Here is a 90,079-nt window from a genome sequence, read left to right as displayed (position 1 = left end):
TACCAGTTCTGCCGGGCTGGTGGGGTGTGATGTGCGCGCATAGGTGAACGGTTTTGAAAGGCCGGCCAGAGAGGGTGTTAGTCCCGTAACCGTAATGCGTTTGTGCCGCCTGTGAGAGTATCCCAAGTAGTACGGGGCCCGAGAAATCCCGTGCGAATCTGTCAGGACCACCTGATAAGCCTAAATACTCCCTAATGACCGATAGCGGACCAGTACCGTGAGGGAAAGGTGAAAAGTACCCCGGGAGGGGAGTGAAACAGTACCTGAAACCGTGTGCTTACAATCCGTCGGAGCAGCCATAGTAGCTGTGACGGCGTGCCTTTTGAAGAATGAGCCTGCGAGTTAGTGTTACGTCGCGAGGTTAACCCGTGTGGGGCAGCCGTAGCGAAAGCGAGTCTGAATAGGGCGTGTGAGTGGCGTGATCTAGACCCGAAGCGAAGTGATCTACCCATGGCCAGGTTGAAGCGACGGTAAGACGTCGTGGAGGACCGAACCCACTTCAGTTGAAAATGGAGGGGATGAGCTGTGGGTAGGGGTGAAAGGCCAATCAAACTTCGTGATAGCTGGTTCTCCCCGAAATGCATTTAGGTGCAGCGTTGCGTGTTTCTTGCTGGAGGTAGAGCTACTGGATGGCTAATGGGCCCTACAAGGTTACTGACGTCAGCCAAACTCCGAATGCCGGTAAGTGAGAGCGCAGCAGTGAGACTGTGGGGGATAAGCTTCATAGTCGAGAGGGAAACAGCCCAGACCACCAACTAAGGCCCCTAAGCGTGTGCTAAGTGGGAAAGGATGTGGAGTTGCTCAGACAACCAGGAGGTTGGCTTAGAAGCAGCCATCCTTAAAAGAGTGCGTAATAGCTCACTGGTCAAGTGATTCCGCGCCGACAATGTAGCGGGGCTCAAGTACACCGCCGAAGTTGTGGCATTCATACATGTTCTAAGCCTTTGTGGTTCAGGAGTATGGATGGGTAGGGGAGCGTCGTGTGGGCAGTGAAGTCGCGGTGGAAACCAGCGGTGGAGCCTACACGAGTGAGAATGCAGGCATGAGTAGCGAAAGACGGGTGAGAAACCCGTCCGCCGGATGATCAAGGGTTCCAGGGTCAAGCTAATCTGCCCTGGGTAAGTCGGGACCTAAGGCGAGGCCGACAGGCGTAGTCGATGGACAACGGGTTGATATTCCCGTACCGGCGAAAAACCGCCCATGTTGAACAGGGGATACTAACTGCCCGAGACCTGCCCGACACCCCTTGTGGGTGAAGGGTTTTGGTGGAGCGCAGGACCTGATCCTGGGAGGCAAGCGTATTAACAGGTGTGACGCAGGAAGGTAGCCGAGCCGGGCGATGGTTGTCCCGGTCTAAGGATGTAGGGCGAGTGGTAGGCAAATCCGCCACTCATTGTGCCTGAGATCTGATGGGACCCCCGTACGGGGGGATTTGGTGATCCTATGCTGCCGAGAAAAGCATCGACGCGAGGTTTTAGCCGCCCGTACCCCAAACCGACACAGGTGATCAGGTAGAGAATACTAAGGCGATCGAGAGAATTATGGTTAAGGAACTCGGCAAAATGCCCCCGTAACTTCGGGAGAAGGGGGGCCCCAACCTTGAACGGACCATGCGTCCGGGAGGGGATCGGGGCCGCAGAGACCAGGGGGAAGCGACTGTTTACTAAAAACACAGGTCCGTGCGAAGTCGCAAGACGATGTATACGGACTGACTCCTGCCCGGTGCTGGAAGGTTAAGAGGACCGGTTAGCCTGTAAGGGCGAAGCTGAGAATTTAAGCCCCAGTAAACGGCGGTGGTAACTATAACCATCCTAAGGTAGCGAAATTCCTTGTCGGGTAAGTTCCGACCTGCACGAATGGAGTAACGACTTCCCCGCTGTCTCAACCATAAACTCGGCGAAATTGCAGTACGAGTAAAGATGCTCGTTACGCGCAGCAGGACGGAAAGACCCCGAGACCTTTACTATAGTTTGGTATTGGTGTTCGGAGTGGCTTGTGTAGGATAGGTGGGAGACGTTGAAGCCCGGACGCCAGTTCGGGTGGAGTCATCGTTGAAATACCACTCTGGTCACTTTGGACATCTAACTTCGGCCCGTAATCCGGGTCAGGGACAGTGCCTGATGGGTAGTTTAACTGGGGCGGTTGCCTCCTAAAAAGTAACGGAGGCGCCCAAAGGTTCCCTCAGCCTGGTTGGCAATCAGGTGTCGAGTGTAAGTGCACAAGGGAGCTTGACTGTGAGAGAGACATCTCGAGCAGGGACGAAAGTCGGGACTAGTGATCCGGCGGTACATTGTGGAATGGCCGTCGCTCAACGGATAAAAGGTACCTCGGGGATAACAGGCTGATCTTGCCCAAGAGTCCATATCGACGGCATGGTTTGGCACCTCGATGTCGGCTCGTCGCATCCTGGGGCTGGAGTAGGTCCCAAGGGTTGGGCTGTTCGCCCATTAAAGCGGTACGCGAGCTGGGTTTAGAACGTCGTGAGACAGTTCGGTCCCTATCCGCTGCGCGCGCAGGAAATTTGAGAAGGGCTGTCCTTAGTACGAGAGGACCGGGACGGACGAACCTCTGGTGTGTCAGTTGTACTGCCAAGTGCACCGCTGATTAGCTACGTTCGGATGGGATAACCGCTGAAAGCATCTAAGCGGGAAGCTCGCTTCAAGATGAGATTTCCATACACATTTATGTGTGAGAGGCCCCCAGCCAGACCACTGGGTTGATAGGCCGGATGTGGAAGCGAGGACTAACGACTCGTGAAGCTGACCGGTACTAATAGGCCAACAACTTACACCACAAAACAAACACTGCAAGCGTCCACTATGTGGTTCCCAACCAACAACCCCCAGGGTCACGGTTGAACGGAACCAACCAATAACTGAATACAACACCACCATGTTGTAACCACAGATTTCCCACACCACCCCCGCGGGTTGGTGACGGGTAGAAGGGTTACGGCGGTCATAGCGTGGGGGAAACGCCCGGTCCCATTCCGAACCCGGAAGCTAAGACCCACAGCGCCGATGGTACTGCACCCGGGAGGGTGTGGGAGAGTAGGACACCGCCGGACAACACATCACGGTCGAGGCCCCAACCACAGGTTGGGGCCTCCCGCATTTAAGCCTCCCGCATTTAAACAACCAACCGCATTTGGACCACCAAGGGGGTGGCTTTCATCAGGCAGAATGGGGCGAGTGAATGCCCGCAGAGCTGCCGTGAAATCGAGAATGTCGTCCCTGAAGCAGGTGCTCCGTACGCTGGTGGGCGTGATGGTCCTCCTCATCGGTCCAGCAATGTTTGTCCTTGGCCAGTACTTCATCAATATCGACGAAGAACTGGCCCTGACCGGGACGCAGACCACAGGCACCATTGTCGATTTCGACGACGTCAGCAAAGCATCGGATCGGGATATCGAGGTAGAGTTCATATCCCTTGACGGGGCCTACCACTACACCTGGGCACCCGTGGACCATGACCAGCACCCCGTTGTGGGGGAGGACGTCACGGTCATCTATAGAGAGCAGGATCCGGGCCATGCGATCGTCTCGGGTTACGAAAGCCAAGGCGTATGGCTCCGCGGCGCCGGCACCGTAGTTACGGGAATATTGGTGTTGATCGCTTTGCTCGTCGCAGTGCCGTTACTTTTGAACAGGTTCAGGCACAGCAAACAAACCGAATCCCGTCAGGCTGCCGGGTGAGCTGGTCCAGTGGGGTTCTCTGACACACGCGCCGACCGAATCAACAGCCAGACGGTCCGGGGGATCGGCCAGACGATGGCCAGGGCGAGTGCCGGCACCAGGAACAGGCCGACGTCGGGAAACTGCCGGATGACCACCAGCAGATGCGTATCGAACCTGGCCGGGGCATAGTCCAGGCTCAGCCACAGGACAAAGGCGTCGAGGGCCAGGGCGGCCACCACATAGGCGGCGGGAAAGCGCGCAGGTCCCTGCCGGAGCAGGAACCGCGCGCCCAGCCACAGGCTCAGTAGCTGCGCGAGCAGCAGTCCCAGGGCCACCGCCCAGCTGTACCGCTGGAGCCAGTCCTCGTGGATGACGGCCGGCACCGGTTCCTGGCCGTGGAGGATCCGGAGGATGTTCGTGTCGATGGCCTTCAACCGTGACGGTGCAGCGGCGTCGTTGGCATTGATGACCAGCGCGAGGCCCAGCCCCGAGGACGGGACCATGCCCAGGTAGGTGTGGCTGTTGCCCCACTCGCCCTGGTGCTCAAGGAGTCGGGGCAACGCCTCCTCGGGGACGGCCGGACCAGGGCCGGCGGACTCTACCAGCGGCCGGGTGAACCAGCCCATGGCGTACTCCTTCGAGCCTTCAACCTGCACGCGCGGCTCGAACATTGTCTCCACGCTCCCGGGCCGGAGGATCTCCGACGTACCGTAACGGCCGCCGTCGAGCAGGGCGATCAGCTCATGGCCCAGGTCCTCCGCGGAGGAGTACAGCGTGGACGAGGGCATCCCGGACGAGGGAGCGGGCACGTCCGTCTGGCGCCAGAAGGAGCCGAACCAGCGGGAGTATCCAGCGGCGGCGTTGCCGGCGCGGGCGGCGGCACGGGTCGGGTGGGTGTGCGCCATGTCCAGCGGCTCGAAAACGTGGTCCTCCAGGTACTGCCCGAACGGCTGCCCGGAGACCGTCTGCACCAGCAGGCCCAAAATGTTGTAGTTGGCGTTGGCGTAGTGGAATGCCTCGCCCGGCTTACGGGCCAAGGTGGCGTCAGCCAATGCCCGGACCTCTTCTTCCAGGGCCTCCGGGCCCTGGTCGAGGGAGGCTTCGAACGCGGTGTCCCTGGACGCCATGCCGCTGGCCTGGTGCAGCAGGTGCCGCACCGTGATGGACGGGGAACGGCTGTCGTCAAGCGTGAACCAGGGCAAGTAGGCCTGCACCGGCTCATCCAGCCGCAGCCGGCCGGCCTCCACCTGTTGCATCACCGCGATCGCGGTCAGTGACTTGCTGGTGGACGCGAGCAGGACCGGCGTCTGGACCGTCATGGGCCGTCCGGAATCATCGGCGCGGCCGAACGCAGCCGAGTGCACCTGCTTCCCTTCCTGCACGACGGCGACGGCGGCACCGGGGATTCCGAGGGCGTTGATCTGCTCCCGGAGGAAGGCATCGAGGGCGTCGTAGGTCTGCTCCTCGGTGGCGCGATCAACAGCGAGAGCCGAGGCGGCAGGGGAGGGGACGGCAGCAATGCAGGCAGCCAGCAAGCACAGCAGGAGGCAGCGTGACCACACCTCACGAGTCCGCATGCCTGCACCTGCACTTCGGCCGCTTTTCCCTTCACGGTAGGGCGGACAAAAGGCGAAGACAAGCATCGTCCGGTTCAGCGGATCCCCCAATTGTTAAGCCGAATAATTCAAGTGCGACAGGCAGGCTCAAGATCTGCTCAAGTGCTGCGCAATCTTCGGCGAGGAAAGCCGGAATGCGGAACTTCCGTGCAGCCGGACTAATAGGCTCAACCACGAATCATTTGTCGCGTTTAGCAGCAAGCCCGGCAATTGCGGGGCCTTTTCGGGCTCAGATAGCTGGGGAAATGATGTCCGAATACCAGGCCCTGAGGGGTCCTTACCAACCTGCGCCCAAACCGCCGCGCAAACCGCTCGCTTCCACAATCATTGTCGGAGCCATTACCGCTCTTTTCGTGCTTTTGGGGTCGCTGAGCAGCGGACTTGGCGGTGCGCTGGTGTTCCTGGCCATCTCGGCCGGGCTCACAGGCCTGTACGTCCTTCTGACCGGACGCCGGTCCTGGGCGTGGCTGCCTGCAAAGCGGAAGGCGGGCGCCGTTGCACTCGCCACATCGTTCGCCCTCCTCGTCGCCGGCGGCGCAACCATGCCGCGGGTTTCCACCGCGGACCTGGAAGCGGCCGCCTCGGGAAGCACAGCGCCGGCCGCCACGGCCACGGGGAGGCCAACCACCACAGCCAGTGCGACGCCGTCGTCCGCCCCCACCGCGAAGGAGACTGGCGCACCGCTGGATCCCGAGACGCCGCACCTGGTGGCGCACGGCACCCCTGTCACCGCTCCGAAGGAGCAGCCCGCGTTCGCCACCCGGGCGGTCGACCTGCTGGCCACCCTTCCCATCAAGGGCAGGGCGCCGAAGACGGGGTACGACCGGGCGCTGTTCGGCCAGGCGTGGGCGGATGTGGACCGCAACGGCTGCGACACCCGCAACGACATGCTTAAGCGCGACCTCGCAGCTGTCAGCTACATGAACAGCGTCCCCTGCAAGGTGAAGTCGGGCATGCTCAACGATCCGTACACGGGCACGAGCATCAATTTCCTTCGCGGGCAGGCCACCAGCAGTGCCGTCCAGATCGACCATGTGGTGGCGCTCAGCGATGCGTGGCAGAAGGGCGCCCAGCAGCTGACCACGGAACAGCGGACTGCGTTCGCCAATGATCCGCTGAACCTGCAGGCGACGGACGGCCCCACCAACCAGAAAAAGGGCGACGGCGACGCCGCCACCTGGCTGCCGCCGAACAAGGGCTTTCGGTGCGAGTATGTCGCCCGGCAGATTTCCGTGAAGGCCACCTACGGGCTGTGGGTGACCCAGGCGGAGCACGACGCCATGGCCCGGATCCTGGCCGACTGCAGCGGACAGCTGGCGCCGACAAACGCGGAGCCTCCAGCTCCGTCGCCGGCACCGGTCGTGGCGGAGCCTGCACCCGCGCCTGCTCCGGTTGCGCCCGCGCCTGCTCCGGTTGCGCCCGCACCTGTCCCGGTTGCTCCGGCACCCGTGGCTCCGGCGCCCGCTCCTGCTGTGCCGGCTCCAGCGGCTGCCTACTACGCCAACTGCACGGCCGCCAGGGCTGCCGGCGCGGCTCCGCTCTACGCCGGGCAGGCCGGTTACCGCGCCGGGCTGGACCGCGACCTGGACGGCGTGGCCTGCGAGTAGCGCGCCTATTTGTCTTGTGGGTCCGCACGTCCCAACTGCATCAACATCACAACCATTCCTAGGGGGAAAAATGACCTTCAATCCACAGGCTCCGAGAGGAGCCATGAAGAAGACGCTGGCAGTTGTTGTGCTTGCCGGCCTGATGCTGACGGGCTGCGGCAGCAAGCAGGAGGCAACGGAACCGGCGTCGGCGGCAACTGCCGTGGCCACGGCTGCGGCAAAAGTCACCGTTCCCGGAGTCGTCGGCCTGACGCTCGATAAGGCGACGGAGCAGTTGGAAGACCTCGGATTTGAGGTTGAGGCCAAGGACACGGTGGACGGCAAGTCGATCTTCAAGGAGAGCAACTGGCAGGTGATCTCCCAGGACCCGGCGGAAAATGCCCAGGCTGAAGAGGGCTCCACTGTGAAACTAGGGGTCAAATCCCTTGAGAAGATCGAGGCGGAAAAGGCCACCGCCGAGAAGGCCGCCGCAGATAAGGCGGCCGCCGAGCTGGCTGCGGTTCAGAAAGCAGCAGCTGAAAAGGCTGCTGCGGACGCTGCTGCTGCCGCGCAGGCCGCAGCGGAGCAGGCTGCACGGGACGCCGCAGCCCGCCAGGCCGTACCGGTACCGGCACCGGCACCTGCCGCTCCTGCTGCACCCGGCCCGGCGCCGGCTCCGGCGGCTCCCGCTGCACCGGCCCCCGCGGCACCCGCGGCGTCTGCTCCCTACTACCAGAACTGTGATGCGGTTCGAGCGGCGGGGGCAGCGCCGCTCTACGCTCATCAGCCTGGCTTCAGGCCTGCACTGGACCGCAACAACAACGGGGTGGCGTGCGAGTAGCGGTACCGTCTGCCGCCTGCATATCACCCATCTGAGCCTTGACCGGAGAACACCTTGACAAACACCCCTACGAATCTGTTGTCCCAGGACAACACACAACAACCGCAAAACAAGGTTTGCCGCAAGTGCAGTGTTCAGAACCTCACTACCGGTGGATTTTGTCCGAACTGCGGCACATCCTATGAAGTTCGTTCACGCTGGGCAAAGGTGAACAAACGTATGGCCCTGATTGCAGCAGCGGTTGTTATCGCGGTAATCGCCGGAGTCCTAATCACGCTCAACGTACAGCGCACAAACGAGATTCAGGCAGAACAGGCTGCAGCAGCGGCGGCGGCCGAGACGGAGAACAAGAGGCAAGCCGAGGCAAAACGGGCCGAAGCGGCAGCGGCAGCAGCTAAAAAATCAGCGGATGATGCGAAACGCACGCAGCGCAAGGCGATCATCGTCGCTATGGAAGAATCGATTAAGAAGGACGCTGAATCCCGTGTCACTGAAGGGGTTTTGGACGGGCCAATCACAAGGGCGTCATGTACACCTTTGGGCGGGGGATCATCAGACGACTTGACGGCCCTGACCGGAACGTTTAAATGCATCGCCGTGAACAAAACGGAACCGGATGGATCCTCCTCCGGCTACCGTTTCTCGGCAACCGTCAATTGGAACGACGCGAGTTACTCATGGCACTTAGGTAGCTAGAATCACGAATGCCGTGGATACCAGCAAAGGTATCCACGGCATTCGTCGTTAGAGCTCGTTCCGCACTACCACTCCCTGCGCCACCACCACCCGCACCTGCTCCAGCGCCGAGGCACTGGCAAGCGGGTTGGCGTCGAGCACGATCACATCGCCCAGGCCTACTCCCCGGTAAGCGGCCGAAGTCCGGGATCCCAAACACAAGTTGATCCCGGAAAGGGCCCGCTTACCGCAGTGATCGGGGCTACCGCCTGCCAGGCTGGACTCCTAGGGTGGGAGCCATGGCTGATACTTTCGGGTCCCTGATCGAATCGTTCAAGAACATGGGCGTCGCCCGGGCCTACGGTGCCCCTGTCCAGCTCGGAGGGGAAGAGGTCATTCCGGTGGCCCTGGTGTCCTTCGGCTTCGGCGGCGGCGGGGAGGCCCGGCAGGAGGGCGCATCCGGCGGCGGGGGCGGCGGCATGGTGCTGCCGTTGGGCGTCTACCGGAATGTCGGCGGGCGGGTGGCGTTCCGGCCGAACACTGTGGTGGCCCTGGTCTGCCTGGTGCCGGTCATCACCGCACTGGGTGGCGCAGTCCGGAGGGCAATCCGCGCGGCCAAAGCGTAAGGGAGGGAGCACTCTCGAACCCCCTCGAAAAGAGGGGAAAGGGCAGGGCAAGAAGGGGGTCTTTGTCCCTTGTTCGCCATGATGCCGGTTGGTAACTTTTCCATGACGGGCGCCCGGACGAGAGCGGCTTCGTCCGTACTGCAGGGATTTGCTGGGAATCCAGTTCCTTCCGCCCCACGCTGTGGGCGGTCCAGTCATCCCTGTGTCCCATCCAGGAGACAAAATGTTCAGGCGCATTTTGACAATCCTCGCCGCCCTTTTCACCGCAGCCTTCCTCTTCGCAGGGGCCGGCGGACAGGCCACCATCCCAGCATCCGAGGGCGCAGCCGTCCCCACCACCTACCCCGACTGCCCGCTCGAACGCATCGGCACCCAGCTTGTGCGCTGCGACAATCTGACGGGGGCCGGAGTGGAGGCACCCTTCTGGATTCCGGAACAGAAGTAGACACCGGAAGGCGCTGCAGGGATCGTGTCCGTGGGCTGAATGGTGCTTGAAGCGCGGGGATCCAGCGTGAAGGATACCGTCATGGCGACTTTCACCGGATCCGATGACCTGCAAGGTGCCGAGTTCCTGGATGTGGACCTGCGCGGGGCCCGCTTTGTACGGTCCAGCCTGTCCGGGGCGGTGATGCGCGGGGCGGACGTGGACCGGGTGGACATCGACTCTCCCTGGCTCCTGGAAGGTGGCGGCTCCCTGCTGGTAAACGGCGTGGACGTTGCCCCGTTTGTCGAGGCCGAACTGAACCGCCGCTTCCCCGGACGGGAACTGCGGCACGCCACGGACCCGGAGGGACTGCGCGAGGCGTGGGCGGAGGTGGAGCGGACGTGGTCCGCCACTTTGCAGCGGGTCGAGGAGATGCCGCCCGGCACCGTTGACGTGAACGTCGACGGCGAGTGGTCTTTCGCGCAGACGCTGCGGCACCTGGTCATGGCTACCGACAAGTGGCTCCGCGGCGCCGTGCTCGGGTATGGGCAGCCCTACCACCCGGCGGGCCAGCCGAACACCGAGTACGAGACGGACGGCCTGGACATGTCCGTCTTCTCGCCAACCCCGCCGCCCTATGAGGAAGTGCTCGAGGTCCGCGCCGCCCGCATCGCCATGGTCCGGGACTACCTGGCCGGCGTCACGCCGGAGGATCTGGGCAGCAAGCGAAAAAACCCGGACGATCCCGCCTACGAGGAAACCGTCCTCTCGTGCCTGCACACCATCCTCCAGGAGGAATGGGAGCACCACCGTTTCGCCGTCCGCGACCTGGACGCCACGGCGGCCGGGAACAGCCAGAAAGAGGGGGCCCATGAAAACCAGTGAGCTGCTGCTGGATGCGTTCGGCAGGATCCGGGAGACCGTGGAAGCCGCGTTGGAAGGGCTCGACGGCGGTTCCCTCACCGAGCGCCCGTCCGGCACCGGGAACTCCATCGCCTGGCTCATTTGGCACCTCGGCCGGGTGGAGGACGCGCAGGTCGCTGAGGCGGCCGGGCTGGAGCAGGTCTGGACGGGGCAGGGGTTCGTGAAGCGGTTTGGCTTACGGCTGCCGGAGCGGGACACCGGCTACGGCCACTCGAGCGAGCAGGTGGACGCGGTGCAGGCGGAACCGGCTCTGCTGCTCGAGTACTACGACGCCGTGCACCGGCAGACCAAGGGCTTTCTCGAAGGACTCCGCGACGAGGACCTGGACCGGATCGTGGATAGGCGCTGGGATCCGCCCGTCACGCTCGGCGTCCGGCTGGTCAGCACACTGGCCGACTGCCTGCAGCACGTGGGCCAGGCGGCCTATGCCAAGGGGCTCCACCAGCCCCGGTAGGCTGGCGGCATTTACGAACAGCAACCAAACCAGGAGGCCCGGATGGCAGTGGTACGGCGTTTTGACCATATCGGCATCACCGTCGCCGACCTGCAAAAAGTGACGGACTTCTTCGTGGGGCTGGGCCTCGAAGTGGAGGGCGGGCCGATGGAACTGGAAGGCGAGTTCCTGGACACGGTGTGCGGCATCCCCAACTCCCGCACTGAGATCGTCATGCTGCGGCCGCCCGGCGGCGGGACCGGGCTGGAGCTCGGGAGGTTCATCCGGCCCGACCACCAGCCCGGCTCGCCCAACGCGATGGCTAACGAGCTGGGCCTGCGCAACGTCTCCTTCGAGGTGGAGGACCTCAGGGGGACGGTGGACCGGCTGGCCGCGGAAGGTTACGGGCTGGTGGGCGGCATCGGCGAGTACCAGAACACGTGGCTCATGGCCTATGTGCGTGGCCCGGAGGGCCTGATCGTCTCCCTCGCCCAACGGATCGGCTGAAGAACTACCCCTGGACCCCGTACGCCTTCGGCAGCTTCAGCCCGCGTTCCGCCATGAGGGTGCGCAGCCGCGTGGGGTAGTCGGTGATGATGCCGTCCACGCCCAAGTCCATCAGGCGCTCCATGTCAGCGAGGGTATTCACGGTCCACGGGATGACGGGCAGGCCCAGCTGGTGCGCCTCGGCGATCATCTCGGGGGTGACCGAACGGAACGTGGGGGAGACGACGTCGTACCCCTGCGCGGCTGCCGCCTTGGGAAGCGAGCCGTCGTAGTCGTCGATGTCAATGCCGCCCAGGTTGCGGCTGGCGCCGGGCTGGCCCACACCCATCCAGGCGTCGCCGCTGGAGAGTGCCACCAGCGGCAGCCCGGGCGCGAGTTCCTTGGTGAGGTTCAATGAGGACCAGTCGAAGGACTGCAGGGTGGTGCGGTCGGCCATGCCGGAGGCCTGGATCTCGGCCACCACGGCGCGGGTGAGGGACTCCATGCCGGCGCCGCCCACCTGGCTGCTCTCCACCTTGGTCTCCACGTTGAAGCGGACCTTCCCGGCGTCGGCGTCGCGGACCAGCTGGTAGACATCCTTGAGTTCGGCGATCCGGTTGCCCTCGATGACCTCCTGCTCCGGGTAGCCGGCCAGCTGCACGTAGCCGCAGTTCAGGGTCTGGAGCTGTGCCAGGGACAGCTCGGCCACCCGGTCGCCGACGTACGGGAACTCGGGGTCGCCGGCGGTGGCGGGTGCGGTGTCCATGCACTTGGCGGCCTGGATGGTGTCGTCGTGCCAGACGATCACTTTGCCGTCCTGGGTCAGGTGCGTGTCCAGCTCAAGGGTGGTCACGCCGAGCGCCAGCGAGTTGGCGAACGCGGCCAGGGATTCCTCGGTCCATTCACCGCGGCCGCCGCGGTGGCTCTGCAGGTCGAATGAGCCGTTGCGTTCGTTCACCTTCAGTGCGGAGGTGGCGGTGCCGGCAGCGTTCGACGACGGCGTGCCGGCCTCAGCGTCGGGGGCGGCGACGGCGGGGCCCGCCAGGGCGGCGATCAGCGCGCCGGCTGCCGCAGCGGTCAGGACTGTACGCATGGGTGGTTTCCTCCAGCAAGAAACGGGGCGGCCTGAAGGGCCGTTGACCCGTCCACGCTAGGGAGGGCAGGTTGCGCGCTTGGTCCCCGGAGTTGGAGAGAAAGTTAACGCAGGATGGTTGCCTGGAGACCTCAGCTGCTACCCGAGAATCAAGGCCACCCAATGCCCATATCGCTGCCGGCAAAAGCCGGGAGTCCGCGCTTGGCGCTGCAGACCGCGCATTTGGTGCTGTATTCCGTCTCCCGGACCCACTGGTGGAACGCTTTCAGCCTGTACTCGTACCGGAACCCAATTTTCTCGAGTTCATTCAGGGCCCGGCTCGCCGTCTCCCATGAGCTCCAGCGGCCCACCACACGGCCCTTGTCCCTGATGACGTTGCACCCGCCATCCCCAAGCTCTGCGGTGCGGTCTGTACGGCTGTGCGGCTCACTGCTGCCGTGCACTGCCTTGTACTCCTCTACCGTCGCCCCGGTTCCTCATTTCCTCATCTGAGCCATTGCCGGTCCGGCCCCGCAAGCGGAGGACCGGACGCACCTCTAAAAGGATGGCAACTGTTCCCAACCACCTGTAGGGCAGAAAGTCCCGTTATAAGCGGACGCAACATGGCGCGTGATCCTAGACAGGGCCAGGGCTCAGCTGGAGAAGTCAGCGCCCATGCTTAGACTCTCCGGAAAAGCCAGCGGAACGCTAGGTTGTGCTGCGCTTCCTGAGCCTCGACTTCAGGATGATGGCCGTAAGCCAAGTGATGATGCTGCAGGGGGCGCGCCCCAAAGGATGTCAGTAATGACGACGACGGCCGTGAAGTCCTTGAGCACGGCGAACCCGGTCAGCGCCCAGGTGGCGTAGGCGAAGAAGCCTAACAGTGCAGCTCCCGTGACGCGTTGCCGCAGGGTGGCACCCGGATCGTTGGGCCGCACGCCGAAGTGCACCACGCCCGCCACGAAGATGAGGTAGAAGAGGACGGCGCCGGCCAGGTTGGTGCTTGGCGCCAGCAGGTGGCCGATCTGGTTCCTGTACAGCGGGCTGGCCACGGTGAGGACCCAAGAGACGTCCAGGACGGCGAAGATCACGGTGCCCAGAGCGTAGGCGGTCAGCCAGTTCCGAAGGCTGGTGTTCATGCGGCTCCTTGGCTCGGCGTGGTGGGCGCACCATTGATGACGGGTGCGTCTGACTCTGCGTTCGGAGCCGGAGAGGTCGGCAGATGGCTCTGCTCGTAGCGGCCTACGCCCGCGGCAGCCCGAGGTAGCGCGGCACCATTTCCGCGTAGACGCGGTAGGAGGCTCCGAAGAGTCCGGCCAGCGTGGCCTCTTCGTCCACGACAACGGGGTGTTCCACCAGCAGTTCGGCCGGCATTGTCACCAGGACCCAGGACGAGCCGGCCAGAGTTCCCGCGCCCAGTTCGATGAGCCACCAGCCCACGTACATGGGATGGCGGGTGAACGCGTACGGGCCGGTGGTGACCAGTTCCTCCGGCCGTTCGAGCGCGAAGGGGCCCGGCGAGCGGCGCCGCCGTTCAGCCAGCGCCCAGGCGTTAAGTCCGACGCCGGCTATCACCAGTGAGGTCCCTGCTGCCCGGTGCAGGGCCCGCGGTCCGGGCAGCGGCATGGGGCGGAGCCGGGCAAGGAGCAGGTCCGCGGCCATTGCGGCTACGACGGGGAACGGCAGTGGCAGGTTGTCGTAGGTCGCCTTGACCCGGCGGGCCAGGGAGCTGATGGCATGTCCGGCCACGATCAGGAGGTTTCCGCGGCGAAACCCGCCAGGAGCAGGGCGCTGTTGGCCAGCCAGCCGATAGGCGGCAGGTCCGCGATTTGGACGGGCGCGTCTCGGGTGCTCATGGGGATCAGGGTACCGTCAGAACAGAGGCTGGGAACTCAGACGTCTTATGGCTGGCGGGCATGTTGACGGGTCAAAGGAGTATCCGGGAAACCCGCCCCAGGCCACGGAAAGCCTCAGGTACTGCACGAGGGTGATGCCTGGTCGTCCAGCGACGCCGCGAAGCAGCGGATCGCCGCTGCTATCCGGTAATCGTATGTCGTGGGTGCCTCCGCTGATGTTTGCCTTGTGGAGTTCATCCGGTGCAAAGGAAAAGCTCCACCCTTCCAGGTCCTCTGGACCGGTCTCCAGGGAAGCAAACCCGAAGAGCAGAGGGAAGAGGGCCCATGGAGGTTTCTGCATTCCGGAGCCGGCCCAGACGCCAGCCCACTCCCCACCGTTGTATCGTGCGACGAGGGATGCCATGCACCAAAGGCTCCTTGACCCTGTGCTAACCCTCGGATGCATGGGACGCGGTGGACGGGACCAATTGCGTGCTTCCGGAAGGCAGCAACTGCAGCTTTCGACGCCCGGCAATACAGAACGGCTCATGCTCCGAAGACTGGGTGGACAGTGTGCCGCGTAGCGACAGGGGAGGGGACCGATCGTATGAAGGACGCAGACCGTAAGGCGCTCATTGTCCTGCTGGTTGCAGTGGTGGTGGGGGTGCTCGTCGCCGTTGCGGGGAGCCAGGGCGGCGCCACGGTGGGCGGCTTTCCCCTGTTCGCCTTGGCGGTGGCGGCCGCGTTCCTGGTCCAGTGGCTGGCGTTCATCCCGGCCTTCAAGGCCCAGACCGAGACGTACTACGACCTCACCTACATGTCCATCACGGTCCTGCTGGTCCTGCTGACCCCCGGCGTGGATGCCCGGGTGCTGCTGCTCGCGGCCCTGGTGGTGGTATGGGCGGCGCGGCTGGGAAGCTTCCTGTTCCGCCGCGTCCGCAGGCACGGCAAGGACGACCGGTTCGACGAGCTCAAGCCCTCCTTCTTCCGCTTCCTGAGCACCTGGACCCTGCAGGGGCTCTGGGTAGTCCTGACCGCCGCGGCAGCCTGGATCGCGATCACCTCCGTCACCCGCGTGGCGCTGGACGGGTGGGCGCTCGCCGGCTTTGTGGTCTGGGCCGCCGGCTTCGGTACCGAGATCGTGGCGGACAGCCAGAAGCGCCGGTTCAAGGCGGACCCGGCCAACGAGGGGAAGTTCATCTCCACCGGCCTGTGGTCCAGGTCCCGCCATCCCAACTACTTCGGCGAAATCGTGCTCTGGACCGGGGTGCTCATCATCGCCGTTCCCGTGCTGCAGGGCTGGCAGTGGGTGGCCCTGCTGTCTCCGGTGTTCGTGGCATTTCTGCTCATCAAGGGCAGCGGCATCCCGCCGCTGGAGAAGAAGGCGGACAAGTAGTGGGGCGGCCAGCCCGACTACGAGGCGTACAAGAAGAACACCCCGGTGCTGATCCCCGCAGCCCGGTAGTCCGGCGCCCCGGCACAGATCCTTTTCTGCCGTATGAGCCAGCCTCTGGTCCCGGCCCCGCCACATGGGTACGGTGGCCGCATGCAGAAGATATCGATTGAGGCTCTGGCCCGCCAGCAGCTCGAGGCCGCCGTCGCGGTCTCCAGCGGGCGGGCATCGGACACCGTGTTCGGCGGCCACGAGAAGAGGCTGCGGCAGACCGTCATGGCCTTCCGTGCCGGCACCCAGCTGAGCGAACACCAGAACCCCGGCGAGGCCACGGTCTACGTAATCCGGGGATCCGTGTGGCTGAAGTCGGGCGGCGAGGCCTGGCAGGGCAAGGCCGGGGACCTGCTGATCGTCCCGGACGGTCTGCACAGCCTGGAGGCCGAGGAGGATTCGGCGGTGCTGTTCACGGTGGTCAAAACGGACCGCTGACTAAGGCACGACGGCGGCGCCGGCCTTTCGCTTACTCCGTCACCGCTGCCGGGACCTTGCTGAGCCCAGGAGTGGGCTGATCCAGGGGGCCGCCTCACGAACAGCAAAACCCCATCCATTCAGGGTGAATACCAGCCAAAAGCGCTTAGCATCAGGGAAAAGCAGTAGGCACTTGTTCAGGATCCGTTGTCGGATGCTGGTCCGCGGCCGTCGCAGGGACGGCCCGCTCGCTTCAGGGAGGAGGCCCGGGGAATGGAGAAGGAGGCTATTCACTGGCTTGGACGACTTGAAGGATGCAGCGGGTTTGCGGTTGAAGGCAGAAGCTTCGTCAATGCTCTCCGGCAGGCCGGTTACCACGTTCAAGAAACTTCGGTTTCCTCCCGCCCGGACATGGGTGCGGGACAAGGCACTGAGCCGCTTCACCGGTCAGGGCCCGGGTTGACCATCGTGCACCTGCCCTGGCATGACTACGGGTGGGAGAACCTGACCGGGCAAGTGGTGTGGCGGGCGATGTTCGAAACCGCTTCGGTGCCCGCTGAATGGCTTCCGCGCCTGGCAGAAGTGGACGAAGTTTGGGTCCCGTCCCGCTTCAATGCCGGGACTTTTGCTGATGCGGGTGTGGATCCGGACAAGCTCAAAGTCGTCCCCGAATTCGTGGATAAGAATTGGTTGCAGCCGGCGGTCCGCGCTTATGACGGCCAGGGTAAATTCAAATTCCTTTCCGTCTTCCGGTGGCAACAACGCAAGGGATGGGATGTCCTTCTGCAGGCGTACCTGGAAGAGTTCAGCGCCGCCGATGATGTTGAACTCCTGTTGCGGGTGGACCCCTTCGGCCCCGGTACCGCCGACGTTCCTGCAGCCATAACCGACGTGATCCGGAAAGTCAGGCCGCACCGCACCCCGACGGTGCGGCTGCTGCCGTTTCCGCTCTCGCAGGCCGGGATGCAGAAGCTGTACGCCTCGGTGCACGCCTTCGTGTTGCCCACCCGGGGGGAGTCCTGGGGGCGGCCGTTCATGGAAGCCATGGCCTCGGGCCTGATCACCATCGGTACAGCCTGGGGCGGCCATCTTGATTTCATGAACCCCAGCAACGCCCTCCTCATCGACTGCGAGCTTGTGCCCGTCCCGGAGTCCGCAGCGCTGGAGTGGCCATTCTTCCGCGGCCAGATGTGGGCTGAACCGTCCGTAGCGAGCATCGGGTACTGCTTGCGGCGGGCGTATGAGGGAGGCCCAGCCATCGAACGCCTCCGGCAGAACGCGGCGGCTGCGATCCGGGAGCAGATTGTCCACGGCCAGGCTCAGGAGGCCCTGCTGAAGGAGGTGCGGAGGTTGCTGAAGAATGGCTAGGACACGCGCGTAGTGACAAAGAATGCGCGCGGTGCGCCGATTCGGAAAGGCAGGCGCCATAAAAGCTAGGCTTTGAACTTGCAGGTAAGGGGTACGGACACCCCATGCATGCAGAATCAGAACGAACAGGGGCTTGATTTGGCAGGGAATGCAACCTTCCGGCACAGCAACACCGCGCTGCTTTCGGTGTGCAGTGTAGAGGCTCCGAGGATCGTAAGCTCCACGGATTTCGACCGCCGGTTGGCGCCCACCCTGCAACGGTTGAAGTTCCCGCCCCGTCTGCTTGAGCGGGTTGCCGGCGTCACGCACCGCCGCTGGTGGGCGGCAGGGACATCGTTCGATGATGCTGCCGCCGAAGCGGGCGCCAAGGCCTTGGCCGAGGCCGGCGTTGAACCGTCCCAGGTCGGCCTGCTGATCAACACCTCGGTGACGCGGCGCAACCTGGAGCCGTCCGTCGCCGTGAAGATCCACCACCGGCTCGGCCTGCCGTCGTCGGCCATGAACTTCGACCTGGCCAACGCCTGCCTCGGGTTCGTAAACGGGCTGACGTTGGCGGCCAGCATGATCGATTCCGGCCAGATCAAGTACGCGATGATCGTCAATGCCGAGGATGCCCAGGCGACGCAGGAGGCCACGCTGGCCCGCCTCGAGCGGCCGGAGACCACGCGCGAGGACTTCAGCCGGGAGTTCGCCACCCTCACCCTTGGCTCCGGAGCTGCCGCCGCCGTCCTGGGCCCCGCGGACCGGAACCATGGCGGGCACCGGATCGTCGGCGGCGTCATGCGCGCGGGTACGGAACACCATGAGCTGTGCGTGGGCGGCGTCGACGGCATGGCCACGGACACGAAAGGCCTGCTCGACGGCGGCCTGCGGCTCGTCGTCGACGCCTGGCATGAAGCGCGGCCTGAATGGGACTGGGCCGCCATGGACAGGTACGTCACGCACCAGGTGAGCAATGCCTACACCCAGGCCATTATCGAAGCCATCGAGCTGGATCCTGCCAAGGTTCCCCTCACGTTCCCACACTGGGGCAACGTGGGCCCCGCTTCCCTCCCCATGACCCTCGCCGCCGAAGCGCAGTCCCTTGAAGCGGGGGACCGCGTCCTCTGCATGGGCGTCGGATCCGGGCTCAACACGGCCATGATGGAAATCGTGTGGTGACCGCAACCTGGCCCGGCGTCGATCCGGAATGGCCGCGCACCATCGAGGTCCCCTCCACCTCCGGCGCCGACGCGCCGGGCACGGTGCGCCGCTGGCACCTGCTGGACAACGGCGCCCAGCTCTCCCGCCGCGGACTGGTCCCCGCCGGTACATTGCTGTGCGTGCACGGCAATCCCACGTGGTCGTATCTGTGGCGAACACTGCTGGCAGCAGGGGCGCATCCGGACCACCCATGGCGTGTTGTGGCGGTTGACCAGCTGGACATGGGCTACTCGGAGCGCACCGGCACCTTCCGGCGGCTAGCGGACCGCATCAATGACCTGGGCGACCTGACGGACGCCCTCGGCCTGGAGGGGCCCGTTGTGACCGTGGGCCACGACTGGGGCGGCGTGATCAGCCTGGGCTGGGCCCTGGCGCACCAAGGGCAGCTGGCCGGGGTGGTGCTGACCAACACCGCTGTCCACCAGCCGGCCGGTGCGGCGATCCCGCCGGCGCTGCGCCTTGCCCTGCACCCCGCCGTACATAGGTGGGGAACGACGACGTCGGATGCGTTCCTGCGCGTGACGCACTCGCTGGCGCACCCGCCGCTGCCCGCCGGCATCCGCGAGGCCTATATGGCCCCGTACCGCGGAGCCGACCGCCGGGCCGGGGTGGGGAACTTCGTGGCGGACATCCCCGTGGACGCCTCGCACCCGAGCTTCGCCGCGCTGGACCGCGTGGCGGAAGGTTTAAGCGGGTTGAACGTCCCGGCGCTGATGCTCTGGGGCCCGCGGGATCCCATCTTTTCGGACCGGTACCTCAAGGACCTCATCGGCCGGCTTCCGCACGCGAAGGTGCACCGCTTCGAAGGCGCCGGCCATCTTGTGGCGGAGGACCGGAACATTGCTGCTCCGGTTTTCCAGTGGCTTGCCGGCAACGTTGGTACCGGCAAAAGCGCATCCCCTGAAGCCGAAGCCACATCCGCCGGGGGTGAGGGGCCGGACGCCGTCCAGCCGTCGCCGTCGGAATTCCGGCCCCTGTGGGACTTGCTCGGCGAGCAGGCGGCAGGGCCTGCGGGAGACGATACCGCCGTCGTGGAAATGGCGCCGGGCGGTACGGTGGCCCGCTCGCTTAGCTGGCGGCAGCTGGACCGGAACATCCTGGACCTCGCCGCCGGGCTCCGGAAAGCCGGAGTGGACAGCGGCAGCCGGGTGAGCCTGATGGTTCCCCCCGGGGTGGACCTGACCGTCGCCCTGTACGCCTGCCTGCGGCTGGGCGCGGTTGTGGTGGTGGCCGACGCCGGGCTGGGAACCAAGGGCCTGAGCCGCGCCGTGAAAGGCGCCACCCCGGACTTCCTGATAGGAATCGACAAAGCGCTCGCCGCAGCCTCGGTGCTCGGCTGGCCCGGCCGGCGGATCAGCGTGCGCGACCTCCCTGCCGCCCGCCGTCGTGTTCTGGGAGTGAAGGCGTCCCTCGAGGCACTGGCCCGTTCGGGCGCCGACCATGCTCCACGGCAGTTGGCGGACAACGTGGATCCGGACGCCCCGGCCGCCGTACTCTTCACGTCCGGGTCCACCGGCCCAGCCAAAGGTGTGCTCTATACCCACCGGCAGCTGGCGGCGATGCGGGACACAATGGCCGCAACCTTCGGCATCCGTTCCGGTGCCCGGCTGGTGGCCGGCTTCGCACCCTTCGCCCTGCTGGGACCGGCGCTGGGAGCGGTGTCGGTGACGCCGGCCATGGATGTCACGGCGCCCCGCACCCTGACGGCGGCCGCGCTGGCCGACGCAGCCGCGGCGATTGACGCCACGGTGGTCTTCGCCTCGCCGGCCGCGTTGCGCAATGTCCTGGCCACCCGGGACGGCGTGAGCGCCGCAGGGCGCAAAGCACTGGAAGGTGTTGAGTTGCTGCTGTCTGCGGGTGCACCCGTCCCGGAACCCCTCCTGGCCGAAGTTCAGCGGCTGCTGCCCCGGGCCTCGCTGCGTACCCCGTACGGGATGACTGAGGCGCTGCCGGTTACGGACATCAGCCTCGAACAGATTCACGCCGCCGACGCCGATGCTGCCGCCGGAATCATGGCGGGGGCAGGCAACGGCGTATGTGTAGGGTGGCCGGTGCACGGCGCCCGGCTGGCCGTTGTCCCGCTGGCGGTGGACGGGACGGCGCCGGGGTCCAATGCCGTGACGGAACCTGGTGTGACGGGTGAGATCCTGGTCAGCGCCGCGCACGTCAAGGAAGCGTACGACAGGCTTTGGCAGACCGAGCAGGGGAGTTCCAGCCTGCCCGGGTGGCACCGTACCGGCGACGTGGGGCATTTCGACGCCGCCGGCCGGCTCTGGGTGGAGGGCCGCCTGGCCCACGTCATCACTGCCCCCGGCGCCTTAGTGACGCCCGTGGGCGCCGAACAGGCCATCGAACGCCAGGACGGCGTCCGGCTTGCGGCGATTACCGGCGTCGGGCCAGCGGGCACCCAGGCCGTGGTCGCCGTCGTCGAGACCATCCCGCCAGTGCGGAAAGCAGGTCCTGCGGCGCCTCAGCTTGCCGGGGATGTCCGCAGGGCCGCGCTTGCAGCCGGCGTCCAGGTCTCCGCCGTGCTCGAGGTTCCCGCGCAGCCCACTGACATCCGGCACAACGCCAAGATCGACAGGACACGCCTGTCCGGCTGGGCTTCGCGGGTGCTGGCTGGCGGCCGGCCGGGAAAGCCATGAGGGTCCTCGTCACCGGGGCCAGCGGGCTGCTCGGGGGAGAAGTGGCCCGGCTGCTGGTGCGCCAGGGCCATGACGTGGTCACCTTCCAGCGCCGCCCGTCAGGGGTCGGCGGCGCCACCGACTTCTGCGGCTCCGTCACGGATGCTGAAGCGCTCCGGCGGGCAGTCGAAGGCGCCGAAGGAATCATCCACCTGGCCGCGAAGGTTTCCTTCACCGGCCGTGCCGCGGAGTTTGACGAGGTGAATGTCCACGGGATCCGGCGCCTGCTTCAGTGCGCCCGCGCGGCCGGGGTGCGGGATGTGGTGTTTGTGTCCTCCCCGTCCGTCGCCTATTCGGGCGCCGCCATTGCCGGGCTTGGCGCGGAGCCGGCTGACCCGCAGCACGCGCACGGCGACTACGCCCGCACCAAGGCCGAGGCTGAACTGCTGGCGCTGGCAGCCGACGCTCCGGACTTCCGGGTCGCGGCGGTGCGTCCCCACATCGTCTGGGGTCCCGGCGATACCCAACTGGTGGAACGGGTTCTGGCCCGGGCCAGCCGCCGTCGGCTGCCGCTGCTCGACGGCGGTGCCGCCCTGATCGACACCACCTACGTGGACAATGCCGCCGCGGCCATCGTCGCCGCGCTGCACCGCATGGACCACGCGCACGGGAGGGCCGTGGTGGTGACCAACGGTGAGCCACGGCCGGTGGGTGAGCTGCTGGCTGGCATCTGTGCGGCGGGAGGCGTCCCCGCGCCGTCGTGGTCTGTGCCGGGTAGGGTGGCGCGGGCGGCGGGAGCGGTGGTGGAGAAGGCCTGGACCTGGGCCGGGCGGGACGAGGAGCCGCCGATGACCAGGTTCCTGGCCGAACAACTCTCCACCGCCCACTGGTTCGACCAGCGCGAGACCCGGGAACTCCTCGACTGGACACCTGAAGTCTCTCTTGACGAGGGACTCGCCAGGCTGGCCGAACACTATGGTTCACGGCCGCCTGCGAGGCCACTTGTGCCAGCGGACCGCCGTCGTAATGCACGACGGCGGCACCAGCCTTAGCGGGCCCTACTGCTGCGCCGGGCCCAGGGGATCGGGGGTGACCGGCTGGTCGTTGGCCGTCAGGTCGATGCCGAAGTCCTTGGCGAAGACCAGCCGGGTGGACTTGTAGATCCCGGTGTGGTTCTCGTCGAGCTCGAAGACGCGGGCGCCGCGGAGCCGGTTCCGGTCGGCACCGGGGAGCCCGTACGCGCCAAAGCCGGTACCCGGGCCGTAGCCGAGTTCCACGCCGTAGTAGTTGCCCACGTAGGTGTTGACGTGGTCATGGCCCACAAAGTAGCCGCGCACGTCCCCGCGCTCCAGGAAAGCATTGAACAGGCCGGAGTTGAAGGGGCCCGGGCACTCGTCCTCATTCCGCTCACCCACGATGTTGTGCTTCTTCACGGCACGCTGGTGGTCGGCGTCCGTCCGGGAGTCCAGGCTGGCGAACCACATGTTGCGGTGCTCGTGCAGTGCGATGTGGCCCCACATCAGGGATGGGATCTTCCGGCCGTACTTCTGCTCGGTGGCGATGGAGAGGTTCCGGTACCAGGTCACCTGGTCCATCCGTACCCAGTCCCAGTCCGGGTAGCCCTCGAAGTCCTGCCCGTTGATGCTGTCCGGGGCGTAGCGGCCGGTGTCGATGAGCCACAGTCCGAAGGCGGGTTCCTTGGACTTGGAGGACTGCACCAGCAGCAGCGAGTTGGAGGTGCCGGTGACTCCGTCGGTGGTGTCGCCGTTGACGTTGTACTCGTAGCTCTGCAGGAACTGCAGCATCCTGGCTTCGGTCATGCCGGTCTTCGCCGCGGAGTCTTCGTCGTGGTTGCCGAAGGTGACGGCCCAGGGGATTCTCCGGCTCTCCATCGGCTTCACCACCTGGTTCAGCGCCTGCTTGACCTCCAGCTCGGTATCGCAGCCGCCGTTGATGACGTCCCCGTTGATCACCACGAAGTCCGGCTTTTCGGCGTCAAGGGTGCGGTCCATGAGCTCGATGGTGCGGCGGTCGGTCTGCTCGTCGTCCTGGGTGTCATTGAACTGGACCGCTTTGAACCGGCCGTCGGGCCGGAACGCGAGGGTGGGCTTGGGTGCCTTGGCACCCGGGGCGGCGGTGGCTCCGGTTCCCGCGGCCACCGCGGCGCCCAAGGCACCGAGGGCGCCGGCGGTGGCCAGGGCTGCCCTCCGGCTGAACGTGTGCTGGTCAATCTTGATGGTCATCGCTGCCTCTTCCGCGTCATGCGCGGCGGGATTCCCGCCGCCGTCCCAGCGACTCTAGGAAGCCACGGGAACCGGTTCCCAAACGCAGGGTGAACAGCTGCGGCTACGCGCTCAAAGGAGACACGTAATCGCCGCGTGCCAGTTCCACGACGACGGCGGCGCCGCTTCAGTCGATGGCCTCGATGCCCTGCAGCTTCAGTTCCTCCAGATGGTTCAGCATGTGCTGCAGCGCCTCGGGGGAGTGCGGCTGCCAGTCCTTGACTTCGTAGAGCACGCGGAGGGGGTCGCGGGTGCGGTAGGACCGGGTGGGATTGCCGGGGAACTTCTTGTCAGTCAGGTTGGGGTCGTTCTCGAACGGGCCGGTGGGTTCCACCCGGTAGATCCTGCCGGTTCCGTCACCTGCGCTGAGCTCGGCGCCCCAGGTGGCCGCGTCCAGGGTGGCCGTGAAGTAGATGTGGTTCGCGGTCTTCCGTCCCCCGTAGTTGGAGGCGTAGCCCGGAACCAGCAGATCCCCGGGCTGCAGGTCGGCTTTGGTGCCGTGGAAGAAAGGTCCTGCATCGTTGGGGTTGGCCGTGTTGTTCTTTACTTCAGTACGGCGGGTTCCGGAATCAGGAAGTCCTGATGACGTGCTGATGATCCCGCGGCCGACGGCGTGCGTTGCCGCCTGGGTCCGGGAGTTCACGCCGAGCTTGTCGAATATGTTGCTCACGTGGCGCTGGACGGTTCGCTCGCTGAGGAACAACTCCGCGCCAATTGCCCGGTTGGTCAGGCCCTGCACGATCAACCGGAGCACTTCGACCTCGCGGGGAGAGAGGCCGTGCTGCGATGGAAGGTCGGGGTGCAGGAGCATGCCCTCGACCACCAGCAGGTCGGGACGGGCGCCGAGACGGGCGAAGGCCTGGCGCGCCGCTTCGAGCTCAAGCTCCGCCGCCTCATCGTCCCCCACACCCCGGTACGCGATGGCCAGGAGCACGCAGCACCGCGCCGTCTCGTAGGGGATGTCAAGGTCCCGCCACAGGCCGGCGGCCCGTCGGAGCTCGGGAAGCGCCCTCTGCCACTCGTCGTTGGCAAGGGCCAGTTCGCCAAGGGCTCGCGCATGGGCTGCGCGCACGCTGTCGGAAGCGAAATGCTCCGCGAGGCTGCCCAGCTCCGCCGCGGCGGCCGCGGCTTCCCCCGCAGCCTCTGCCGCGAGGAGGACGGTCACTGCCGCAGGGAGCAGCTCAACGCGAGCACTCGGCCCAACGGACTCGCCGAGGGAACGCCGGATCCCTGCCGCCGCCGCGGGCACGTCACCAAGGGAAAGCCTGAGCAGGGCGAGCCCTGGTTGCGTGGGGCCTCCGGCGAATGCCGCCGCCCGATAGGCTGCCTCTGCCCCCGGGAAGTCACCCAAAAGCCGAAGCGATTCACCGAGCTCGTAGCGTGCATGGCCAATCAGGCGAATGCCTGCTCCCTCGGCCAGGCTCCGGCACGCCTCCTTCAATTGGGCGAGGGCAGCCGCCCACTGGCCTGCGAGGCGGAGGTGGACGGCGCGGTAGGTCAGGCAGTTGCCGTAGAAGGGCCCGCCGAACGGAGGTACCGTATCCAGCCACTGCCCGAGGGCAGCGCTCCATTCCCTGACCCGCGAGACATCGCGGGCCTCTATCTGGCAGGTGCCGATCGCTGCGCAGAACAGCAGGCTCGTGACTCGTGGCGTCGTCTCGCCCGCCAGTACGCGGAGCATCGCATCGTCGAGCCAGTCCAGCCCGTCTGCGAGGCGGCCCGACTGGACCAGGGCACGGCCGGTGAGGAGCGTGGAGAAGGCGAGCTGGTCGCCGTCGTGCACCTTCGAAGCCCTCTCGCGGGCGCGGGCGAGGAGCATCACGGCCTCGTCATAGGCACCCGCGGCGATCCGGCCGTACGCCGTGGTGATGAGCAGCCACCCGGGCTCTTCGCCGGCGTCGCCCGGGCCGAGCTCGCGTGCCCGTGCCATCCAGCCGTTAGCCTGCGCGAACTCGCCGTTGAGGTTGTAGGCCTCCCACAGCCAGAAAGCGGAGGCGAGCGCGGGACGCACCTGGCCGTTCGCGGCCCGCACTTCGAAGGCATGCACCAGTGCGGCAATCGCCTCGTCGCGCAGGCCTGCGATTTGGGCGCACTCGGCGAAGCACTCGACGTCATCGACCTCAAGGCCCGCGAGCCCGCCGGCGGCGCGGAACTCGTCGCATGCCTGCCGCCACGCGAACGCCGCGTGGAACGCACGGGCCCGCGCGAGGTGATTTGCGTCGTCGGCCACGTCAACCTCCTGATCACTACTATGCATCGTTGGACTGGGCATAACTACCCAGTGGCGGATGCTGAAGTTGGCGGGACCTGCCGATGTTTGCGTGGCGCGCCGGCGGGATCCTGAAGGTGATCCGCATGGTGCGGGTCACTTGGTTCAGGAGGCCATCATGTCCCAGCCGTTTGTCTACTTGAGCACTTATACCGTGCGCGCCGGGCATCTCGATGAAGCTCTGGAGGCTTGCCGCGAGGTGGCCCGCCTCGTGGAAAGCCGTGAGCCCAGGATGCTCGTGTTCCAGTTCTTCGCCGATGAACCTGGCCGGCGGATCACCTGCCTTCAGGTTCATGCCGAACCGGAATCCATGGCGAACCACATGGCCGTGATCAGCGAACACCTGGCACAGTCCGGGTCGTGGCTCGAGTCGTTCAGCAACGCGATGACCCTGGGTCAGCCCCCGGCGGTCGTGACGCAGTGGTATCGGGAGGCGGGGGAGGACCTGGCCCAGTTCCCGCGGCACGTGGCGGGGCTCATCAGGGGCGGGTCGCCTGTTGGATGAAGTGAGCCCGGATATGAGTCCAAAGTCCGCGAAGGTCCGGAAGCCCAGTGCCGCCGTCGTACATTGAAACTTCATGGCCGGCTTGATGCGAGAGCACTGCCTCTTGATGTGGGCCTACGCCTGGTCCTGGTAGCGGCGTAGTCTTCAGCGCATGACCAAGGACGGGGAACGGGCGGCCCTCGCTGCGTTTCTGGCGCAGGCTGTGCTCGCCGGCGGAAACGCCGTTGGCATTCGCTTCAGCAACCGTGAGCTCGCGCCACTGTGGGGGGCCGGCCTGCGGTTCGCGCTTGCCGCGGCGATACTCCTGGCGATCATGGTGGCGCTGAGGCTCGCGCTCCCCCGTGGGCGGGCGCTGGCCGGTTCTGCGTTGTACGGCTTGTTCAACTTCGGCGTATCGTTCGCCCTGATCTACTACGGCCTGGTCCGCGTGCATGCTGGCCTCGCTCAGACCTTGCTCGCGCTTGTTCCGCTCGCCACCCTGCTGCTCGCCGTCCTCTGGCGACAGGAGCGCGTCCGGACGGCGGCCGTTATGGGCACCCTGCTCGCGCTCGCAGGGGTCACCTTGATGTCACGTGATCCTCTGCAGCATGAAGTGCCGATGACTTCCGTTCTTTCCGTCGTGGGGGGTGGAGTCTGCTTCGCACAGGCGCTGGTGCTCGTGCGCATGTTCCCGAAGGTGCACCCGGTGACCATGAATGCAGTGGGCATGACATCAGGAGCAGTTGTCCTGCTCGTCGCGTCAATGGCTGCGGGCGATCCGCTGGTGATCCCGGAGCGCATTGAGACGTGGGTGGCGATCGGCTACCTGGTGGTCATCGGATCGGTTGTGGTGTTCCTGCTCTACCTCGTGGTCCTCCAGTCCTGGCCGGCCACGCGGGCCGCGTACGGGTTCGTCATCATCCCGTTCGTAACCGTCCTGCTCTCCGCATGGCTCGACGACGAACCGGTCACCATGACTCTTGTGCTCGGTGGCCTACTGGTCCTGACGGGTGTCTATGTCGGCGCGCTGCGCCCGGGACGAAAGACGCCGCCGCCTACGGACCAGGACCCGAACACCGACCAGTCCGAGGAGGCCCGGTGACAGCACCATCAAGGAAACTCCTGTCCGGAAGCGGGAATGGTTGCGAGGAGCTGGGACAGCAGGGGTGGCTTCGATAAAGAGCTTCAGCGGGAACTGTCCCAACGGCAGGGTGAACAGCCCGCACATGCGGAAGCCGCGGGTACCTCTACTGTGGGAGGTATCCACGGCTTGTTTATGTTCGACGGCGGGGCCAGCCCCTCAGTGCGACGTCAGCTCGCGGAGCAGTCCCAGTTGCCCCAGGAACTCCATCTGATCGAAGTAGAAGTGGTGGGAGGTGATCTCGCCCGCTTCCACCTTGGCGATGTCGCAGCTCCGTACCCTGATCTGCTTGCCCGTTGCGGGGAGCGTTTCGCCGGAGGGCAGGTTCAGCGGGCCGGTGTTTGTTCCGATAACGGTGCCCTCGTCGATGGCCACGTCCCCGGCATCGTAGCTGTCAACACTTTCGTATCGGACGTCCGGCATCGCTGCCCAGAACTCGAAGAGGTAACCGGTGATGGCGTCACGGCCGCGCAGTTCCCCCTGGTCAGGGGTGTAGGCCACCGCGTTGGCCGCGTAGCAGCTGGCCAGCGTTTCCCTGTCTTTTTCGTTCATCGCCCTGGTGAGGCGATCCATGATTTCGCGTGCCTGTCCCATTGTGGACCTCCAATTTTTGGGCGGCCTCACGGAAGCGGGGGCCGCTTCGTTCGATGGTTGGCTTCTGCTGGTGCCGGAGCCATGTTAATTGCACGCCCGGCCCGGAACAGTGTCAACGGGGCGGGCAAATTTGTGCCGCCCGCCCTGGTCAGTGGCCTCAATGCCCGGGCCGGCCAGCAGTTCGAGTCACTCGCCGGGGGCGGATGTGGCTTCGTTCTGCGGCGGGCGGTCCTTAAGGAGGACAACGGCTACGATGATCCCTCCGGCTCCGAGGAGGATCAGCGGACTATGCAGCAGTACACCGAGAATAGCGAAGCCCGAATCTGCGATGGGTTTGGACGCAGCAAACAGGCACAGAGCGTCGTAGGCCAGCGCTGCCGCGTACCCGGCAATGAAACAGAACGTCAGTAAAGCCGTGCGGTAGTTCTTGGTGAATGCTCTGACGGCCACGTCAAAGGCGAAGTACTTAAGCCCGACGACAGTAGGGGCGAAGGTCAGAATGAAGAAAAAGTCCACGTCTTCGGGAAAACGCCGGAGCGGGACATTCGCTTGGCCTTGGTAGATCCCGCTTGAATGGAACCACAGGCTGACCAGCTGGACCGAGATGAGCAGGACCGAGACAGCGCCGTACCGCAGCGCGGTTCCACCCCGGGTCATTCCCAATGCCATGGCTGTCACCGTTTCCCCCAACTTGTCGTGCAGCTAGACGCGATGCTATTTGCCCGCGGTATTGAACGGATGATCCTTGAGCCAATCCTGCGGGATCTTTCCTGCCCCCGCAGGCCGGGCCCTCAAGCCAGGCGCCGCCGTCGTACGCTGAATCCAAACGGTAATGGACGGGGAGGCAGACGTGGCGGAAACGACGACGGCGGCGTCGCAGCTGGACGACGTGCTGGCCGAACTGGCCGGGCTCGAAGACGCGAAGATGCGCGCGGTGAACGAGAGGCACGGCGACGACCATGGCGTGAACCTCAGCCAGTTGCGCGCGGTGGCCAAGCGGCTGAAAACGCAGCAGGACCTCGCGGTCCGGCTGTGGGAAACCGGTGACACCGCGGCGCGGCTGTTGGCACTGCTCATCTGCAAACCCAAGGCGTTCGGACGTGACGAACTGGACGCCATGCTGCGGGAGGCGCGCGCCCCCAAGGTGCACGACTGGCTCGTGAACTATGTGGTGAAGAAGAGCCCGCACGCCGAGGAACTGCGCGTCGCGTGGCTGGCCGACCCGGACCCGGTGGTGGCCAGCGGGGGCTGGGCGCTGACGTCGGACCGGGTGGTGAAGAAGCCCGAGGGCCTGGAACTGCCGGGCCTGCTGGACACCATCGAGGCGGAGATGAAGGACGCGCCGGACCGGCTGCAGTGGGCGATGAACACGTGCCTGGCGCAGATCGGAATCGAGCACGCGGAGCACCGGGAGAGGGCGATCGCCAGCGGGGAGCGCCTGGAGGTGCTCAAGGACTACCCGACGCCGCCGGGCTGTACGTCGCCGTTCGCGCCGGCATGGATCGGGGAGATGGTGCGGCGCAAGGGGGAGTAGGGCCGGTTCAGGCGAGTGAGTGCAGGAACGCCGAAGCGTCCGCGGCCACCCTCTCCGGGTGCTCCCACAGGACCAGGTGCCCGGCGTCAGGATAGACCTTCAGCACGCCGCCCGGAATCCGGGAGGCGAGAATCTCCTGGTCCTGCAGCGGCAGCAGGTCATCCCTGCCGCCGTAGATGATCAGCGTTGACGCCCGGACGGCGCCCGCTTCGGTGGGCGGGGCGGCGGACGTCAGCCCGGCCAGGATCTTTTTCCACGCGTGGGCAGGCATCCGGACGCCGTCGCGCACCCGGTCCTCCAGGTACCAGCCGGGAACGGGCTGGTGCAGCGTGAACCAGGCGAGCGACCCCCGGACCCAGTCCTCGTCGATGGGGTCGGCCAGTAGGTCCACCTCGTCGGCGAAGGCCGGCCGGCCCTGCAGGCTCAGCGGCGACCCCACCAGGACCAGCGCGGCCACCCGCCCAGGATGCGCCGCAGCCAGCTGCTGGGCAACGTAGCCGCCGCTGGAGGACCCGAGGACGAACGCCGTTTCCGCACCGACGGCATCGAGGATCGCCGCCGCGTCATCGGCCTGCTCCGCCAGCGAGTAGCCGTCCTCCGGTTTGTCCGCCTCGCCCTGGCCGCGGAGGTCCGGCGCATAGACCCGGAAGCCGTCCAGCCCTGGCAGCAGGCGGTCGAAGCAGCGGCGGGATTCGCCCCACGCGTGCAGCAGGAGCAGCGGCTTTGAGTCCGCGCCACCCTGGATCAGGCACGGCACCGTGACGCCGGTGCGCAGGTACAGGGAACGGACCTCGGGTTCCATGGCATCAGGGTACGCCTGGTGATGCGGCCCGGCGCTTGCGGCGGGCGGCTTCAGGCACGACGGCGGCTCCTCCATGAAATTAAGACCACAAATCTACTCATGGGTAGAAAAAACGATACTCGAGCTCTTACTAAGTTCGAGGTCAACGCTCTTTCCGAGAAACCTCCACAGCTCTCATGGGTGCCCCTCGGGGAGCAGGGAGACGATCATAAATTGGGTGACGTACTGGGCGAACCTTGGCAGTGACCAGCCCCGCTTCAACACGAGCAGTTCGTAGAGTTCAGCCGAGCTGCAGACCCAGAGTATGTCGGTCGCCTCACCCAGGGAGACGCCCTCGCGGAGGTAACCGCGGTCTTTAAGGTACCGGGCGTGGTGGCGCATCCGTTTGAGGCGCTCGCTCTCGATGTCTTCGAGCAGGCTTGCCATCTCCTGATCGCTAACGGCGGCAGAACGCATCAAAAGTCGGATCGGGGTGACCAGGGAAGCCACCTCGGCAGTCAGGGCCCCCCAGTTCCGCATGACCGTCGTCGGGTCGCTCTCACGTTCCCGCATCTCGTCAGATCGAGCGTATGCAGGGACGGGTCCGGCCCCAGCAAGCCCACGCTCGTAGAGGGCGCGGACCAGCCCCGCCTTCCCGCCGAACGCCTTGTAGACAGTCTCCACCGAAACACCTGCCTCGGAGGCAATGGCTGCTAGCGTTGCGCCCGCGTACCCGCGCTCACCAAACTGCCGCTCGGCGGCCTCGAGGATGGCATCCCTGTTCCGCCGTGCCTGCTCTAATCGTCCGCTGGAGTCGTAGCGGCGCTTACTCTTGACGTTTCCCAATATTCGTTCCATGCTTGAGTATCAGATACAGATGACTGTATCAGAATCATTCGGGGAGTTGGAATGATGGGCAAAGCAGATGCTGCCGGAGAATTAGTGCAACGGTTGCTCAGCGCGGTGAACGCCCACAAGTTGGATGATCTCGTGGCGTGCTTTGCCGAAAACTATCTGAATGAGACACCCGCCCACCCCCAGCGGGGCTTCCGGGGACGAGATCAAGTGCGCCGGAACTGGACAGAGATCTTTTTGCGGGTCCCGGACATTCATGCACGAGTGCAGAGCACGGCGGGTAGCGGCGACGACCTGTGGACCGAGTGGGAGATGTCCGGGACACGGACCGACGGAGCCGCGTTCTTGATGCGGGGAGTGGTCATCTTCGGCGTCACAGAGGGAGTGATTTCCACGGCCCGGTTCTACCTGGAGCCGGTGGAGGATGTCAGCGGCGACGTCAATGCAGCAGTGAACCGGGTGCTGGGCAGCGATTCAGAACCCCGAACAAAGGAAACATCATGATTCTTGTCGTGGGGGCTACCGGCCAGCTCGGTGGTCTTATCGCTCAGACGTTGATCAATGAAGGGTTTGCGGTACGCATTTTGGTGCGTGAAGGGTCGGCGTACGAAACTCTCGTTACAGCGGGCGCCCAGCCTGTCTTCGGTGACCTTAAAGATCCCGCGTCACTTGCAGAGGCGTGTGCCGGCGTCGACACAGTGGTGACCACAGCCAACTCCTCCGCACGTGGCGGCGAAGACAACGTGGATTCGGTGGATCGCGCCGGCAATCGGAATCTGGTCGGTGCCGCCGTGAATGCGGGCGTCCGCCGCTACGTCTTTGTTTCGAACCTCGGCGCCAGCCCGGACAGCCCCAATCCCTTCATGGCTGCCAAAGGCGAGACGGAGCAACTGCTTCGCGGCAGCGGGATGTCCTGGACGATAATCCAACCCAACCTCTTTATGGATAAATTGCCGGTCATAGTGGTTGGTGGGCCGGCTCTCGCAGGGCAGCCGGTCACTCTCGTGGGGGAGGGAAGGCGCGTGCACTCCCTGGTGGCAATGCGGGACGTGGCACGGTACGTGCTTGCCGTGATTGAGCATCCGGAGTGGGATCGCCAACTGCTTCTTGTCGGCGGTCCGGAGCCAGTCTCCTGGCGGGATGTGGTCACTGCATTCGAGCTCGAACTGGGACGGCAAATTCCGGTGCAAACAGTTGCTCCGGGACAGCCGATCGCGGGTATGCCGGACTTGCTCAGCGGCTTCCTTGCACTGCTGGAGACCTACGATTCAAGACTCGAGATGGGGGACCTGCCCGCTAGCTACGGAGTGCAGCCCACTACTCTTCGGACCTGGGTGCACGACTTCGTGCTGGAGGCTTCCAGCACCCCGACCCGCGCACCCAGAGGTTAGGACAGGTCGCAGACTTGCAGCAGATCAGTTCCGACAATGAGGTCGCCGTGGAAACTCTCCTGGACAATTTCACGCCATTTTTCTTCGGGCAGGTTGCCGGGGATGAGGTGAGTCAGTGCGAGAAGGGATACGTCCGCGGCGGCAGCCACGCCTCCCACGTCATGGACCGACGTGTGGTACTCCGGGATGCCGTAACCCGGAAAGAGTGCCTCATGGATCAGCACATCGGCACCGCGGGCGGCTGCAATCAGCTTGCGGGACGGCCGGGTGTCACCGGATATCGCAAGGGAATGGGCGGCAGTGCGGAACACGTATCCGAAGGCGTCCTCCACAGGGGAATGTTCCACCTCCACAGCAGACACCTGCCATCCAGGAAAGCCCAGGATGAGACCGTCCTGGACCTCGACGACGGGAACGCTGAGCTTTTCAGGGTCGTAGCCGTGCGGGAGCCTGGCCCGGATGTCGTAGTCGTGAGCGGCGAAGATCCGATTGACGTATTCAAGTGTGCCGGGGGGACCGATGACGGTGGGCACCTTCTTTTGGGTTCCGTGGATCCAGGGCGCCATGATGAGAAAGCCCAAGTCGGCATTGTGGTCAAGGTGGTTGTGGGTGATGAGCACATGGGTCACATCCTCCGGGCGCCAGCCGAGCCGGAACAACTGGTAGACGCAGCCGTTGCCGGTATCAACCATGACAACGTCGTCGCCGATGGCAAGAACGGTCGAGGGGCCGTAGCGGCCGTCGACCACCGCAGGGGTACCTGTCCCGCTCAACCAGCAGCGGAGCCGCATCCGCTCGAGCTTGGTTGGCTCTACCTGGGCCTGGGCACGCCGTCCGCGGGCGAGTTGTTCGCCTGCCAGGTATCCTTCGAGGAGCGACTGGGGCTGATGGTTAGGCGCCATTGTCGTTCCTGTCTTTCCTTCCAAGGCGAGCTGAGGTCATGTCCGAGGGGCGCATGGATCTGCCCGACGCCGCGGACTGGTAGGCGGCGAGTATGGTCTTCAGGCTGCTGAGCAACCTGGCCGGGCTTGCCTCCGGCTCGGTTCCAGTTCTTATGCACTGGACAAAGTGGCTCATTTCCTCCGTGAAGCCCATTGAACTGTTGCCATCCTCAACGGTTGTCTGCCTCCCCTCGACTGCGTAGCTGACGCGGCCGGACCAGACGTCCAGCTCCAGCGAACCGTTGTCGAAGAACAGTTCCAGGCCAAGACGCCGAGGTCCCAGATGCCTGGAACGTGCGGTGAAAACGAGCGAGCCCAGCGTGCCGGATTTGAACAGCGCGCTGACCACCGCCGTACTTTCCAAAGCGCCGTCGGGCGCTATGTCCTCAGTACTCGTGTAGGCCGAAACTTCCTCAAAGGGCCCAACCATGGCTTCAGCCAGTGCCACCGTATGGATTCCGGCCTGCATCAGGTATCCACCTCCGGCGGTGTCGGGCGAAAATGTCCAGGCAGGAGCCCCGCCTTCCGACGACACGTAAAGTGAACTTTCGTGCCTGGCCTTTATCAGGAACGGCTGCCCGAGGGCATGCTTGCGGATAATTTCTTCAGCCCGACGGCGGGCGCTCGAGAACAGCCAGTTCTCCGCCACCATCACCGTTTTGCCACTGGCCTCTGCCGCCCGCGCAATGGCTTCTGCATCGTCCAGGTTCGTCGCCATTGGTTTCTCGACCAGCACGTGGAGACCTGCACCTAGAGCGCTGAGGACCATGGGGGCGTGCAAATGCGGTGGCGTGCAAATGTCCACAGCATCAACTTCGCCCGATCCGAGAACTTCCTCGAGGTCCAATGCGCAGTTGGGAATCCCAAACGTGGCGGCTATCCGTTGAGCGCGCTCCTGGTTGGGGTCTACCAGCACATCCACCCGGGCATCATTTGCGGCTGCCCAGGCTGGCAGATGTGCCACTTCAGCAATGTCGCCTGCGCCGACGAGCGCTACGCGTACCGGTTCATCGTTGGCTGCCATAGCCTCCGCCTTTCGGCTTTTCCGCCAGTGAGAAGATGCGACAACCGTACCGCAGGCAGGACTATTTCGGAAGACTTTGTCTGACTAAAAGAAGGTCTTGACGACCAACTTCAGCAGAAGTTAGTCTGACTAATGACGCGGACGAGGGAGTGCAACCCGCGGAAAAGTACGGCCGTGACCAAAGGGGGTCGCAGTGCAGCTAGGAATGATCGGAAGCGATCTGCTCCACGCTCTGGAGTACGCATCTATTCTCAACGCGCGCCCAGGGCCGGCTTTTCCGAAAGCCAACGTGGACCATTCGGCGGCAGTCGGCGGCATGCCAGCGCCGCAATTCCGTTGTCCGGGGGCTTGGGATCCAGCCCTGCCCTCAGCCGACGATATTCTGGCCGACAGCGCTTTCCACGACGCCAAGGTCACCTCGTGGTGGGGCCAGGACAGCGCGACAGTGAGGAAATGGGCCGGCCAAACGGGCGTGCAACACGTCGCCAAGACTCCGGAAGAGCTGCTCGGAAGAGTTGATGGGGTTCTGATTTGCACGTGGCACGGCAGGGACCATGCAGCGTTGGCCCGCCCCTTTGTGGAAGCCGGGATGCCTGTGTTCGTGGACAAGCCCTTCACGGAAAGCTCCCAGGAGGCAAAGGAACTCCTCAGCCTGGCCGAGAAGAGTGGCTCTGTTGTCTTTTCATCTTCACCCTGGAAGTGGTCGCCCGCCATCCTGAATCTGATGGCACAGGCTCCCAATCTCGGGGACATCAAGACCTGTATTGCCAGCGGCCCATACCTGGATAATCCCTACTTTTATACAACCCATATGGTCGAGACCGGGCAGGCGATACTGGGCCCGGGTGCCGTATCAGTCCAGGCCCAACACACATCGCAGGCGCGGGTGATCGTCGTGACCTACGACGACGGACGCATGCTCGTCGTGAATGCCCTGCAAGGATCAGCAGCCACGCGGCACGTGGTGCTCTACGGCTCGAAGGGATACCTCGAGGCCGATGTAGGTGAGGCACAAAAAGAAGCAGGGATGGTGGAGACGCTCGCCAGGTTCCTGCGCGGGGCCGCCGAAGGTAAGGCGCCTCTTCCCTATACCTATCCCTTGGAAGCCACAGCAGTAATGGAGGCAGCAGAGGCCTCCATCGAAGCCGGCGGAAGGCCGGTGCACCTGGACACCATCCTGGATGACAGCATCAGCGGCCAGGAATTCACGTCCAGCGCAGTCTCACCACCCCTCAAGAAAGAAGGAACATCGTGAAAGTTCTTAATTCCGGACGTTCCGGACTCATTGGACTTCTGTGTCTCGCATTTGCGTTCGTCACCACAGGCTGCGCGGGAGACACCCAGCAGCAAGGCCAGGGCGCAAAAGTCCCCATGACTTTCACCGGGGCGGGAAACCTGTCCTGGCTCAACGTCTTCGTGGCCGAGGATGAGGGCATCTTCGACAAGCACGGCATCGAATCCACCGTGCGGGTTTTCGACGTCGGGTTCCTGGGAACCGAAGCTGTCCTGGCCGGCGAAGCCCAAACTGCAGGTTCAGTGGAGTTTCCGCTCCTCGGGCTCCTTGGCCAGGGGGCCGGCCTGGTGGTACCTGCAGTAGTGGCTACCGCTGAGGATCAGCGCATTGTGGTCGACGATTCCATCCAGAAACCAGAAGACCTGCGTGGAAAGAAAATTGGGCTGATTGGCGGTTCCGCCTTCGAATACTCCTTCCAGGAGTATCTGAACCATTTCAACATCCCCAGGGAAGAAGTGGAATTCGTGAATGTTGATGCTGCCGAGCAGGTTGCTGTTATGGCACGCGGTGACATCGACGGTTTCCTGAACGTAGAGCCCGTTGTGACCCGCGCGCTTAACTCCCTGGGCAATGCCCACGTCCTTGAGCCGGGCACGGAAGAGGTGTACACCACGCGCATCCTGCTGCAGATGAACAAAGAGTGGGTGGATGCCAACCCCGACGGTGTGAAGAAGGCACTGGCCGCCCTGATTGAAGCAAACGACTTTATCAAGGCGAACCCGGAAAGGGCAGCTGAAATCGGCGCGAAGTGGACGAAGTCCGAAAAAGCGACCGTGACGTCCTTCCTCGAGGACGCAAAGTTTGATTACAACGTGCACTATGACGCTGCGGCCCGGGAAAGCATGGAAAAGATCGCTAACTGGATGATGGAAAACGGCAAGCTGGAAAAGATGCCTGACCTCGACCAGGTGTTCGTGACCGATCATCTGCGGGAAGTCGCGCCGGGGCAGGTGAAGGAATGATGAAGCGCGCAGAAGGCGGGACCAGAACCGCCATGACAGGAATCGAGCTGCAGAAGGTCACGAAGCACTTTCCAAGCACACGGACCACCGCCGGGTACACGGCAGTCCGCGACGTTGACCTCGCTGTACGCCCGGGAGAATTCATGTGCATCCTGGGCCCCAGTGGATGCGGGAAGTCCACCCTGCTGCACATGATGGCCGGATTCGAGAAGCCCAGCGCCGGAGCGATACTCATCAACGGACACCAGATTGTCCGTCCTGGTGCAGACAGGGGGGTCGTTTTCCAGAATGAGATCGCGCTGTTTCCGTGGCTGAACGTGGAACGGAACGTGGAATACGGGCTCAAAGTCCGCGGCGTGGACAAGCGGCAGCGGCACACCGCCGTCGATGATGCCCTGTCCCTGGTGGGCCTGGACCAGCATCGACACAAACTGCCCAGGGAACTCTCGGGCGGCATGAAGCAACGCGTCCAGATCGCCCGGGTCCTGGCCAACGACCCCGACGTCATGCTGATGGATGAACCCTACGGCGCGCTTGACGCCCAAACACGGATGAGGCTCCAGGACGAGCTGGTCGACGTCTGGCAGCGGAAATCGAAGACTGTCGTGTTCGTGACGCACGACGTTTCGGAATCCGTCTACCTGGCTGACCGGGTGGCCGTGATGACAGCCGGGCCGGCAGCACGCATTAAGAGCGTTCTGGAGGTTGATCTGCCTCGCGTAAGGAATCGCACCGATTCGCAATTTGTGGAGTTGGCGTCGGCATTGACGGCGGAACTCCGGCACGGGAAGGAACACGACGATGGCAATCACTGATGTCCATGTGACACATCCGCCGGCAGAGTCAAGGGGAAAGCTTGAAGGACGTCCCTGGATCACGTACACCGCCGTCGTCATCGCTGCCTTCGTGGTTTGGCATCTGCTGTCCCTGGTTGTGAACCCCCTGTTTCTGCCCAGTCCATTACGGGTCGGCGCCGCAACCATTGAACTAATCGCCTCCGGGGAAATGCTCCAGCACGTCTCTGCCTCATACGGCCGGGTCCTGTCCGGATGGTTCATAGGGGCTGCCCTGGCCATCCCTCTGGGATTGCTGGCAGGGCGGGTGACACTGCTGCGCGTAGCGTTGGAACCGTTCCTGAACTTCTTTCGGTTTGTTCCACCGATCGCCTTCTTGAGCCTCGCCCTGATCTGGCTCGGCATTGGCGAGACCTCCAAAGTCGCGCTCATCGTGTATGCCTCGTTCTTCATCGTCTTCCTCAGCGCAGTCGCCGGGGTCCAGGGTGTCGATAAGGAGAAAATTCATGCCGCCCAGTGCCTGGGGGCCAGCAGGAGGCAGGTGATAACCACCGTGGTGATGCCTGCGGCAGTTCCGGAAATCGTTACTGGCCTGCGCACGGCCATGGGCATCGCCTTTATGACCGTGGTGGCAGCCGAACTCGTGGCAGCGGAGAGCGGCATCGGATTCCTCATCTACAACTCCCGCCTGTTTGCCCGTACCGACATCGTGTTCGCCGGCATCCTTGCCCTGGGTGTCATGGGCCTGACAGCGGACATCCTGTTCCGGCAGCTCACGCGCCCGATCCACTACCGGTATGCGCTTCGCTTCTGATCCACACACTGTGAATATTGTTCGTGGCGCTGGATCTTCCACTGCCAAATCTGGAAGGAGACAAATGGGTGCGGCCAGCAGGGCAGACCAAACGTTCGAACAGCTGGAGAGGCTCATTGTGGAGCTCAGCAGGCAGGACGTGGACCGGTTGCCACCCGAGACGGAGCTCAGCCAGAAATTCGGCGTTTCCCGGGCGACGGTCCGGGAGGCGCTCGGCCGGCTTGAAGCTGCTGGAAGGGTGCAGCGAAAGCGGGGAAGAGGGACAATCCTGGTGCCGCTGGCGCGGCCGGCCATACGCTACCCGGCCAATATCATCGGCTCCTTCGCCGACTTCCTCAAGGAATCCGGTGTGGAACACAAACTCCTGGAGTTTTCCGTGACACATGTGGAGCTTGAGGAGGAAATCGTCAGGATGTTTGATGAAGGCAAATTGTCGAATTCAGGCTTCCGAAGTGTCAGGTGCTACGCCCTCGGCGACGTGCCGGCCGCACTCCTGTACCACCTTCTCCCGGCAACAATCCAGGGACAGCCACTTTCGGTGGAGAAGCTGCGTGGCGACATCGTTCCCTTCCTCGAGTCCGTGCACAACGTGCAGATCGACAGCGTCACCAGCGCAATCACGGCAGAGGAAGCTTCCGAGGATGTGGCCAGGCAGCTGGGCCTCAAACCAGGAAGCGCCGTGCTGGTGATGTACACCCGCGTCATCGACAGCGAAGGCGCAACACTCGCATTGGGCGCGCTGGCATTTAATCCGGCGGTTGTCACTCTCGGTGTGGAGGCCCTGGAGCACGTAACTGCAGGCGGCCAGTTGCAGTTCCCGACTGGATGGCTGCAAGGCAATATCGCCACCCGAAGTCCCGCAAGGAGGGAAAAGAATGAAACACATTGATGTCCACCAGCATCTTGGTCCTTGCAACGTATTCGATTTGGAGGTCACGAAAACCCAACTAGCGGCCGCCATAGACGAGACGCCGCTGGAGGGTTGCATTGTTCAGCCTTTCCCGGGAGCTGCTGACGCTCGTTTGCAGCATGACGCCATCGCGGACCTTGCCAGGACGGCTCCCTTCAAAATCTGGGGCATCGCCAGCCTCAACCCGCATATTCCTGATGATGCGTACCGCAGCGAGATCCGCCGCTGCGTCCAGGACCTGGGCTTTGTTGGGGTGAAGCTCCACACCATCGGCCACGCTGTCCATCCGGGCAGCAAGGATGCGCGCAAGGTCTTCGAAGCCGCCCAGGAGCTGGGCGTTCCGGTCATGGTGCACACGGGGGACGGGGTGCCGTTTGCGGACCCGACGGCGGTCCTGGGTCCGGCACAGGAGTTTCCCGATGTGACCATAGTGTTGGCGCACGCCGGCATGTCCACCTTTGCCGGCAACGCCATCGCTGTGGCGCGCGTCTGCCCGAACGTTTACCTCGAACCTTCCTGGTGCAAGACGCCGGAGATCGGGGCCATGATCCAAATCCTGGGGGCGGACCGGGTGATGTTTGGAGCCGACCTGCCCTACAACGTCAGGCCGGAGACAGAGAAATTCCAGGCCCTTGGACTGTCACAGCGCGACCTGGAAGCAGTCATGTGGGGCACAGCCTCCGACGTTTTCAAACTGCAATGACAGAGGTGATGGTGCGCGTCAGCGTCATGATGATTGTCGCTCCGAAGGAAACCGAGGAAGTGATTCGCCGGTTCCATGACTCTTTCTACCCGGCGATCTGCCGCCAGGACGGGTTTCTCGAATGCATCCTGTTGCGGGAGACAGACCGCAGCGATATCCACGGGGATCAGCACTTGCGCATGGATATCAGCTTCCGCAGCGAGCGGGAGAGACTCAACTGGGTGGAGACGGACCTGCACGACGAGGTGTTTGGGCTCCTGGTGGAGAACGTTGCCAACTACAAACCGCTGCACTTCTCTGCCGTATCAGCGCCGGGAGGGGCGGACGGTTGATCGTGGATAACCCGAATGACCTGAGTGTCATCGCGATCGCCTTGCCCGTTCCGGCGGAGCGCGCCGAATCAACATAGACTGGGCCTCCATCACATGGCATGCTTCCGCCCCTGAGAGAGGACAGCTCATGAGAAGGCTCCAACTGGAAACGATTACCGAGCTGCAGGCACCGGCCCCAAAAGTCTTCGACTTCGTCGCGGACAACACCAATGCCCCCAAGTGGCAGAGCGGGATCGAGGAGATACGGCGTATCACTCCAGGTCCTCTCGGCGTAGGCACGGAGCATGAACTGACGCGGCGCTTTGCCGGGATGAAGATCGTGGGACGAAACCGCTTCACGGCCTACGAGCCGGGCCGCTTCGTAGCTTTTGAGATCCCGTCGGGCAAGATGGACGGAGTGGCCTCCTATCTGGTTGAGCCCACTGGCCCCGATTCCTGCCGGCTCATCAGCAACGTGGACTTCCAGGTGGCCGGCCTGGCCCGGTTCGCCGTTCCCCTTCTGAAGCTGATCTTCAAGCGGGACGACGAGAAGGCCCTGGCCAAGCTCAAGGTCCTGATGGAGCGTCCCTGATCTCCTCCCACACCAGCGGACTCTTGCGGTGATCCGGCAGTCGGCCACGAAGGCGGCGGTTACGCCTCCCGCCCCTCCCGCTGGAACGCCCGCACGGCCTCGCTCACAGTCGGGTAGAAGTGTTCGGGGGAGAATCGGGAGCCCATGCCGTACCGCAGCAGCCTGTCCTTAACCGGGCCCTTCATCTCCGCGAACACCAGGTCCACGCCGTGCCGCTCAAGCCATTCGTCCAGCTGGATCAGCTCGTCCAGGGCGGTGGTGTCGATCCCGGTCACGGGCTCGGCGGCCAGCACCACGCGTTCGGTACCGGGCGGGGCCTCGTCCAGCGCGTTGCGCACGAAGGAGCCCAGCAGGGCGCCGTTGCCGAAGAACAGCGGCGCGTCGAAGCGCAGGATCAGCAGGCCGGGGACGCGTTCGCCGTCGGGATGGCGGCTGACGTCGTGGTAGCCGGGCATGCCGGGCACGTCCACCAGTTCGGCGCGGTAGGGGTCCCAGGCCCGCCGCAGGAAGTCCAGAATGGCCAGGCCGACGGCGACCACGATGCCCGGGAGGACGCCCAGGATGGCGACCCCGAGGAATGCCGCGAGCATCACCAGCGATTCGCTGCGGCTCATGCCGAGAAGCCGGCGCACGCCTGCGGAGTCGGCGATTCCGGCGGCCGCGGCGATGACGATGGCGGCCAGGGTGGCGGATGGCAGGAATTCGGTGACCCCGGGCGCCGCAAGCATGAAGCCGAGGACCAGGACGGCGCCCACCATGCCGGTGAGCTGTGATTTCGACCCCGACTCCACCGCCACCGGCGTCCGGGACGTGCTGGCCGAAACGGGGAAGCCGCCCAGCAGGCCGCTGGCCGCGTTCGCCGCGCCCAGGGCCGCCATCTCGTGGTTGCCGGAGACCTTGCCGTTCCGGGCTGCGGCCAGGGACTGGGACAGGGTTCCGGTGTCGACGAAGACGATCAGGGCGATGCCCGCGGCGGCGGGCAGCAGGGCCATGACGTCGGCCCAGCCGATCCCGCCGAGGGCCGGCGCCGGGAGCCCTTGCGGCAGGGCACCGGTCACGTCCACCCGGTCGCGGAGTCCCAGCAGGGCCACGGCGACGCAGGACACGACGACGGCGATCAGCACACCGGGGACCTTCCACCTCAGCCACCGCGACACCAGGATGAGTGCCAGCGAGGCCAGCCCCAACAGCAGCGCCGCCATGTTGGTTTCGCCGGCGAGTACCTTCGGCACCGCGGCGAAGAGCTTGTTCCAGGGCGTCTCGCCGTCCACAGAGATTCCCAGGAGCGTGGGAATCTGGGAGGCCACCACCAGCAGGGCGATGCCGTTGAGGTAGCCCAGCCGGATGGGCTTGGAAAGCAGTCCCGTGACGATGCCCAGTCGCAGTACCGAGCCGACCAGCATGATGGCGCCGATCAGGATGGCCAGCAAGCCGGCGAGCGCCACGGATCTCTGTTCGTTTGCCGCGGCCAGGGGCAGCAGGGCCGCCACGATCATCGGGGCGAGTGCCGAATCCGGGCCCAGCACCAGCACCCGTGAGGGCCCCACAGCAGCGTAGACAATCAGCGGCACGACGGTGGCGTAGAGGCCGGTGACCGGCGGGAGGCCGGCGGCCTGGGCGTAGGCCATGCCCGCGGGGACCAGGACCGCGAAGAGCGCGGCGCCGGCCACCAGGTCGTGCCGCAGCCACCCGATCTCATACCCGCGGAGTGACGGCGGGATCCACCAGGATCGGGGCTTACCGGAGCGGCGCATGTTCAGATCATGGCTTATCCGGTCCTTGTCCGCCATCAGCCAGCGCGAAGGCGGCGACACTAGGTGCACCCGCATATTGACTGCACGCAGCAAGGGGAATAGCTTCTGCGTTAACGGGGTCGGTTGCCCCGTTTCTACGCGACTAGGGGCCGGATCTGGGCCGCTCCTGCATGGCAACGGAGCCACGTGAGGAGGATTCTGCGCGGACGCCATCCTGCTTCAAACGTACCCGGGCTCCGCGGGTACCTCCCGGATGGCCACAGAAACCGGGTTAGGGATCCAGGAAAGGAAAGAACAATGCCAAAGTATCTGTTTGAGGCGACGTACGTGGGCCAGGGCATCAAGGGGCTCATGCAGGAGGGCGGTACCGCACGGCGTGACGCCCTCACGGAGGCCTTGGCCTCGGTGGGAGGAACGCTGGAGTGCTTCTACTACGCCTTTGGTTATTACGACGTCCTTGGCGTTTTCGAGGCGCCGGATGATGCAAGTGCCGCAGCATTGTCGCTGCTGATCAATTCGACGGGGAACGTCAACGTCCGCCTGAAGCCGCTTTTGTCCGTGGAGGACATTGACGAAGCCGCCAAGAAGACGCCGTCCTACCGCGCGCCGGGACAGTAGTAGGGCGCCTGGCACCGTGGCCAGCGGTCCGCCGTCGTAACCTACGACGGCGGCCCGCTCGCTGCCCGGTTTTATGTGCGGCCAGGGACCAGGTCGCTGGAGCGTGGCACGGCAGTACTGCTACGGACGATGAAGTCGGTACTGATGAGTTCGTGAAGGTTATCCGGGGGCGGGGACTCTTGAACGCCGGGCATGGCGGCAGGGCCACTTTCAGCCGCACCGTTAGAAGGCACCGCCGTCTCCGACAACTTCTGCAGGAGCCGCCGTGCCGCCAGCTGTCCTTGCTTGCGGGGAAATTGCTGGATGGTGGTCAGCCCGAAAGTCTCGCCGAGTTCATGCCCGTCGATGCCCACCACGGACAGGTCCTGCGGCACCTGGAGGCCAAGGTCCCGTGCAGCAAGCATCACGCCGATGGCCATCTCGTCGGAAGCGGCAAAGACAGCGGTGGGGCGTTCAGGCATGGCGAGGAGCGTCCGGGCTTTTTGGTAGGCATCCTGCAGGGTGAAGTCCGACGCGATGATCCACTCTGGCCGGATGGGTGTCTTGGCTTTTTGCATCTCGTGTTCGAAGCCGGCCTGGCGCTGGTCCGTCAGTTTGAAGTCGCGGTAGGGGTCGGTTCCTCCGCTCACATGGGCGATTTTCTGATGGCCAAGGCCCAGAAGATGCCCGGTGGCCAGGGAAGCTGCGGCGAAATGGTCGATCCCGATGGTTGGGACCCCCGGCATGGGTCCGCCGATGCCCACTACCGGGCGGCGGATTGACAGCATGCGCGTCAGTTCCTCTGTTGTCAGCTCGAGTGAGACCGGCAGCACCGCGTCCAGGCGCTGCCTCATGAGGAAATCCCCGAGCACCGCGTCCTGATGATCGCGGTCGCCAAAAATGTTGTACAGCGCCAGATCGTAGCCCACCGTAATGAGTTCCTCGCCAATTCCTGCCACCACTTTGGCGAAGTACCAGCGGTCAACCGACGGCACGATGACGCCGATGATGCGGCTGCGGCCTGTAACCAGGCTCGAGGCGTTATAGGAACGAACAAAGTTGAGCTCCTTGGCCGCGGCCAGCACCCGGGCCCGGGTTGCGGCTGCCACCGAGCCGTTGCCACTGAGCGCGCGGGAAGCGGTGCCCACGGAGACGCCGGCGCGGGCAGCAACTTCCTTTATGCCTGTCACGGTCAACTTTCCTCACCTTGGAGCCGCGCCTGTACGGCGCAGGGAGCAGCCGCTATGACTCCTCGTCTTTTCACGGTAGTGGAAAGACTGCCCTTCTGCAGAAGGCGGCACAGCGGCCAACGGCTCCAATTGCGGCTGTCCAGCAGCGAGCTAAGCCTCCTTCCCCACGAATAATGTAAACGTTTCTATGTCTGAAGTTTCCCGGTTTTCCGGGGATCTTTTCCGGTCGATGCCTCATCTATACGCTATTTGAGCTGCTGCTAGACGTCGTGGTTGGAAACGCTTACACTAGTTCGTGACACAGGTCACGCTCGCCGCCTTGCTGAGGCAGGTGACGCGCATTCCTCTTTCAAAGGAGAAACAGATGAGTAGGATTCAGGGCGCCCTCGCGGTTACCGCCACCGCGATGCTGCTGCTTACCGGGTGTGGAAACGCTACCCAGGCAAACCAGCCGGCCACATCATCACCGGCTGCGGCGGGGTCCACCGCAGCCCCGGAACGGGCGGACGCCGATCTGGTGATTTGGACCGACAACTTGAAAGCCGATTCGGTGCGCGCCTTCGCGGACGATTTTGCGGCCGACAACGGCATCAGCGTGGCCGTCCAGGTGGTGTCAGGTGAGTTCCAGACTGCCCTTGTGACAGCAAACGCTGCGGGCAACGGGCCCGATGTGTTCACCGGCGCACATGACATGATCGGCAATCTCGTGCAGAACGGCTCCATCGATCCACTGCAGATAGCACCGGATCAACTCAAGGGCTACACCGAAACAGCGGTCAAGGCCGTGACCTACAACGAGTCCGTGTACGCGCTGCCGTACGGGATCGAAACGCTTGGTCTCTTCCGCAATACAAGCATCGTCCCGGAGGCCCCGGCGACTTTGGAGGATGCCTTCGCCACAGGCGCGGAGGCTGTGGCTGCCAAGAAGGCAGAAGTTCCATTCAGCCTGCCGCAAGGGAACAGCGGTGACGCCTACCATATGCAGCCGTTGTACACCTCGATGGGTGGCTATCTCTTCGGTGCAACAGCCCAGGGCGACCCGAATCCCTCCGACCTGGGCGTCGGAGGTGAAGGTTCCGTGGCCGCCGCCCGGAAGATCCATGAACTCGGGGAGGCGGGAAGCGGCGTCCTGAAACGCTCTATCAGCGTGGACAATTCGATCTCTTTGTTCGCTGACGGCAAGGCCCCCTACCTGGTGGCGGGCCCTTGGGCCCTGAACCAGGTGGAGAAGGCGGGAATCCCCTTCGAAGTAACACCCATCCCCGGCTTCGAGGGACAGGCTGCTGCCCGGCCCTTCGCCGGCGTCCAGGGCTTCTATGTGGCATCGAACGGAAAGAACGAAGCCTTCGCCCATGAGTTCGTGGAGAACGCGATGAACACCGAAGAGGGCATGACGCGGATGTTCGAAGGAGCGAAGCTGCCGCCCACCATGACGTCCGTTCGGGAGAAAGTCGCGGGCCAGAATCCTGCCATTGAGACGTTTGCCTCCGCAGCGGAATCCGCCCAGCCTATGCCGGCGATTCCGGAAATGGCTGCCGTTTTCGCACCCCTTGGCCAGGCCTTCGCGGCGATCGTTGGCGGCGCTGAGCCGGAAAGCACCATGCGCGCGGCCGGGGAAACCATCGCTGCTGCAATCGGCAAGTAGGAAACGGACCCGGGGGCCGATGCACATGTCTTCGGCCCCCAGGGCCATGCTGCCCGGATTGGAATCCAGGAGAACCCCATGATCGAAACACTTAAACGCCTGCAGCGCCCCTCGTCGCCTGCATCAGAGCAGTCCGGCACAGGCCGTGAACGTACCACCACACCTGTGGCCCTCTTCGCCAAAATCCTTGCACTGGGCACTGTTGTTGGCTCAGCGGCTGCCCTCACCCCTGCCCTCATCGCTACAGGGCGGTGGGGATTCCTCGCAGCAATCTGGGTCGTCGCCGGGGTTCTGCTGCTGACCTACATCACCGGTCGTGGGGTGCCGGCCAAGTATCTGGTGCCCGGAACACTCCTTCTGGTGGTCTTCCTGGTGTATCCCATCGTGATGACGTTCCAGATGTCGACGACGAACTTCGGCGATGGAACACGGACGTCAAAAGAAGAAACTATCTCCCAAATTATCGGCGCCTCGGTGGTCCAGAGCCCTGACTCCCCGCGCTACAACCTCTCGATAGCCACTGAAGGGAACCCCACCACGGGGCCGTTCGCTTTTCTCCTCGTTGAGCCCAAAAGCGGAGATGTGTTCCTCGGTACTCCTGATGACGGGCTTCAGGAGCTTGACCCGGCAGACGTTACCGTTGCCGGCGGGTTCGTCACCGAGGCGGACGGTTACGAGCTCCTGACGCCGCAGCAGGTCAACAGCGCGAGCGAAGAGCTAAAGGAATTTGCGGTACCCACCGATCGCGGTGCCATTCGGCAGTTGGGCATCCGCCAGGCGTTCGAGGGCGCTTCGCCGCTCAAGTACGACGAGGCGCGCGACGTCATCGCCAACACGGCCACCGGTGTGGATTACACCCCGGTCCAGCAAGGCGACAGGGAGTACTTCGTTGACGCGGAGGGTAAGCGGTTGTCCGACCAGTCCTGGCTGGCCAACGTGGGCTTTTCGAACTATCTGCGCGTCTTTTCGGACACCAGGATCAGCGGTGATTTCCTGCAGATCTTCGCCTGGACGTTCATCTTCGCAACAGTGTCCGTAGCAGGAACGTTCCTGCTTGGGCTGGGGCTGGCTACCGCACTTAACGATCCGCGGATCAAAGGACAACGCTTCTACCGGGCCATCCTCATCCTGCCCTACGCGATCCCGGGATTCATCGCCCTGCTGGTCTGGTCCAGCTTCTGGAACAAGGACTTCGGCCTGATCAACAGCGCCTTGGGACTGGACCTGAACTGGCTCGGTGAACCCTTCCTGGCGAAGGCGGCCATCCTGCTGACGAATTTCTGGATGGGGTTCCCTTACATGTTCCTGGTTTGCACCGGGGCCCTCCAGGCCATCCCGGCCGACCTCAAGGAAGCATCACGGATCGACGGCGCCAGCGGTTTCCTGGGCTTTCGAAAGATCACGTTCCCGTTGCTCCTGGTGACTGTTGCCCCGCTGCTGGTATCCACATTCGCCTTCAATTTCAACAACTTCAACGCCATCTATCTGCTGACAGAGGGCGGACCGTTCGATCCCGCGAACCCGACGGCGGGAGCAACTGACATCCTGATCAGCTACACCTACCGCCTGGCCTTCGGCGGGCAGGGCGCACAGCTCGGTTTTGCCGCGGCCGTGTCCGTGCTGCTGTTCGTTGTCACCGGCATCATCGCCGCCATTCAGTTCCGTTTCACGCGCACCCTGGAAGAGGTGAACTGATGTCGTCTTCCCAGACACGTCTTGCTGAAGTACCGGTCCAGGAGCCGCACCGTACCCCCGAATCCCGGCGCAGGCAACACCGCAGCCGATGGTTTGCCGAAGTGGGGTGGCGCCACCTCGTGGCAATTGCTGCGGTGTTCATAGCCCTGTTCCCCGTGTTGTTCATTGTCTCGGCGGCGCTGAACCCGCTGGGCACCGTGGCCTCCACCAGCCTGATTCCCCGTGAAGTGAGCCTGGTGCATTTCCAGGCCCTCTTCACGGACCCCAACCGGCCCTATCTGCGGTGGTTCGCCAACACGCTGATCATCAGTACGGTGGTCACGCTGGGGCAGATCCTGTGCAGCGCCCTGGCCGCCTACGCCTTCTCCCGGTTCCGCTTCAGCGGCCGGCGGATCGGCTTGCTCAGCCTGCTCCTCATCCAAATGTTCCCCCAGTTCCTCGCTGTAGTGGCGTTGTACCTGATGTTCACTGCCATCGGGGAGGTCATTCCCCAGCTCGGCCTGAACACCCTCCTGGGTTACGGACTCCTGCTCATGGGCGGGGCGCTCTCGCAGGTGTGGCTGATCAAGGGATTCTTTGATTCGGTGCCGAAGGAACTGGACGAGGCGGCCACCATGGACGGGGCGGGCCACGCCACGGTGTTCTTCCGGGTCATCTTTCCGCTGATAACGCCGATCCTTGCAGTCACCGGCCTGTTGTCCTTCATCGGTGTGCTGGGCGAATTCGTCCTGGCATCAATCTTCCTCACCGATAACGACGTCAAAACCCTGGCCGTCGGCCTCTACGCCACCATCGACGCCGACCGGTCGGGCAACCTGGGCGTCTTCGCCGCGGGGGCCCTCCTGACCAGTTTGCCCGTGGTGCTGCTGTTCCAGTTCCTGCAGAAGTTCATTACCGGGGGACTCACCGCCGGGGCGGTCAAGGGATGAGCACAACACAGCTCTGGGACCAGCCGCACCATGACGGCTCGGCGATGTACGTTTCCAATCCCAACCCTGAACTGGGGGAGACGGTCACGGTTTTCCTTCGGGTTCCCCGCGCCAGCGGTGTAACGAAGGCCCTGCTCCGCATGTGTATCGACGGCGAACAGGCCCTCCTGGCGGCGGGCATTGACCGGGAAAACAGCCATGAATTCTGGCTGCGTGCTGATTTCCCCATGGAGAACCCGGTTGTGAACTACCGGTGGCTGCTCGACGGCCCGCCCAGCGGTTACCAATGGTTGAACGGGACCGGCCTGCACACCGGTGACGTCACGGACGCCAGCGATTTCCGTATCACCGCGTACGCCCCGCCGCCGGCCTGGGCGAACAGTGCAGTTCTGTACCAGATTTTTCCGGACAGATTCGCAAAGTCCGTCGACCGGCCGGCGCCCGACTGGGCCATCCCCGAGGACTGGGGAAACAAGGTCATCGGACGGGGACCCGAGACCCCTTACCAGTACTTCGGCGGAGACCTCGACGGGATCACCGCCCGCCTCGGGCACATTGCGTCCCTGGGGGTGGACACCGTCTACCTGACGCCGATCTTCCCTGCACGGTCAAACCACCGGTATGACGCGTCCAGTTTCGACCAAGTGGATCCGCTGCTTGGCGGCGACCAGGCGCTGCAGCGACTGTCCGGTGCTTTGCATGCCCGGGGCATGCGCCTGCTGGGCGACCTGACCACGAACCATTGCGGGGATGCCCACGAGTGGTTCAAGACCGCGGTTGCGGATCCGGACAGCGTCGAAGCAGGATTCTTCCTCTTCACCAACCACCCTGACGAGTACGTGTGCTGGTTCGGGCACAAGTCCCTTCCCAAGTTCAACCACGCCAACCCGGAACTGCGCCGGCGCCTCTACGAGGGCAAGGAATCCGTGGTGGCCCGCTGGCTGGGGCCGGGCGGGTTTGACGGGTGGCGCATCGACGTCGCCAACATGACCGGACGGCACGGGACCACCGACCTGAACCACATGGTGTCCACCACTCTCCGCCGCACCATGGCCGAAACCGAACCGGACGCGCTGTTGCTGGCTGAACACAGCCACGATGCATCGCAGGACCTGCAGGTGGATGGCTGGCACGGCGTGATGAACTATGCCGGTTTCACCCGCCCGGTATGGCAATGGCTGAAGCCGGCAGCCCCCGTTCCGTTCGAGGAGGGGCCGTTTGTTGCCATTCCGCGGCTCTCGGGGACGGACATTGTGGGCTCCATGCGTGCCTTCGCGGCGGCCGCTCCCTGGCGGGCCACTGCGCACGCCCTGAACCTGGTGGGTTCCCATGACACCTTCCGGATCAGCACCTTGCTCGGTGACGCGGGCCTCGTCACGGTGGCCTTTGGCCTGCTGGCCACCATGCCCGGCATCCCGATGTTGTGGGCGGGAGATGAGATCGGGCAGGAGGGCGATAACGGTGAAGACGGCAGGCGCCCGTTCCCCTGGGACAACCTTGGCGAGTGGGACCATGACCGGCTCGTCGCCACCCGTGCCCTTTTCCAGGCGCGGAAGCAGTCCGAAGCCCTCCGGCAAGGCGGACTGCGGTGGCTCACCATCGGCGAGGACGCCTTCACGTTCCTGCGTGAATCGCCCCATGAAACGGTCCTGGTCCATGCAGCCCGGGCGGACCACGCCGCCATCAAAATGCCGGCCCGCGTTGTCGGCCCCCACCTTCGCGGGCTGGCAGGAACCCCGGACCTCCACGGGGACACCGGGGGAATGATTACCCTGCCCAGCCACGGGCCCGGCCTTGCCATCTGGCGCTGTGACGCGCCAGCCACAGGATTCGAAAGGAACCATCAATGACTGTCTCATCCCACTCGCGGCAGAAGACCCGCCAACTTTCCCCGGCCCCCGACTGGTGGCGCCAGGCGTCCGTTTACCAGATCTACCCGCGCAGCTTCCATGACAGCAACGGGGACGGACTGGGCGACCTGCCCGGTATCACGGCCAAGGTGCCCTACCTGAGGAAGCTGGGCATCGACGCCGTATGGCTGAGCCCCTTCTATCCCTCCGCGCTCGCGGACGGAGGTTACGACGTCGACGATTACCGCAACGTGGACCCCCGGCTGGGCACCCTGGCCGACTTCGACGAGATGACCGCGGCGCTGCACGAAGCAGGCATCAGACTGATTGTCGACATCGTTCCCAACCATTCATCCGACCGCCACGAATGGTTCCGCGAGGCGCTGGCTTCCCCCGCCGGTTCTCCGGCCCGGGACCGCTACATCTTCCGCGACGGGCTGGGACCCGGCGGGAACGAGCCGCCGTCGGACTGGCAGTCGATCTTCGGCGGTTCCGCATGGGAACGAATCACGGAACCGGACGGTACGCCCGGGCAGTGGTACCTCCACCTGTTCGCCAAGGAGCAGCCCGACTTCAACTGGGACAACCAGGAGGTCCGGGAAGACTTCCTCACCACCCTCCGGTTCTGGGCCGACCGCGGTGTTGACGGGTTCCGCGTGGACGTGGCGCATGGCCTGACCAAGCACCTTCCCGAGACCCTGCCCGCTGAGATCGAGATGCCGGGCATGGCCTCCGAGCACGGGCAGCACCTGTTCTGGGACCGTGACGAGGTCCATGACATCTATGCCCAGTGGCGGCTCGTGTTCAACGAATACGATCCGCCGCGGATGGCCGTAGCCGAGGCATGGGTCCACCCGTCCCGGCGGGCCCGCTACGCCAGCCCGGAAGGCTTGGGGCAGGCCTTCAACTTCGATCTGCTGACGGCGGACTTCGACGCGGCGGAGTTCCGCTCATCCATCACCAGGAACCTCGCCGAAGCTGACGCCACAGGCGCCTCTTCCACCTGGGTGTTCTCCAACCATGACGTGGTCCGCCACCCCACCCGCTACGGGCTCACCGCGGTGCCGGTGCCGGCGGCGGCCGCGGAGACGGAGACTGGCACGCCGATGGCTGGCGGAGCACACGATGGCAAAGCGTGGCTGCTGGCCGGCGCGCCGGAGCACGAACTCAACCGGGACCTTGGATTGGCCCGCGCAAAGGCCGCCACGCTGCTGATGCTGGCCCTTCCCGGATCCGCCTACCTGTACCAGGGGGAGGAACTGGGGCTGCATGAGGTGACGGACATCCCGGATGAGCACCGCCAGGACCCCGCATTTTTCCGCAACCCCGGCGTGGACATCGGACGGGACGGCTGCCGTGTGCCGCTTCCCTGGGACGCCGGTTACACCGCATTCGGGTTCAGCGGCACTGGGGCGCACCTGCCCCAGCCGCAGTGGTTCAGCAGGGTGGCAGCAGAACTGCAGGAAAGGAATCCCCGATCCACCTTGAATCTGTACCGGAAAGCCCTCTGGCTCCGCGGGATTCTGCAGGGACCGGAGGAACTGCAGTGGATTGAGGAAGCTGATCCGCAGGTCCTTCACTTCGCCCGTCCGCAGGGCTGGCACAGCGTCACCAACTTCGGCGACAAGCCGGTGCCGCTGCCCGCTGGCCTGGTGCTCTTGTCCAGTGGCGTCCTTCCCCAGGACGGAACACTGCCGCCTGCCACTACCGTGTGGCTGACCCGCTAGTCATAGCAGGACGGGCCTCCACCTCCGCACGGGCCACCCTCTCTCACCTCCTGCAGTAAATTGGGCAACCCTCTCTCACCTCCTGGATCTGCTTAAGCTACCGGATGCACGCTGCCGCGGCAGCACAGCCGCCGGACTTCAAAGGGAAGTGATAGAGGGATGCGTAAAAGCTGCACGAGCTGATAGAGCGTTGCAGGAAAAGCTGCAGGAGCTGATGGAGCGTTGAAGGAAAAGCTGCAGGAGCTGATGGAGCGTTGAAGGAAAAGCTGCAGGAGCTGATAGAGCGTTGGAATGCCGGGTTGGACAGCGGCGTATCCGCAAGCGCCCCAGCCACCTACGCTTGCAGCGCCTGGTTACCCTGCCACCGCCGCCTTCGCCGCCCGGGTGGCGTCCATCCATTCGCTCAGCCAGGGCGCCCGGACGGCGGAGGTGATCCGGCAGTCGGCCACGAAGGTCCCCTTGGCGCCGGCGTCGATCCAGTCCTGAAGCGCGGAAAGGTCGGCGAGCGAGCGGATGACCGCGGACTCGGCACCCAACGCCCGGGCAACCCCGCTGAAGTCCACCTCGGGGATCAGCATCGGCTTCTCCGTCAGGCCCTGCGAGCCGTACTGGTGGATCTCGGCCCCGTAGGCGGCGTCGTTGTAGATCACCACAATCGCGCTGCTCGCCGCACCAATCAGCGATTCCAGGTCGGCCAGGCCCATCAGGAACCCGCCGTCGCCCGACGCCAGCACCAGGGTGCGGCCGTCCTCAAGCGCACGTGCCGCCCCGACGGCGCTGGCGAGCCCCAGCCCGATGGACTGGAAGGCGGTCCCCACCATCACCAGGTCCTGCGGCCGCGGGATGTTCCAGTACATGGGCGCCCAGCCGATGAAGTGCCCGCCGTCCTGGACCACCGTCCGGCGCTCCGGCAGCACGGCATCGAGCGCCGTGGCAAGAGCGCGCGGGTCCAGCCGGCCGTCCTCGGTCACCTCGGAGCCGGGGTGGTGGGCCTGTCCATCGGACAAACGACGGCGGGCTTCCGCGCGCCAGCCAGCACCCGAGGAGCCGCCGTCCAGCAGCTGGAGCAGCCCTCCCGCGGCGGTCCTCACGTCCGCGCTGACGAACAGGTCAACCCGCGGGTTGGTCGGCTGCAGGGCGGTGTCGATCTGGATTACGGTGGCATCCGGGCCGAGCAGGTGTCCGAACCGCAGGGTGAAGGGGCTCAGGCTCGCCCCGGCCACCAGGACCACGTCGGCATCGCCCATGAGGCCGGCCGCGGTGTCAGTGCCGAAACCGCCCGCGACGCCCAGGTACCCCTCGCCATTGAGGAGGTTGAGCGACAGGGCGGTTCCGGCGGTCAGTGCGCCGGTCCGGTCGGCGAGTTCGCGGAGTTCCGGGCCGGCGCCGGCGAGGTGTGCGCCGCGGCCGGCGAGGATCAGCGGCCGCCTGGCGCCGGCGAGCAGGCGGGCCACCTGCCCAAGGTCGGTGCCGCCGTCGTGCGTCACCTGCGGCGCGGTCGGCGCGGGAAGGTCCTCGTCTGCAGCTTCGAGTGCCGCGAGGTCGTAGGGGATGGCAAGTACGACGGCGGTGCGCCGGGTGAGCGCGTACTCCACCGCCTGCCGGGTGACGGCGCCGGCGGCGTCGCGGGTGACGGTGAAGGTGGCCGCGCCAAGGCCCGCGGCGATGGCCGCCTGGTCCACGTCCCAGGGCCGGGCGCCGCTGGTGGGGGCGTCCCCGGTGACCAGCACCACCGGGATCTGCGCCTGGACGGCTTCGGCCAGGGCGGTGAGCGCGTTGGTGTAGCCGGGGCCGTAGGTGGTGGTGCCCGCGGCCAGCCGTCCCGACGACCGGTAGTAGGCGTCGGCCGCGGCGATGGCGGCGCCCTCGTGCCGGACGGGGGAGAAACGCAGGCCCAGCTGCTCCGCGGCGTCCAGGAAGTAGGCGTTGCCGTTGCCCATGACGCCGAAGACGTCGCTGACATAGCTGCTGAGAACCTGCGCCACGCGGCCTGAGACGGTGAGAGTAGTCATGCAGGAATCGTGTGGGACGGCCTCCGGATAAGCAACAGCCTCAGATCTGGCTGGGACTTTTGGCAGCAGAAGCAGCACAAGCTGACAATTTGCCCACTTGTGGCCTACGTCACCGGTATCTAATCCGAAGCGCGGGATTCCTGCTCGGACAGGCGGCTGATGAGGCCGTCGTACCGGGGCGGCATGAGTTCCATCACGGAGATGGCGGTGCTGGTCCGCTGGATCCCGTCGATCTCCAGGATCTGGTTGGTGATGCGGTAGAGGTCGGCGGTGCCGCGGGCCACCACCTTGGCCATGAGGTCCGCGTCGCCGGTGGTGGCGTGCACCTCGATGACTTCCGGGATCGCCGCGAGGCCGCTTTCCACCGAGCCGAACCGCGTCTGGCTGATTTCCAGGGAGAGGAAGGCCATGAGCTCGTAGCCGAGCGCGGCCGGGTCCAGGCGTCGGCTGAAGGAGCGGAGCGCGCCACTTCGCTCCAGCCGCGCCAGCCGGGCGTGGACGGTGTTGCGTGCGACACCGAGTGTCCGGGAAAGTGCCAGGGCGCTGGCTTCGGGGTCCTTGTCGAGGGCCAGGATGATCCGGCCGTCGAGTGAATCGAGGGTGCGCGGGTTCGTGATGGTCATATTTTCACCAGAGCTACTAGAAGTTGAGCAGAAGTCCCAAGCACAAAAGCGTATCTTGCAATGTGGTTCGGGTCACAACCGTGATCAGTCCTCACGACCAGTGGTGCACTCATCCGGGTTTCCCCATAGTCTGGCCGGGTGGATACAGGCACCGTGAAGTCCGGGGGACAGGTTGACAGGCAGTCACGGATTCTCGAGGCGGCGCTGGATCTGCTGTCGCGCCACGGAATCTCTGGTATCAATATGCGCGCCGTGGCGCGCGAAGCCGGCGTGGCACTGGGGCTCGTGAACTACTACTACGAAGACAAGTCGAGCTTGGTCCGCGCGGCCTTGCAGCGAATCGACGAGCATGACCTGAGGCTGGTGGAGCCGGACCCGGCGTCACCCCCGGACGAACAGCTCCGCAAGGCCCTCCAGCGCGTCGCGGGCCCGGAACTCCTGACCACACGCTATCTGTCGCTGCGTCTCCACCTGTGGGCTCTGGCGCAAGCCCATGAAGACTTTGCACAGATCAACGCGGCGGCGTTCGAGCGGTATCTCGATGGGCTCGCCGCGCTGATAGGGAACGCCAAACCCGAGCTTTCCCGCGATGACTGCAGGGAGCGGGCAGCCGACATTGTCGTCGTACAGAACGGCATGTGGCTAACAGCGCTCCTTGGCATAGACAAGGCATCCATCCAGCGAAGCATCGCCCGCACGGAGCACATTGCGTTCGCTCCTTCGCGAAAAAACGAGCGCGCACTGGGCGAAGCCCAGGAGTCCTAGAAACTACCTCATCCAGCGGAAGCGGCTTTGCGACCGTTGTTGAACATTTGTTCAGATTGACCCTTGAACGTTTGTTCAATATGGACTAATCTGCATTGTATGACCTACGCCACACAGTTCACTTCGAGGACGTCGACGTGGGCTCCTGCGGGCGGCGCGAAGTCCTAGGGACCGAAGAGTTCTCCGCCAGGACAGCCACGATCCAACCGCCTGGCCCCTGCGCGCATGTGCCTCAAGCACCAGCACCGGGGCGCCCCCTGACAGCAGGTCGGCAAATCGTCCCGCCGCGGCGGATCGGGAGCCACCACCAAGACCGTCGCCGTACTACTAATCCCGCACCACCCCAAGGAGAACCATGACGGATACCGCATCCACCCTGTTCATCAACGGCTCTTGGGAGCCGGCCGCGTCCAGCGCGGTGCGTGAAATTCGCAACCCGGCCGACGGCGAACTGGTCGCCACGGTGTCCGAGGCCGGCCGGGAAGACGCCGAGCGCGCCATCGCTGCGGCCCGTGCAGTCTTCGACTCCGGCGTCTGGTCCTCGGTCCCGGCCCCTGAGCGCGGCGCCTTCCTACTCAAGGTCGCCGCGGAACTGCGTGGCCGCCGCGAGAAATTCGCCCGCGCCGAATCGCTGGACACCGGAAAAAGGATCATCGAAAGCCGGATCGACATAGACGACATCGCCGCCTGTTTTGAATATTTCGGAAGGCTGGCAGGTCAACAGTCAGGCCGAGTGGTAGATCCCGGGGACCCCGCGGTCGTTAGCAGGATTGTCTACGAGCCCGTGGGTGTCTGCGGCTTGATCACCCCTTGGAACTACCCCCTGCTCCAGGCTGCGTGGAAGATCGCGCCCGCGCTGGCCGCCGGCTGCACCTTCGTCCTCAAGCCCTCCGAGCTGACCCCGTCCACCGCGATCCTGGCCATGCAGCTGCTGCAGGACCTCGGCCTTCCGGACGGCGTCGCGAACCTCGTGACCGGAGCCGGCGCGGAGGCGGGGGCACCGCTCTCTGAACACCCCGACGTCGACCTGGTCTCTTTCACGGGCGGATTGGAGACCGGTAAGCGAATAGCCGCGGCTGCTGCCGGCACCGTGAAGAAGGTGGCGCTGGAGCTCGGCGGCAAGAACCCCAACGTGGTATTCGCCGACGCGGACTTCGACGCCGCCGTCGACAATGCGCTGAACGGGGCGTTTGTGCACTCCGGGCAGGTCTGCTCCGCCGGGGCGCGGCTGGTGGTCGAGGAATCGATCGCCGAGCGCTTCGTCGATGAGCTGGTCCGCCGCGCCCAGGGCATCCGCATCGGCGGCCCGTTCGATGAAGCTGCCGAAACCGGACCGCTGATTTCCGCGGCCCACCGGGAAAAGGTTCACACCTACGTCCAGCGCGGAGTGGAGGAGGGTGCACGGCTGCGGTGCGGTGGCGCGGCACCTGTTGGAGAGCGGTACGACGCCGGTTTCTACTACCAGCCAACCGTCCTGGACCGCGTGCAGAAGGGGATGTCCGTCGTCGTTGGATGAAGCCTTCGGCCCGGTAGTGACCGTTGAGACCTTCCGCACTGAGGATGAAGCGGTCGCGACCGCCAACGACACCATCTACGGGCTGGCCGGGGCGGTCTGGACCCAGGACGCCGGCAAGGCGCAGCGTGTGGCGGGCCGGCTGCGGCACGGCACCGTCTGGATCAACGACTACCACCCCTACCTCCCGCAGGCCGAGTGGGGCGGCTTCGGCCAGTCCGGCGTCGGACGCGAGCTCGGGCCGACCGGCCTGGCTGAATACCAGGAGTCCAAGCACATCTACCAGAACACCAGCCCTCAGGTGACGGGCTGGTTCGCTGACCACGGCAAGGAGAACTAGATGCACATCGACAACGTCGAGAACCTCAACGACCGAGGGTTCGACTACATCGTCATCGGCGGCGGATCGGCCGGAGCCGCAGTCGCCGCCCGGCTGAGTGAGGACCCGGCCGTGTCCGTGGCGCTGGTGGAGGCCGGCCCGGATGACCGCGGGGTGCCCGAAGTGCTGCAGCTTGACCGCTGGATGGAGCTGCTCGAATCCGGCTACGACTGGGACTACCCGGTCGAACCGCAGGAGAACGGCAACTCCTTCATGCGTCACTCCCGTGCCAAGGTCATGGGTGGTTGCTCCAGCCACAACTCCTGCATCGCCTTCTGGGCGCCGCGCGAAGACCTGGACGAGTGGGAGTCCAAGTACGGCGCCACCGGCTGGAACGCGGAGGCGGCCTGGCCGCTGTACCAGCGGCTGGAGACCAACGAGGACGCCGGCCCGGACGCGCCGCACCACGGCGACTCAGGCCCCGTGCACCTGATGAACGTGCCCCCGGCGGACCCCGCCGGCGTCGTGCTCCTGGATGCCTGCGAACAGGCCGGAATTCCCCGGGCGAAATTCAACGCCGGCACCACGGTGATCAACGGCGCGAACTTTTTCCAGATCAACCGCCGCGCGGACGGCACCCGGTCCTCCAGCTCGGTCTCCTACATCCACCCGATCATCGAGCGCGAGAACTTCACTCTGCTGACCGGGCTGCGCGCCCGCCAACTGGTGTTCGACGCGGACAAGCGCTGCACCGGCGTCGACGTGGTGGACTCGGCGTTCGGCCGGACCCACCGGCTCAACGCGCGCTGCGAGGTGGTCCTGTCCACCGGGGCCATCGATTCGCCCAAGCTGCTCATGCTCTCCGGCATCGGCCCCGCCGCGCACCTCGCCGGGCACGGCATCGAGGTCCTGGTGGACTCTCCCGGCGTCGGCGAACACCTGCAGGACCACCCGGAAGGCGTCGTGCAGTTCGAGGCCAGGCAGCCGATGGTGCAGACTTCCACGCAGTGGTGGGAGATTGGCATCTTCACGCCCACCGAGGAAGGCCTGGACCGCCCCGACCTGATGATGCACTACGGCTCCGTCCCGTTCGATATGAACACCTTGCGGTACGGCTACCCGACCACGGAGAACGGCTTCAGCCTCACCCCGAACGTCACGCACGCCCGCTCTCGTGGCACCGTCCGGCTGCGCAGCCGGGACTTCCGCGACAAGCCGATGGTGGATCCGCGGTACTTCACTGATCCGGAGGGCCACGACATGCGCGTCATGGTCGCCGGCATCCGCAAGGCCCGCGAAATCGCCGCCCAGCCTGCCATGGCCGAATGGACGGGCCGGGAGCTCTCGCCCGGCATTGAAGCGCAGACCGACGAGGAACTGCAGGACTACATCCGCAAGACCCACAACACCGTCTACCACCCCGTCGGGACCGTCCGGATGGGCCCGGTCGACGACGAGATGTCACCGCTCGATCCCGAGCTTCGGGTCAAGGGCGTCACCGGCCTGCGCGTCGCCGATGCCTCCGTCATGCCTGAGCACGTTACGGTCAACCCCAACATCACCGTCATGATGATCGGTGAACGCTGTGCGGACCTCATCCGCGCCAGTCGAACAGGCGAAACTACGACGGCGGAGGCGGAGCTCAGCGCGGCCCTCGCCTGACGGGCAGCCCGCCTGCCGCTCGCCTGACCGGATCTGCCCGCGGCGGGATCCGGCGCTGGTTGGCGGACCCGGTGGAGGGGTCATCGTGTTCCCTCCACCGGGTCTTTCCGTATCAGCTCGGGCCTCCCGCGCGAAGGGGATTATTCCTGAACATTCATTTTTTAAAAGTCTTGAACACATGTTCAATGTGAACTAATCTCCTCATATGACCTGCGCCACACCCAACGGAGTCGGTTGGGCTCCTCACAGGGAACCGGCGCTGGCACAGCCAGACTAGGCAAAAAACTTGGGGGAAACGGCCGGGGCCCACAATCGCTGCCCTGCCGTTGATTTCGCCCGTGTCCAATGGCGGTCACGGGTAATCACCATCGTGTCTTTCTGACTTAGGAGTCCAGATATTGGAACGCAACAAGAGTATTGATTCATGCGGCACTTCCGCCCACACGAAACACCCCCAGGATCTGCCGTGCACAATGAGAGGGACGAGATGAGTCAGATAGCCGACGCTCCGCCCGTAACAGTTACTGGAGGCGGACACACGACCCCCGTGGCTCGAACCCGCGTCAATTGGAACGTCTTCATCGGATCGGCCACCGGGATCCTCGCGATCGCCCTCTGGGCCATCAGCGACGCCGCAGGCGCCGAGGCCCTGATCGGGTCCATGGTCACCTGGGTGTCCACCAACATGGGGTGGTACTACTTCCTGATCGTTACCGTCGTGGTGGTGTTCGTCCTGGTCCTCGCCCTGACCCGGGTGGGCAAGACAAAGCTCGGCCCGGACCATTCGAAGCCGCAGTTCAGCATGTTCACCTGGGCGTCGATGCTCTTCGCAGCGGGCATCGGCATCGACCTGATGTTCTTCTCGGTGTCCGAGCCCGTGACCCAGTACCTGGCTCCCCCGCAGGGTGATGGCAGCACTGTCGAGGCCGCACGGCACGCCATGGTCCTCACCCTGTTCCACTACGGGATCACGGGCTGGGCGCTGTACGCGCTCATGGGGCTGGCCCTGGGCTACTTCGCCTACCGGCATAATCTGCCCCTGAGTATCCGCAGCGCGCTGTATCCCATCTTCGGCAAGAAAATCAACGGTCCGCTCGGCGACGGCGTGGACATCGCAGCCCTCCTCGGGACCATCTTCGGCATCGCCACCTCCCTGGGCATCGGCGTCGTGCAGCTTAACTACGGGCTCAGCCTCATGTTCGGCTTGCCCGAGAACGTTGCCGTCCAGATCGGCCTGATCGTGGTGGCCGTTGTCATGGCCACCGCGTCCGTGCTCTCCGGCGTCGAGAAGGGAATCCGCCGGCTCGCCGAGCTGAACGTGATCCTCGCCCTCGTCCTGATGGTGTTCATCCTCCTGACCGGCAAGACCAGCTTCCTGCTGGACGGGATCATTCAGAACACCGGAGACGTGCTCAGCCGGTTCCCGGCCATGACGCTGGACACCTTCGCCTATGACCGGCCCGGTGACTGGATGCAGGGGTGGACACTCTTCTTCTGGGCATGGTGGATTGCCTGGGCGCCCTTCGTAGGACTCTTCCTCGCGCGCATCTCCCGCGGCCGCACCATCCGGCAGTTTGTGCTGGGCACGCTCATGGTCCCCTTCGCGTTCATCCTGGTGTTCATCTCGATCTTCGGCAACAGCGCCCTCGACATCGTGATGAACGGTAATGCTGCCTTCGGTGAGACGGCGATGGCCCAGCCGGAGCGGGCGTTCTACGGCCTGCTCGAGCAGTACCCTGCGGCGCCGCTGATCATCGGGGTCGCCACCTTCACAGGGCTGCTCTTCTACGTCACCTCCGCCGATTCAGGTGCCCTCGTTATGGCCAACTTCACCAGCCACCTGAAGGACGCCAACGCCGACGGACCCAAGTGGCTGCGCGTCTTCTGGGCCCTGGTGACCGGACTCCTGACGCTCGCCATGCTGACCGTCGGCGGTGTGACAACTCTGCAGAACGCGACGATCATCATGGGTCTGCCGCTCTCGATCCTGCTGCTGTTCATCATGCTGGGCCTCTACAAGGCCCTGCGCGTGGAGAACGCGCTGGCGGACAGCTACCGCGCGAGCCTGCCGGGAATCATCTCCGGCCACAGCGCGGACGGACCGCCGTCGCGTACCTGGCGGCAGCGCCTCAACCGCGCCATGACCTACCCGGGGCCGAAGCAGGCGAACCGCTTCGTGGACAGCGTGGCGCTACCCGCGTTGCAGGAGGTGCACGACGAGCTGAAGGCGCAGGACGCCAACGTGAGCCTGACGACGGGCATCATCGAGACCTGCGGCATCCGTCACGTCGACCTGCTGGTGAGGCTGTGTGATGAGCGCCCGTTCAAATACCAGATCTACCCGGTCCAGTACGACACCCCGTCCTACGCGCCTGGAAATGCCGGGCTCGAACCGAAGTACTACCGGATGGAGGTCTTCTCCCTCGAGGGGAGCCACAGCTACGACCTCGCCGGCTACAGCAAGGAACAGGTCATCACCGATGTCCTTGACCACTACGAAACCCACCTCGAATTCCTGCACCTGAACCGGGCGGTGCCCGGTACCACAGCCGTCACCGAGGACCAGGCGGCCAAGGACAACTGGGAATCCGACTTCGTGCACCAGGAGGAGACAAAGTGACATAACGTCTCCCCTGCGGGAGGCCAGCAGCTTGAGTTCTAGCGGTCGTTGCAACACCCAAGATTTTTGGGAGTTGCAACGACCGTGCCGCATTTAAGCGAGGCTTCGTCTCCGCCCCGGAAGTATGCGAGAGCGCCAGCGCGCTGGCTTCGGGGTCCTTGTCGAGGGCCAGGATGATCCGGCCGTCGAGCGAATCGAGGGTGCGCGGGTTCGTGATGGTCATATTTTCACCAGAGCTACTAGAAGTTGAGCAGAAGTCCCAAGCACAAAAGCGTATCTTGCTATGTGGGCCGGGTCACAACCATGATCGGTGCCCATGACCCCTGAACAACTCCTGACTCGGCCGGACACCGCGCTGCCCACCCTTCGCGGCGCCGTGGCCGGGCTTCCGTCCTACGTCCCGGGCCGCCGGGGTGCCGGCGCGGACATCGCGGCCCTGGCCAGCAACGAAAGCCATTACGAGCCGCTGCCCGCTGCCGCGGCTGCGGTGGCCGACGCGGCCGGCACCATGAACCGGTACCCGGACAGCGCCGCCGTCGAACTCCGCGAACGGCTCGCCCGGCACTTGGGCGTCACCGCGGGGGAGGTCGTGGTGGGGCCCGGCAGCGTGGGCGTCCTCCAGCAGATCATCATCGGACTGTGCGACGCCGGGGATGAAGTGGTCTTCGCGTGGCGCTCCTTCGAGGCGTACCCCATCCTGGTGGAGCTGGCCGGCGCCCGCCCGGTCCGCATCCCGCTGGACGACGCCGAGGGCCACGACCTCGACGCGATGGCCGCCGCCGTCACGGACCGCACCAAGGTGATCCTGCTCTGCACCCCTAACAACCCCACCGGGGTGCCGATCAGCCACGACCGCGTGGAGGCCTTCCTGCAGGCCGTGCCGTCCAGCGTCCTGGTGGTGATCGACGAGGCCTACGTGGAATACGCCGACGCCGGCAGCGGGCCCGATTCCCTGGCGCTCTACCGCCGGTACCCGAACGTCTGCATCCTGCGCACCTTCTCGAAGGCGTACGGACTCGCCGGCCTGCGCGTGGGATATGCAGTTGCGACGCCGGCCATCGCCGAGGGCCTGCGTCGCACCGCCCTTCCCTTCGCAGTGAGCGCGCTGGCCCAGAGGGCGGCCGTCGCGTCGCTGGACGCGGGGGAGGAGATGGAGGTGCGGGTCGCCGCCGTCCGTCAGGAGCGCGCCCGGATGGCAGCTGAGCTGGAAGCGCAGGGCTGGAGCCTGCAGCCGAGCCAGGGCAACTTCCTGTGGATCCGCGCCGATGAGGACCTCCGGGCACGGCTGGTGGAAGCTTTTGATTCCGCCGGCATCCTGGTCAGGGCGTACCAGGGCGACGGCGTGCGGATTACTGTTGCCGACCCCGCCTCCAACGACCGCGTGCTCCGGCTCCTCGCAGCCCACGCGGCCTGAAATACCTGCTCCAAAATCCCCAACCCCGTTCCACCTACACATAAGAGGAATCCCCATGGAACAACAGACGAAGACGTCTGACCGCGCCCTCGGCGCGGCCCTCAAACCCCGGCAGCTCACGATGATGGGCCTGGGCAGCGCGATCGGCGCGGGCCTGTTCATCGGCTCCGGCGCGGGCATCCAGGCCGCCGGCCCGGCGGTGCTGATCTCTTACCTCGTGGCCGGCACGCTCATCATCCTGGTGATGTGGGCGCTCGGCGAGATGGCGGCCGCCAACCCGGACAGCGGCGCCTTCTCCGTGTATACCGCCAAGGCCTACGGGCCGGTGGCGGGCGCCACGGTGGGCTGGCTGTGGTGGCTGCAGCTGGTGGTGGTGATTGCGGCCGAGGCGCTCGGTGCGGCAGGGCTGCTGGCCACCATCTTCCCGGCCTTGCCGGTGTGGCTGATGGCCTTCGTGTTCATCGTGGTGCTCACCGCCGTGAACCTGACCAGCGTGAAGAACTTCGGCGAGTTCGAGTTCTGGTTCGCCCTGCTCAAGGTGGCGGCCATTGTCGGGTTCCTCCTGGTGGGCGCCGCGTTGCTCTTCGGCTGGCTGCCGGGCGTGCAGTCGCCGGGCCTGGCCAACTTCGTGGGCGAGGGCTTCGCGCCCAGCGGGTTTGCCGGGATTGCGACGGCGCTGTTCGTGGTGGCGTTCGCGTTCGGCGGCACCGAGATCGTGTCCGTGGCGGCAGCCGAGACGGCTGAGCCGGCCCGCAGCGTAAAGAAGGCAGTCCGGACCGTGCTGTGGCGCATCCTGGTCTTCTACATTGGTGCCATCTTCGTCATCGCTGCCGTGGTTCCCGTGGGGTCTGCGGGGCTGAAGAGCCCGTTCGCCGCAGTGCTGGAGGCTGCCGGCATGCCCGGGGCGGGCACCGCCATCACTTTGGTGGCCGTGGCGGCACTGCTTTCCGCCCTGAACGCCAACCTCTATGGTGCCTCCCGGATGGCGTACTCCCTGGCCGAGCGGGGCGAGGCGCCTCGTGTTCTGGCCTCGGTGTCCAAGGCCCGGGTCCCGGTTGTGGCGGTCCTGGCCAGCGTCGCCTTCGGCGTTGTCACGGTGGTTCTTGAGATGGCCTTCCCCGAAATGGTGCTCGGCGTCCTGCTCAACATCGTCGGCTCGACCTGCCTGCTGGTGTGGACCTCCGCGCTCCTGGCCCAGCTCGCGCTGCGCCTCCGCGCCGACCGCGAGGGAACAGAGCTTCCCCTGCGGATGCCCGGGTTCCCGTGGCTCACGGGCCTTGGCCTGCTGATCCTCGCGGCGATCTTCACGGTCGGGTTCATCGGCGAGGATTCGCGGCCGCAGCTCTTGAGCACCTTCACGCTGGTGGCGCTTCTGGCGGTGGGGTGCTGGGTGAATCACCGGAACCGGAAGGCTTCGCCCGGTGTCGGGTCTGCGAATGACGCCAAGCAGCCGGTGCTTATCGACTGAAACAGGCGGTATGACATGTACGACGGCGACGCCCTGGCTTTTGCGAGGGCGTCGCCTCCGTTTTGCCCTCCGGACTGGACTGGACCGGCCAGTATGGCGCTGCGTTTCCATTCCCGCAGAGGAGATGAATCCACACGAAGGGCACGTTGCCATGTTGCTCATCTAGTTCCTGTAAGAACGCCGTTCGGTCTGGCGAGCCGCTTCAAGGGCCGCAGTCCATTCCTCGGGGCTGCTGAACTTCCCGCCCTTAGTTTCCATGACCTTGGATGGACGGAAACGCGTGGGGGCCAGGACTACTTCCTTTTCAGCCTCCGTGAACCCGTGGCGCTCCACTTCATCGAGGAACTGAAAGGTCAGGTCTTGGGATTCCTTGCCCTGCTCAGCCGGTGAGATTGAACCAGTGTATGAGAGGGGACATCATCCCTACTGCCGTCCGAATAGCGGGAACTGCCAGCCGGGGGGCCTCAGGCTAACCATGGTCGTCATCACCGTGTTTTGTTCGAACAGGTCCAGCCCATTCATCGCCTCGGGAGGAAGAGCGGCAATCTTATCCAGCAGTTCATCCAGAGTCCGGTAGCCGGAGATCCAGCGCGTCAGTTTCTTGGAAATCTGGACAGGGATCCCGTACTCCTCCAGCGTCAGGAGCAGGTGTGGCTGGAACCCGTCCTCCATGCGGGAAGCAAAACCACCCTACTTGCCGGGAGTAATGCCACGGCGGGTAAAAACTTCCTCAGCAATCCGGTCAGTAGCCCGGACCAACATTGGGAGGTTGTGGTCTATCCAGAAGCGCATGAAATCAAAGGCCTTGTCGACCTTGTCGTTATGGGTTTCCCTGCCATCGTATTGAGGATTCGGCTGCGTGAATCGGTCCATGACCTCCCGAAGATTTCCCTCAGCACCAGCAACCCAGAAAGTGTAGAGCGTCAACTGGGCAGCGGACACAGCACCGTGGCGTGATGCTCCGTCAGGAGGGATGTATTCCCAGATCAGATCCATTAGCGCTGCCAACTGAGCATGGTTCGGATACGCGGTGGTCCATGTCAGGTTCCGTGTGCGAGAAAGCGGCAACTGCTGCAGGTGCTCAGCCAACAGAATCTGGGCCTCAGGAGCCACACCCTGATTTGTCCTCATCGTTTCCAGACTCAACACTCGCTGGGAAAGGACAGGACTAAGCCGTTCGTTGGTGCGCTGTGTCCTGTCCTGTGCCTCAATGGAAAGCAGCAAGGAGGTTGGAGCATCATCACTCTGACTCAACCCCGGAATGTCCACCGCGTTATTCTCTGGCTCTGGGGCATCGTGGAATAGAAAAATGTCGCCAACGAAGTGCTTGAACATCCTACCGCCACGGCCCCTGATGTTCATGAAAGTAAAAAAATTGTAAGTGCGCCGGGCAAGCGTGCGGTCTAGAACGATGACGTTCTTGGCAGTGGTGTTTGCGCCTTCAATCAAGGTGTTGTTGCATACCAGAACTCCAAGGCTCCGGTCATTGAACCCGGAAACAACTTTGTGAGCCAACCAGCGCGGGAGCCGTCCGTGATGGGAACCAATACCCTTCCTTAGGGCCTTGGGCAGCGCCCAGTCCTCGCTGTATTCACGTTCCAGCCAATCAGCCGCCTCCGGCATCCCGGTCCCGTAAACGGCGTTTTCATCCTCTGTTAGCCAGCCCACTACTTCCCGGACGCGCTTCGGGCTGCCACAATAAATCATTGTGCCGCCAGTCAGGGTGGATGCCAGCAGTTTCACCATCGTTTTACGCTGTTCAGCGCTGGTCGACGGAAGCCGGTGCACATTCGCCGCAACGGTGGAAAAATCCGTAACCCGCAAGGTCCGCGAAACATTGGTTGGCACCATGGCGCTCAACTCATGGATGTTCGGGCCAGCAAGATAGAACTGTGCTCCGGTTTTCATAAGGCGATACAGGGCTTGGTTCAGGAGCGCTGCACGCCCACTGAGGTTGTCGCCGCTGCGCTCATCCAACTTGTAAAACTCATCAACGAAGAACAAATCCGGGCGGGGCGGATCCACTAGAGCAAGGTAGCGTTCCTGCGTTAGAACAAAGAGGTTGCGCTCCGCGTAAGCCTGACCGGGATGCGTGTAAATCTTGTGGCCCGTTTGTCTGTCGCTCAATCGCCGTCTCGTCTCATCAATCAGCGCGATGGTAGGCACGATCAAAACGATTTGGTCATACTTCCCGCTGGCAACAAGAGCATCAACAATCAGGGACTTTCCGAAGGATGTGGGCGCGGACAGGATGACGTTGCGCCCTTCCATCAAATCCAGGTACACCGCTGCCTGAATGCTGGAAAAAACCACACCGTCAAGGTTGTCCGGGCGGTGCATTTCCAGGGCCAGAGCATCAGTGAGGGTCAGTCCCTCAGTATCCATGTAGGGATACAACCCGAACTCACGCGCCAGTGCCATCAGCAGCGGCTTTTCCCTTTGGAACTGCTCAACCTTGTCTAGTGCTCGGACCACCAGTTCCCTAAGTTCGGGAGTATGACCGTGGACAGCAGTAAGGGTAGTGATGGAGTGCAGCAGGCCAAAAGGGTCGGGAACAGGATTCGGGGAGTTTAGGACACTTTTAATATCCGTTAAAGTTGCTGCCATGCTTTCAGCCTCCCATCGAACTCGGCTTGTAGGATTTCCTTGGTGGCAAGGGGCATAAGAATCAGATGAACCCGGATGCTTGCGGGAAGGTTGCGGTCTGCGATGCGCTTCTGGAATCCCGAATACTGGTGCTGGACAAACTCTGTCATCTCGGCTACATACTCAGCAGTGTGTGTCCTGTGCCGCTGCGTGATTTCGCTGTCGAACGTGATGAACACGGGGATGACAACCCGCTTGAAAACCTCATCCAGTGAAACGCTTTCGTCAAGCAATTTGGTCAGTTGCGAGGCGTGTTCCCAGTCGGGCTCGATCTTGTCTGTGATGGCAGCAAACTCAGTGCGCAAATAGTCCGTGGCTAAATGCAGTTCCAGTTCTTCGAGCACATCACGGACACCACGGGCGGAATCCTTGTAAAACTTAGACTCTCCCAGCCATAGTTCCAGTTCCGTTTGGCCAGCCTCATCCTCAAAGGGCACCACGAATATTCCGTCGAAGCCCTTGACGGTATCGTTAGGGGCGTCCTTGAAAAAGATGCGATTGATGGCCCTGTCAGCGCCCATGAACTTGCGAAGAATCATGTGCAGCAGGAGTTCCCCGAGTTCGCCACGGTGCTCATACTTCTCGCTGATGTAAATCCGCTTCAAAGCCTTGGCTGCGAGGTCCATCATGTTGTGGCCTCCCAAGTCCCTGATTTCGGACTTTTTTAGAATCCAGTCAGGTGCCCAGCGGATGAAATCGCCCACCAGTTGCTTATAGCGCCACTCTTGGCTTTCGTAGCCAGCGCACACGCCAAGCAGGCGGACATCTGTTTCGACATCCGAGATGATGACATCCAAAATTGTGCGCGGATGCGACGGCCCTGTCACTGGTTCCCCCAATACGGTGCTATTGCTTATGCTCACAATACTTGCGCTTGGTGAGGTTCACTGTTAGGACGTACCAGTTGCCACGGATTGAGCCGAAAAACAGGCTTGTATGACACAGCAAGGCCCGGCCTCAGAAGAGAAGCGGGGCCTGACGCCTACGGGAAACACCAAGCGAGAGCTAGTGGCCTCGGGGTTGCTTCCCGTCGGCACAATCCTGTGTGCACGGTTCGGACATGGGGGGTGATTGCCGATGCGAGCTCCTGGCAACGGGCGATCTGATAACGGACATTGGCAGGAGGTTAGTTCTCCTTCGGACGCCGGTCACCACATGCGCGGTGGGACGACAAACGGGTGGTCGTTCTGGGACTTGCCCGATGGCCGCCGGCTGGGTTCCCTTCGCACCGATTATCAGGCGTTACGCCGACGCCCAGAAGAATCCGAGGGAAACGAGTCGAAGTTATTTCCCTGCCTAAGGTGGCGGCCCTCGTCGGGTTCCTTCTGGTCGGCGCTGCGCTGCTCTTCGGCTGGCTGCCGGGCGTGCAGTCGCCGGCCCTAGCCAACGTCAGGGGTGCCGGTTTCGGCCCCCGACGGTTTCGCCGGTATTGCCACGGCGCTCTTCATGGTGGTGTTTGCGTTCGGCGCCACCGAGATTGTCTCGGTAGCGGCAGCTAAGACTGCTGAGCCGGCCGGCAGAGCGTGACGAAGGCAGTCCGAGTGGTGCTGTGGCGCATTCTGGTCTTCTACATCGGTGCCATCTTCGTGTCGCGGTGGTTGTTCCAGTGGGCTCGGCGGGGCTAAAGAGCCCGTTCGCGGCAGTGCTGGACGCCGCCGGCATGCCCGGTGGGCCACTGCCATCACCCTGGTGGCTGTGGCAGCTCTGCTCTACGCCCTCAACGCCAACCTCTACGACGCGTCACGGATGGCGCACTCCCTAGCGGAGCGGGGTGAAGAACCACGCCTGCTTTCTCGGTGTCCAAGGCCCGGGTCCCGGTTGTCGCGGTCCTGGCCAGCGTCGCCTTCGGTGTTGTCACGGTGGTGCTAAAGTTGGCTTTCCCGGGGAAGGTCCCTCCCGTCCTCCTCAACATCGTGGGTTCGACGTGCCTGCTGGTGTGGACGTCCGCGCTGCTCGCCCAGCTCGCGCTGTGGCTCCGCGCCGACCGCGAAGGAACGGAGCTTCCCTTGCGCTTGCCCGGCTTTCCGTGGCTCACGGTATTTGGTCTGGGCGTCCTCACGGCGATCTTCACGGTGGGTTTCATCGGCGAGGATTCGCGTCCCCAGCTCCTAAGCACTTCCGTGCTGGTGGCGCTCCTGGCGGTGGCGAACTGGCTGCACCACCGGAGCGGGAAGGTTTCGCCCGTTGTGGAAACATCGGACGACGCCATTCAGCCGGTGCTTATCGACTGAATCAGGCTTTGCCTTTCGGAGGGTGCGCCCGGCTTTGGTCGGGCGAATGTAGAGGGCGGTGCGCCAGGTACATCCAGGCGAAAGGCGCCCAGCTTTGGTACACGTCGTGGACGACCTCTGAGGCGAACCACCCGCTTGTACCCGACGGGTTCGCGGCGGCGTGCCGATAAGGAAGAGGCGGTTGGTCCCGCTATCGTGGCCCCATGGCGACACTTCGAAGGGTGGGGCGATTGAGCCGGCATGTCCAGGCGCCAAACTAAACACTTCACGGAGAATTGCCGGCAGACATCGGGAGGTATGAGCAAGCGTATACATGTATTTGCCCCGATTCATTGTCAGAACTAGCTTTCGAGCTAAGGAGATTAGGTGAGTAGCGAAGCTCCACGATGGTCGGGGCGAGACGACGGCCTGATCACCGGAAGGTTTCCGCTTGCGGTCGAGGGTTACCCGATGCGTCGGGTAGAGGAATTGCTTCCCGGCGTCACTACCGTGACACCGCACGCACGCTATTATTCTTTGCACGCTTACGTGGCCGCGGCGTTGTCCACGCATAAGGATCTCGACCCGGTGGATACGTTGCGGCGCTGCGAGGTCGTATTCGGGGCCATCTCGATTCTCCATGCTCAACGATTCCCTGATCAGCACCTTGGTATGTCACAAGCCCACGGCCACGACATCATTTCGGCTTCGATGCGGAGCGGGCAATTGAACGTCGCGGAACTTGCCGCACCCGGCTCATATGCCAAAGCTAAGCGAGGATTTCTAGGGCCCTATCTGGCTAGCGAACGTCTGCTCGGGCTCATTACTTCAGGGGGGGGAGTTGATGTCCCCAGGGCCCAAGTCAGATGAGCGTGGCCTGAGGCTCGCATTCGAGGGGCTCCTCGATCTCGCCAAAATGAACTCCATCCCCTGTAACACCCTGGAGGGGTACTCAAGCCTTTGCCTTTGCGGTCAGCACGCACTTGAACGCAATTGGTTGCGGTCAGTCATGTTCCCGACCCAGCTCCTGGGGGACGTCGGCACCCGAAGCCGTCGGACACAGACGGCTCTCATGCTCGGCCGGCTCATAGAAATGTATGAGCCCGATAATTTGTCACTTGAACTGAGCCGAAAGCTCATAGCTGACTCAAGAACCTACACCGACGATCAACTGCGGGATTTGGAGATTCTTCCTGCATGGCGGGGGGTCGTCCTGAGACGCTGGTATACGGGGGCCTGGCGGGACCTATGGCGCTGGCTGGTCAACGACCACGTGACGGGAGCTGTCCCCATCGCTAAGCTGCAAGGTGCACTCTCAGAGCACCTAACAGACCAGAAGCTCTCAAGTTTTCGCGAAGAACTTCCCAACGGCGTGGAAGGAGGCAAGCTGGTCGACGCCGAGTACAGTCCCGCAATTGACTTGACGGAAACCGGCCCGGAAAAGCTGGCGTGGCTCATGATCGGAGCCGGCCGTGTCGGCCGGCTCTCTGAGCACGTGGCGCCATATTTCGAAAGCGCAGAACGCGAACGACGGAACTACGAACTCACGCCCTCATGGTTAAGGGACTTCCTGGACCAGCGGAACGATCAATCAGTGCGTGACGTCGCATTCGAGCTCACAGGCGTGCTCCTTGCCCGGTCCCAACGCGTCGCAATGAGCAAGTCATCCTTCACCAACGGACGATGGCGGGTTCCGGCGAGGCTGACAGTGAGGGACGGCTACGCATTCCGGGAATCCAATGAAGGAGGGGGTCCGGTGTCCCTGCGGTGGGATCAACTCACCCAAGTGATGAGTGGCCTTGGCATGGTCAGGCGCGTCCGTGGCGACTCAGGGTCAGGGGCTGAGCGCTGGACCCTTACACGGAACGGTCAGAACCAGTGAGCGCGGTAGCAGGCCCGTTGAACGTACAGGCACTATTCCATGAAATGGAAGCGAGCGGTGACTGGGATGTCGAAGAAGCGCTTTTCCTGACATTCAATGCCGACGTCGCGTTCCTGGAGCGCGGCGTCCTGGGGCTTTGCCAGTCGATGGGTGCACGGGTCACAGTCATTGCCGATGCCGGGATGTGGTGCCCCGATCCGCTTGCCATGAAAGGCGCAGGTACCGAGTATCTCGTTGGTCTTGCGTCGCACAGCGGCGCTTTTCACCCGAAACTAACTCTCCTTGTGGGAGATGACCGGGTGTTAGCGCTGATTGGGTCAGGGAATCTGACGATGGGCGGGTGGCAGCACAACTCGGAATTGTGGAATGTGCTTCGCGCCGAGGACGGGCAGGCACCGCAGGCGCTTTTCGCTTTAGCTACGTGGCTTGAACTACTGCCTGGCAGTGTGCGGCTCGGGTCGGACCATGCTGCCGCATTGGACAGGGTTGTTTCCCGGCTGCGCGCCACGCTGGAACACTTCACTCCCATTGATGACGGCGCTCAACTCATCACCAATCTCGACCGATCTTTCCTGTCACAGCTGCCAGGTGGACCGGTAGATGAGTTGACCCTGTACGCGCCCTTCATTGACGAACACGCAAGCGCGGTCAGTGCCCTGGTAGAACATTTCCCGACCCCAAAGCTCACCCTTATTGTCCAACCAAGTCTGACCGTAATCGAACCCCAAGCCTTGGCTACTGTCCTGGGGGACCAGACAGGTCTGACCATAGTCGCCGATACTTCACGTCGGTACCGCCATGCGAAATTGGTAGAATGGCGTCGGGGACAACGCCGCCAAGTGCTGACAGGCAGCGCGAATCTGTCGGCCGCAGCCATGCTCAACACTGTAAGTCGCGGTGGAAACGTCGAGCTCGGGATTCGCACAAACATTGACGAATCGTTATGGCCCGAGCCCGGGCTTGACCCAAACCATTGTGGGCAGCTGGAGAGCATCACAGATATTCCGGCGCTACGGATCGCGGCTCTTGATCCACAGACAACCGGGCTCGCTGTGCCCCAGCTGCTTAGCGCGGTGCTCGCCGGCAATGAACTAAAAATCGAGCTGGCCTATGCAGTCCCATTCGCCGTTGAGGTCGAATATACCAATAACCCGCTCAACGACTCTTGGAATGGTCTCGGCACGATGGTTACCGGGCACAACACTGCTTCGTTTCCCGCTGACCAGCTGGGAGACACCGCACTGCTCCGACTCAACTGGGCGGGCGTCGACAGAACCATCCTGGCACGAGGACCGGCCGTGCCTGCTTCCGTGCCGGAGCGGCTCAGAATGAGACCGGCGGTCGGGCGCGCAGCCGGTGGCCCGCGGATCAAGTCGCGCGAGGATCTTCTCGGAGTCGATCTGCGCTATCTCGACGCATTCGCAGGCCAGCTGACAAAAATCCACGAAGATGTCAGCGCACTCAAAAGCCCGTCCACCCGCAGCACTGGCACCTCCACAGCATCGGGAGCAGAACGCAACACAGAATTTGAAGAGGAGCCGGCCGCATGGCTGTGGGAACTTGAGCAAACTGCGCAGCACCTTCACGGCCCCGTCTTCTCAGGCTTCGCCCTCGGCCTCCCAACACCGGTGCAGTCAACAGGGTGGGAGAACTTCGATTCGAGCGAAGCCGGGGAGCTCGACGCCGACGCCGCCGTCTACCCCGATGAACAGATCCCACCGCCCCCTGACAACCCCGAGCCCATAGAACCACTGGCACATGCAGCTGACCCGGACAGGATCAAGAAAGCCAGGCGCGACCGGGTCAGGGTTTTTGCCACAATGCCCGGCCGACTCAGCACAGTCTCCTACCTTGGCCTCGCGCGCCTCGCGCTGTGTTTCTATTGCGCGGGGGACTGGAAAGAACACGACCCCGAACCCATAAGGCTCGTCACCTCGTTCTTAACCAAGGCTCTCGACCAGGCACATACTGCCGGCATGGGCGACGAGGCGAAAGCACTGGCTGCCGTCGCTCTGACCTGCGTGCGCCGCAGAGTCGACAACACGGCAACCTCGCCGGCTACCCAAGAAGCGAAAAGATTGCACGATAGATGCAGAGACCTCGACCTGAGCTCTGTCCCGCTTCCACTTGTGACCGAATACACCGAATGCCTCTCCGCGCCCGGCGGCCGACCTCTGGAAACCGCCGACGTCTACGATGAGCTCCAGACCTTCTCTCAGCACCCTCAGCTGGACGCTGTGATCATGGCGGCCGACGGCCACGGATATGACGCCGAAGTGCTGGGGCCAACTAGCCTGCAAATCTCGGTCCGGGTAAAGGATCCCCTTCCGGCCGCAATTAAAGTATTGACCGCGTCGAAAGTCCCCTTAGGGGTGACAGTGACGTCAAAGACGACGGGAAAAGCGGCCATCGCGCTGTGGTCCGATCCCGACCTGTACTGCATCGAACCTGGGGACCCCGACCGCTGGCGTCATTACCGCTCTAGGCACGGGTTGCATGTGATGCTTTCAGCCATCCAGTCAGCCGAAGGCAGACGGTTCAGAGTGAACCACGGGCCCTTTAGCAAAGCTATTCCTGAGGCGAAGCTGCTAGCCGAGCGTCTTGGCGTCCAGATCCCTCAAAAGGTCGGAGTACCTCCGGGTACGTGTCCCGCCTGTTTTATGGTCCTTTCGCCAGCGGGCGTTTGTAGAACATGTGAATCGTAGTCAGGTCCTTAGGCCACATGAGTACAGACAGCGGTCCGAGTAGGCCTTTATTTCCTTGAAGCTGGGAATTTCCTGCTGCACTTTCAAACGTTGTTTTTATCAATGACCAAGGGAATCATAGCCATGCGGGGTGCGAGGCTGCTCCCTCTAATTGCCAAGTATCGATCCACCTCGCTTTATTGATCTCATTCAAATTCAGGGCCGTGCGACGCGAGAAGACAGAGATATTCCAGTCCTCGCACGAATCGATCTATGGACTTCCATATGCGAAAGGGGACGCGGATAGTCGGAGTTTGTTGCTTGGCTCGTTGGACAATACCCTGGCGAAGTGACTAACTTCATTGGGGGAGAGGCGGCAGCGAAGCTGCCCGAGGGCCTGTACGAATTACTCAGCACGGACGCGCTCGGCGATTTGCTGAATTACGAGTCGGAACTGCAGCCAACCTTCGCGGACATAGAAGACGAAGACGCTCCGGACGTCCTCTCCCGCCACGTAGCTGGCGCCGTCCGTCAAGCGCTCGCTGCAGCTAGGCCCGCAAATAGGGTCGGGCTGGCCAACCGTCTACTTCAGGAACTCAAAACCTCAGATCGAATAGCCCCTGGCCCCACCCAGCTTCAGTCACTCCATCGCCCGGACACGCTTAAGCGACGCCAACTTCGCCGTCCCACCACCAAGCTCAGCGACTCCGCGCTTCTCACCAACAGCAAGGATGATCCGAATCTCGCGGCCGAGCTCCGGGCCGAGATGGAGTCCGCCAACACGGTTGATCTCCTATGTGCTTTCGTCCGATGGACCGGCCTGCGGCTGCTTCAGCCAGCGCTTGAGCAACTCAAAGAACGTGGAGCAAAGCTCCGAGTCATTACCACCACCTATACGGGAGCTACGGAGCGCCGCGCCATTGACGAGCTCGTCAACAGGTACGGGGCCGAAGTCAAGATCAGCTACGAAACCCAGGCAACAAGGCTGCACGCCAAAGCCTGGTTGTTTCGGCGAAACACTGGGTTCGACACTGCCTACGTAGGCAGCTCCAATCTGAGCCAGGCTGCGCTGCTCGATGGGCTGGAGTGGAACGTCCGTCTCAGCTCGGTAGCAACGCCAGCCCTCCTGCAGAAGTTCGAGGTCACCTTTGACAGCTACTGGGAGCAACGAGTCTTCCAAAGCTATGATCCAGAACGCGATGGCGAGAAGTTGGACGCCGCACTGGAACGCAACGGTGGCCGCCGCACCGCGGCACCGAACGAAGTTACCGGCCTTGAAATTCAGCCCTTCCTCCATCAGGAGGAGATGCTGGAGGACCTGGAAGCGGAGCGCCTCAAGGGTTTCAACGACAACCTCCTGGTCGCGGCCACGGGCACCGGTAAAACAGTCATTGCCGCGCTCGACTACAAACGGCTAAGCGAGACTGCGGGCAGAGACCTAAAACTGCTCTTCATCGCCCACCGGCAGGAGATCCTCAAGCAAGCGATGCGAACCTACCGCGACGTTATGCAGGACGGTGCCTTCGGCGAACTCTACGTTGGGGAGCACAAGCCCAATGAATGGAAGCACATCTTCGCCTCCGTCCAGTCACTGTCGTCGCTCGGCATCGAACAACTGGAGCCGGACTTCTTCGACGTCGTCGTAATCGATGAGTTCCACCATGCTATGGCGCCCACCTACCGCCGCCTGATTGATTACCTGCAGCCGCACCAGCTCCTAGGGCTAACGGCGACGCCGGAACGCGGTGACGGCGTCGACGTCGCCAAGCAATTCTTCGATGGCCGTACCGCCAGCGAACTGCGGCTCTGGGACGCACTGGACGCCGACCTGCTGGTGCCGTTCCACTACTTCGGCGTCTCTGACGACGTCGACCTCAGCCAGTTGGAATGGAAACGCGGCAACTACGACACCAACCAACTGAGCGCCCTCTACACCGGAAACGACGCCCGCGCCGCGAAGGTGATCCGCGAACTCAGGGACAAGGTCACCAGCACCGACCAGATGCGGGCCATCGGGTTCTGCGTCTCGGTGCAGCATGCCCGCTACATGGCCGAGGTGTTCAACAGAGCCGGCATTGCCTCCGTCGCCGTCGACGGCACCACGGACAATGCCGACCGCGAGGAAGCCCTCAGGCGACTGGGGCAGCGGGAGATCAACTGCATCTTCGCCGTCGACCTCTTCAACGAAGGCCTGGACCTGCCGCAGGTGGACACCATCCTGCTGCTCCGGCCCACGCAGAGCGCCACGGTCTTCCTCCAGCAGCTGGGACGCGGGCTGCGCCGTGCCGAGGGCAAAGCCGTGCTGACGGTCCTGGACTTCATCGGCCAGCAGCGCCGTGAGTTCCGCTTTGACCTGCGCTACCGGGCGCTGACCGGCTACGGCCGCAAGGAGCTGGAGAAGGCTGTCGAGGACGAGTTCCCTCACCTGCCGTCCGGCTCGCAGATCGTGCTCGACCGGGTGGCGCAGAATGTGGTGCTGGACAACATCAAGGCACAGCTGCGGTTCAACCGGGCACAGCTGGTCCGGGACATCGCCTCGTACGCGGAGACCGAGCTGGAAGCCTATCTGAAGCGGTCGGGGAACGACGTGAAGACGATCTACCGGTCCACGAGGGACTCGTGGACCGGCTACCTCCGCCAGGCAGGGCTGATCGAAGGGTTCTCACCCCTGGAGACCGTGCTCCGCGGGAAGATTGAGGAGCTGTCGGACGCGGAGGAAAAGAAGCTGCTCGGCCGTATGGCAGCGCTTATCCACGTGGACGACCCGGAACGCGCCGCTGCCTACTCCATGCTGGTCGCTCCCGACGCACCCCGCTACGCGGAGCTCGGCATGCGCGAGCAGGCCTTCGCCCGCATGCTTTTTTACACACTGTGGGATGACGGCGGAGGATTCAAGACGTACGACGACGGCCTGGACCACCTGCGCGGCTACCAGTTTGTGTGCCGCGAGATCCGCCAGGTGGTGAAGCTGGGAGTGGCCGCATCGAAGCATGCAGCCAAGAGCTTAGGTGCTGGGCTGCAGCACATCCCGTTGCTCTCGCATGCAACCTACCGGCGCGAGGAGGTTCTGGCGGCGCTGCAGTACGGCTCGCTGGAACAGGGCAAGAACGTGCAGCACCGCGAGGGCGTTGCGTGGTGTCCGGCAACTTCTACCGACGCCTTCTTTGTCACCCTGAATAAGGACGACAGGAAGCACTCGGCGACGACGATGTACAAGGACTACGCAATCAGTCCTGAGCTGTTTCACTGGGAGTCGCAGAATGCGACGTCACCTACCAGTCCGACGGGACGGCGCTACCTTGACCGGGCTTCCCACGGCGCGAGGATTCTGATCTTCACGAGGGACACAGCCAACGACGAGTCGGGGCTGACAGTTCCCTATACCTGCCTGGGACAGGTCGATTACGCTCAGCACTCGGGCGAGAAGCCGATTGCGATCACGTGGAAGCTGCACCGGCGGATGCCGGCAGATGTGTATGCGACCGCCGCAGCGGTGGCGCTATAATCGCCTAAGTCCCGGGCCGGCGCAGCGTCGGTGCGGACATCGCCGCCCTCGCCAGCAACGAAAGCCACTACGAGCCCCTGCCCGCAGCCACCGCCGCCGTGGCCGAAGCGGCCGGCAGGATGAACCGCTACCCGGGCATGGCCGCCGTCGAACTAGGGACGGCTCGCCCGGCACCTGGATGTCACCGCGGCGGAGGCGGTGGGGCCCATATACGTCATTTGTGGCGGCACGTCCAACCGTTTCAAGCCACGTCAGAACGACTTCGTTTGGGCGTCGGTGCGCTTTTTGGAGTCCGGCGCCTGTCCCAGGCTGTGGAGGTGGGTACACCTCAGCGCCACAGTCAGGGACCCTCTAAATAGCGTTGTGACTATCAGCGATAAGTGGCGGCGTTTCAGCAGCGTTATTTGGCGCACGGGCAGCCCGCAAGTGGATAGGCTTACGGACGGCGGATCAGGTGCCGAGGAAGTCCCACTCGCTACCTAGCACCCACCGCAGCGCGCTCATCTTCCCGCTTCTGAATCCTGGTTGTATGAGGGAGCCACGTTCCCCTAAGAAGGTCTCTGTGAGAGGACCTCAATAAATCTATTGAGACGCAGTGAAAGAATACGAATTCACTCCGGCACTCGTGGCCCGACTTGATCCCGGTGGGTAGGTAAACTGACTCCGGTGCCCTCCGGCGGCCATATTTACGAGCAGAGGTCGTTGTAATGGGGAGACAGAGCAGAGCCAAGCGTGAGCGACGGGAGGCAGGGCTTCCTCACCTTTCTGTGGAGAAGAGGAGGATGGCCGAAGGTTGGTTCGCGCAGGATCGTGGGATGACGCTTGGGCCCACGATTATGGACTTCCTTGCGGCGACAGAAGTCGACGGGCACTTGTGGATTCGACAACGACTTATCGCCAACCATAACGTTCGTATGGTGGCTACCGCACGTCTCCCAGCCGAGTACCTTGTGGAATGCTGGACGCCGCTGAGACACCTAAGTCTGCTCTACATTGGACTCCGCCAATCTGGCTACAATCGTGACCGACACCCATCTAGTCACTCCGGTGAATGGGCGGACCAGCTCCAGTGGGGACTCGACAGTATTCAGCAATCCGTGCGACTTCTCCTCTCCGGTCAGTTAGTCGGAGCCGCCGTTATCGCGAGAAGCCAACTCGAGCGCTGGACCCTAAACCGAGCCTTCCAAATCGACCTACATCAACACCCAAAGGAGTCAACGGCAAATTTCGTGGGTAGGGTCTGGAAAAAACGACCATTCGATCGATACCGCTTTGGCCAGACCGACCTGCTCATCGACGGACGGGAAATACTCCCTGAGGAGGTCATGCAGGGCCTGCACAATATCATCCACGCTCGGGCGCACGTAGACGTCTTGGATTGGGCCAACGGTGGGTTTATCGATACGAAAGTTGATGCGCGTCCTGCGCTGAGAGTGGTTGCAGATGCCTTGGTGCTTGCAACTCAGCAACTTACACTCTGTATCGCTACCCTGTTGCAGGAAAACGGGAAACCGAGCATTGCGCGGGCCCTAGTAGAAAACATTCCTTCCATCGAGCGAATTGGTGTTTCGCCTAGGCCGGGTACTTGGTGGCCAGTCAATCTTTTGTTGATTCAGGGTTCCGCCGCAGTCCAGATTCACCGGGCCGCTGCTAACTTTGAAGCAGTCTGCCGCGGGGAAAGACCCGCCGGTCGGGCCTACAACAACGGGGAGTTGATGGAACTTTGCTTCACCAACTACCGGTCCAGATCCATTAGGAACGCTGCGGCAGCCTTTCTAATGGAATCCGAGAGGGTGGGTCCCCTCACGCAGGACAACCTAGCTGGAAGCGAAACCCCGCCGCTTATAACCAGTGAAATGGCAGCGGTTTTGGCGTCCTGGCTTCCCTTGGACAGTCCGATCCATGCAGCAGCAGCAGCAGTGTCGGACGCGCTCCGGGGGTCCTATTGGCTCTGGCTCGAGGACGACATGCGCGCTATGGCGACGCTGCGCGTCGTTCTAGAACAAACCGCCAGAATGAGGGTTTGGAGACTGAAACCCCAGCAGGCTGTCGGCCTTGAAGAGAATTCGACCCCCACCCGGTGGCTGGAACGCGCTGGGTGGCGGCGCCTAGCCTCGCTGAACCGGGTGTTGGGGGAGATGTCCCACCTCCGCCTAGGCGTGGGATGGGGGGAAGCGTTCAATCTGCTAGTGCTGTTGAACCCCGATGCGTCTCCCGAAGAAGCGCCATATACAGCCCGCCGACAAGCGCTTGAGGCGGTAACACGATTGGTCATGAAGGAACTCCGTGAACAGGTGCGTGATCTGGACTCAGACGTGGGATCGGCATTCGACGCGATAGCGGAAGAGATCTTTGCGGGTGGCCCTGCTGTTGACAAACGACTCGATGATTACCTGAACCATGTTCAAACGTTTCGTTCATACACTTTCCCGATAGGAAGCCGAGGCTCGGGAGACGTATCTAGTACTTAGACGGTCAAGGGACAGGGGAAACCGCAGGGTGATGAAGAAAGTCACGGGCGTTGCCAATCGTTCCACGCCGAACCGCAACCCACTCAAGGCGCGCCTCACTGAAAGGACGCACCGGGCCTAAAGGAGGCCGGTTGCCTTATAACTTCCTTCTGCCCGTAAGCCGGTCGATCAACGTGCCGCGCGAGTCTAGCAACGGGTTCCGTGCAGATGCTGGCCACGGCTGTGTACTTGAGGCCCGCATAGGTTCGGGACATACCGAGATCGCGGGCAACGCGGAATACCGGTTGTCCTTGCTCGATCAGCCGGCGGGCGTTGGCAATTTGGCTTTCGGATAAGACGGGGCGTCGGCCGCCGAGGTCCATGGCGGCGTCCCGTCGCTTGGTGTTCGAATCGTTGACGCGTTCTCGTTTGATCTCGAGCTCCATCTGGGCGAGGGATGACATGGCGGTGAAGACCATAGAACCCATTGGGGTGCCCGTGTCGACGTTCCCGCCACCGAGGTTCAGGACCCGAAAGTCCACCTTCTGCGCCCTCCGTTAATTAGCGTGGGCAAGCATGTTCGACGTCGAGCGACCAAGCCGATCAAGTGTCGTGACGATTAGCGTGTCATTTGCCTGGACCCCGCCCCGAGCACTTTGTCGAACTGAGGGCGACGGGCGTGGGCGCCGCTGACGCCGTGGTCGAGGTAGAGGTCATTACGACGAACCGACTTCGCTTCACTGGGCCAGGTATACGGATTGTTGAGCAGGACCTTGTCAGGCCATGATCTTCGACCAGCGCATCCGGGATCGAGCGGACACCGGTACTGCCATTGTTCTTGGCACACACGATCCTCAGTTGCTTATGCAGGCCGCAACCAGCTGCCTGGTCATTGATGAGGTCGTTGCGACAGTGGATACAGAGAGGGAGCGCAGACTATTGCAGGCTCCTGACTCGATACAGATTTCGGCTGAGTCGGTCACTGGACCGAACATTGTTGAGTTCACGCGCAGCGCCGCCCCGGCAGTACAACAGAGGTCACTCCTCCTTGCGTGAGCCATGTCGTCGTTGAGTGGAAGGTCAGAAAGCCTTTCTTGGTCATGTCACATGCTCCTGATCGTTAGTGCCGGGTTGATGCTCCTGACGGTAGAAGCGATCACCGACAGTCTGTTCGACTTCATGGCCGGACATCACTCCCCGAATCCCCGTCCAGCCTCGACCCGACGGTGCACTTCTTGCCAGAAGGCGGTGCCGAGACTCGCGACCAGGGCGTCCACGCCGGTCCCGTCGCTGAAGAAGTAGTCGGTGATCTTCTTGTTCGCGCCGTAGCTGTCCGAGACCGAGCCCAGCAGTTCAGGCTTCAGGTCGGGACTTTCGACGAACTGCTTGTTCGTGTTTACCGCAGCCTGGGTGAACAGCACCTCGTTCTCTAGCATCGCGCGCAATGCCATCTCCAAGAAGGAGACCTTTGCGCCCGCCGAGAACTCCTCGTCGCCGAACAACTCGTTGAGTCGTTTGATGACAGCCTCCATAGCGATCAGGACCGGGTCCTTCTTCATGCCGGAGCCCGCGGCCGTCAGACCGGACAGACCGACGTTCTCGCCCAGGCAGAGCTCATGCCTGCCGGTGTCGACCTGCTTGATGTTCACGAGCGACACGTCGCCCAGGTCGACGTCGCTGCTCCAGTTGGTGTCGCGGATGAGCCGCTCCAGTAGGCGCAAGAAGATCGCGCGCTTTTCCAGTTCCGGGTCGGCGTAGTCGACGACCTGGCTCATGAAGTCGTAGAGGCGCACGAACGTCGCGACGTCCTTGCGGAACATGTTGAGTTCGTCGATGGCGGCCTTGTCGCCCGTGCCGCCTCCTGCCTGCAACGCGCCCGCGTAGGCTGTTTTGAAACGCTGCTTGGCCGGGGCCATGGCTGCATTCAGGGCGTTATGAGCACCCTTGCCGCCCTTGACCCAGACGTGGGCGACAGCGTCGACCTCGGCGTCGGTGAAGATGGCTGCCTGGTCCAACTTGGCCGAGACGTCATGGACCAGATTCGGGTCCGTGGCGGTCTCCAGGAACACATCGGTGTAGTACGGCTCGAAGGACCGGCGGATCTCCTCGGGGTCGTTGACGAAGTCGAGGATGAACGGCTGGGCCTTCTCGGTCCCGGCGGGCGTCGTGTAGACGCGGTTGAGCCGCGAGAGCGTCTGCACGGCGGTGACGCCGGACAACTGCTTGTCGACGTACATCGCGCACAGCAGCGGCTGGTCGAAGCCGGTCTGGAACTTGTTGGCCACGAGCATGACCTTGTAGTCGTCTCCAGCGAAGGCTGTGCGCAGATCCTGACCCCCCAGACCGGGGTTCATATTCGACTCGGTGAACTTGTCTGGTCCCGACTCGATGTCCTCGACCTCACCCGAGAACGCGACGAGCGTCTTCATGGCATAGCCGTTATCGGCGATGTACTTGTCGATGGCGATCTTGTAGCGCACCGCGGCCTTGCGGCTGTCAGTAACGACCATTGCCTTGGCGTGGCCATCCAGCAGTCCCTCGACGTTGGAGCGGAAGTGCTCCACAATGATTCGGACCTTCTGGCTGACGTTCGTGGGATGCAACTTTACCCACTTCATCAGGCCCTTGACCGCGGCCGATTCGTCGACCAGTTCGACGTTGGCCTGAGGCTCCTGGCCGTCGCCAGCAGCCGTCACCTTACCGTTGGTGGCCCTGACGGCGATCTGGAACGCCGTGGCGTAGGTCTGGTAGCCGGGCAGCACGTCCAGGATGTACTTCTCTTCGATGGCCTGCTTCATCGTGTAGACGTGGTAGGGCACGGGCGGCAGATCTTCGCCGTACGGGCCACCGGGCTTGCGCCCGAACAACTCCAGCGTCTTGGCCTTCGGCGTGGCCGTGAAGGCGAAGTAGGAGATGTGCTTACTGTTGGCCCTTGACGTGGCGTCGGCGGCCAGGACCGCCTCGACATCAAAGCCTCCGCCGTCGGCTATGGCGGAGCGCTCCTCGGCTGAGAGCACCTCCTTCAACTTGTTCGCCGTCGAGCCGGTCTGCGAGGAGTGTGCTTCGTCGGCAATGACCGCGAACTTCTTGCTTCCCAGGCCCTTGGTCTTGCGGATGGTCTCCATGACGAAGGGGAACGTCTGGATCGTCACCACGATGATCAGGCGCCCGTCGAGCAGCGACTTGGCCAGTAGCGCCGACTTCGAGCCGAGGCCGGACTTGGCCACTGTGTCGTCGTCGATGGCGACCACGACACCGGTTCCGCCGTCGATCTGACGGATGGCCTCCTGCAACTGGTAATCAAGCACAGTGCGGTCGGTGATGACAATGACCGAGTCGAAGACCTTGTCGTTTTTCGTGTCGTGCAGGCGCGCCAACCGGTGCGCGGTCCAGGCGATGGAGTTGGTTTTGCCCGACCCGGCTGAGTGCTGTATTAGGTAGCGGTGGCCGGGGCCCTCGGTGCGGGCGGCATCGCCGAGCGAGGTAACGACGTCCCACTGGTGGTAGCGCGGGAACAGCAACGTCGTGCGTGTCTCGGGCTTTCCCGTGATCGGGTCGTACTTCGTCGTGTTCTCGGTGTGCATGAACTTGCCGAGGATGTCGAGTAGGGCGTCACGGTGCAGCACCTTCTCCCACAAGTAGGCGCTTGCCGATTTGCCGTTGGCCGCAGGCGGGTTGCCGCCTCCGCCGTCAAAGCCGAGGTTGAAGGGCAAGAAGCGGGTCTTGACGCCGGCCAACTTCGTGGTCATCCAGATCTCGTCGTTGGAGACAGCGAAGTGCACCAGTGCCCGGCGCCCGGATGCGAACAGCGGCTGCTCGAGACCGCCGGGGTCCTTGGGCATGCGGGTCTTCTTGTACTGCTCGATGGCCTCATTGACCGACTGGGTGAAGTCGGTCTTCAACTCCAGCGTTGTCACTGGCAGGCCGTTGACGAACAGCACTAGGTCGACCGAGCGCTTGTCGGCAGTCGAGAAATAAACCTGGCGCACGACCCGAACGCGCACCTTGTTGTAGTCATCAACGGTCTTCTGGTTGAGGGTGGTCTCCGGTTTGAACTGGGCCATGTAAAACTTGGCCGAAACCTGTTTGAAGCCGTTGCGCAGGACGTGCAGGGTGCCGCCGCCATTGGGAATGGGCGTGTCGAGCACCTTGACGAGGCGGTCGAGCAGGTTGGCCTTCTGCTTCGACTCATCGGGCGCCCCGGCCTTAACGACCTTGGCGAGCGAATCGGGCTGGGTGTCATCGAGCCAACCGAAGATGTCCTCGGGAAAGAGCGCACGCTCCTTGTCGTAGCCTTTGGAGTCGGTCGAGTACAGCCAGCCGTTGGCAGCCAGGTGCTCGCAGATCTCGGTCTCAAAGGAGTGCTCGTTGTAGGTGGCCATTAGTTAGATTCTCCCATTCATGCACGATCGTGAGCGGTCGCCGACACACTGACTCGCGTCTGTTTTCTCAACTCCATCTCAATCGAAAGGCAGAGCCGGTGCCCATCATTCCGCCCAAGTCCCTGCGCGAATCCGTACATGAGACCCTCAAAACCCTGCTCTCGGACAACCCGATGGCGACATCCTCGGAGTCGTTCGTGCAGCATTATGTCGAGTTTGCGCTGCTTCACGAGGCGAGGGACCCGCGGTACTACCTGCGGATCGGTATCAACTATCACGGTGGCGGCGTCCAGCACGTGCTGCTCGACAAGGACGGCACCCTCATCGGATGGAACCCAAACGGAGATCCGCTGGGCATTGCAGGTGATGCCAAGGTTCTGCTGTCTGGAGTAACGATCTTCCCTCGTGACCGAGACGAACAACTGAAGAGTGACACCAAAGTTGGCGGCGGAGACATACCGGCCGGCCTGTACGTCCGGGCGGAGTTCAAGGTTCGCGGATGGTTGGGGAAGACCAAGAATCTCGGCGGTGCGCAACTGGAGAAAGACATCGACTTGGTCAAGTCCGACCGTGCGGACCTGCTGGTGATCTGTCTGTCGGAGACGGCTCACCTGAAATGGCGTGGTGGAGGGCCTCTGCATCAGGCGGGGCGACGTGTCGGCACCGGTCGCTTCGCGCAGTTGCTGGTTGATCCCACCCTCATCAGCTCGTGGCCAACGGCGCGAACAATGACATTCGAGGGCCAGGAGTGGGCGACGACGACAGACTGTGTCATCGGAAGCGCCACGTCGTCGATGCCCGGCGCCATCCACTATGTGACGCTGGCTTGGCGTACAGAAACAGTTATCACCCCTGACGTCGCGCCGAGCGCATAACCTGTCTGAACGTGTGACTTTCACGTGAACTGCTCATCGACAGGCGCGGCGAGTGCGACGAGCATGTCCATGCCCCGTCGGCGAAGGCGAGCCTGCTCGGTGAGGGATTCGAAGAGACGACGTGCCCGATGGAAGTTTGCGATAGTGCCTGCGAAGTCCATGGTTTCTTGAAGCGTCGCGGGTGGCACGACCACGGGGATAGACGCCAACTTGTCCGCGTTGATCTCCATGAAAGTAGACCCTTGGCCGAGCGATTCGAGGAGCCCTTTAGACGCCATCAGTTGAAAGGCCAGACATGCGCTGGAGACAACCTGCGGGCGGACCACTAAGCCCTTGCATCCCTGATTAAAGGCGGTGTCGACCTCGTTCATCGCGACACTGCCGATTGGAGCGCGCGAACTGATAAGTACGTTCCCTGCCGGAAGAAGACGCGAGCTAGCCAGCCCCAACTCCGTTAAGGTCCGGTCCGTGCGCCGGATGAAGCCATCCCCCCTGTTGATGTCCACAGGCGTGGCCCAGTGGAAAGAGCCGTCCCAGTTGTGGGCCTCAGGGGAGGGAGTGCCCCCGTTGATGATTCTCGCCGCTCGGCGAAGCGGAACGACAGGCCACCCTTGATCTTGGGCCATCTGTCGGAAGTGGCGCGCGAAGTCGGCAACGGCAGATGACAGTTCACAGGCTTCGCTCTCGTCGGCGGCAAATCGTGCTTGAACAGCCTCCATGTCATACGAGGCTGGGTCCCGCCTAAAGACGCGTGCGAAGGGGATCTCGTAGCCGGTCTTGGTCTTCGTGTGATCAATCCAGGCGTCCGGGACGTGTTCGGTGATCTCCGTTTCGAAATACGCGCGGATCACCGCTTCCCGCTTGCTTGCGCCCTGCCGGGAATCACCCGCATCGCCCGGCGGTGCCCAGCCAAACGGAATATTCTCGGTGTAGCGCAGCGTCGTGTCCGGCTCGGGTAGGCCCTTGCGGTCTGTGCAGATATCAGCACTTTCGTCGCGCTCGGAGAGCAGGGTCAAGATTGTTTTAATCTCGGGCGCGGAGAACTTGATGCCGCGGGCAGAGGCCTGGGCCTTCAGCGCGGCCAAGAACGCCTCGCGATTGGTAAAAACTTCGTCGCCGAGGGCTTCGAAGACTTCATACCCGCGCATGATACCGCCAGCGATCGGAACGGGCCCACCACCCCCCTCGCCTGCTGACCGCGCGCGCGATCCACAGAAGTTGAGCCGCAGCGGCCTCTCAACTGTCACCGTCCAGTAGCCGAAGTCCGTGCAGTCGAAAACGCGGCTGAACTGGGCGAAGTCCGGCTTTTGTTCGTTAAAGGCGTCGTAGATCGACAGAATGTTTGCGCGGTCCACCTCGGAGATCTCGCGGGTCTTATCACCAAGATTCTTGGGCATCTTGCTGTAGAAATTGGAACCGTCTATCAACTGGATTTTGCCGACTCGTTCGGGTCGCTTGGCGTTGTCAAGAATCCAAATGTAGGTCGAGATGCCCGTGTTGTAGAACATGTTTGTCGGCAGAGCGACTATGGCTTCGACGAGGTCGTTTTCCAGCAGATAACGGCGGATCTCGGACTCGCCTGAGCCCGCGCCACCGCTGAATAGAGGCGAGCCGTTGAGGACTATTCCGGCTCGACCACCGCCGTCGTGAACCGGGCGCATCTTGTGAGCCAGGTGGGTCAGAAAGAGCATCTGGCCGTCACCGATCTTTGGCAGGCCGGGAGCGAAACGGCCGTGGGCTCCGGTGGCGGAACGCTCTGCCCTAACGGCGTCGGAAGCAGCCTTCCAATCCATCCCGTAGGGCGGATTCGACATGCAGTAGTCGAAGGTCCGGTCCGCAAACTTGTCCTCTGCCAGTGTGTCGCCGAGACGGATATTGGTGGCGTCCTGGCCCTTGGCGATCATGTCGGACTTGCAGATGGCGTAGGATTGATCGTTGATCTCCTGCCCGAACATCACCAGGCGTGCGTCCGGGTTGAGGCCGGGCTTTTCCGGCGTGCCGACAAAATGGTCCTCGGCGACCGAGAGCATGCCGCCAGTGCCTGCGGTGGGGTCGTAGATCGTGCGGATGAAGGCGCCTTCGGTTAGCGCCGCGCTGTCCTCGGCGAAGAGTAGTTCGACCATCAGCCGAATCGCGTCGCGCGGCGTGAAGTGCTCACCTGCCTCTTCGTTCGAGGCCTCCGCGAACTTGCGGATGAGTTCCTCGAACAGGTCGCCCATCTCGGGATTCGGCACCGTGTCGGGATGAAGGTCGACCTCGGAGAACTGACGCACTACGAGCATGAGGCGATTCTTCTCAGCAAGCGTGGCAATCTCGTTCTCGAACTTGAAGCGCTCGAAGACGTCGATGTTTGGCGAGAAGCCGTTGATGTAGTCGGTGAGGTTCGCAGCCAGACTGTCCGGGTCGGCGACGATGCGCGCGAGGTCGAACTTGCTGGTGTTGTAGTAGCCGAGACCGCACTCTTTGAGCACCCGCATCGCCAGCATGTTCGGGTTCTCGATGCTCTGAGTCAGTTCGCGCATGCGGTCGCGCGAGGCGGCCATCTGGCAGTCGAGGCGCCGCAGGATCGTCATCGGCAAGATGACGTTGCCGTACTGGTTGGGCCGGTAAACGCCTCGAAGTTGGTCGGCGATGCCCCATACGAAATTCCCTAGGCTGCTCACGTTGATGCCGTTCCTCTCTAGTTTGTTACTCGCAGATGCTCCCGCGCTGACTACTACCTTGCCGTGTGCCACCGACAGTTGCGCTGATGGCGTTCGCGGGCACACAGTTACGTGTCGCTCCGTGCCTGGAACTCACGGGAAGCCCTAGGATCGTACCGGAATCGCGCTCGGTTCATCTGTGCCTACCCGAATCGAACTGACGACCAGCGCACTAATGTTCGGTTCTTCGACGCCCGTCTCGGCACGCTTATGTCGCCCGCATAAAAGTTCGGACATCGCTCGATTCGCTTTGTGACTCCCCCAACCACCAGTCGCGTTGTTCGTCATGTTGCACCGGCCGCAGGGCGTGCCAGCTAGTTCGGACCTTCGCTATTGACACCAGCTGACCCGATAAGTTCCATCGGTGGACCAGCAGGCCATTTCCCGTGGATCTAACCGAAGAGGCCTGTCAAACCATCGGATGTGTCAACAGTCACCTCCTTTGATTGATGTCTACCGGTGGTTCTAACATTACCCTAAGACAACATTAAATGTAGTCTCTGGCAATATGGCTGCTCAAGTAAAGGAAGGTGACAAAATGACTGAATGCCCCGGTACATTCGTCCCCCAAGCTCCCAGCCCAAGGAAGTAGAGATGGCCATCGAGTCATTTGGGACGATGTTCTCCCGCGCAATACTGAGGCACCTCTCCATCCACGGACCAACTGGAGCAGCTGACTTGGCGCGTGAACTTGGAACCGACCCCAACACCGCACGCCGGACGCTCCAAGGACTTGAAGATGCGGGCTTGGTAGAAGCGGATGTCCCCGCGGGGCACCGGCGGGGACGCACTGTCAATTTCAACGTGTGTCCGGAGCGCCTGGAGCAGCTGATAGATGGGCTCAAGGATTACTTACGAGGGCGTTAAATGTTCTTCCCTTGGCGCGGTTGCACCGCGCACAGGCGGCCACAATGTTCTGCACGCTTGTAGACCTTCTTCCGGCGGACCCCGCCTTGATACATTCGGTTAATGGAAAACTGCCCTTTGGGGACGCCACCGCGCTCGCCTCTGCGGTCCGCGCCGGTGAGGCTTCCGCCGAGGAAGTCATGGCGGTGTCGCGATCACGGGCCGATGCAGCCCCCGATCTTTTATCCAGGAGGATGGGACGGGGCTGCCGTTGCCGAAAAGGAGGTGGACCGCCGTCGTGCCCGCGGTGAGGACCCCGGGCCGCTGGCCGGGGTTCCACTCAGCGTCAACGACCTCATCGCCGTGTCAGGTATGCAGCTGACCGGCGGCAGTGCCGCCTACGCCGGAAACGTTGCCACATCCACTGCCATTGCCGTGCGGCGTCTGCAGGAAGCCGGCGCCGTGGTGACCGGCAAAACCAACTGCCCCGAGTTTGCGTTCGGGCCGTCACTGAGAGCGCCGTCGGGGGCCGGACGCTCAACCCCCGGTTTCCAGGCGCGACGGCGAGAGGCTCCAGCGGGGGAGAACCCGCTGCCGTCGCTGCCGGCATTTCGGCACTCGGCTTGGGCACCGACTACGCCGGATCTCTGCGGTGGCCCGCGCAAATGCGTGGCCATCACCGCGCTGCGGCCCACCCCGCGTTCTGTCCCGACCTGGGCATCGTTCCGGGAGCGGATGGCTTGTACGGGGTCGATAACCCGGCTCCGCGCGCGGCCCGCATTCAAACGGCCACGCAGGTCATCGGACCGCTGGCATGGTCAGTGCGGGACCTGGACGGATTCAACCGGTCGTCGCAACACCGAGTTGTTGAACTGATCGTAGCTGTTCGTCGAGTGCTTCGGCGGGAGTCTTCCAGCCGAGCGTTTTGCGTGGCCTGGTGTTGAGGGTGTGCGCGATCGCCACGAGATCATCGTTGGTCCATCGGGACAGGTCGGTGCCCTTAGGGAAGTATTGGCGCAGCAGACCGTTCGTATTCTCGTTCGTGCCCCGCTGCCACGGGCTCTTTGGGTCAGCGAAGTAGACCCTAACCCCGGTGTCGACGGTGAATCTGGCGTGGTCGGATAGTTCCTTGCCGCGATCCCAGGTCACTGATTGTCGCAGCTGATGGGGCAGCGTCGTTATCGTCT

The 90,079-nt window shown here is 63.5% G+C and carries 71 protein-coding genes, 2 rRNA genes and 5 pseudogenes (1 of these 78 only partly in view); 50 read left to right on the top strand and 28 right to left on the bottom strand.

The annotated features are described in order from the left end of the window. The 3 genes from AC5RU7_RS12630 to AC5RU7_RS12620 all read left to right on the top strand — a co-directional run. A 23S ribosomal RNA gene (locus tag AC5RU7_RS12630) occupies nucleotides 1-2,794 on the top strand; the annotation flags it as partial. A 156-nt stretch (nucleotides 2,795-2,950) separates the two neighbouring features. Beyond that, nucleotides 2,951-3,067 (top strand): 5S ribosomal RNA (rrf, locus tag AC5RU7_RS12625). Between the two features lie 124 nt (nucleotides 3,068-3,191). Next, nucleotides 3,192-3,695 carry a DUF3592 domain-containing protein gene (locus AC5RU7_RS12620; protein WP_494052509.1) on the top strand — a complete coding sequence of 168 codons (504 nt, stop codon included), beginning with the start codon at nucleotides 3,192-3,194 and terminating at the stop codon, nucleotides 3,693-3,695. On the opposite strand, the gene AC5RU7_RS12615 is transcribed toward AC5RU7_RS12620, so the two are convergent. Next, nucleotides 3,680-5,254 (bottom strand): serine hydrolase domain-containing protein, encoded by a 1,575-nt coding sequence (locus tag AC5RU7_RS12615; protein WP_494052508.1) that lies wholly within the window; start codon nucleotides 5,252-5,254, stop codon nucleotides 3,680-3,682. The genes AC5RU7_RS12620 and AC5RU7_RS12615 overlap by 16 nt on opposite strands. A gap of 392 nt (nucleotides 5,255-5,646) precedes the next feature. Between AC5RU7_RS12615 and AC5RU7_RS12610 the strand changes: the two genes are divergently transcribed. The 3 genes from AC5RU7_RS12610 (at nucleotide 5,647) to AC5RU7_RS12600 (ending at nucleotide 8,416) form a co-directional block, all read left to right on the top strand. Continuing rightward, on the top strand, nucleotides 5,647-6,900 hold the full coding sequence (locus AC5RU7_RS12610) for a GmrSD restriction endonuclease domain-containing protein (protein WP_494052507.1): 1,254 nt from the start codon (nucleotides 5,647-5,649) through the stop codon (nucleotides 6,898-6,900). Between the two features lie 70 nt (nucleotides 6,901-6,970). After that, the gene (locus AC5RU7_RS12605) at nucleotides 6,971-7,720 is read left to right on the top strand and encodes an excalibur calcium-binding domain-containing protein (protein WP_494052506.1); all 750 of its coding nucleotides are present in this window, start codon (nucleotides 6,971-6,973) and stop codon (nucleotides 7,718-7,720) included. Between the two features lie 54 nt (nucleotides 7,721-7,774). After that, complete coding sequence (locus AC5RU7_RS12600) at nucleotides 7,775-8,416, top strand: hypothetical protein (protein WP_494012079.1); 642 nt, start codon at nucleotides 7,775-7,777, stop codon at nucleotides 8,414-8,416. A 48-nt stretch (nucleotides 8,417-8,464) separates the two neighbouring features. Here AC5RU7_RS12600 and AC5RU7_RS12595 read toward each other — a convergent pair whose 3' ends face one another. Continuing rightward, the gene (locus AC5RU7_RS12595; protein WP_494052505.1) at nucleotides 8,465-8,611 is read right to left on the bottom strand and encodes a hypothetical protein; all 147 of its coding nucleotides are present in this window, start codon (nucleotides 8,609-8,611) and stop codon (nucleotides 8,465-8,467) included. A gap of 83 nt (nucleotides 8,612-8,694) precedes the next feature. On the opposite strand from AC5RU7_RS12595, the gene AC5RU7_RS12590 reads away from it, so the two are divergent. The 5 genes from AC5RU7_RS12590 (at nucleotide 8,695) to AC5RU7_RS12570 (ending at nucleotide 11,309) form a co-directional block, all read left to right on the top strand. Then, a complete protein-coding gene (locus tag AC5RU7_RS12590) occupies nucleotides 8,695-9,021 on the top strand; it encodes a hypothetical protein (protein WP_494052504.1) in 327 nt (108 codons plus the stop codon). A 223-nt stretch (nucleotides 9,022-9,244) separates the two neighbouring features. After that, complete coding sequence (locus tag AC5RU7_RS12585) at nucleotides 9,245-9,466, top strand: hypothetical protein (protein ID WP_494012076.1); 222 nt, start codon at nucleotides 9,245-9,247, stop codon at nucleotides 9,464-9,466. An 81-nt stretch (nucleotides 9,467-9,547) separates the two neighbouring features. After that, nucleotides 9,548-10,330, top strand: coding sequence for a DinB family protein (locus tag AC5RU7_RS12580; protein ID WP_494052503.1), 783 nt, complete (start codon nucleotides 9,548-9,550; stop codon nucleotides 10,328-10,330). Then, nucleotides 10,317-10,823: a mycothiol transferase gene (locus tag AC5RU7_RS12575; protein ID WP_494012074.1), complete on the top strand. Its 507-nt coding sequence runs from the start codon at nucleotides 10,317-10,319 to the stop codon at nucleotides 10,821-10,823. Before AC5RU7_RS12580 ends, AC5RU7_RS12575 begins: the two co-directional genes overlap by 14 nt. A gap of 42 nt (nucleotides 10,824-10,865) precedes the next feature. After that, the gene (locus AC5RU7_RS12570; protein ID WP_494052502.1) at nucleotides 10,866-11,309 is read left to right on the top strand and encodes a VOC family protein; all 444 of its coding nucleotides are present in this window, start codon (nucleotides 10,866-10,868) and stop codon (nucleotides 11,307-11,309) included. A gap of 4 nt (nucleotides 11,310-11,313) precedes the next feature. On the opposite strand, the gene AC5RU7_RS12565 is transcribed toward AC5RU7_RS12570, so the two are convergent. From AC5RU7_RS12565 to AC5RU7_RS12545, 5 genes are all read right to left on the bottom strand, one after another. After that, nucleotides 11,314-12,381 carry a glycerophosphodiester phosphodiesterase family protein gene (locus AC5RU7_RS12565; RefSeq protein ID WP_494052501.1) on the bottom strand — a complete coding sequence of 356 codons (1,068 nt, stop codon included), beginning with the start codon at nucleotides 12,379-12,381 and terminating at the stop codon, nucleotides 11,314-11,316. A gap of 149 nt (nucleotides 12,382-12,530) precedes the next feature. Then, nucleotides 12,531-12,824 carry a hypothetical protein gene (locus AC5RU7_RS12560; protein ID WP_494052500.1) on the bottom strand — a complete coding sequence of 98 codons (294 nt, stop codon included), beginning with the start codon at nucleotides 12,822-12,824 and terminating at the stop codon, nucleotides 12,531-12,533. 276 nt (nucleotides 12,825-13,100) lie between these two features. Then, nucleotides 13,101-13,499: a DUF2177 family protein gene (locus AC5RU7_RS12555; RefSeq protein ID WP_494052499.1), complete on the bottom strand. Its 399-nt coding sequence runs from the start codon at nucleotides 13,497-13,499 to the stop codon at nucleotides 13,101-13,103. Nucleotides 13,500-13,602: 103 nt separating this feature from the next. Next, on the bottom strand, nucleotides 13,603-14,109 hold the full coding sequence (locus AC5RU7_RS12550) for a methyltransferase family protein (RefSeq protein WP_494052498.1): 507 nt from the start codon (nucleotides 14,107-14,109) through the stop codon (nucleotides 13,603-13,605). 123 nt (nucleotides 14,110-14,232) lie between these two features. Continuing rightward, entirely contained in the window at nucleotides 14,233-14,619 is a 387-nt protein-coding gene (locus AC5RU7_RS12545) for a hypothetical protein (protein WP_494052497.1), read from the bottom strand. A gap of 183 nt (nucleotides 14,620-14,802) precedes the next feature. Between AC5RU7_RS12545 and AC5RU7_RS12540 the strand changes: the two genes are divergently transcribed. The 6 genes from AC5RU7_RS12540 (at nucleotide 14,803) to AC5RU7_RS12515 (ending at nucleotide 22,303) form a co-directional block, all read left to right on the top strand. Further along, nucleotides 14,803-15,591 (top strand): DUF1295 domain-containing protein, encoded by a 789-nt coding sequence (locus AC5RU7_RS12540; RefSeq protein WP_494052496.1) that lies wholly within the window; start codon nucleotides 14,803-14,805, stop codon nucleotides 15,589-15,591. Nucleotides 15,592-15,741: 150 nt separating this feature from the next. Continuing rightward, complete coding sequence (locus tag AC5RU7_RS12535) at nucleotides 15,742-16,077, top strand: cupin domain-containing protein (protein WP_494052495.1); 336 nt, start codon at nucleotides 15,742-15,744, stop codon at nucleotides 16,075-16,077. A 447-nt stretch (nucleotides 16,078-16,524) separates the two neighbouring features. After that, nucleotides 16,525-17,424, top strand: a complete 900-nt coding sequence (locus tag AC5RU7_RS12530) for a glycosyltransferase family 4 protein (protein ID WP_494052520.1) — start codon at nucleotides 16,525-16,527, stop codon at nucleotides 17,422-17,424. A 108-nt stretch (nucleotides 17,425-17,532) separates the two neighbouring features. Continuing rightward, entirely contained in the window at nucleotides 17,533-18,585 is a 1,053-nt protein-coding gene (locus tag AC5RU7_RS12525; RefSeq protein WP_494052494.1) for a 3-oxoacyl-ACP synthase III, read from the top strand. Continuing rightward, the gene (locus AC5RU7_RS12520) at nucleotides 18,579-21,272 is read left to right on the top strand and encodes an alpha/beta fold hydrolase (protein ID WP_494052493.1); all 2,694 of its coding nucleotides are present in this window, start codon (nucleotides 18,579-18,581) and stop codon (nucleotides 21,270-21,272) included. The genes AC5RU7_RS12525 and AC5RU7_RS12520 overlap by 7 nt, the downstream gene beginning before the upstream one ends. After that, nucleotides 21,269-22,303 carry an NAD-dependent epimerase/dehydratase family protein gene (locus AC5RU7_RS12515; protein WP_494052492.1) on the top strand — a complete coding sequence of 345 codons (1,035 nt, stop codon included), beginning with the start codon at nucleotides 21,269-21,271 and terminating at the stop codon, nucleotides 22,301-22,303. The genes AC5RU7_RS12520 and AC5RU7_RS12515 overlap by 4 nt, the downstream gene beginning before the upstream one ends. A gap of 6 nt (nucleotides 22,304-22,309) precedes the next feature. On the opposite strand, the gene AC5RU7_RS12510 is transcribed toward AC5RU7_RS12515, so the two are convergent. From AC5RU7_RS12510 to AC5RU7_RS12500, 3 genes and pseudogenes are all read right to left on the bottom strand, one after another. Next, nucleotides 22,310-23,494 carry a metallophosphoesterase family protein gene (locus AC5RU7_RS12510; RefSeq protein ID WP_494052491.1) on the bottom strand — a complete coding sequence of 395 codons (1,185 nt, stop codon included), beginning with the start codon at nucleotides 23,492-23,494 and terminating at the stop codon, nucleotides 22,310-22,312. Between the two features lie 166 nt (nucleotides 23,495-23,660). Beyond that, nucleotides 23,661-24,017 carry an NAD(+)--rifampin ADP-ribosyltransferase gene (gene arr, locus AC5RU7_RS12505; RefSeq protein WP_494052519.1) on the bottom strand — a complete coding sequence of 119 codons (357 nt, stop codon included), beginning with the start codon at nucleotides 24,015-24,017 and terminating at the stop codon, nucleotides 23,661-23,663. Between the two features lie 138 nt (nucleotides 24,018-24,155). After that, nucleotides 24,156-24,344 (bottom strand): annotated as a pseudogene (locus tag AC5RU7_RS12500) (helix-turn-helix domain-containing protein); the annotation flags it as partial. A 1,576-nt stretch (nucleotides 24,345-25,920) separates the two neighbouring features. Between AC5RU7_RS12500 and AC5RU7_RS12495 the strand changes: the two are divergent. Continuing rightward, nucleotides 25,921-26,307, top strand: coding sequence for a hypothetical protein (locus tag AC5RU7_RS12495; RefSeq protein WP_494052490.1), 387 nt, complete (start codon nucleotides 25,921-25,923; stop codon nucleotides 26,305-26,307). Between the two features lie 151 nt (nucleotides 26,308-26,458). Continuing rightward, the gene (locus AC5RU7_RS12490; protein ID WP_494052489.1) at nucleotides 26,459-27,388 is read left to right on the top strand and encodes a DMT family transporter; all 930 of its coding nucleotides are present in this window, start codon (nucleotides 26,459-26,461) and stop codon (nucleotides 27,386-27,388) included. A gap of 198 nt (nucleotides 27,389-27,586) precedes the next feature. Here AC5RU7_RS12490 and AC5RU7_RS12485 read toward each other — a convergent pair whose 3' ends face one another. Both AC5RU7_RS12485 and AC5RU7_RS12480 read right to left on the bottom strand, forming a co-directional pair. After that, nucleotides 27,587-28,021 carry an ester cyclase gene (locus tag AC5RU7_RS12485; protein WP_494052488.1) on the bottom strand — a complete coding sequence of 145 codons (435 nt, stop codon included), beginning with the start codon at nucleotides 28,019-28,021 and terminating at the stop codon, nucleotides 27,587-27,589. A gap of 186 nt (nucleotides 28,022-28,207) precedes the next feature. Further along, nucleotides 28,208-28,690 (bottom strand): hypothetical protein, encoded by a 483-nt coding sequence (locus AC5RU7_RS12480; protein WP_494052487.1) that lies wholly within the window; start codon nucleotides 28,688-28,690, stop codon nucleotides 28,208-28,210. Between the two features lie 181 nt (nucleotides 28,691-28,871). Here AC5RU7_RS12480 and AC5RU7_RS12475 point away from each other — a divergent pair, with 181 nt between their 5' ends. Next, a complete protein-coding gene (locus AC5RU7_RS12475) occupies nucleotides 28,872-29,555 on the top strand; it encodes a DNA alkylation repair protein (RefSeq protein WP_494052486.1) in 684 nt (227 codons plus the stop codon). 7 nt (nucleotides 29,556-29,562) lie between these two features. Here the strand turns inward: AC5RU7_RS12475 and AC5RU7_RS12470 are convergent, their stop codons facing one another. Beyond that, nucleotides 29,563-30,357, bottom strand: a complete 795-nt coding sequence (locus AC5RU7_RS12470; protein ID WP_494052485.1) for an alpha/beta fold hydrolase — start codon at nucleotides 30,355-30,357, stop codon at nucleotides 29,563-29,565. Between the two features lie 174 nt (nucleotides 30,358-30,531). Further along, nucleotides 30,532-31,182 carry a TetR/AcrR family transcriptional regulator gene (locus AC5RU7_RS12465; protein WP_494052484.1) on the bottom strand — a complete coding sequence of 217 codons (651 nt, stop codon included), beginning with the start codon at nucleotides 31,180-31,182 and terminating at the stop codon, nucleotides 30,532-30,534. Nucleotides 31,183-31,245: 63 nt separating this feature from the next. Here AC5RU7_RS12465 and AC5RU7_RS12460 point away from each other — a divergent pair, with 63 nt between their 5' ends. Then, complete coding sequence (locus AC5RU7_RS12460) at nucleotides 31,246-31,695, top strand: nuclear transport factor 2 family protein (protein WP_494052483.1); 450 nt, start codon at nucleotides 31,246-31,248, stop codon at nucleotides 31,693-31,695. Next, nucleotides 31,692-32,582: an SDR family oxidoreductase gene (locus tag AC5RU7_RS12455; RefSeq protein WP_494052482.1), complete on the top strand. Its 891-nt coding sequence runs from the start codon at nucleotides 31,692-31,694 to the stop codon at nucleotides 32,580-32,582. The genes AC5RU7_RS12460 and AC5RU7_RS12455 overlap by 4 nt, the downstream gene beginning before the upstream one ends. On the opposite strand, the gene AC5RU7_RS12450 is transcribed toward AC5RU7_RS12455, so the two are convergent. Beyond that, on the bottom strand, nucleotides 32,579-33,484 hold the full coding sequence (locus AC5RU7_RS12450; protein ID WP_494052481.1) for an MBL fold metallo-hydrolase: 906 nt from the start codon (nucleotides 33,482-33,484) through the stop codon (nucleotides 32,579-32,581). The genes AC5RU7_RS12455 and AC5RU7_RS12450 overlap by 4 nt on opposite strands. Continuing rightward, the gene (locus AC5RU7_RS12445) at nucleotides 33,474-34,547 is read right to left on the bottom strand and encodes a Gfo/Idh/MocA family protein (RefSeq protein WP_494052480.1); all 1,074 of its coding nucleotides are present in this window, start codon (nucleotides 34,545-34,547) and stop codon (nucleotides 33,474-33,476) included. Before AC5RU7_RS12445 ends, AC5RU7_RS12450 begins: the two co-directional genes overlap by 11 nt. A gap of 193 nt (nucleotides 34,548-34,740) precedes the next feature. Between AC5RU7_RS12445 and AC5RU7_RS12440 the strand changes: the two genes are divergently transcribed. From AC5RU7_RS12440 to AC5RU7_RS12405, 8 genes are all read left to right on the top strand, one after another. Then, complete coding sequence (locus tag AC5RU7_RS12440; protein ID WP_494052479.1) at nucleotides 34,741-35,802, top strand: Gfo/Idh/MocA family protein; 1,062 nt, start codon at nucleotides 34,741-34,743, stop codon at nucleotides 35,800-35,802. A 116-nt stretch (nucleotides 35,803-35,918) separates the two neighbouring features. Continuing rightward, a complete protein-coding gene (locus AC5RU7_RS12435; protein WP_494052478.1) occupies nucleotides 35,919-36,803 on the top strand; it encodes an ABC transporter substrate-binding protein in 885 nt (294 codons plus the stop codon). Nucleotides 36,804-36,835: 32 nt separating this feature from the next. Beyond that, nucleotides 36,836-37,618, top strand: coding sequence for an ABC transporter ATP-binding protein (locus AC5RU7_RS12430; RefSeq protein WP_494052477.1), 783 nt, complete (start codon nucleotides 36,836-36,838; stop codon nucleotides 37,616-37,618). Continuing rightward, nucleotides 37,605-38,411, top strand: coding sequence for an ABC transporter permease (locus tag AC5RU7_RS12425; protein WP_494012050.1), 807 nt, complete (start codon nucleotides 37,605-37,607; stop codon nucleotides 38,409-38,411). Before AC5RU7_RS12430 ends, AC5RU7_RS12425 begins: the two co-directional genes overlap by 14 nt. A 64-nt stretch (nucleotides 38,412-38,475) precedes the next feature. Then, entirely contained in the window at nucleotides 38,476-39,300 is an 825-nt protein-coding gene (locus tag AC5RU7_RS12420) for a GntR family transcriptional regulator (RefSeq protein WP_494052476.1), read from the top strand. After that, nucleotides 39,287-40,024 (top strand): amidohydrolase family protein, encoded by a 738-nt coding sequence (locus tag AC5RU7_RS12415; protein ID WP_494052475.1) that lies wholly within the window; start codon nucleotides 39,287-39,289, stop codon nucleotides 40,022-40,024. The genes AC5RU7_RS12420 and AC5RU7_RS12415 overlap by 14 nt, the downstream gene beginning before the upstream one ends. Continuing rightward, on the top strand, nucleotides 40,021-40,356 hold the full coding sequence (locus AC5RU7_RS12410) for a hypothetical protein (RefSeq protein WP_494052474.1): 336 nt from the start codon (nucleotides 40,021-40,023) through the stop codon (nucleotides 40,354-40,356). Before AC5RU7_RS12415 ends, AC5RU7_RS12410 begins: the two co-directional genes overlap by 4 nt. Before the next feature lie 127 nt (nucleotides 40,357-40,483). Beyond that, a complete protein-coding gene (locus AC5RU7_RS12405) occupies nucleotides 40,484-40,927 on the top strand; it encodes an SRPBCC family protein (RefSeq protein WP_494052473.1) in 444 nt (147 codons plus the stop codon). Nucleotides 40,928-40,986: 59 nt separating this feature from the next. Here AC5RU7_RS12405 and AC5RU7_RS12400 read toward each other — a convergent pair whose 3' ends face one another. Then, nucleotides 40,987-42,741, bottom strand: a complete 1,755-nt coding sequence (locus AC5RU7_RS12400; protein ID WP_494052472.1) for a SulP family inorganic anion transporter — start codon at nucleotides 42,739-42,741, stop codon at nucleotides 40,987-40,989. A gap of 237 nt (nucleotides 42,742-42,978) precedes the next feature. Here AC5RU7_RS12400 and AC5RU7_RS12395 point away from each other — a divergent pair, with 237 nt between their 5' ends. Next, nucleotides 42,979-43,299: a GYD domain-containing protein gene (locus tag AC5RU7_RS12395; protein WP_494012044.1), complete on the top strand. Its 321-nt coding sequence runs from the start codon at nucleotides 42,979-42,981 to the stop codon at nucleotides 43,297-43,299. Nucleotides 43,300-43,370: 71 nt separating this feature from the next. Here AC5RU7_RS12395 and AC5RU7_RS12390 read toward each other — a convergent pair whose 3' ends face one another. Next, nucleotides 43,371-44,468, bottom strand: a complete 1,098-nt coding sequence (locus AC5RU7_RS12390; RefSeq protein ID WP_494052471.1) for a LacI family DNA-binding transcriptional regulator — start codon at nucleotides 44,466-44,468, stop codon at nucleotides 43,371-43,373. 364 nt (nucleotides 44,469-44,832) lie between these two features. On the opposite strand from AC5RU7_RS12390, the gene AC5RU7_RS12385 reads away from it, so the two are divergent. The 5 genes from AC5RU7_RS12385 (at nucleotide 44,833) to AC5RU7_RS12365 (ending at nucleotide 52,314) form a co-directional block, all read left to right on the top strand. Next, complete coding sequence (locus tag AC5RU7_RS12385; protein WP_494012042.1) at nucleotides 44,833-46,113, top strand: sugar ABC transporter substrate-binding protein; 1,281 nt, start codon at nucleotides 44,833-44,835, stop codon at nucleotides 46,111-46,113. Between the two features lie 78 nt (nucleotides 46,114-46,191). Continuing rightward, nucleotides 46,192-47,808 (top strand): ABC transporter permease subunit, encoded by a 1,617-nt coding sequence (locus AC5RU7_RS12380; protein ID WP_494052470.1) that lies wholly within the window; start codon nucleotides 46,192-46,194, stop codon nucleotides 47,806-47,808. Beyond that, complete coding sequence (locus AC5RU7_RS12375) at nucleotides 47,808-48,737, top strand: sugar ABC transporter permease (RefSeq protein ID WP_494052469.1); 930 nt, start codon at nucleotides 47,808-47,810, stop codon at nucleotides 48,735-48,737. The genes AC5RU7_RS12380 and AC5RU7_RS12375 overlap by 1 nt, the downstream gene beginning before the upstream one ends. Then, entirely contained in the window at nucleotides 48,734-50,587 is a 1,854-nt protein-coding gene (locus AC5RU7_RS12370) for a glycoside hydrolase family 13 protein (RefSeq protein ID WP_494052468.1), read from the top strand. Before AC5RU7_RS12375 ends, AC5RU7_RS12370 begins: the two co-directional genes overlap by 4 nt. Further along, nucleotides 50,584-52,314, top strand: a complete 1,731-nt coding sequence (locus tag AC5RU7_RS12365; RefSeq protein WP_494052467.1) for a glycoside hydrolase family 13 protein — start codon at nucleotides 50,584-50,586, stop codon at nucleotides 52,312-52,314. Before AC5RU7_RS12370 ends, AC5RU7_RS12365 begins: the two co-directional genes overlap by 4 nt. 353 nt (nucleotides 52,315-52,667) lie before the next feature. Here AC5RU7_RS12365 and AC5RU7_RS12360 read toward each other — a convergent pair whose 3' ends face one another. Together AC5RU7_RS12360 and AC5RU7_RS12355 are read right to left on the bottom strand one after the other, a co-directional pair. Then, nucleotides 52,668-54,326, bottom strand: coding sequence for a thiamine pyrophosphate-binding protein (locus AC5RU7_RS12360; RefSeq protein WP_494052466.1), 1,659 nt, complete (start codon nucleotides 54,324-54,326; stop codon nucleotides 52,668-52,670). 119 nt (nucleotides 54,327-54,445) lie between these two features. Then, on the bottom strand, nucleotides 54,446-54,949 hold the full coding sequence (locus AC5RU7_RS12355) for an Lrp/AsnC family transcriptional regulator (RefSeq protein WP_494052465.1): 504 nt from the start codon (nucleotides 54,947-54,949) through the stop codon (nucleotides 54,446-54,448). Nucleotides 54,950-55,087: 138 nt separating this feature from the next. Between AC5RU7_RS12355 and AC5RU7_RS12350 the strand changes: the two genes are divergently transcribed. The 4 genes and pseudogenes from AC5RU7_RS12350 (at nucleotide 55,088) to betT (ending at nucleotide 61,828) form a co-directional block, all read left to right on the top strand. Next, nucleotides 55,088-55,714 (top strand): TetR/AcrR family transcriptional regulator, encoded by a 627-nt coding sequence (locus tag AC5RU7_RS12350; RefSeq protein WP_494052464.1) that lies wholly within the window; start codon nucleotides 55,088-55,090, stop codon nucleotides 55,712-55,714. Nucleotides 55,715-56,069: 355 nt separating this feature from the next. Beyond that, nucleotides 56,070-57,567 (top strand): annotated as a pseudogene (locus AC5RU7_RS12345) (aldehyde dehydrogenase family protein). Further along, nucleotides 57,568-59,208, top strand: coding sequence for a GMC family oxidoreductase (locus AC5RU7_RS12340; RefSeq protein ID WP_494052463.1), 1,641 nt, complete (start codon nucleotides 57,568-57,570; stop codon nucleotides 59,206-59,208). Between the two features lie 487 nt (nucleotides 59,209-59,695). Further along, nucleotides 59,696-61,828: a choline BCCT transporter BetT gene (gene betT / locus AC5RU7_RS12335; RefSeq protein WP_494052462.1), complete on the top strand. Its 2,133-nt coding sequence runs from the start codon at nucleotides 59,696-59,698 to the stop codon at nucleotides 61,826-61,828. Nucleotides 61,829-61,943: 115 nt separating this feature from the next. On the opposite strand, the pseudogene AC5RU7_RS12330 reads toward betT, so the two are convergent. Further along, a pseudogene (locus AC5RU7_RS12330) lies at nucleotides 61,944-62,051 on the bottom strand (Lrp/AsnC family transcriptional regulator); the annotation flags it as partial. A gap of 93 nt (nucleotides 62,052-62,144) precedes the next feature. On the opposite strand from AC5RU7_RS12330, the gene hisC reads away from it, so the two are divergent. Together hisC and AC5RU7_RS12320 are read left to right on the top strand one after the other, a co-directional pair. Further along, nucleotides 62,145-63,242, top strand: coding sequence for a histidinol-phosphate transaminase (gene hisC / locus AC5RU7_RS12325; protein ID WP_494052461.1), 1,098 nt, complete (start codon nucleotides 62,145-62,147; stop codon nucleotides 63,240-63,242). Between the two features lie 55 nt (nucleotides 63,243-63,297). Further along, entirely contained in the window at nucleotides 63,298-64,710 is a 1,413-nt protein-coding gene (locus AC5RU7_RS12320; protein ID WP_494052460.1) for an amino acid permease, read from the top strand. A gap of 423 nt (nucleotides 64,711-65,133) precedes the next feature. Here the strand turns inward: AC5RU7_RS12320 and AC5RU7_RS12315 are convergent, their stop codons facing one another. From AC5RU7_RS12315 to AC5RU7_RS12305, 3 genes are read right to left on the bottom strand one after another with little or no spacing between them, the layout of a single operon-like run. Beyond that, complete coding sequence (locus AC5RU7_RS12315) at nucleotides 65,134-65,382, bottom strand: hypothetical protein (RefSeq protein ID WP_494052459.1); 249 nt, start codon at nucleotides 65,380-65,382, stop codon at nucleotides 65,134-65,136. 18 nt (nucleotides 65,383-65,400) lie between these two features. Next, the gene (locus AC5RU7_RS12310) at nucleotides 65,401-67,317 is read right to left on the bottom strand and encodes a DEAD/DEAH box helicase (RefSeq protein WP_494052458.1); all 1,917 of its coding nucleotides are present in this window, start codon (nucleotides 67,315-67,317) and stop codon (nucleotides 65,401-65,403) included. Beyond that, nucleotides 67,302-68,219 carry a HamA C-terminal domain-containing protein gene (locus AC5RU7_RS12305; protein WP_494052457.1) on the bottom strand — a complete coding sequence of 306 codons (918 nt, stop codon included), beginning with the start codon at nucleotides 68,217-68,219 and terminating at the stop codon, nucleotides 67,302-67,304. The genes AC5RU7_RS12310 and AC5RU7_RS12305 overlap by 16 nt, the downstream gene beginning before the upstream one ends. 426 nt (nucleotides 68,220-68,645) lie before the next feature. On the opposite strand from AC5RU7_RS12305, the pseudogene AC5RU7_RS12300 reads away from it, so the two are divergent. From AC5RU7_RS12300 to AC5RU7_RS12280, 5 genes and pseudogenes are all read left to right on the top strand, one after another. Beyond that, nucleotides 68,646-69,587: pseudogene (locus AC5RU7_RS12300) on the top strand (amino acid transporter); the annotation flags it as partial. 1,159 nt (nucleotides 69,588-70,746) lie between these two features. Then, on the top strand, nucleotides 70,747-71,448 hold the full coding sequence (locus AC5RU7_RS12295) for a hypothetical protein (protein ID WP_494052456.1): 702 nt from the start codon (nucleotides 70,747-70,749) through the stop codon (nucleotides 71,446-71,448). Then, complete coding sequence (locus tag AC5RU7_RS12290) at nucleotides 71,445-74,153, top strand: hypothetical protein (protein WP_494052455.1); 2,709 nt, start codon at nucleotides 71,445-71,447, stop codon at nucleotides 74,151-74,153. The genes AC5RU7_RS12295 and AC5RU7_RS12290 overlap by 4 nt, the downstream gene beginning before the upstream one ends. 364 nt (nucleotides 74,154-74,517) lie before the next feature. After that, entirely contained in the window at nucleotides 74,518-77,637 is a 3,120-nt protein-coding gene (locus AC5RU7_RS12285) for a DEAD/DEAH box helicase (protein WP_494052518.1), read from the top strand. A gap of 1,097 nt (nucleotides 77,638-78,734) precedes the next feature. Next, nucleotides 78,735-80,108, top strand: a complete 1,374-nt coding sequence (locus AC5RU7_RS12280; RefSeq protein WP_494052454.1) for a hypothetical protein — start codon at nucleotides 78,735-78,737, stop codon at nucleotides 80,106-80,108. A 95-nt stretch (nucleotides 80,109-80,203) separates the two neighbouring features. Here AC5RU7_RS12280 and AC5RU7_RS12275 read toward each other — a convergent pair whose 3' ends face one another. Both AC5RU7_RS12275 and AC5RU7_RS12270 read right to left on the bottom strand, forming a co-directional pair. After that, complete coding sequence (locus tag AC5RU7_RS12275) at nucleotides 80,204-80,629, bottom strand: helix-turn-helix domain-containing protein (protein ID WP_494052453.1); 426 nt, start codon at nucleotides 80,627-80,629, stop codon at nucleotides 80,204-80,206. A 648-nt stretch (nucleotides 80,630-81,277) separates the two neighbouring features. Then, the gene (locus AC5RU7_RS12270; protein WP_494052452.1) at nucleotides 81,278-84,469 is read right to left on the bottom strand and encodes a type I restriction endonuclease subunit R; all 3,192 of its coding nucleotides are present in this window, start codon (nucleotides 84,467-84,469) and stop codon (nucleotides 81,278-81,280) included. Nucleotides 84,470-84,567: 98 nt separating this feature from the next. Here AC5RU7_RS12270 and AC5RU7_RS12265 point away from each other — a divergent pair, with 98 nt between their 5' ends. Continuing rightward, nucleotides 84,568-85,344 carry a hypothetical protein gene (locus tag AC5RU7_RS12265; protein WP_494052451.1) on the top strand — a complete coding sequence of 259 codons (777 nt, stop codon included), beginning with the start codon at nucleotides 84,568-84,570 and terminating at the stop codon, nucleotides 85,342-85,344. Between the two features lie 20 nt (nucleotides 85,345-85,364). On the opposite strand, the gene AC5RU7_RS12260 is transcribed toward AC5RU7_RS12265, so the two are convergent. Beyond that, nucleotides 85,365-88,007 carry an N-6 DNA methylase gene (locus AC5RU7_RS12260; RefSeq protein ID WP_494052450.1) on the bottom strand — a complete coding sequence of 881 codons (2,643 nt, stop codon included), beginning with the start codon at nucleotides 88,005-88,007 and terminating at the stop codon, nucleotides 85,365-85,367. Nucleotides 88,008-88,592: 585 nt separating this feature from the next. On the opposite strand from AC5RU7_RS12260, the gene AC5RU7_RS12255 reads away from it, so the two are divergent. Both AC5RU7_RS12255 and AC5RU7_RS12250 read left to right on the top strand, forming a co-directional pair. Continuing rightward, nucleotides 88,593-88,913, top strand: coding sequence for a helix-turn-helix domain-containing protein (locus AC5RU7_RS12255; RefSeq protein WP_494052449.1), 321 nt, complete (start codon nucleotides 88,593-88,595; stop codon nucleotides 88,911-88,913). Between the two features lie 102 nt (nucleotides 88,914-89,015). After that, nucleotides 89,016-89,836, top strand: a pseudogene (locus AC5RU7_RS12250) (amidase family protein). Here AC5RU7_RS12250 and AC5RU7_RS12245 read toward each other — a convergent pair. Further along, nucleotides 89,733-90,079 carry the 3' portion of an IS30 family transposase gene (locus AC5RU7_RS12245; RefSeq protein WP_494052517.1) on the bottom strand. Its footprint extends 1,030 nt past the window's final position, so only the last 347 of its 1,377 coding nucleotides appear in the window; its start codon lies beyond the right edge, outside the window; it ends in the stop codon at nucleotides 89,733-89,735. The pseudogene AC5RU7_RS12250 and the gene AC5RU7_RS12245 sit on opposite strands and share 104 nt — an antisense overlap.

Source organism: Arthrobacter sp. K410C, assembly GCF_059090105.1.
Note: the sequence above shows the minus strand (reverse complement) of the source record. Positions and strands in the feature narration are given on the sequence as shown.

Bases quoted from the DNA above. Each gene is read 5' to 3' on its own strand.
- AC5RU7_RS12385 (WP_494012042.1), top strand. From the start codon at position 44,833: ATGAGTAGGATTCAGGGCGCCCTCGCGGTTACCGCCACCGCGATGCTG.
- AC5RU7_RS12545 (WP_494052497.1), bottom strand. From the start codon at position 14,619: ATGGCATCCCTCGTCGCACGATACAACGGTGGGGAGTGGGCTGGCGTC.
- AC5RU7_RS12470 (WP_494052485.1), bottom strand. From the start codon at position 30,357: ATGGAACCCGAGGTCCGTTCCCTGTACCTGCGCACCGGCGTCACGGTG.
- AC5RU7_RS12615 (WP_494052508.1), bottom strand. From the start codon at position 5,254: ATGCGGACTCGTGAGGTGTGGTCACGCTGCCTCCTGCTGTGCTTGCTG.
- AC5RU7_RS12370 (WP_494052468.1), top strand. From the start codon at position 48,734: ATGAGCACAACACAGCTCTGGGACCAGCCGCACCATGACGGCTCGGCG.
- AC5RU7_RS12590 (WP_494052504.1), top strand. From the start codon at position 8,695: ATGGCTGATACTTTCGGGTCCCTGATCGAATCGTTCAAGAACATGGGC.
- AC5RU7_RS12535 (WP_494052495.1), top strand. From the start codon at position 15,742: ATGCAGAAGATATCGATTGAGGCTCTGGCCCGCCAGCAGCTCGAGGCC.
- AC5RU7_RS12495 (WP_494052490.1), top strand. From the start codon at position 25,921: ATGTCCCAGCCGTTTGTCTACTTGAGCACTTATACCGTGCGCGCCGGG.
- AC5RU7_RS12485 (WP_494052488.1), bottom strand. From the start codon at position 28,021: ATGGGACAGGCACGCGAAATCATGGATCGCCTCACCAGGGCGATGAAC.
- betT (WP_494052462.1), top strand. From the start codon at position 59,696: ATGAGTCAGATAGCCGACGCTCCGCCCGTAACAGTTACTGGAGGCGGA.
- AC5RU7_RS12575 (WP_494012074.1), top strand. From the start codon at position 10,317: ATGAAAACCAGTGAGCTGCTGCTGGATGCGTTCGGCAGGATCCGGGAG.
- AC5RU7_RS12420 (WP_494052476.1), top strand. From the start codon at position 38,476: ATGGGTGCGGCCAGCAGGGCAGACCAAACGTTCGAACAGCTGGAGAGG.
- AC5RU7_RS12555 (WP_494052499.1), bottom strand. From the start codon at position 13,499: ATGAACACCAGCCTTCGGAACTGGCTGACCGCCTACGCTCTGGGCACC.
- AC5RU7_RS12270 (WP_494052452.1), bottom strand. From the start codon at position 84,469: ATGGCCACCTACAACGAGCACTCCTTTGAGACCGAGATCTGCGAGCAC.
- AC5RU7_RS12405 (WP_494052473.1), top strand. From the start codon at position 40,484: ATGAGAAGGCTCCAACTGGAAACGATTACCGAGCTGCAGGCACCGGCC.
- AC5RU7_RS12425 (WP_494012050.1), top strand. From the start codon at position 37,605: ATGGCAATCACTGATGTCCATGTGACACATCCGCCGGCAGAGTCAAGG.
- AC5RU7_RS12365 (WP_494052467.1), top strand. From the start codon at position 50,584: ATGACTGTCTCATCCCACTCGCGGCAGAAGACCCGCCAACTTTCCCCG.
- AC5RU7_RS12585 (WP_494012076.1), top strand. From the start codon at position 9,245: ATGTTCAGGCGCATTTTGACAATCCTCGCCGCCCTTTTCACCGCAGCC.
- AC5RU7_RS12355 (WP_494052465.1), bottom strand. From the start codon at position 54,949: ATGACCATCACGAACCCGCGCACCCTCGATTCACTCGACGGCCGGATC.
- AC5RU7_RS12340 (WP_494052463.1), top strand. From the start codon at position 57,568: ATGCACATCGACAACGTCGAGAACCTCAACGACCGAGGGTTCGACTAC.
- AC5RU7_RS12360 (WP_494052466.1), bottom strand. From the start codon at position 54,326: ATGACTACTCTCACCGTCTCAGGCCGCGTGGCGCAGGTTCTCAGCAGC.
- AC5RU7_RS12255 (WP_494052449.1), top strand. From the start codon at position 88,593: ATGCCCCGGTACATTCGTCCCCCAAGCTCCCAGCCCAAGGAAGTAGAG.
- AC5RU7_RS12430 (WP_494052477.1), top strand. From the start codon at position 36,836: ATGACAGGAATCGAGCTGCAGAAGGTCACGAAGCACTTTCCAAGCACA.
- AC5RU7_RS12450 (WP_494052481.1), bottom strand. From the start codon at position 33,484: ATGGCGCCTAACCATCAGCCCCAGTCGCTCCTCGAAGGATACCTGGCA.
- AC5RU7_RS12570 (WP_494052502.1), top strand. From the start codon at position 10,866: ATGGCAGTGGTACGGCGTTTTGACCATATCGGCATCACCGTCGCCGAC.
- AC5RU7_RS12540 (WP_494052496.1), top strand. From the start codon at position 14,803: ATGAAGGACGCAGACCGTAAGGCGCTCATTGTCCTGCTGGTTGCAGTG.
- AC5RU7_RS12605 (WP_494052506.1), top strand. From the start codon at position 6,971: ATGACCTTCAATCCACAGGCTCCGAGAGGAGCCATGAAGAAGACGCTG.
- AC5RU7_RS12320 (WP_494052460.1), top strand. From the start codon at position 63,298: ATGGAACAACAGACGAAGACGTCTGACCGCGCCCTCGGCGCGGCCCTC.
- AC5RU7_RS12580 (WP_494052503.1), top strand. From the start codon at position 9,548: ATGGCGACTTTCACCGGATCCGATGACCTGCAAGGTGCCGAGTTCCTG.
- AC5RU7_RS12565 (WP_494052501.1), bottom strand. From the start codon at position 12,381: ATGCGTACAGTCCTGACCGCTGCGGCAGCCGGCGCGCTGATCGCCGCC.
- AC5RU7_RS12445 (WP_494052480.1), bottom strand. From the start codon at position 34,547: ATGGCAGCCAACGATGAACCGGTACGCGTAGCGCTCGTCGGCGCAGGC.
- AC5RU7_RS12415 (WP_494052475.1), top strand. From the start codon at position 39,287: ATGAAACACATTGATGTCCACCAGCATCTTGGTCCTTGCAACGTATTC.
- AC5RU7_RS12460 (WP_494052483.1), top strand. From the start codon at position 31,246: ATGATGGGCAAAGCAGATGCTGCCGGAGAATTAGTGCAACGGTTGCTC.
- AC5RU7_RS12310 (WP_494052458.1), bottom strand. From the start codon at position 67,317: ATGGCAGCAACTTTAACGGATATTAAAAGTGTCCTAAACTCCCCGAAT.
- AC5RU7_RS12315 (WP_494052459.1), bottom strand. From the start codon at position 65,382: ATGGAGGACGGGTTCCAGCCACACCTGCTCCTGACGCTGGAGGAGTAC.
- AC5RU7_RS12380 (WP_494052470.1), top strand. From the start codon at position 46,192: ATGATCGAAACACTTAAACGCCTGCAGCGCCCCTCGTCGCCTGCATCA.
- AC5RU7_RS12375 (WP_494052469.1), top strand. From the start codon at position 47,808: ATGTCGTCTTCCCAGACACGTCTTGCTGAAGTACCGGTCCAGGAGCCG.
- AC5RU7_RS12510 (WP_494052491.1), bottom strand. From the start codon at position 23,494: ATGACCATCAAGATTGACCAGCACACGTTCAGCCGGAGGGCAGCCCTG.
- AC5RU7_RS12515 (WP_494052492.1), top strand. From the start codon at position 21,269: ATGAGGGTCCTCGTCACCGGGGCCAGCGGGCTGCTCGGGGGAGAAGTG.
- hisC (WP_494052461.1), top strand. From the start codon at position 62,145: ATGACCCCTGAACAACTCCTGACTCGGCCGGACACCGCGCTGCCCACC.
- AC5RU7_RS12410 (WP_494052474.1), top strand. From the start codon at position 40,021: ATGACAGAGGTGATGGTGCGCGTCAGCGTCATGATGATTGTCGCTCCG.
- AC5RU7_RS12455 (WP_494052482.1), top strand. From the start codon at position 31,692: ATGATTCTTGTCGTGGGGGCTACCGGCCAGCTCGGTGGTCTTATCGCT.
- AC5RU7_RS12395 (WP_494012044.1), top strand. From the start codon at position 42,979: ATGCCAAAGTATCTGTTTGAGGCGACGTACGTGGGCCAGGGCATCAAG.
- AC5RU7_RS12490 (WP_494052489.1), top strand. From the start codon at position 26,459: ATGACCAAGGACGGGGAACGGGCGGCCCTCGCTGCGTTTCTGGCGCAG.
- AC5RU7_RS12480 (WP_494052487.1), bottom strand. From the start codon at position 28,690: ATGGCATTGGGAATGACCCGGGGTGGAACCGCGCTGCGGTACGGCGCT.
- AC5RU7_RS12435 (WP_494052478.1), top strand. From the start codon at position 35,919: ATGACTTTCACCGGGGCGGGAAACCTGTCCTGGCTCAACGTCTTCGTG.
- AC5RU7_RS12525 (WP_494052494.1), top strand. From the start codon at position 17,533: ATGCAGAATCAGAACGAACAGGGGCTTGATTTGGCAGGGAATGCAACC.